Below are 97,965 nucleotides of genomic sequence, written 5' to 3'. Positions count from 1 at the left end.
AAGCGAAACGGAGGTCGCCTGAAACACCCTCATCCACAGGTCTTGACAATATCTCATGGACCGGGATCAGTTGCGGGAGATGGCGATAGATGCGATCGCAGACCTGACTCCGAAAAAGGGGAGAGGCGCTGCGTGGGAGAAGGTGTTGGGAGCGGCGGTTAAGAAGCTCGGGCCGAACTGGACGATCATCGGGAGCGGGTTGCGAGCCAAGCTGCTGCACACTCCGGTGCGATGGTTTTTCGACACCGTCGGGATCGATCCGATTCCCAACCGTGAGAAACTGACGATTACTCACCTACCACTCATCGAACCCCTCGATCCCGGAACACTCACTGAGTGGCAGGACCACTACGACAGCAGGCATAGCGGACACGACTACCATGGCCGCCAGATTGATATCTTTGATACCGTCTCCCTGCCGAGCTAGTGATCTGGTGGGCTGAGGGGCCAGCATCCGAGCTGTTCGACGCACGATCGATGGAGGCACTCACCCCACTCCGTAAGAAGCAGTACCTTGAGCGCAATCAGTCGGGTCCAGCACGCTGGACAATCTTGGCGGGGCTGCGTGTGATCACTGACACCGGTTCACCGCTCGAGGTTATCGACAACGCGATTGAATACTTCCGCGGCCGGGCTGACGACCCGGCAGGTCCACTTGTCATGTTCTGGGAACAGTTTCGTGAGGTCGCTGCTGCCGGTGATCGAGAGAGGACACTGCGGTGGCTCGACGAGCATCGACGTGCCACGGTACGTGAGCACTGCGCGCTACCGGCGGTGTTCGCCGACGTTCTCGAAGACCTGGGCAACGGCTAGCCATGTGAGTACAAGAATCTCGAATTTACTTCGACCACAACACTTCAAGAGGAGAAATCAATGGACCACTGGGTCGTCGTCCCGGAACAGCCAGGGTTTGTCGGGGATCGCACAGTTGTCGATACCGCAACCTCGCCGCCGACCGTGGAGAGGGCGCACTTCGTGTTGACCCGGCAACCTACCGACGGACTGATCGGTGCCGGCCCGCTGGTGTTGGTGGACCGTGAGACCGCGGAAGCGTTCGAGGACAACGTCTTCGGTGAAGTGTCCCTTCATCCGGCGGACCTCGATACGGACCCGGCGTCGGGGTTGTTGCGGGTTCCCGACTTCGTGTGGTGTCAGGTGCATGGGCAAGCGGGGATGCTCGATATCGGCCTCACCGAGGACGGCCGCCTGGTGATGTCGGGGCAAGCGTTGTTGGTGTTCCACTCTTTCGGTGGCGGCATCGACAACGCCACCATCTCCGAATGGCTCGGCTGAACCAACTTGCCCTACATATGCTTTGCCGTGGTGAAACTATGTCATGGCATGCCTTGAGCGCAGCGCGCTCCCCCAAGCCGCCGTGATCGAGGAACTACCCACTGACACTTTGATCCGGTTGGGAGACAAGCCTATGCACGTCCATGCCGCCGACATCGTGGCAGTGCGCGCAGTGTCGGGCTATGGAGATCAGGTCGGATTGGAAAGGACGGGGCGATGAGCATAGTCGGGCGATGGCCGACCGTGATCGGATATTGGGGCACGCGGGTGCAGTCGAGTCAGGAAGTGGCGCAGACGATGCGGGCCTTCCTCGACGATCTGGAAGAGATCGACCCGGAGTTGGCGTTGCCGTGGGTGTACACCAAAAAACTGGACAAAGGCCCCGCGGATCTCAGTGTGGACGGGTTGGTGAAAATCTTCGAGCATTCCCGCTCGAAGGAGATGGGGTATTCGGACACCCCCGGACCGGGGTACAGCATCGGTTTGTCGCCCGAGGACGGGACCGCGCGGCGGATTATCGCCGGGGTCGGCGGCTTAGAAACCAGCGCCCCCAACAGTGTCCGGGTGTCGTTGCCGACGGAGACGCAGCTCACCGACAGCACCCGGCAGCTGCTCGGCCCTGACATCGGAGACGCGATCATGAAAGTTATCGTCAAGCATTGGAAACCGGATCGAGCTCGGTGGAGCATCGGCGACTACATAGATCTTCAGAAGCGGTCGAAAGCTGAGGTCGAGGTGGGATGGGAAACATACTTCCATTCAGGAGTTACGTTCGATCGCAGCGCGCTGCCCCAATCTGCGGTGGTAGAGGAACTGCCCACTGGCACGTTGATTCGGTTGGGGGACAAGCCTATGCAGGTCGCTGCCGCCGACATCGTGGCGGTGCGGGCGGCGTTGGGTTATCCGGTGTAGGCCACGCAACGGGTCCGGAGTTCACCATTGCATCAGACGTCGAGAAATGTGTTAACCGGATGGCCTGCTTCGCCTTTCGATAGTATTGCCAGATGGCACCCCGAGCCGACTTGCTCGCGTGGCTCCTCGATTCGGATCCGGCGATTCGGTGGCAGGTGGAGCGCGACCTGCTGAACGAAGCGCCCACTGTGTGGGCGGCGACGCGCGCGTCGATCGCTACCAAAGGATTTGGTGCACGCCTGCTTTCATTGCAGGATCGAGACGGCCAATGGGCGGGTGGGGCGTTCTTCCCGGCAGAATTCGACTTCGTGGGACCCGAAGCAGCAGAAGAAGGTTCGCAACCCTGGACAGCAACTACTTGGACGCTCAACTCCTTGCGTGAGTGGGGCCTCGACGCCAGTGTTCTGCGGGAGCGTCGTACCGCAGAACTGCTCGCGGAGAACTGTCGCTGGGAGTACGAGGGCCGGCCGTACTGGGACGGTGAGGTCGATTGCTGCATCAACGCCTGGACGGTGGCAAACGGTGTGTGGCTCGACATGCGCGTTGATGAACTGGCTGATTGGTTTGTGCGGCATCAACTTCCGGATGGTGGTTGGAACTGCGAGTGGATCGAAGGTTCGACCCGATCGTCGTTCCATTCGACCCTCAATTCACTCAAAGGGCTTCTCGCGTACGAGATCGCGACCGGGGGAACAATTGAGACGCGCGCGGCTCGACGATCCGGTGAGGAATTCTTGCTGCAGCGCGGTCTGTTCCGGAGACTCTCGACCGGGGAACCGGTGGGGGACTGGATCGGCCGGTTCGCGTACCCGTTCCGGTGGCGTTACAACGTGCTCAACGCAGCCGACTACTTCCGCGAAGCGTCGTTGTCGGATGGAAATGAGCCTGATCCGCGAATGGCGGACGCGATCGAGATGATCCGGGCCGCTCGAGCCTCGGATGGGACGTGGCTCCAGGCCGGTCGCCAACCGGGGCGGGTGTGGTTCGAGGTCGACACAAAGGCGGGGGAGCCGTCGAAGTGGCTGACTTTGTCCGGCATCCGAGTGCTCGCCTGGTGGGATCAATCCTCCCCTCTAGGGTTCTGCATAACAAAAGAGTTACAGCGAAAGTCATTTCACCTTCAAAGGTTATCGAAAGGTGATCTTTGATCTTCCAGTCGAAATATCCAGTACGGATTAAGAACATATTAACGACAGGATTGCCCTCAGTGCGGTGAAGGTTAATCATCTGAACAGGTGAGAAGATGTTCGGTGAAATTACCTACCCGATTGGATAGGCGGGTCACCGACGTTGGTAATCGCATAAGGTGCTCGCGATTGTCTTGGTTAGGGAGCTAAGTCCCGAGCTGGAAACGGCATTTCTGCTCCGAAAGTGGCGCTCACCTGCGGCTACGTTCCCCATTTTGCAGGACTTAAACCACTTTCGGCGAGATTTAGTCTCGCAATTGCAGGTTGTGGAGCGTCCGCAATGTTTAGGCAAAGTCCCATCTTTTCCCAGAACAATGCTCTACTAAACGTGAAAACCGGATGTTCCCCCGATTTTGCTGAGAAGGTGCAACTATGGGGCGTAGCGTAACTGTCGCAGCGAACCGGAACATCGCGAATTGCTGCTCTAACCAATGACTTTGTTCAGGTCCGAATAATGCTCGGAGGTCGTCGATGTCGATGGAAATGGTGTTAGCCGAAGCAGTGATAGACAGTGGGGACACGGCGTGGGTGCTGATCTCCGCGGGTCTGGTTCTCTTCATGGTTCCCGGACTCGCCTTCTTCTACGCCGGTCTGGTGCGTGGTAGCAGTGCGCTCGTCATGTTGCAGCAGAACCTCGTCCCACTCGGACTCGTCTCGATTACCTGGGTCGTGTTCGGATACAGCTTCGCGTTCAGTGGAGACTGGGGTTCCGGCTTCCTCGGTGACCTCAAATTGTTCGGCTTGCAGGACATACACACAGCCGCCGCCCCGGGCTTCCACCTGATCGAAGGTGCAGTCGCGGTACCGACTCTGGCGTTCGTGGTCTATCAGATGATGTTCGCGATCATCACGCCCGCGCTGATCACCGGTGCGACCGCAAACCGGCTCAAGCCCTTGGGCTGGGCCGTTCTGCTCGTGCTGTGGTCGATCATCGTCTACCCCCCGATTGCGCACTGGCTCTTCAATCCCGAAGGCTGGTTGGCGCTCCGCGGAGCTCAGGACTGGGCCGGCGGAATTGTCGTCCACGCATCCGCCGGCGCCGCCGCCCTGGCAATCTTGCTGGTGGTCGGTAAACGTCCGGGATGGCCCAACGCCGAGGCAGTCCCGCACTCGGTGCCTCTGGCGTTGATCGGCGCAGGCATCCTGTGGTTCGGCTGGTTCGGATTCAACGCAGGCGACGGATTGGCCGCCGATGGTGTTGCGGCACAAGCCTTGATGAACACTCACATCGCCGCAGCGGGCGGTATGGTCGTCTGGCTCGTCATCGAAAGGTACACCGAGGGCAAGGCCACGGCGATCGGCGGAATCACCGGCGCGGTAGCCGGTCTCGCGACCGTCACCCCTTGCGCCGGCTTCGTCAGCACCTTCTCCGCGTTGGCGATCGGCGCGCTTGCCGGACTGGTCTGCCACTTCGCGCTCGCGCTCAAGTCGATCTTCAAGTTCGACGACGCGCTCGACGTCATCGCGGTCCACTTCATCGGCGGCATCCTCGGTTCACTCCTTCTCGGTTTGTTCGGCGAAAAAGCCATCAATTCGATCGGCCGCGACGGACTCTTCTTCGGCGGCGGGGCAGGACTACTCGGCGAGCAGGCGCTGGCGTTGATCGTCGTCATCGCTTTCTCGTTCGTGGTGACCTGGCTGATCGCCACGGGCATCGAGAAGACCATCGGTCTCAAGCTGGCCCCGAAAGACCAGGTGGACATCGACCGTCGTCAGCAAGGCATGGACGCATACCGCTACAACGCCGCATTCGTGGACGCGGGTGGTGCGCCGCAGACCAGCGGGTTCGACTCGGGGGTCCTGGTCGAGGGGGCAAAACTTGTTCCGAACCTCGGCGCCCCGAAGCACGAACTCATCACCGCGGTATTGCAGACCATCGAGTCTGAGAAGCTACGGGAGGCGCTGCTGGCCGCCGGAGCGGAGTCGATAGTCGTATCGGAAGCGCATGTCTCCGCGAGTGACTCGGCCTCGCTCAAGTTCCGCGGACAACGCAACGACGTCGTGTTCACCGAGCGGTTGCGTGTCGAGGTGCTGGTCGCCTCGGAACATGCACAGGCGGTTCTGGACGCGATCAACGAGTACTCGGGCGGCAGGAGGAGCGGTTTCGTCCAGCAAGCGGCCGAACCTCTCACCGAAGCGACGGAACAGGGGAGCTGACATGTATTCGACGACAGGGAGTTACCGCATGATCGACAAGGAGCGTTCAGAATGCATCTGACACCGCGAGAACTCGACAAGCTGACAATCCTCATGTTGGCGGATGTCGCACTGAGGCGAAAGGCAAAGGGGCTCAAACTCAATCACCCGGAGTCCGTCGCAGTTATCACTGCAGCCGCCCTGGAGGGAGCTCGGGAGGGCAAGACTCTCGAGGAGGTCATGGCCGACGCATCGCACGCCTTGACGGTCGACGACGTGATGGACGGTGTGGCGGAGATGATTCCACGTGTGCAGGTCGAGGCGGTGTTCCTCGACGGTAGCCGGCTCGTCACCGTGCACTCTCCGATCCAGTAGCCCGACCGAGATGTCAGGAGCACTCCAAGATGGCAAGCAAATCGACGAAGAAGGATTCCGGCGGCGAGAAGAAAGTACCGGTCGGCGGATACGTGTTGCGGGACGAGCCGATCGAACTCAACGAGGGCCGTCCACGTTTGAAGTTGCGAGTCCGAAACACCGGTGACCGTCCCATCCAGGTGGGTTCGCACTACCACTTCATGGAAGTCAATCGCGCGTTGTCCTTCGATCGTGAACAGTCCTTCGGCTGGCGCCTCGACATTCCCGCGGGCACGGCGGTCAGGTTCGAGCCGGGCGACGAGAAGGAAGTGACGTTGGTGCCGTTCGGCGGCAAGCAACGAGTGCAAGGCTTCAACGGACTTGTCGACGGTTGGGCGCCGACCCACGCCGCCTACCGGCCGAGGCTCCCCGGAGCCGTCCAGCGTGCCGAAGAACTCGGCTTCCTGTCCGAACCTCAAACCGACTGATTCTCGTTCACGGCGGACGAAGGAGAGCAACACCCATGACAAGCATTTCGAGACAAGAGTATTCGGGTCTGTTCGGGGTCACCACGGGTGACCAGATCAGGCTGGGTAATACCGACCTGTACATCGAGGTCGAGGAAGATCTTCGAACGATCGGCGACGAGTCGATCTACGGCGGCGGCAAGACGCTGCGCGACGGCATGGGCCAGGATCCGGAGTCGTGCAGCATCGACGGTGCCCTCGACCTCGTGATCACCAACGTGGTCATCGTCGATGCAACCATCGGCGTCGTCAAGGCAGACGTGGGAATCAAAGACGGCAAGATCGTCGGCTGGGGCAAGGCGGGAAACTCCAGCACGATGGAAGGCGTCACCCCGGGGCTGACCACCGGTCCGGCGACCGACGCGATTTCCGGTGAGCAGATGATCCTCACTGCAGCCGGCATCGATCCGCACGTGCACCTCGTGTCACCACAGCAGGCGTACCACGCGCTCAGTGGGGGAGTGACGACGCTGATCGGTGGCGGCATCGGCCCGACCGACGGAACCAACGGCACCACCATCACTTCCGGTATCTGGAACATGGAGATGATGCTCAAGGCCAACGAGGGTTTGCCGGTCAACGTCTGCATGTTGGGCAAGGGGAACTCGTCCGGGCATCAGTCGCTGGTCGAACAGATCAAGGCCGGTGCGGCCGGTCTGAAGGTCCACGAGGACTGGGGCGCGACACCGGCCACAATTCGTGAGTCTCTTCGGGTGGCAGACGAAATGGACGTTCAGGTCGCCATTCACACGGATACCCTCAATGAGGCCGGATACGTCGAGGACACCATCGCGGCCTTCGAAGGCCGTACCATTCACACCTATCACAGCGAGGGTGCGGGTGGTGGTCACGCACCCGACATTCTGCGGGTGACGGGCGAGGACAACGTACTTCCGGCGTCGACCAATCCGACGTTGCCGTACGGCATCAACACTCAGGCCGAGCTCTTCGACATGATCATGGTCTGTCACAACCTCAATCCCAAAGTGCCCTCGGATGTTTCGTTTGCCGAGTCCCGCGTTCGCGCCGAGACGATCGGTGCCGAGAACGTACTGCAGGACATGGGCGTCATCTCGATGTTCTCGAGTGACTCACAGGCGATGGGCCGGGTTGGAGAAAACTGGCTACGCGCGATCCAAACAGCGGACTGCATGAAGCGGTCCCGCGGAAAGCTGCCCGAGGATTCACCGACGCACGACAACTTCCGCGTGTTGCGCTACGTCGCGAAGGTCACGATCAATCCCGCGTTGACGTTTGGTCTTTCGCATGTGGTCGGGTCGATCGGTGTCGGGAAGATGGCGGATCTTGTTCTCTGGGAGCCCGCATTTTTCGGTGCGAAGCCGAAGACGATCATCAAGAACGGTCTGATCAGTTGGCATGCCATGGGAGATCCGAATGCTTCACTCCCGACACCACAACCGGTGATCTACCGGCCGATGTTCGGTGGATTCGGCAAGGCGTTGCCGCAGAGTTCGGTCTCGTTCGTCTCGCGAGCGGCACTCGACGACGGCATCAAGGACCGGCTCGGTCTCGAACGTCAGGTTGTTGCTGTCGAGGGGACCAGAACAGTCACCAAGCGTGATCTGGTTCGCAACTCGGCCACTCCGGAAATCAAGGTGGACCCGGAGACCTTCGCGGTGACTGCGGACGGCGTCCACGCATACGTCGAACCTGCCGAATCCATTCGCTTGAACCAACTTTACTTCTTCAGTTAGGGGTCTCCAGTGTCGGGAACAATCACACACACGCACGGCGCCGATGCGACGCCACACACGCACGGCGAGATGACCGCGCCGAGCGGAAAGCCGACGCGAGTCGACGCGCTGCTCGGGAAGGAGACCGACGAGGAGTGGGCCGGTCGACTCGACAATGCGGTAGTCGACGTCTTGTCGCTCGATCAGTGGGAAGCGCAGAAGAGTCGGTTACGACGCACCACGATCGGTGGCCGTGAATTGGCCGTCTCGCTCGATCGGGGTATTCAGTTGCAGGACGGCGACATTCTGCTGTGGGACGAGCAGGCGAACACCGTCGTCGTGGCGAGGATCAACCTCAAGGACGTGTTGGAGATCGACCTGAGCGCACTGGTCGAGGTGACGCCCGAGAAGATGATTCAGACGTGCTTGGAGTTGGGACATGCCGTGGGTAACCAGCACTGGCCTGCGGTGGTGAAGGGAATGAAGGTCTACGTTCCGTTGACGGTCGACAAGGCGGTCATGGGCTCGGTGATGCGGACACATGCTTTCGAGGGCATCGAGTACACCTTCATCCCGGGCGCCGAGGTAATTCCCTACATCGCTCCACACGAGGCACGCCGTTTGTTCGGTGCGGCCGCGCGTGAGGGCGAGGGGCATACCCATGACCCTCTCGTCTGAGGGATCCGGGCTCAGCATCAACCGCGCGATGCGGATGATGCAGTTTTCCGATTCCATGTTCCCGGTCGGTTCCTTCTCGTTCTCCAACGGTTTGGAATCGGCCGTGGCGCAGGGAATTGTCACGGGTGGTCCGTCGCTGCGGGAGTTTGTGCTCTCGGCCGCCCATCAGGGCGCGACGTGCGACGGTATCGCCGTACTCGCGGCGCACCGGGGTGCGGCAGCCGGTGATTTCTCGGCGATCCTCGCCGCTGATCATGCAGTGATCGAACGCAAACTCAACGAAGAAGCACGCACGATGAGTACCCGCATGGGTAAGAAGTTGGCCGAACTCGGCGGGCGCTTGGCCGGTGAGACCCTGTTCAACAAGTGGTTGGCCGCGATCGCATCGGGGGAGACGCCGGGTACCTACCCCGTCGGCCTCGGAATTGCTTTCGCGGAGATGGGTTCTCCGGAAGAGGACGCTTTCACGGTCAATCAGTACGGTGTCGCGATGACGTTGCTCGGCGCTGCCCTTCGTATCGTCCGAGTCGATCACCTCACGACGCAAGAGATTCTGTTCGAGGTCAATCAGAGCGCCGGCCGTGAGTACGCCGCAGTGCGTGACTACGGACTCGACGACATGTCCAATTTCGCCCCGATGATCGACATTCTGGCTGCGGTGCACGTCAAGGCGCACGTCCGAATGTTCATGAACTAGAAGGAGAACGATGAAGAAGACAACGCGCATCGGAATCGGCGGACCCGTGGGTTCGGGTAAGACCGCGCTCATCGAGGCGATCACACCGGAGTTCATCAAGCGGGGCACCAGCGTTCTGATCATCACCAACGACGTGGTCACCACCGAAGATGCCAAGCATGTGCGCAAGGCTCTCAAAGGTGTTCTCGTGGAGGAACGTATCGTCGGCGTAGAGACGGGAGCCTGCCCCCACACCGCCGTCCGCGAAGACCCGAGTATGAATCTCGCGGCGGTCGAGGACATGGAGAAGACGTTCCCCGACACCGACGTGGTGTTCATCGAAAGTGGCGGCGACAACCTCACACTGACGTTCAGTCCGGCTCTCGTCGACTTCTTCATCTATGTCATCGATGTGGCCGCAGGCGACAAGATTCCGCGCAAGAACGGTCCGGGAATCTCGCAGTCCGACATCCTGGTCATCAACAAGACCGATCTCGCACCGTACGTCAACGCCGATCTCGGAGTCATGGATCGCGACTCCAAGGGGATGCGCGGCGACAAGCCGTTCGTCTTCACCAATTGCATGACCGGGGAAGGCATCAAGGAAGTGGTGGACCTCATCGTGCACGGAGTCCTCTTCGACGAAGAGGAAGTGGGAGCGAGCGCACCGTGAGCGCAACGTCCGTCCCGGGAGCATCGCGGTCGCTCCCGGGGCCGATCCCGACCATCCCGGAACTCGACCAGTACCAGGACCAGCCGAAGCAGGCCCCGGCCGGCAAGGTCGGGAAGACCGGCGTTCTCGAGATGCGATTTGTCGACCGTGGCGACAAGACGATTCTGCGGGACATGTACCGCAAGACACCGCTGCTCGTTCAGCAGGCGCTGTACTGGGACGAAGCGTTGCCGACCATGCCGTGCGTCTACATGATCTCGACGTCCGGCAGTGTGTTGCAAGGCGATCGACTGTTCCTGACCATCGAGATGGAACCGGGTTCCCTCGCGCACGTGACCACTCAGTCGGCCACCAAGGTTCACCGGATGGATGCCAATCACGCGTCGCAACTCCAGAAAGTGGTGCTCGCGGAGAATTCGTATCTCGAACTGATGCCCGGGGTGACGATCCCACACCGCAACGCGAGGTACTACGCGCGCACCGACATCACGGTGGATCCGACTGCAACGCTGTTGTTCTCGGAGATCGTGATGTCGGGTCGCAAGTACCACGACGGCGGAGAGATGTTCGTCTACGACCTGTACTCCACAATGATCAAGGCGGAGCGTCCGGACGGGAAGAACCTCTTCACCGAGAAATTGGTGATCGAACCGGCACGCTTCCCCGTGCGATACGGCGGAATCATGGGCGACCACGACGTGTTCGGCAATGTCATCCTGCTGACACCGAAGGAGCACGCCGACGCGATTCTCGAAGAGGTAGTTCCGGGCCGTGACGGCAAGGTCGTTTCCGGAGCGAGTCGGCTACCGAACGACGCCGGTCTCATCTTCAAAGTCCTCGGTCCGGAGAGCGAACCCGTCAAGGCGAAGGTTCGTGATTTCTGGGCTCTGGTGCGAAAGGCAGTTCTGGACACCACCATTCCGCCCGTCCCGCTGTGGGGATGACGCGGATCGTCGGAGAAGGATCGAGGGACGTGCGATGACCACCATCACCAAACCCTGGGACGACGTCGCGGACAAGAACGTCGTGCTCAGATTCATCGACACCAATCTCAAAGGCTCCGGGCAGGTGATGTTCCAGGGCAATGCGCTGACGGGCCTGCTGTTTCTGGTCGGTATCTTCTGGGGAGCGATAGCCGCGGACACGATCACCGTCGCAATTGGTGCCGTGGTGGGTCTGGTGGTATCCACCGTCACCGGCATGATGCTGCACTCCGACGACGATTCGATGCGTATCGGCCTGTACGGATACAACGGAGTTCTTGTGGGAGCTGCCTTTCCGACGTTCCTTGCCGGCGGTGTGATGCTGTGGATCTACCTCGTGGTGGGAGCTGCCGCGTCGACGATCGCGTTCCTGGCCGTTGCCAATGTCTTCAAGACGTGGGGCGTACCGGCGCTGACCTTTCCGTTCAACCTCGTCAACTGGTTCTTCCTCCTCGCGGCGTTCCAGTTCCTGCGGATCGAAACGTCAGACCTCAGCGCGGGCCAGTTTCCCCAGCACATCGGGGACGCGTCAGTTCATGCCGAAATTACTTTCAGCTTCCTGTGGGACACGCTGTTCCGCAACGTCTCCCAGATCTTTCTGATCAACAACACCGTCACCGGCATTATCTTCGTGATCGCGCTGCTGGTCGCGTCGCGTTGGGCGGCGTTGTTCGCGCTCATCGGTTCCGCGATAGCGATGGGTTCGGTACTGGCGCTGGGCGCAAACACCGTCGACATCGGCAATGGTCTCTACGGGCTCAGTTCGGTGCTGACGGCAATTGCTCTCGGATCGGTGTTCTACAACCCGTCGTGGCGTGTGTTCGTCTACACCGTCTTCGGAGTACTGGTGACTGTTGTCATCCACGGCACGCTGGTGTCTGCCTTTGCTCCGATCAGCCTGCCGGCCGGAACGGGCCCGTTCGTCTTCGCGACGTGGCTGTTCCTGCTGCCGAAGAAGAAGTTCGTTCCCATCCAACACGACACCATCGAGGGTGGAGCGGCCGAGGGCAAGGATTCGATCGCGAAGGCGAACGGATAGGGCTCGAACGGGCAGAAGTTCCTAGATCGTTCCGCTATGGCACCCTCGCGAACCGGTATCACTCGAGTATTGTCTGGCCTTCGGTAGTCGGGCATGGTCGAAGCATGACCGTGCAGGTAGTTGTGATGGGTGTGGCCGGTGCTGGAAAAAGCACCGTGGCAGTGGGTCTCGCCACGTCTCTCGGGGCAGACTTCGTCGACGGTGACGATCTGCACCCCGAGTCCAATGTCGCCAAAATGCGTTCGGGGACACCGTTGACCGACGAAGACCGTGTGCCGTGGCTCGACGCGATCGCGGCCTGGCTTTCCGAGCGTGCCGATGCGGGACGAACAGGCGTCGTTGCCTGTTCGGCTCTGCGAAAGGACTATCGGGGCCGGTTGCGCCCGGACGGTCTCGACGTGCAGTTCGTCCACCTGGCCGGTGATTTCGAGACTATCTCCGCACGTATGCGTTTCCGCGCCGGGCACTTCATGCCGGAGAGTCTGCTCATCTCCCAGTTCGAGGCTCTCGAACCGCTTACAGACGACGAGCGCGGCATCACGCTGAATGTCGTCTCCGAACCGAGCACACTGGTGGGCGAGGCAGTCGACTACATCCATACATCTCAGAGGAGCGTCACAGCGTGAGTAGCACCGCAAGCCCCGGCCCGTTCGACATTTCCGGGAAGGTCGCGCTGGTGACGGGTTCGAGCCGAGGCATCGGCTCGGCCCTCGCGACTGGTCTCGCCGAGGCGGGTGCGGTGGTGGTGCTCAACAGCCGAAATTCCGACGTGCTCGAAGCCGAGCGTCGACGCATCGCCGACGCGACCGGCGCAACGGTGCACGCATACGCGTTCGACGTCACCGATTCGGCCGCCGTCCGGGATGCGGCGACACGCATCGAGGCGGAGGTCGGCCCGGTCGAGATCGTTGTCAACAACACCGGCGTGCAGCACCGCGCCCCGCTTCTCGAGTTCGGCGACGACGACTTCCGGCGTGTCATGGACACCAACCTGACCAGTGCGTTCTACGTCGGACGTGAATTCGCCCGCGGCATGGTCGAGCGCGGACACGGGAAGATCGTCAACATCTGCTCGGTGCAGAGCGAACTCGGCCGAGCGGGAATCGCACCGTACGCAGCCAGCAAGGGCGGGCTCAAGATGCTCACCCGCGGGATGTGCGCCGACTGGGCACCCTTCGGTTTGCAGATCAACGCGATCGCACCGGGATACTTCGACACCGAACTGACCTCTGCGCTGGTCAACGATCCGGAGTTCACCGCGTGGCTCGCCAAGCGGACACCCGCCGGACGTTGGGGCCGTACGGAGGAGCTGATCGGGTCGCTACTGTTCTTGGCCTCCCCGGCTTCGGATTTCGTCAACGGTCAGATCCTCTACGTCGACGGCGGAATGACGGCCGTCGTCTGATTGTCCGCTGTTAGATCGTCCGCTACTCGAACAGAAAGCACCCACATGACAGACGCCAGCGCCCCTCGCATCCACCTCGGTCCCGTCGAGGATCCTCACGTCGCCGACGGAATACGCCGAGCCGGTGGAGTTCTCGTTCCACTGGCAGACGCCGAGGGCGTCGTGTGGGTACACGGGCCGGAGACGTTCCCGTCGTCGCTACCCGATTCGGTTCGCTGGGTGCAGTTGCCGTTCGCCGGCATCGAGCCCTGGTTCGACGCCAAGGTGATCGACGACAAGCGGGTCTGGACGTCTGCTGCCGGAGCGTACGCGGGCAATGTTGCCGAACATACGATGATGCTTCTCCTCGCCGGAGTTCGTTCTCTCCCCGAACAATTGGCGGCGCAGTCGTGGCGCAAGGAAGAGTTCGACCCGCGGGTGGGCACTTTGCAGGGCTCGACAGTGGCGATCATCGGTTGCGGCGGAATCGGCCGTGCGTTGATCCCGTACCTCGCCGCGTCCAAAGTCAAGGTCATCGCGATCACCCGCTCCGGGACCCCTGTCGAGGGTGCTTCCGAAACGCTCTCGGCCGACCGCACCGGCGAAATCTGGTCCAAGGCAGATCACTTCGTGATCGCAGCACCGTCGACATCCGCGACGCGGCATCTGGTCGGCAAGGCCGAACTGGACCAGATGTCGGAGTCGAGCTGGATCGTGAACATCGCGCGTGGCACCCTCGTCGACACGGACGCATTGGTCGACGCACTGGAAGCCGGTTCGATCGGCGGGGCGGCACTGGACGTCACCGATCCCGAGCCGTTGCCGGACGGGCATCGGTTGTGGAAGCTGCCCAACGCGATCATCACTCCACACGTCGCCAACCCGGCTACGACGCTCACCCGCGTCCTGGCAGATCACGTTGCAGCCAACGTCGCCCGATTCGCCGCAGGTGAGGACCTCGCCGCCGTGATCGATCCGTCGGCGGGCTACTGACCGCTCGCGTTGGTTCCCTTCACGTAATCGGCAACGACGGTGCGCAGAACATCGCGCACCGCCTCGGCCGGTTTGGAGAGGGGCTGATTGGCCGGGGTGCCAAGGGAGACATGCACTTCGATGCCCGGCTCGATGCGTCGTAGCTCGAGCGCTTCGACGTCCATGACCCTGCGGGCCACCGACCACGGCAGAACCGTCGCGCCCAATCCGGTGCGTACGGCCTCGGACAGCGTCATCACCGATTCCACTTCGGCCACGACGTTCGGTTGCTGCTCTGCACGGTCGAAAGCCTGCTCCACCACCTTGCGGATGGTGTGCATCCGACCCGGAAGCAATAGTGGCAGTTCGGCGATCTCGGGCAGGGAGATGTCGGATCCCGATTCGCCTGCCAGTCCGGTACCGAACGGGGCAACCACCACCAGCTCCTCGGTGAGCAAGCGTTCGAACGTCACACCCTTGATCGGGCCGGCGTCGTACAACAACGCCAGATCCATGCGACCGGTCATCATCGCTTCGCTGAGCACGCCACCGAAGTTCTCGTTGATGTGCAACAAGATATTCGGGTGCTGCTCGCGCACACGGGCCAAGAGCGGCAAGGCGATTGCCGTCGCGGTGCTGTACGGGGCGAGGCCGACCGAGACGCCACCCGCCAGCGCCCGTCCGACCACGGACACCTCGGCCTGGGCACTCTCCACCTGACGCAGAATCACCTGAGCATGCCGATAGAGTGCGTGCCCCGCATCGGTCGGCTCGACACCCTGTTTGCTGCGGATCAGAAGTTGCTGACCGAACTGCGTTTCCAGCGACGTCATCTGTTGGCTCAGGGCGGGTTGTGCGATGTGCAGGATGTCGGCGGCTCGGGTGATGCTGCCGGCATCGACAATTCGTACGAACGAGTAGAGCCTTCTCGTGTCCATGCTGTGCAAACTACCAGCTCAACGGACATATCGAATTCCGATCACCCCAACGCGAAACGGTATTAACAACCCTTTGGCGTTCCTGAGTAGCGTCCCAGAAACACCGAAGTCGACACACAGAACTTCGACAGTCGGACCAACCACGGGCAACGGCGCCCGTACGAACAAGTAAACGAACCGGAAGGACCGAAATGGCAACCAGCATCGATCTTGTCGCCGATCTCGGCGAAGGTTTCGGCACGTGGACCATGGGCGCCGACGATGCTCTGCTCGACACGCTGACTTCGGCCAACATCGCTTGCGGATTCCATGCAGGCGATCCACGAACCATGGATGCGACCGTGCGGGGGTGCGTATCGCGCGGTATCGGCATCGGCGCGCATCCGAGTTTTCCGGACCTCGCCGGATTCGGACGTCGCGCGATGGATCTCAGTGAGAACGAGGTCCGAACCGACGTGCTGTTCCAACTCGGCGCCCTTCACGCCTTTGCGGTCGCGAGCGGAACGTCGTTGTCGCACATCGCTCCCCACGGCAAGCTCGGGAATCTTGTTGCCGTACGCCAGGATTACGCGCGCGCCGTCGTCGATGCGGTCGCGGCCTTCGATCCGTCGTTGATCGTGCTCGCCCAGGACGGGGCGTTGGCCGACGAGGCGACTGCCCGCGGATTGAGCGTCGGCATCGTCGGAATCGCGGATCGCGCATACAACTCCGACGGAACTCTCGTGCCCCGCAGCGAGCCGGGAGCGGTGATTCACGACGTCGACGTTCTGGTCGAGCGGACCGTTCGGATGGTGGTCGAGGAAGTCGTCGAAGCTGTGGACGGCACGTTGATCCCGGTTGTCGCCGATACGGTCCTCGTGCACGGTGACAACCCCGGTGCCGTCGCGAACGCGAAGGCGATTCGCGCCGCGCTCGAGGCCGCCGGTGTCACCATTGCGCCGCTGACCCGGGTCGTGGCGTCACGGCGGGCCCGTGATGTCGGGTGTTCCGCGTGAAGACCTACGTCGCCGACTGCGGTGACGCCGCCGTTCGCGTCAGTGTCAGCGGCGGGACCGCCGAGCAGAACTGGAACACCGTTCGATCGATCGCTGCACGTTTCGATCTCGGTGCCGACGGCATCGTCAGCGTCATCCCGACATACGACGCCCTGCTGGTCGAGTTCGACAACCTCCTCACCGACCACGACGCCGTCCGCGGCCTGGTTCGCGAAGCAACGACTATCCCCCGACCGCTGGAAGGTGAACCTAGGACGTTCGAGATCCCCGTCGTCTACGGGGGCGAACACGGCCCGGACCTGGGTGATACAGCGCGGTTTCTCGGCGTCACCGAAGCCGAAGTGGTGCGCCTTCACTCCGCAGCCCCGTTGGTCATGCGTTGCTACGGCTCACCCGGCGGCGCCCCGATGCTCGACGGCCCGGCGTTCGGCCTTCCCATCCCGCGCCGATCGAGCCCGCGACCGCACGTCGCGGCCGGTTCCGTTGCGGTGGCCGGACGTCAGGCAGTCGTTTCGGCCAGGCCTGCGCCCGGCGGTTGGGCAGTGATCGGCCGGACCCCGCTCATCTTGGTCGATCCGGCGTCGGAGCAGATTTCTGCCTACCGCCCGGGCGATCTGTTCGTCTTCCGTGCGATCGACGCCGATCGCTGGGACGACTTCGACGGACGCTCGCTCCTGCCCGTAGGGGGTGATCCCCATGGCTGAGACCGTCACCGTCCTGACTCCCGGAATCAGCTCCGTCCAGGATTTGGGGCGTGGATCGGCGTCACAGTTCGGTCAGGCGACGGGCGGCGCAGCCGACCAGATCAGCGCGGAGATCGCCAACGCGTTGGTGGGTAGTAGGCGCGAGGCCCCGCTACTGGAGTTGACGGCCCTCGACTTTTCAGCGTCGGCGTCCACGGATCTGCTGATCGCCGTCACGGGTGCACCCGCAACGGTGACGGTGGACGGACATCGGCAACCGCAGTGGGAACCGATCGTCTGGCGAGCCGGTCAGCGGCTTGCCGTCACCGGAATCCACGACGGATTGCGCGTCTACGTCGCCGTCCACGGAGAGCTGACGGCCGACTACCTCCTGGGCAGCTGCGCTCCCGACCAGGTCCTCGGATTCGGCCGTCACTTGACCGCGGGGGAGACGCTGGTCGTCGACACCGACTGCCCGCCGATCGACCACCCGGTCTTCCGGCTACCGCTGTTCCGGTTGTTGCCCGACCGACCGTCCTTCGGCAACGTGTGGACGCTCGACGTGACCGACGGCCCCGACATCGACGACTTCGGGGAGAGTGCAGCCGCGCTGTTCGGCACCGAATTCGTGGTGGGCGATCAGAGCAATCACATCGGGCTTCGGCTGGCATCTACCGATGAGCAGCCGCTCCCACAGCGCACCGGCACCGGCGAGGTCCTCTCGCGCGGCGTCCCCATCGGTGCCGTCGAAGTACCCGCTGGCAACGAACTTCTGGTCCTGCATCGAGGTAGAGGCGTCACCGCCGGTTATCCGGTGCTGGCAGTCGTCACCACCGTTTCACTCTCACAGCTGGGACAGGCCCGACCCGGGCACCGCGTCCGATTCCGGAACTGCAGCGTCGCAACGGCGGTTGCAGAGCACCGCGAACAGCAGCACCGCATCGCCTTGCTGAGGCGGCGTGTGGAGAACGTATTCACCACCCTCCGGATACCTCTTCACACCTCGGAAGCCCGAGTACCGAGCCACGTCGGCACCACACGCCCCGCGAGCGCTCCGCGCCGCGCGTCTATTTTGGAGACAGCATGACCAACACCATCGAAGCGGTAGACGGCCAGGTAGCCGACCCGCGCAAGGTCCGGAAAGTCGTCGCAGCGGGCTGCGTCGGCATCTTCGTCGAGCTCTACGACAACGGTGTCTTCGCGTTCATGGCGACGGCACTGGCCATCGTGTTCTTCGACGTATCGAAGTCGAGCGACGCGCTGATGCTGGTGTTCGCCGGCTACGCGGTCTCGTTCTTCGTTCGGCCCCTCGGCGCGGTGGTCTGCGGCATCCTCGGCGACCGGATCGGTCGACAGAAGATGTTGGTGTTCGTCATCATGCTGATCAGCGTGGCGACCGCCGGTATCGGCTTGCTGCCCACCTACGCGGCCATCGGTATCGCGGCACCGGCACTGCTGATCTTTCTGCGGATCGTGCAGGGATTCTCCGTCGGTGGTGAAGCTGCCGGCGCCATGACGTTCCTCGCCGAACACGCCCCGGAAGGCAAGCGCGGCTTGATCACGAGCTACGCGCAGATCGCGTCGTTCCTCGCACTGCTGACCGGAACGATGATCGCGTTTGCCATGTCGCCGTGGCTCAACGCCGACGCGATCAACGGCGGCGGACTCGCATCGTGGGCGTGGCGCATCCCGTTCCTCATGGCCATTCCGATGGGAATCATCGGCTGGTACATCCGCCGCGCGATCTCCGATACCCCGAACTTCGAGCGGCTCAAGGAATCCGGCGGTTTGTCGCGCAATCCGCTCAAGGAAGCATTCTCCACTCCCGAGCACCGTCGCGCCATGATCCTCGCCCTGTTCATTCCCCTGATGAATGGTTCCGGCTACTACGTTCTGTTCTCGTACATGCCCACGTTCCTCAAAGGCGATCAGATCGGATTCTCGACCGGGACAGCGCTTCTCGTCACCGCCTCCAGCCTGGTCGCGATCTGCTTCGCGATTCCGTTCATGGGTGCTCTCTCCGACCGGATCGGTCGCAAGAAGGTCATCGCCGGTGCAGCTGCGGCAATGGCGATCGGAGCGATCCCCTGCTATGCCATGATCGTGACCGGCAACGTCGGCCTCGCCGTTCTCGGTGCCTGCCTCATGGCAGTGATCTTCGCCGGGCACACAGCCGTCATCCACATCCTGATCGTCGAACTGTTCCCCACGCGGGTTCGCTACTCCGCCTACGGTTTGGGTTACAACATCTCGTCCGCACTCTTCGGTGGTACCGCACCGTTGTTGATGACCTGGTTGATCCCCGAATTCGGTATCTACGTTCCCGCCTTCTACGCGGTCATCACTGCAATCGGCACGCTGATCGCGGTCAGCACCATCACCGATCGCGCCCACGTTCCGCTACGCGACACTCTGTGACTTCTCGCGTGAGTCACTCCTGATCCGGCCCGGTGGCCGCCTGCAGTCCGCGGCGGCCGCCGGGTCATACCAATTTCTTCCTGTAGGAGCACACAATGCCTTTCTCCGATTACCGCACAGCTCTCGTCACCGGCGCCAACACCGGAATGGGTGCCGCCGTCACCGAGATGTTCACCAAGCGCGGACTGACGGTCTACGGCGTCGCACGCAATGCCGACAAGCTCGGTGAGGTTGCCGATCGCACCGGAATGATCCCTCTGCCCGTGGACATCACCGACACCGCCGCGCTCGCCGAAGCTGTCGGCGGACTGGAGATCGACATCCTCGTCAACAACGCGGGGGTGTCCGCAACCGGAAACATTCTCGACGCCGAAGAAGCATCGGTCGACGCGATGGTGGACGTGAATCTTCGTGCGGTGCTGCACCTGTGCCGCATTCTGCTGCCGGGAATGGTGGAGCGCGATCTAGGTCATGTCGTCAACATCAGCTCCATCGCCGGCCTGTACAACTTCTACGGCCACACTGCCTACCACGCGACCAAGGCTGCGGTGCACCAGATTTCGCGACAGCTGCGAAACGACTGCATCGGCAAGCGGATTCGAGTGACCGAGATCTGCCCCGGCCGGGTCGAGACCGAGATCTTCGGTCGCAACCTCGGCGGCACGCCCGAAGCCATGAAGGAAGCGTGGGAGACCTTCTACGAAGGCTACGAATCCATCACTACCAAGGACATCGCGGATACCATCGAGTTCGCGATCGACGCCCCTGGTCACGTCAATCTTGGTCTCATCGAGGTGCTCCCCACCTTCCAGGTGCCCGGTGGCCTCGACTTCATCCGTCGCAACGACTGAGAGAGCGCATCATGAGTTTTGTACTACCGGAAACGACGCTCGGAGTGGTGGCCCATGCGGCAGGTGACCTGCGGGTCGAGCATGTTGCGTTGACTGCGCCGACCGCCGAGCAGGCAGTGATCGAGATCGCTTACGGCGGTGTGTGTGGATCAGATCTGCACTACTGGACGCACGGCGCGGCGGGGGAGTCGATTCTGAAGGCGCCGATGCTGCTCGGTCACGAGGTGGTCGGCACGGTCGTGACGGCCGCGGCGGACGGAACGGGGCCGGCAGTTGGAACTTCCGTGGCCGTACACCCCGCAACGCCCGGTGGGACCGCGCCTCGGTTCCCGAGCGATCGGCCCAACCTCTCGCCCTGCTGCACATACCTGGGAAGTGCAGCGCAGTACCCACACACCGAGGGCGCCTTCGTGAAATACGCAGTGCTCCCGACGCGCATGCTCCGGGAACTGCCCGAGGGGTTGGACCTGCGGACTGCGTCGGTAGCCGAACCGGCAAGCGTTGCCTGGCACGCTGTTTCGCGAGCGGGAGACGTACGCGGTAAGAAGGCGCTGGTCGTCGGCTGCGGACCCATCGGCGCACTGGTCGTGGCTGTGCTCAGACGAGCAGGCGCGCAGTCGATCACCGCGGTCGACGTGCACGACGTTCCGCTGCAGATCGCGTCGACGCTCGGTGCGGATCGGGTTCTCGAGGCCACCGACGCCCAGGCAGTCGCCGCATCCGATGCCGACGTGGTCGTCGAGTGCACCGGCAATCATCGCGGGCTCGAATCCGCTATTCGCGGGGCGACGCGCGGTGGACGGGTGGTCATGCTCGGGCTTCTTCCGTCCGGACCTCAACCGGTACACATTTCGCTGGCGATCACGCGAGAGTTGGAGTTGGTGGGCTCATTCCGCTTCAACGACGAAATCGACGAGGTGCTGCTCGCCCTCGCCGACGGTTCGCTTGCTGTCGATGCTGTTCTCACACACGAATATCCGGTCGAGGAAGCTCTGGAAGCCTTCGCAGTCGCCAAGGATGCTTCGGTGTCGGGGAAGGTGCTGTTGCGGTTCTGAGTCCTTCGACCCTGTGCGCCTTTATTAACCGCGGGCGGTTAATAAAGGCGCACAGCAGGTTATTCGACCACCAGGCCCTTGGCTTCCAGCAGAGCAGTCAGATTGCTCACCTCGAGTGGGGTCTCTCCCCGCTTGTAACGCTCGATGTACCCGGCTTCGGCTTCGTCACGGGCACGCGAGAGTTCGATTGCCTCGGCAACCTCCTCGCGGCGGACCACGACAACGCCGTCGCAGTCACCCTTGACGACGTCACCGGGATAAATGACCTGTTCTCCGAAGACCAGGGGATGGTTGATCGGGCCGAGAGATTCCTTGACGGTTCCCTCGATGTACACGTGCTTGGAGAAGACGGGGAATCCGAGTTCGCGGATCTCCCGGGTATCGCGCACTCCGCCGTCGGTGACCAGTGCGGTAATGCCGCGCGCAACACAGGCATTGGCCAGAACATCGCCGAACTGGCCGGCGGCTTGATCACCTGAAGAGACGATCAGGACGTCACCCGGCTGTGCGTAGCTGATCGCAACCTGCAGCATGAGGTTGTCGCGGGGATGGCACTTGACTGTGAAAGCGGAGCCGCAGAACTTCATGTCGCGGTCGATCGGCTTGATCGCCGGATGCAGCGAGCCCTTACGTCCCTGTGCCTCGTGAATCGTGGCCGCGGAGAACGTCCCCAGTTCGGCAATCAGGTCCTTGTCCGCGCGATCAATTTTCGTCTTGACGTGAATCATCTTGTACTCCAGAAAGTATGAAAGATCAGGAAAGGCGTTCGACTGCCGCGGCGATCTGTGCCGCGGCCTTTTCGAGGACGGCCTCGGAGGTGGCGAAGGAGATACGGAAGTACGGCGATGCGCCGTAAGCCGAACCCTGAATGGTGGCAACCGACGCCTCGTCGAGGAGATAGAGGACGAGATCCTGGTCGGACTCGATCACGGTGCCATCCGGGGTCTGCTTGCCGATCAAGCCGGCACAGTTGACGAACAGGTAGAACGCACCCTGCGGCACGACGGGCTCGAGCCCGGGGACAACACTGAGGAGGTGAGCCGAGAGGTCGCGTCGTCGTCGGTAACTTCGTACGGATTCGGTGAGGAAACTCTGGTCGCCGGTGAGGGCTTCCACGGCTGCGGCCTGGCTGATCGAGGACGGGCAGGAAGAACTCTGACCCTGCAGTTTGTTGACGGCGCCGATCAATCCGGAATTTCCGAGTCCGTATCCGAGTCGCCACCCGGTCATGGCATGAGACTTGGAGACTCCGTTGGTGACCAGTACCTGATCACGGAGGTGCGGAGCGACCTGCAGCAGACTCGGGATCGGAGCGTCGCCGAAGTTGATCTCGTCGTAGATCTCGTCGACCAACACACTGACATGGGGATTGGCCTCGATCACTTCGGCGAGGGCCTGCAGCTGCTCGCGGGTGTACACAGATCCGGTGGGGTTGCCCGGGGCATTGAGGATGACCCACTTGGTGTTCGAAGTGATTGCAGCGGATAGTGCTTCGGCTGTGAGAAGAAAGTTGTCGGACTCCTCGCACTGAACGATCACCGGAGTTCCGTCGTGAGCGAGGACCATATCCGGGTACGAAACCCAGTAAGGGGCGGGAACGATAACCTCGACGCCGGCTTCGACCGTCGCCATGAGAGCGAGGAAGATGACCTGTTTCGCGCCGCCGCCGACGGTGATCTGGTTGTCCGCGTACTGGATTCCGGTTCGCGAAGCCGCGCGTGCTGCGATTGCCTCGCGTAGAGCCGGGATGCCGTTGACTGCGGTGTACTTGGTCTGACCCGTGTTGATCGCAGTGATCGCCGCAGACTTGATGTTGTCGGGTGTGTCGAAATCGGGCTCCCCGACGGTCAGGTCGAGTATTTCACGGCCCTGGGCCTTCAGCTCGCGCACTCGTTGTGCGGCAGCCACACTCGGCGACTCCCTGATTCTGTCGACGCGCGCAGCCGGAACGAAAGTCGCCATGATGGTCTGCTCCTGGGTCCGGGGTGAGCGTGGATTCCCGTCGTCGACGAGCCACAGTTCTCACTCGGTGATCCGTTCGACCATAGGGTCCTACCAGGGCATCTGACCAAGACCGAACCGTTGTGGCCCGATAAGCAAACGTGATGGAGCGGCGACGGAATCAGACCGACAGAACGCGCAGATCCTCGAGACCGTCCACGACGGGAACGCGCCACGACGCAAGCTCTTCCGGTCCCTGCTCGTCCCACAGCTCGAACAGTTCCGAATCGGTCGATGCGATGGTGCGCTCCACCATTTCGATCAGCCAGGTGAGCCGTTCACTGGTCAGAGCCGCGGTGAAGGAGTCGAGATCGAGGTCTTGGGCGGCGGGGTCGCGTTTGCGATCGGCGCGCACGATCAGCACCAATTCGAGCAAGGCGACGGCGATTTGGCCGCCGTCCACCTCTAGGCAGTCGTCCTCGAATGCCCACTCCACCGATTCGAAGGTGAAGTCACCGTGTCCGATGGACGCGATCAAATCCCCTGCACCGTCGTTCTCGAACGGTCCCGATCCCCACGCGCCCACTGTCTACTCTTTTCCGATTGCCGTCTCAGCGCGCTTCGAGCGCGATCTTCGCTCCGAATCCTAGAAGAACTGTTCCGGTTATGCGCTCGAGTGCCTGTTGCACTCGGGGCTTCTCGAAGGTGCTACGCGCTCGCGAGAGAAGGACCACGTAGCCACTGAGCCACACGATGGTGATGGCTGCGTGGATGAGCACCAGCAATGCAAGCGACGGTCCCGTCGGCCACCCGGCCGGAACCAACTGCGGCAACAGTCCGGTGTAGAAGACGGCGATCTTGGGGTTGAGCAGGTTGGTGGTGAAGCCCGTCTTCCATGTCCCGGCCTTCTGCGATCGTGAAGCGTCGGCATTGTGTTGCATCCGCGACGTCCGGCTCTCCCACAGTGCTCGCACACCGAGATAGATCAGGTAAGCCGCGCCGGCGAGCTTGACGACGGTGTACGCCTCCGCCGACGCGGCCAGGATCGCCGACAGCCCGAGGACGGTCAACAGACCCCACACCAGAAGGCCCGAGACGATGCCGGCCGCTACCCGGAAACCGGCAGATCTGCCCGCGCCGAGAGCAGCCTGCGTCACGACGGCCATGTCGGGCCCGGGGACCAGAGTCAGTAGGGCGAGCACAGCTGTGGCGGCGAGCAGAGCGGTCAGCATGCAACAAGTATGAAGTCGGGGTGGGGAGCATTGTCGGCCGGTGGTGTCGGGCCTGTGAACAAAGAGTGGCGCGGCGGTGTGAACTGCATGGACACGCCCGGAAACCGGCGTCTCGCGAGCCCTGTTCGACAAAGTTATGCACACTGTGGGGAAACGAATCGTTGCAGGTAGAAGGAATAACTATGTTGTAATTCATCCTTTTGTCCACAGGTTATGCACAACTGGGAAGCGGATGTGAATGAAGTTATCCACACCTGTGTGTGCATCGGTGGAGAACTGTCCAACTCCATTGGATACCCGCGAGTAATAAATCCCAACCAGTGGGTTGACCCCGGGACGTTCGTCCTGTCCAATCGAGGGTCAGCGGTAGTCGTGCGATGCTCAGGGGGCGCTTGACGGATGCGGAGATTTGGGTTTGTCGGGATTGTGTTGGTCGTGCTCGCGCTTGTCGTGGGCGGAGTGGCGTATGCCGAACCGGCACCTGAAAACCCACCAGGAGATTCGGCCGGTCAGGCCGGGGCTCACATCAATCGCATAGAGCAGTTGTCGCCCACACGCAGTGCCGTGTTCGTCGAGTCGCCGGCCATGCGACGCGAGGTACAAGTGCAGGTTCTGCATCCAGCGTCGAGCGCCGGTTCACGTCCGTCCTTCTATCTACTCGACGGAGTCAGTGCCGGTTCGGAATCCGGATACTCCGAGAGCACCTGGACCCAGAAGACCGACATCGAAACGTTTTTCGCTGACAAGAACGTCAACGTCGTTCTCCCCGTGGGCGGCACCGGCAGTTTCTACACCAACTGGAAGAACGACGATCCGAACCTCGGTGTGAACAAGTGGGAATCGTTTCTCGCAGAAGAACTTCCGGCGTTGATCGATTCTGCGTTTTCCGGAAATGGGACGAACGTGGTCGGCGGGGTGTCCATGGGTGCGCTCGGCGCGGCCAACCTCATCACACATCACCCGAAGCTCTACACCGGATTGGCCTCGTACAGTGGCTGTCTCGACAACTCCGAATCGTCCTCGCAGGACTCCGTACGGCTCACCGTGGCCAGCAAGGCGGGCGACGCGACCAACATGTGGGGCCCGGCGTCGGACCCCGACTGGCAAAAGCACGACCCGTCCACCAACGCGGAAACGCTGCGTGGGAAGACGATCTACGTGTCCTCCGGTACAGGTGCGCCCGGAGAATACGACAACGTCTTCACCCCGAGTGGACTGCAGACTGCCATCGAAGGCGGACCGCTCGAGGCGCTCGCTAATACGTGCACACAACTGTTCGAAGCGAGGTTGGGGGAGTTGTCGATTCCCGCAGTGTTCGCGTATCGGAACGACGGCACCCATTCGTGGCCGTACTGGCAAGACGCGCTTCACGATTCCTGGCCGACGGTGAAGACGGCGCTGGGAATGTGAGCTGAGAACTACTCGGCCAGTGCCAGTTCGAGCAATTGGAGGGCGCCGTCACGGGTCTGCGCAGCCGCGATGAACCCGGCCTTGTGGCAGAAGACCGAACTGTCGACGCCCGTCTGGGCGGCAAGATCCGAGCCGTTCAGGCCGCGCCACGGCTCCGGCAACAGCTTTCGTGAACCGAACTTGGAGTCAGCAGGCTTGACCGTCTGAATCGACCAGCCGCCGTTGGTGTTCGGGAAGATGGTGAACAGCAGCTCCGGCTGGGCCGACGCGGCGCGGCCGTGGGGAACGAAGCGTTCCAGGACGACGAAGCGCGGATCCGTTGCTTTTTCGTAGGTCTCGGTGAACTCGCGCTCGGCGGCCGCGTCGCCGGCGTACTTGGCGCGCAGGCGAATCAAGACCTGGGTTGCGAGAACGACGGCCAGCTCGAACTGGGTGTCGAACTCCTCGTCGGTGGACGAGATCGGATTGAAAAGGTCCAGCACGGACGACAGATCAAAAGGCTTGGTGCCGTAGTCGTTGAGGGTGTAGATCTCTTGGCCGTTGTCGACGGCGTCGATGCCCTCGACCAGTCGGCTGTCGATACGGCGGAACACGGAGGCGTCGCCTTCACAGAACTGCAGGCCGTATTCCTGCCAGAGCAGACCGAAGGCGGAGTACAGGATGCCGTTGCTGCGCTCGCCGGCATCACGCTGGTGATGGTCGAAGCGCCCCTCGGCAGGGTTGTAGCGACCGCCGACGTCGAGCACGATGTCCGCGCTGTCGAGGACGGACTCGTCACGGCTGCGAACGACGGTGGCGTCGGGGTACAGCTGCTTGAGCAGCGATACGCCGAAGACGTCGTCTGCATGGAACTTGCCGTTATGGGTCGCGATGATCACCCGTCGAGACTAGGCAATCGAGCGCGGGGATGCCTAGTCAGCCGATGGTGCGGATGCGGTCGGTGGCAGGTGGCGAGACCGGCGACCCGGCTGCGAACAGGGCGGTCAAGGCGTCGAGGTCGTTGCCCGCACCGGTCATCTGGGTGGAGTTCTTCAGTGCGGTGAAGCCGTCCCCGCCCTCGGCGAGGAACTTGTTCACCACGACGCTGTAGACGGCGTCGGGCGCGATGTCCTGCCCGTTCAGGCGCATTTCCGAGATCCGCTTACCCGGCGCTGCTCGCCGGTCCATGGCGTAGGTGAAGCCCGCGGACGGGGAGAGGATGCGCTCGGTAGCGGTGCCGTCGAGGTCGATCTGGAATTGCTGTTCGAGAGCGTCCTTCAACACCGCTCCTGTGACGGAGAGCACCTCGAGGCTGTTACCGAATGGCTGAACACCGTAGGCCTGGCGGTAGGTGACCTGGCCGGAAGTGCCGAAGTCCAAGTCCTCGCGCATGCCGCCGGGGTTCGTCAACGCTAGTTGGGCGCCTCGTGTCGATCCGGCGGCGAGTTGAGCGTCGGCGACCAGGTTGCCGAGTGTCGATTCGCCGCTGGGGACGCGGTCGCGTGTCAGATCGGCGGTAATGGTCCCCACCGGCCGCTGAGCGCTGTCCGACGCCTCCGACCAGGCCCGGTCGGCGAGAGCCTGAATATCGGGATCCGGCGAAATATCGTGTGTCACTATCTGATTGAACGCGGACGTCTGATCGCGAACGACCTCGCGTGTGTTGCGATCGATGGTGACGTCTGCGACGGACACGATCCGGCCGTGCGAAGCGCCCTGCATCACGACTCTGGGATTGCCTGCGGGATCAGGGAATTCGCAGTTGTACTGCTGGTGGCTGTCGGCGGTGAAGATGACGTCCACCTTCGGTGACGCACGAAGGGCGATGTCGCGGGCCGGCCCGGACTCGACGTTGCAGTCGTTGGGCCCACCTTCGACGGCCGGTTCGTCCCCACGGTGCAGGAGGACGGTGATGGCTTTGACGCCGAAGAAGTCGAGGACGTCGGCGGTGCGGTTGATCGCTTCGACCTCGTCGCCGAACTGCAGATCGGCGATTCCGCCTGGTGTCACGATCTGCGACGTGTTGGCGGGGGATATCGCGATGACTCCGAGCGGAATGCCGTCGACCATGTTCACGGTGAAGGGCAGCGTGGCCGGGGTGCCGTTGGTGTACGTCATGTTCGCGGCCATCAGCGGGAAGTTGGCGCCGCCGAAGGACGGACTGAACGTGCACGCATCGACGGCGGAGCAACCGCCGGACTGCATGCGACGGAACTCGGCGAGTCCCTTGTCCAGTTCGTGGTTGCCGATCGCGGAAGCGTCGATCTTCATCCGGTTCAGGAGTTCGACCGTCGGTTCGTCGTTGAACATCGCCGACTCGAGCGCCGACGATCCCCAGTTGTCACCGACCGAATACAGCAGCGAGTTGGTGGCTTGGCTGCGAAGTTGCGTCACGTAAGCAGCGAGATACGCCGCGCCACCTGCGGGAGTGAGCGAGCCGTCGGCCTGCCTGATCTCGCTGCGAACACCTTCCGGCGGGCGGAGACTGCCGTGCAGATCGTTGAACGCCAACAGACGAACCGACACCGTGTCCTGGGACTCTGCGTTGGCGACGCCACTCAGGGAGGTCGCGGTGGTGGCGAGAAGGGTCGTTGCGAGCACGGCACACGTTCGTGTCATGCGTCGCGTCATGCGTCGTGCTCCCTCACTCGGACCGGCCTCGAACCTCCCTGAGTGTGCCCGTCTGCCGAAACGAATTCCAGTCCCCGGCGTAACAGTTATGTATCGAGTGTCACGCGGTGACGCCGATGCCCGCGGCCTGCTTCGCGACGTCGGTGTTCGCGAAAGCGAGGAATGCGTCGTTCTCGTGTGGATCGCCGATGGTCATCCGGACGCCCTCGACGCCGTACTGGCGGATCAGAATGCCCGCTTCGGTACTCGCCTCGGCAAAAGCGGGAGAGAGCTCTCCGAGGGGGAGATAGACGAAGTTCGCCGACGACTCGGGGACGGTGTACCCGGCTTCGATCAGAGCGGTTCGAACTCGCGTCCGCTCGGCGATGACACCTTCGGTGCGGGCAAGCAGTTCGTCTGCTGCAGCCAGGGAAGCGATTGCGGCGGCCTGCGCGACAGCGCTCACGGTGAACGGGGTGTGCACCTTGCCGAGGGCCACGATGATCTCCGGATCCGCGACCGCGTAACCCACGCGGATTCCCGCGAGGCCGTACGCCTTCGAGAAGGTGCGCAGAACAACCACGTTGGGGCGGCTGCGGAACAGCTCGATGCCGTCGGCGTCCGAGCGTGAGTATTCGAAGTACGCCTCGTCGAGTGCGACGACGACGTGCGCCGGGACCGCGTCGAGAAAGCTCTCGAGCTCTGCCTTCGACAGTGCATTGCCGGTCGGGTTGTTGGGGTTGCATACGAAGATCAACCGCGTGCGATCCGTGATCGCGGCCAGCATCGCGTCGAGGTCGTGGCCGAAGTCCTCGGTCAGCGGAACCTTGACCGAGACGGCATGGCCGACCTGGGTGACCACGGGGTACGCCTCGAACGAACGCCACGCGTAGATGACCTCGTCACCCTGATCGCAGGTGATCTGCACGAGTTCCTGGCACAGCGTCACGGAGCCACAACCAGCGGCGACGTTGGCCGGCTCGACTTTCAGGAAGCTGGCCAGCGCCTCGATGAGTGCGACCGCGGCATTGTCCGGGTAGCGGTTGGCATTGGCGACCGCGTCGGCGACGGCGTCACGCACACCGGGCAACGGCCCTACGGTCGTTTCGTTGCTCGCCAGCTTGATCGCACCCGGAAAATTGCGTCCGGGAACGTAGGCGGGGATGGAGGCGAGGTCAGGGCGAATGTGTGCGGTCACGAGTCGATTATGCGCGCACTGATTTGGTGCGTAGCGGCCGTCTGCGTGTCAGAGTTAGAAGATGTCGGAAATCTTCCGAGCCACCGCGTATCTGCGCGGAGCCGAAGGGGAGGTCGCCACGGCTGTTCCGCTGACCGTGGTGGAGCCGGACGGCCCGACGCGGGGCGGGATCGTCGTCCTGCATGAAGCCCGGAAGTTCAGCCCGGCTCTGCTGAATCTGATGTGCGCGCTTGCCGGCGAAGGGTGGGTGAGCGTCGCACCTCACCTGTTTCACCGCGAACCCGAACACATGCAGGGTGAGGTGTTCGGTGACAACCTCTTCGCCGACTTCGACGCGACCCTCGATTGGCTCGTCGGACGCGAAGTTCTCGCAGACACCATCGGGGTGCTCGGATTCGACGACGCCGGTACCGCCGCGATGCTCGTGGCCACCAGCCGTCCCGTCGGCGCCGCGGTGAGCGTCGCCGCCCGGGGAATCGTCGAAGCCTTGTCGGTGGATGCTCAGGCGCTTGTCGACGCGGCCACTTCCCTGCAGGCGCCGTGGCTGGCGCTGTACGGCGAGGACGATCCCAGCACGCCTCGCGAACACGTGACTCTGCTCCGGGAAGCGACCGCGAAGGCCGACGTCGCGACACTGGTGGTCAGCTACGCCGGACTGGCTCACCGGGCGGACGAGCCGCCACAGCTGTCCGAGGACGCTGACCTCGACGACCCTGATTCGGCCTCGATCATCGAAGCTCAGACCCGGATCTTCGACTGGTTCGACAGCCACCTGCGGTAAGTCCACAAAACAGCCCGCTGACCACACGTTTTGCCTTTGGTGGCGAAGGGTGTGTAATCTTTCGATCCGGCGGTCCGAAAGGATCGGAACCCCCAGGGAGGCGTGCCAGAGCGGCCGAATGGGACTCACTGCTAATGAGTTGTCCCTTTTACGAGGGACCGGAGGTTCAAATCCTCTCGCCTCCGCCAAGCCGGTGATTTTGACCGGCGGGTTAGAAATGATAGAAATTACGACGGTAAGACACGCAAGACCAGCAAGACAACAGAACATGCGCCCGTAGCTCAACGGATAGAGCACTTGACTACGGATCAAGAGGTTAGGGGTTCGAATCCCTTCGGGCGCACAAGAAAGAAGGTCACAGACTTCAGGTCTGTGACCTTCTTTTTGTTGTGGTGCATACGCAATTCTTGAATGTGTGTGAGGTCACCTCGGCGATTTCGGGCGGTGATCCTCGCGATCGTGGGAACCGACAACCGATCCACGCGACCTATGCTTTCTGCGGAGCAGCCACGCGAACCGAGGAGAACCCGTTGGAGACCGTCGACAGTCGGACGCTCCCGGTCTACTCGGCCGGGGCGGTCGAGGTGCCCTTTGTCATTGCGGGCATGGACGAACTTGTCTCCCGCGAGACCCGGTGGGATGCGCACTCGCACCCGACTCACGAATTGTTGTGGAACGAGCGGGGAGCGTCGAGCGCCACGGTGGGATCGCGCACGTGGACCATTACGCCGACCGTAGGTCTGTGGATGCCCGCCGGCGTCCTGCACTCGGCGATCGCGCCGGCCGGCACCTGGTATCGCGCCGCTCAGCTCGACATCGCATCGGTTCCTTCTCTGTCCGACGTGCCGGTGGCGATCGAGGTCACTCCGCTGCTGCGGAACCTCCTCGAGCGACTGGCAGACGAGTCACTCGGAGCTCCTTCGCGCTCGCTCACGGAGCAGATGGTGATCGACGTGCTGGCACCGTCGCCGAACGAGTTGCTGGTGCTGGTGCCGGACTCGCCACTTCTGCAACCCATCGTCGATGCGATCGGTGACGATCCGAGTGACATGCGAACGCTGTCCGACTGGGCAAGGCTCCTCGGTGTCAGCCCGCGAACCATCACCCGGGTATTTCGGTCGGAGACCGGGATGAGTTTCGGGCAGTGGGTCTCGGCTGTGCGCGCCCAACGAGCGGTGACCCTTCTTGCCCACGGCTTGGATCTACAAGAGGTTGCCGAGCGTGTGGGCTACCACTCGACCAGCGCATTCGGGGCGGCATTCCGACGCACTACAGGCGCTACGCCAGGGATGTTTCGGGCTAGCTAATCGGTCATCTCGCTCTGACTCGATCGCTACACCGGGTGTCCCAAACACGCGATTGCGCCACAATGCCCTCCCGTATACGGTTTAGGCAAACCTCACCTAAGTGCCCTTATCGAGCCGGGTTGAGGGCCGTACCCCTTCTCGAGAGAGTTCTGTTTTCATGCGTTCAAAACGCTTCTTGGCGGTGGCCGCAGCAGCGGTCGCAGTCGCCCTCGGCATGACAGCTTGCAGTTCCGACTCCTCGGAGACCGCCGACGGCGGCAACGCCGGAAGCGGATCCAGCTCCTTCCCCGTCACGATCGAGCACGCTTTCGGAACTACGACGATCGACGCCAAGCCGGAGCGAGTTGCCACCGTTGCCTGGGCCAATCACGAAGTGCCCCTTGCTCTCGGCGTGGTTCCCGTCGGAATGGCAGCGGCGACTTTCGGTGACGACAACGGCAACGGAATGCTGCCGTGGGTCGAGGAAAAGCTCGACGACCTTGGCGCGAAGCCGCCGGTGCTCTTCGACGAGACCGACGGCATCGACTTCGAAGCCGTCTCCGATACGAACCCTGACGTCATTCTTGCCGCGTACTCCGGATTGACGCAGGAGGACTACGACACTCTCAGTGAGATCGCTCCGGTTGTGGCGTATCCCGAGGGGCCGTGGGCGACGTCGTGGCGCGACGTCATCAAGTTCAACAGCATGGGCCTCGGCATGGAATCCGAAGGGCAGGAACTGATCTCCACCATCGAAAAGGAGATCGCCGACGAGGTTGCCTCGCATCCGCAGCTTACCGGCAAGGCAACCATGTTCCTGACGCACGTCGACACCGCTGATCTGAGCCAGGTCAGCTTCTACACGGCGAACGACACGCGCGCCGCGTTCTTCGAGGACCTCGGACTTTCGACGCCGAAGAGCGTTGCCGACGCCTCGACGGGTGGTGAGTTCTCGAAGAAGGTCAGTGCGGAGCGTGTGGACGTCTTCGACGACGTCGAACTGATCGTCACCTACGGTGACCAGGCACTTGTCGACGCACTCAAGGCTGACCCGCTGCTCTCGCAGATGCCTGCCGTCGCCAACAACGCGATCGTGTTCCTCAATGGAACCGGGCCGATGGGAACGGCGGCCAACCCGACTCCACTCGCAATTTCGTGGGTACTCGGCGACTACGTCGATCTGCTCGCCGGGGCCGCTGGAAAGTCGGAGTGACTGTAACCTCGCAGGATTCGACGTCGGGCGCTCGCGATACGCGGCGCCCGACGTTCGGCAATTCGCTGTGGTTGATCGCCCTTCTCGTTGTCCTCGCGGTGCTCATGTGCGCTTCGATCGTCATCGGCTCTCGTGAGGTCGACTGGTCCGATATCGTTGCCGCACTAGGCGGTTCAACGGACAACATCGGTCAGGGTGCGATTGCCAAGCGCATTCCGCGGACGGTGCTCGCGATAATCGTGGGAGCTGCGCTCGGTCTTGCCGGCGCTGTGATGCAGGGGATTACCCGAAACCCTTTGGCGGATCCCGGAATCCTGGGCGTCAACATGGGCGCTTCGCTCGCCGTGGTGATCGGAATGGCGTGGTTCGGATTGTGGACCCAGACCAGCATGATTTGGGTGGCCGTACTCGGTGCAGCCGGGACGGCATTGTTCGTCTACGTAGTCGGGTCACTCGGGCGAGGTGGAGCCACGCCACTCAAGTTGGCTCTTGCCGGGGCCGCAACATCGGCTGCGTTTGCTTCGTTCATCACTGCGATCATGCTGCCGCGAAACGATATTGCGGGCAACATTCGTTCGTGGCAGATCGGCGGCGTCGGTGGCGCGAGTTTCGAGGTGATCCGGCAGGGTCTGCCTTTCCTCATTGTCGGCTTCGTGATCTGTCTGCTGTCAGCGCGCAGTCTCAACTCTCTTGCGCTCGGCGACGAGGTTGCGTCAGGTCTCGGCGAACGCGTCGCGGTGGTTCGTGCAGTGGCAGCGCTCGGTGCAGTGTTGCTCTGCGGTGCAGCCACTGCCATTGCCGGACCGATCGGCTTCGTCGGTTTGGTTGTCCCGCATCTGTGCCGCCTGCTGATCGGTATCGACAACCGTTGGCTACTACCGTTTTCTGCGCTGACAGGTGCCGGCCTTCTCGTCGCCGCCGACATTCTCGGACGAATTGTCGCCCGGCCGAGCGAAATCGACGTCGGCATCATCACCGCGCTCATCGGAGCGCCCTTCTTCATTTACATAGTCCGCCGTCAGAAAATACGTGAGCTGTGACCACTACATTCGTTACTCCCGAAGTCGAGGTCGACGCAGTCGGAGCAAGCCGTATCCGACGAGGTAGACGCCGCCGCATCGTGATTGCCGTGCTGACGGTCCTCGCCGTCGCCTCTTTCGCGGTCACTCTGATGGTGGGAAAAACCTTCTACCCGCCGTCAGATGTGCTTCGGGTCGTGCTGGGGGAGAACGTGCCTGGTGCCTCGTTCACCGTCGGCCGCCTCCGGTTGCCTCGCGCTGTCCTCGCTGTGGTCGCCGGAATCTGTTTCGGCTTGGGCGGCATCACGTTCCAGACGATGCTGCGCAACCCGCTCGCGAGCCCCGACATCATCGGGATCAGCTCGGGCGCAAGCGCTGCAGCGGCTTTCGCGATCATCTCGCTTTCGCTCGGCGGCTCGCAGGTCTCGATCTTCGCGATCGCTGTCGGTCTGGGCGTCGCAGTCTTGATCTACGTTCTGTCCTTCCGAGACGGTGTAGCGGGCACTCGGCTGATCCTGATCGGTATCGGCATCGCCGCGATGCTCGACAGCGTCACCGCCTACCTGCTCAGTACCGCCGCCGCGTGGGATCTGCAGGAGACGATGCGTTGGCTCACCGGCAGTCTCAACGGTGCCAACTGGGGTTCGACGGTTCCCGTGGTCCTGGCGCTGGTTGTCCTCGGACCGGTGCTGCTGAGCCAATCGCGCAACCTTTCGACCATCCAGCTCGGTGACGACGCAGCACAAGCGCTCGGCGTCAGAGTGGAACGAACGCGCATTCTGTCGATCATTGCGGCCGTCGGACTCATCGCCTTTGCCACTGCCGCTGCGGGGCCCATCGCCTTCGTCGCATTTCTGTCAGGGCCCATCGCCGCCCGCATCGTCGGTCCGGGAACATCACTTTTGATTCCGTCGGCGCTGGTCGGAGCGCTGCTGGTGCTAGTTGCCGATTTCTGCGGACAGTACGCCTTCGGCACCCGCTACCCCGTTGGCGTGGTGACTGGCGCGCTGGGAGCGCCGTATCTCGTCTACCTCATCATTCGCTCCAACCGAACGGGAGGTTCGCTGTGACCGAATCCCATACTCTGACTGCCGAAAACCTCGAACTCGGTTACGGAGGACGGACCGTCGTCGAATCGCTCGACCTCGCGGTGCCGCCGGGAAAGATCACGACCATCGTGGGCGCCAACGCGTGTGGCAAATCGACACTGCTGCGGTCGATGTCGCGGCTACTCAGTCCCCGAAGCGGTCATGTTCTGTTGGACGGCAAGGATGTTCATCGCCTGCCTGCGAAGAAGCTCGCTCGCACGCTCGGTCTGCTGCCGCAGTCACCGATCGCACCGGAAGGGATAGTTGTCGCCGATCTCGTCGGCCGTGGTCGTCATCCACATCAGCGGGTGCTGTCGAGGTGGAGCCGCGAGGATGACGCAGCTGTCGCCGAGGCGCTTGCGGCCACGGACACAACCGGATTGGCCGAACGATCGGTGGACGAGCTTTCCGGTGGTCAGCGCCAACGTGTGTGGATTGCGATGGCGCTCGCCCAACAAACCGATCTGCTTCTACTCGACGAGCCGACCACCTTCTTGGACGTGAGCCACCAGGTTGAGGTCTTGGACCTGCTCACCGACCTGAACCGGACTCGGGGTACAACGATTGTCATGGTTCTGCACGATCTCAATCTCGCCGCCCGCTACGCCGACTACCTCGTCGCCATGGCCGATCGCCGGGTCTACGCGGCGGGTGATCCTGCCGAGGTGCTCACGAGCGACAACGTCCGCACCGTGTTCGGTCTCGAGAGCCGAATCATCCCCGACCCCATGTCGGGTAAGCCGTTGGTGTTGCCGCTCGGGCGCCACCACGTGCTCGACGACGTGTCGACGTGACGGCGTCGAACGCCCCGGGCGGGCGGATCGAATCCGCGGAACAACTCAATGCGATTCTCGGACAGCCCCATCCGACGATCATGGAGAAGCAGACCGCTCACACGACTCCGTTGATCCGTGAATTCATCGAGCAGGCACGGTTTTTTGTGCTCGCGACATCCGATGCGGCCGGAAATTGCGATTGCTCGCCGCGTGGAGACCTGGTCAGTCAGGTTCTGTTTCCCGACGAGAAGACGCTCGTGCTCCCGGATCGTCCGGGCAACCGGCGCGCTGACTCGTACCGGAACATGATCGAGAATCCTCACGTGGGGATCCTCTTTCTCGCGCCCGGGCACGACGAGATCGTGCGCGTCAACGGCACGGCGACTCTGTCCACCGATCCTGATCTGTTGGATTCGATGGCGATGAACGGCAAGCCTGCACAGCTTGCGGTGATCGTGCAGATCGACGAGGCGTATCTGCATTGCGCGAGAGCAATTCTGCGGGCGAAGCTGTGGGATCCGTCGACGTGGCCCGCATCCGATGAGGTGCCGAGTCTGCGCGACATGATGGCGGAGCAACACAGCCTGCGCGTCGAGGACCTCGAACCCGCCAGACAAGAGGCGTACCGCAAGTACCTGTACTGAGCGCAGATCCGTCACCTATGTCCGATAATGATCCGTGCCTTCAATTGCCTCCTCGCTGTTCTGGATTGCGCTGATCGCGGCCATTGCGCCGATAGTCGCGGGCCTGATCCCGCGTCGACTGGTTCCCGAAGTGGTGTTGCTACTGGTCGCGGGCGCAGTGGTCGGGCCGTTCGCCCTCAACATCGCAGCTGACAGCGAAGCGGTCGGCATCCTGCGCGAACTCGGCCTCGGCATGCTGTTCCTGCTCGCCGGCTACGAGATCGACCGACAGGAACTCAGTGGGCGCGGCGGACGTCGAGCGCTCTACACGTGGCTGTTCTGCCTCGCGCTGGCGTTCACGGTGGTCGCGCTGCTTGGCATGAGGAACGTGATCTCCGCCGAAGCCGCTGTTGCCATCGCGATGACGTCGACCGCTCTGGGCACGCTGCTGCCGATCCTCAAGGACAACAAACTCCTCGACACACGCTTGGGTAAGACCGTCCTCAACCACGGGGCCGTCGGCGAGCTCGGGCCGGTCGTCGCGATGGCGGTGCTGCTGAGTGCCCGTGGTGCCGTGCTGTCGCTGATCGTTCTTGCCGTCTTCGCCTTGATCGCTGTCATCGTTGCGGTGCTGCCCGGCAAGCTGATTCACGAAGGCTCGTGGACACATCGCCTGGTGCGGGCAGGGGCGGACACGACGGCGCAGACGACGGTCCGCCTCACCGTTCTGTTGTTGGTCAGCCTCGGAGTGCTGTCGGCTGTGTTCTCACTCGACGTCATTCTCGGTGCATTTGCCGCCGGCTTCATCCTGCGGCGATTGATGCCAGAGGGCGACGAGCGCCTCGAGATCAAGCTCGACGGGATCGCCTTCGGGTTCCTCATCCCGATTTTCTTCATCACTTCAGGCATGGCGATCGACGTCTCGGCGGTCGCCGCCAGTCCCGGCATACTGATTGCGTTTTTGATCCTGATCGTTGCAGTCCGCGGCGTGCCGGTGTTCTTCGTGACCAAGTTCGAGAAGGTCGAACCACCCTTCACCACGCGCGAAAGTGCGCAAGTCGCGTTGTACGGGGCTACCGGCCTGCCCATGATCGTGGCGGTCACGGGCGCGGCCGTCGACGCGCATCAGATGTCCTCGGACAACGCGTCGATTCTTGTCGCGGCCGGGGCGATCACGGTTCTGCTGTTGCCGATGATTGCCACTCTGTTGACGAAGAAAGAGAAAGTGTCCTGATTCAGAGATCCAACTGCTCGTCGAGCCAGTCGAACATCCGCTGATCAGTCAGACGCCTCGCTTGCTTCGATTATCAGGGGCCGGAGAAAAAGCCGTCGTCGACGTCGATACCGGTTTCCAGCGCCGATATCTCATGGCTGCCCGTTCGGTCCGCCCACCGCAAAGGGATCCCGGTTTCCGCGTCGAACGCCACCGTGGCATCACGGCCGGCCCAATCCGGTGGCATCGCGAATTCCCACGCTCTCCGCCCGTCGACCTCTACTTCCCGCCCTGTCGTGTCGGGTGGGCGTAGGTCGGCGAAAGGTGTGTACGGCCAGGTTCTGTGTATCTGGAGAAGTTGTTCGATATGGATGTCGAGACTGTATCCGCCGTTTCGTCGTTCGAGGACCCCGTCGGTGCGGAACCACGTCTGCTTCTGTCGGTTCTGCAGAAACAGCACTCCCTGCTCGTCTTCGAGACGGATGCAGGTGCGCGGCTTGAACCAGAATTCGAGTCGCACGGAGGGACGACCGCCGGGGGGTCGCCCGCGGAACATCACCCCATGTAGCGGAATCCGTTCCGCCGCTTTGTAACGTCGCGCTACCTCGCTCCACGCAGCGGGCGACTTTCGCGGAGAAGCCTCAGATGGCACATCTGCCGAGGGGGACTGTCCTGACTTGGGGACAACGGCCACCATAAATTGGCCTTCCACGAATAGCGAGGCGGGGACTGCGACGCCGGTGATCTGCTCGGCGAGAGCAAAGGCGCCCTCCAACGCATGCTCACCTGCATAGCCTTGGGCGTCATCGTCGATTCCGATTCCGCCGACATCGAGAATCAAATCCACCATCCGATCGTCCCCGACCACCGGGCTGGATCCGAAGAGTTCGAATTCAGCCACGCGTGTGCCGTTCGACCACCAGATGAACTGGCTGTCGGCATTGACGCTGAGATAGTGCGAAGCCACCTCGCGATCGGATAGAAGGGGCCGCATCAATTCTTCGGAGATAGCGAAGGAACCGCCGTTGATCTGCATCAACAGTGTGCTGTCGTCGCCCACCGCCGCGACTGCGACTACCTGCCCAGCCCCGGCTGTCTCGGGCTGTTCAGTGAGATCGGACATCACCTCGCCGAGTTCGGCGATCCCGATTGCCTCCGATTGTGTGTTCTCGTCGGCGCCGAGGGCACTCAACACCTGTGCGGGAGTGGACCGAGGGATGAGTGCAGCGCAGTACCCGAGAGACAGGCTCGTGTTGAGGTACTGCTGAATCCACACATAGTCGTGATAGGTAGGCACACTCGCACGCTTCCACAGATCGATACCCGACGAATGCCGAACTCCATCGAGCGCACAGCAAATACGCCATCATTCGATCGTTGATTCGAGGGCCTGATTCAGAGATCCAACTGCGCGTCGAGCCAGTCGAACATCCGCTGATCCGTCAGACGCCTCGCCATGGGCTGGCAGTGGAAGTTCGCGCCCTCGGCAGCGGTGAAGGGAACCACCGTCGTCGGTCCGCCGGCGAGGGCGGCAAGCCGCTTGGATTGACCGGGCCAGAATTGCTCGCCTTCCGGATCGGTGATGAGCAGGGGAGTGGAGATCGAGCCGGCGACGTGTTCGAGGTGGTACTTCCGAACCTCGGCGAGAGTGTTGTAGTAGCCGTCGGCGAGGTACGGACGCGCTCGGAAACGCCAGATTCGGGCGCTGTCCTTGGAGAATTTCATTCCCAGCCCTATCGCCATGTCGCGGTCGAAGGCCTCCGACTTCCCCTCGTCGAGCAGCTTCTGCATGTTCTTGGGGATGTGGGCGAGCCACGACGCGGCCACGTCCACGACCCCCGGATCGGCGATCGCTGCCGCGATCCGATGCTCGAACGCCAACGACTGCGGCACCCAGTACCCGCCCTGACTGATCCCGTACATCGCCAGCTTCGACGCATCGACGTCCGGCCGGTCCACGAGATAGTCGACGACGGGCGTGATGACGGCTTCCCAGTCGTGACGGAACGGGATGTTGCGCTCGAAGAGCATCGACTGCTGACCGGGACCGTCGAACATCAACACGTTGTAGCCCCGCTCGAGCGCCCCGGCACCGCCGCTCCCCCACAGCCCGCTGATCGGGCCGTCGCTACCGTTCACCATGATCAACGTCGGCCGTCGCACGTCCCCGGGCGGCCGGAAGAAGTACCCGGGCAGGTAGGTGTCCTCGTAAGGGATCCGGACGCGTTCGACGGGCTGGGCGGTGGTGTCGACGAAGCGGTCCCACGCCTGTCGGTGACGTTTGAAAGTGGGGACCAGAACCGAATCGTCGCTGAGACCGTCGACTGCGTTGATCGCCACACCGAAGTACGACGCCGCCCGCAGGTACGCGTTGGACGCGCTTCGCGAATGCCCGGCCTCGGCTGCCTCTACTGCCTGCCCGAATACCCGTGTGCCGAGGTCGAACCAGGCCTCGTACCAGCCTTCGAGGTCCTTCTCGCCGACGTGAGCGATGGCCGAGAGCACTTCGCCGGTGTCTGCCGCGCCGAAGGTGGCTTGCCCGAGAACGACTCGTAGCTCGAAGTCGAAGGATTCGTTGCGATAGAAACCAGCAGTGAACGCCTGGTGCGGATGGGCGAAGAACGACGACGCGAGAGACATGGGCACACCTTCGCTAGTTCGGGGCAGCCATTTTCAGTTGTAGTTCCAGGATCGCCCGAATCGCTTGCCGGAAAACCTGTCAGCGCGGCGACGCCGGGAGCCCGGTGGATGGCGGCCTCGACATCGCAAATGCCAGGGTGCACAACCACAACGACATTCCCAGCACCTGCGCACGTTGAGCGATACCCAGTCCGAGATTACCGCCGCCGGAGACTTCGATGCTGTTGGTCGTCAACATCCACACCGTCGCAAGGGAAGTCAGGATCAGAATGGTCAGACCCGTCGTCCGCAAAGAAGGGTGCTCGCGATACCTGAACGCTCCCACGGTGAATGCGATCATCGCGGTGAAGATCGCGAAGACCGCCACGCTGCTCGTCAACGCGTGAACATGGTGGAGCTGCGGAAGTAGACCGTCGGGTGCGCTCGACGGGCAACCCTCGCCCGAGCATTCGAGGGGGAACGACGCGTCGGCGATGGTCGCGATGCCGAACACTGCCAGCGCAATCCAGCCCGTGACGTAGAGCCTTCGCCGGGGCGTGATCAGCAGGCCCAGCGCTCCGGAGATCAACATCAAGATTGCGGACAGGACATCGGCGTTACCGAAGACATCGCGGTATTTCTGGTTCTCGGCATCGAGTTCGCTGAGGAACGATGTCACCGGGTCGAGGCCGGTGTCCAGGAAGAATTCGAGAATCCACGACGAGTAGACGATTCCGCCCAGAGCCAGCGCAGCCACCAAACCCCACCGCGCAACGTTGCGTTCCTTCACGAAATCGAGCTTACGGACCGAGCAGGGCTTTCTGGACGCGTTCGGCCGCTACCAGCGGATCTTCGTGCTCCCAGATGCGGATGACGGTCCAACCCTGCTCTGCCAGACGTGCATCGGTGTCGCGGTCTCGAACCACGTTGGCGGCCAACTTGTCCGTCCACCACTGCGCGTTGTTCTTGGGAAACGTCGCATGCTGCGGGCAGCTGTGCCAGAAGCATCCGTCCACGAACACCGCGACTTTGCGGCGTGGAAATACCAGATCGGCCCGTCGGCGAACACCTTTGACAGGCGCCCGATCCACGAAGTACCGGAGTCCGCGTCGATGCAGCTCGCGTCGAAGTGCGATTTCGGGTTTGGTGTCGCGCCGACGCTGAGCGCTCATCCGAGCGCTGGTGGCAGGATCCGTCGCAGGCACCGTGGTTCCCTCAGCCGTCGGAATCTTCGCTGTCTTCGGGATCGGACCAGGTGGGCGCAAACCTGTTGCGACGCTCCACTTCACCGTGCACGACGGTCACGAAGTCGGTGAACGAGAGCGTCTGAGCTTCGGTGGGGCGTCCGTTGCGCGGCGGCGGCTCGTCGACGTCGAAGAACCGAACTGCGCCATCGGGTTCGTAGAGTCCGATGTAGACCTTCTCGAAGAGGTCGTAGCGGGTGTCCTCGGCGCCGAGATCCACCCAGGCCTTTCCCGGAACGCCGACCACCGCGCGCTTGCCTCGGCCCGAGCGCTTCGAGAGCGTCGTGACGTGGTGTGCAAAAGAGGATTTGCCGGTGTCGCTGGTCTTGGTCGGGTCGCCGTCGTCGCACGTGGCGTACGGCTCGAACATGACGGCGACCAACACGCTGTACGGCTGACGTTGATGCAGAACCATTGCCTCGCCACGCAATTCGTGGTCGTTGCGGACGATGTTCTTGGTCCACCGTCCCAGCTTGCCGCTGCGGGGACTGTAGTCCTGGAAGTTGTACGTCTTGATGGAGACGCAGAGGATCAGGCCGAGAGTGGGGTCGAGTGCCTTGACATCCAAGCGCTTTCGGCCCTTGGCGACATCGACTGTTGCCTCCTGGCCTTCACCGGACGCCGTCGGGGTGATGTTGGGATACAGCGGACGCAGAGCGTCGGCCACCGTCTGTGCCAGTTGATTGGACAGTCGCTGGGCGTAGTTCTTCTTCTCGCCGCGATCGGCGTCGGCCGGGGGCTTGTCGCCCGCGAGTTGCAGTGCACTCCACAGTGGTTCGTGTTCCGGTTCGGAAAACAGCGTTTCAGGTTCGGGGAACAGCGAGTCCGTCATGCTGCGGCCTCGGGGTATCCGCCCATCCGCTCGAGATGGCTTTCGACGTCCTCGATGAAACCGGGGATGAACCGAAGATTACCCATGCGTGCGCGCTTGAGGAAGCCGGCGGTGGCCCGAGCCGACAGCAACCGCGTGTCTTCGAGGAAGCCGCTCAGATCCTCGTAGTCGTACTGGACCGGCCAGGTCGAGGTATGGACGCGGAAGGCCTGGCGGTTACGGCCCCAGGCCGCACTCGGCCAGGCGTCGCCCGGTTCGAGTGGCGTCTCGCCCGCGGCGTCGTATTCGATGGGATCGCTCAACCGGCCACCGACCCACGACGCCATCCGCACGCTCACGGCATTGCCGACGAGCTTCCAGCGATGGCTGTGGCGTAGGCCGGGAACCTCGACGGACGGCAGCGTCCAGTCGGGATCGAAACCCTGCAGTCGCTCGGCATCGACTAGACCGGGAGTGACGATCTCACCTGACGGCAACCGGACTGCCGGCTGACTGGGGATGCCGACGGACGAGCCGCCCTTGAGCGTCGGCACGGCATTGACGGCCCATCCGAGACCGCGAGTGCCTTCGGTCCAGTAGAAGCCGCAGGGGTAGTCCGCGGGATCGCCACCCAGGCGCTCGCCGGCGTCCTGGCCGAACAGGATTTCGCGGGGATCATCTGTGCGCGAGGCAAGCATGATGACTCGCTGGCGACGCTGGGGGAGTCCGAAGGCGCGGGCGTCGACCACCCGGTACGCCCAGGTGTATCCGAGGTCTTCGAGGGCGTCGGTGATGTGCCGCATGGCGGCGCCCTTGCCGAGCTGGAGCATGAACGGAACGTTCTCGATCAACAGCCAGCGCGGGCCCTTCTTGCGCTTGACCAGACGGAACACCTCGTCCACCAGGCCTGAGCGTGCGCCGGTGATGCCTGCCGTTTTGCCGGCCTGAGAGAGGTCCTGGCAGGGGAAACCGGCGGCCACCAATTCGATGTCACTGGGCAGCGCGCGAAGTTTGGTGACGTCACCGTGCAACGGCACGTCGGCGAAACGCGAACGGAGAACCGCCTGCGCGCCCGGATCGATTTCACACAGCAGTTCGGTGTTCCACCCATGTTCCGAGAGCCCCAACTCGAGACCACCGATACCGGCAAACAAACCCACCATGCTCCGCGACGACGTCACAGCACCCTTCCTCACGAACCGACCTAGAAGCACGGTACTCGAGAACTCCGACACCGTTTGCCAACTATTCGGTCCGCGGCGTGCTCCTTACGGAAGAACCGTTGTGAAACGCCTTACATCGAGATCTTCGGGGCCGATCGAAGTCCCTAAAAGGTCCCTGATCGAAGCAATAACCCGAACCAGCGGTGCTCCGTGCCCGTTCGTCCATTACCGTGGTCGGGTGAGCATCCAACCTTCCGGTGACGCGTCCTGGCCCGCGGTATTGACCTGGCAGGCCCACAACGCTCCTCGTATGGAGTCTGTTCGTGTGCAGCTGAACGGAAATCGCATCAAGGCTTCCGGCCGGATCATCGGTGGAGCCTGCAGTGAGCACCCGGCATTCAGCGCGTCGTACGACCTGGTCACCGACGAGGCCGGCATCACCCGCCGGTTGTCCGTGCGGACCGCCCTGGCCGCCGGTGAGCGTCAGATGTCGATCAGCCGGGACGAAGAAGGCACCTGGATGGTCGAGAACGGCGCCAGTCACCAGCGCTCTGCGTTCGATGGCGCACTCGATGTCGACGTGATCCTCAGCCCGTTCTTCAACACGCTGCCCATCCGCCGCGTCGGCTTGCAGAACGACATCGAAGACGCCGAGGTCCCGGTCGTCTACGTCAATCTCCTCGACCTGCGCGTCGAGGGTGCGACCATCACCTACAGCTCCGGCGCCGACGGAATCAGTGTGCTGTCCCCGGTGTCCAGCTCGACGCTGTCCGTCGACACCGAAGGTTTTGTCCTCGACTACCCGGGTCTGGCAACTCGTATCTAGGTTTCGTATCTCCAGGTTGCGTAGTTCTAGGTTGCGGATCGCCGGATGACGCCGCCGCGTCGACCGGCGTCTCGCATCCGGTTGATCCAGTCGGGTTCTCCGGCCTGAACGTCTTCGATGTCCCACCGCTCGTGCGACTCGTAGGCGCCGCGCGCCGCGAACCCTGCGTCCACCAATCGTGCCGTCGAGCCGTTGTCGAGCAGATCGGTACGTGCGCCCTGCAAAAGGTCGAGCGCCTCGTCCAGCGCGACCAGCAGGGCGTCGCGGTTGCCCTCGCACATCGCCCGCACCAGGCCAGGAGCGCTCCCGGCCACGCGAGTGCCGTCGCGAAATGATCCGGCAGCCAGCCCGAGAGCCAGTTCGCCTCCGGCAGCTCCGGTGATCGCAAGCGTTTCCGCGAGCAGGTGAGGCAGATGCGAGATTCGCGCGACTGCTCGATCGTGTTCCAGAGATTCGGCCGGCACGACGACCGAGCCGCAGTCGAGTGCAAGGTCGGCGACCTGCGACCACACGTCTGCGTCGACGCCCTCGTCGGTGGCAACGACCCACACCGCGTCGACGAACAGATCGGCATCCCCGACCGCCCAACCCGAAGCTGACGTCCCCGCCATCGGATGACCGCCCACGAACTTGGCGCTCAAGCCCGCTCGTTCGACCGCGGCCTTCACTTCACCCTTGACGCTGACGACGTCCGTGATCGGATTGTCGGGCGCATGCGCGGCGATTGCCTCCAAGGTGGCGTCGACGGCAGGCATCGGCACGGCGATCACGATGATCGCGCCGCTTTCGTTTGCTCTCTGCAGCACTGAAACCAGATCGGTGTCGGCGTCGAAACCGTCGGCTCGGGCCGCGTCGGCGGACTCGCTGGAACGGTTGTAACCCCACGCCCGGCGGCCGGATCGGACGGCGGCGCGAAGTAGCGAACCGCCGATCAATCCGAGGCCGAGAACGCAGACTGGTGGGGCGGAATCGATCGCAGACACGAGTTCAGGTTGGCACATCGATGCTCGGACTTCACTCACTGGCACCAGGCGGGCTACCGTTGCGCCATGGGTGCACAGCGCGCGGGTAACAAGAGCGCCTCTTCGAACCAGTCGGAGGAGCTTGAAGGCTTCGGTGTCGCGGTGGTCCGTGAAGAGGGGCGTTGGACGGTCAAGGCACTGACGCCCGACGCGTTGACCTCGCTCTCGGCCGCCGAAACGCAGCTGCGTGAGCTGCGAAGTTCGGGTGCCGTCTTCGGTCTTCTCGACGTCGACGACGAGTTCTTCATCGTGTTGCGTCCGGCGCCGTCGGGCACGCAGTTGCTGATTTCCGACGCGACCGCCGCCATCGACTACGACATCGCGGCCGACGTCCTCGACGCCTTGCACATCGAGATCCCCGACATCGACCCGGACGACCTCGACGATGTCGAACCCTGGGAAGAGGGCGATCTGTCCGTGCTGGCCGATCTGGGCCTGCCGGAACCCGTGCTCGCCGTCATCGCGGCCGAGACCGATCTCTATCCGGACGAGCAGTTGGGGATGATCGCGCAGCGACTCGGGTTCGCATCCGAGTTCGGCGCAGCGCTCGACAAGCTCCCGCGCTAGATGACTCTTGCTGACGATCAGCGCATGATCCGTGCGGCCATCGTGGCCGCACGTTCCGCCTCCGACGCAGACGTCCCGGTCGGGGCAGTGGTGTTCGACGCAGACGGCGTCGAAGTTGCTCGGGCCTCCAATGCCAGGGAAGCGTCGTCCGATCCGACCGCGCACGCCGAAATCCTCGCGTTGCGTGCTGCCGCAAAAACCTACGGTGACGGCTGGCGCCTGGAAGGTGCGACGCTTGCCGTGACCCTCGAGCCATGCACGATGTGTGCGGGCGCTCTGGTCCTCGCCCGGGTTTCTCGGGTCGTTTTCGGGGCGTGGGAGCCGAAAACCGGAGCCGTCGGATCATTATGGGACGTAGTTCGAGATAAAAGATTGACCTATCGGCCGCAGGTGCGCGGCGGGGTCCTCGAGGACGAATGCGCTGGGCTTTTGGAAGATTTCTTCCGCGAGCAGCGGGCCTGAATTCGGTATTCCCCATCGAGAGTGATCGCACACTCGGGTAGCCGGATCCATCAATCGAGGGCATGGTGGAGGCAGATGCCGTCAGGGCATCGGCGGATCGTCGGAAGGCGATTCGTTCGCGTTCACAGAGGAGTACTCATGGGAATCGCAGACAAGGCTCAGAACAAGGCCGAAGACCTCGGGGGCAAGGCCAAGGAAGCTGCTGGCAGCGCTACCGGTGACCGGGACCTCGAAAACGAAGGCAAGGGCGACCAGGTGAAATCGGCCGTCAAGGATGCAGGCGAGAAGGTCAAGGACGCCGCTTCCAGCATCAAGGACAAGCTCACGTAATACCGCTCCACCTGGCGATTTCAGCCACGGGCACTCCATCCGGTAAAGTCACCAACGGTGGCGTGTCCGAGCGGCCTAAGGAGCACGCCTCGAAAGCGTGTGACGGGTAACCCCCGTCCGAGGGTTCAAATCCCTCCGCCACCGCCAAAGCTCCCCACCTGTTCACGCAGGTGGGGAGCTTTTTTGTGCTTGGTGGCGCCTATAGTCCCGTTGCTCGGACGACGTCGGGGAATCGGTAGGTTTCATCGAGGACTGATTTGTCGGGGACATAGCTGCGAATGATCAGTCGAAATTCGTCGTGCGGAGCGGGTAGCCAGTTGGCACGAGCATCCGGATCGGTCGGCTCGTCGTGAGACAGGTGCAAGGTGAGCTTCCCGTCACGAAAGACGAGATCGCCCGCGTCGAGATTGACGGTGCCGAGGTTGACGCGGTTACCCGGTGCGTCGGCGAGCATAAATGCGTCCTTGTCGTACATGGTCAGAGACCAGAAGCCGCCGCGACTGCGGTCGACGGGTGGGAGTGCGTCTTCTGTGAAGGTCATGGTGTGCCGCTCGCGGCCGTGGAGCAACGCTCCGTCGTGGTCGGTACCCCGGATGAGGTAGACAGCCTCGTGAAAGTCGTTGACGTAAATGTAGATGACGGCCGCGAGCGCCCGTCCGAACCAGTCGGTGCCCCACAGGCCACTGTTGCGTTGCCGTTGCCATCCGTTGCCTGCGTCGACCCCGGTTTGGACGTAGCTCGCCGATTGATGGAGGGCGACGTCGGCGCGGAGCGCGGCGCGGTCGAGCAGCGCTCGGTACGACTTGTCCGAACGATGCAGTGCGACAAGCGTCTTGGCTTGATCAGCCATCGGGGTGTCTGCTGCGCCCATGGTCGGGTTGAAATCGAGCATTGCTGCAAGATCGGTCCAGAAAGATTCCGGCTTCACCCATTGAGGTCGACTGGCGTCGGGATCGGCCGCCAACATTTCGGCGGTGACGCCCTGAGGGTAGATCGAGTTCGCGGCGTGGGCCTCGTAGCCGAAGGACCGCGGGCCGGGGCGATCCTCGCTGAACGGGTACATGCCGATCTGGTCGAGCACCGACCGCGCCTGCTGCTTGGACGCCTCGGAACGTGCTGCGAAACTGCGAGGGAAGACACCAGCCACGTTCGTCGGTGATCGAAGCACATCGAGGAAGTCTTCCGGCAACTCGCCATCCCAATCAGGTCCGACCAGAAGGAACTTTCCGCCGGGAGTGCCTGTCGCCGAACCAAGTTGGTGAGTCACATTGGTCAGCACGTCGACGATCTGGATAGTCCAGTAATGGCCGTCGGGTACCTCGGTCGGGGTCTGTATCACTGCGGTTTCGTCGGTGAGATCGGCGAATCCTGCGCCGTAGATCGTGTCGTTGTTGGGTGAGACGACCCACCGCTGCGCCGGGCTCATGTAGTCGGTGAGGGCACCTGTGTAATTCTTGGCGGCGCCTGGCAGAAGACCGAGTTGGAGTCCGGTCTTGCCATCCATGATCTCCCACATGTTTGTACGGCCGAAGGTGTCCACAGCTGGATAGCCCCAGTAATAGACGATCCGGGCGAGGGCTTCCACGTAACTCTCAGCGGCGAGCGTTGCTGGAACTCCGGCCGATCTCGCCAGTTGAGCGTGTGCCGGCGTGAAACCTTGTGCGATTGAGTCGGTCGGGGAGTCCATGAAGTCATGGTGCCGGTGACCGTCCGCTGCATCATCACCCTTGCGGGGTGAACCGGTGAGGAAATCGAAAACCGGTTCTGTGTGCGCAATTCGAACGTTCAGTAGCGGCGGGCGATCCACTCTGCAGCGGCGGCATCGATGTCCTGCTTCAGCTTCTCGAAGAACGAAGGTGGCGGGGTGGGGATCAAATCTGCTGCGGTAGTGAGGGATCGACTGAGGGCGATCCGACGCTCGCGTAACTCGTCGTCGGTCAGGAGCGTCAGGTCCGCCATCGCGAGCTCCCTCGATCGGTGTGATTCGTGTTTCGGGCAGACCGTGCGCATCGGGATCGATGCATGATTCGATGCGCACGGCCCAGGCATTCCAGGCTGGGGGCCGGAATGCACAGTCGACTTTACCAAATGATTACTAATGGCTGTAGACGCGGCTCACCCTTCGATGTTCGTGGAGCACTTTCACAGGGTTCTCCCAGGTCGTAAGTCCTGACAACTGTTGAAGCTGCAACTATCGTCGAGCCCATGAAAAAGATCTGGTGGATCGGCGGAGCAGTAGTTGTGGTCGTACTCGCCCTGCTCGTGGGGCCGTGGGCGTACGGGAAGTTCATCGCTGAAGACGATGCACCGGCGGCCGTGGTGTCCACTGAGGGCGCGGAGGCGGCGTCCGGATCGATCGACGGGCAATGGACCGTCGTCGCCGGGCAGGGGGACAACCAGACGGCAGCTGGGTACACCGTGCACGAGATTCTCAACGGATCGAGTGTGACCGTCGTCGGAACCACTGGCGAGGTGAGCGGAAACGCGGTTGTCGAGGGTGAAAAGCTCACTTCCGGCGAAGTAACGGTGCAGGTGGCAAGCATCAAGACCGACTCGGATCGGCGCGACGGCCAGTTCACAGGCAATGTGATGGATACCAGCACGTATCCGACGGCGACGTTCACGATCGACTCGCCGGTGGACTTGTCTGCTGTACCGACGGACGGAACAACGGCGACGGTCACGGTGTCAGGAACGCTGACGCTCAAGGGTCAGTCCAAGCCGGTGTCGGTCGACATGACCGTGCTGCATTCGGGTGATTCGCTGATCGCATCGGGCTCGATTCCGGTCACCTGGACCGATTTCGGAGTCGAGCCTCCGTCCCTCGGTTTCGTCACCGTCGACGGCAGCGGCTCGGTGGACTTCCTGGTCTCACTCGCCGCGAGCTGAATTACGTCCACCCGATTCGCACTGCTTCGGGGCGGGCAGGGAAGATTAAGGACATGACCTTCCTTTCTTCTTGTCCGTTCCGAAGGCAGTGTGCGATCTCTGCCCGGACGGAATGAACAGGTGATGCCCCGGTGGAGACCGTTCCGAACGGGCGAAGACCCCGATCCACGGTTCACGCTCGCCAATGAGCGGACATATCTGGCTTGGATCCGCACTGCAACGGCCTTCGTCGCGTCGGGCGTCGGACTCGAAGCGTTCGGCGGCGACATTCTCGACCCGACGGTTCGTTCCGGCTTGGCCGCGTTGTTGCTCGTCGGCGGTGCTCTGATCGCCATCACTTCCTTTGTCCACTGGATCAGCGCCGAGCGTGCACTGCGAACTGAGCGCTCGTTGCCGGTGCCGCTCATGGCGCCGGTCGTCGGCATCGTGCTGGTGATCTGCGCGACCGTCCTGGTGGTCGAGGTCGTGAACTGATTGACCGCGCTGGAACCGTCGGAAGGTGTCAAGCCTCCGGACAAGGGCTTGCAGTCCGAGCGCACATCGCTCTCGTTCGTGCGTACGAGTCTGTCGATCCTCGGCTTGTCTGCCGCCTGTCTGAGATGGTTGCCGCAGTTCGGGTCGGTGGCCCTGATCGGCCCGTCCGTCGCTGCCGTGCTCGTCGTCGCGGTGACGGTCTACGAACGTCGGTCGCGGCCCAGGCGGTTGGCCCAGTTTTCGGCCGAAAAGGCAACGCCCGCTTTGGGTATGGGAGCAACTCTCGCGGTCGCTCTGCTCCTGCTCAGTGCGACGGGGCTGTGGATTCTGCTGAAGTGACCTCGGCTTTCGGCGCCCAGCCGGGCGGGCCGAACACGTAGCCGGCTCGCTGCCGCCACGATGTCGACGCCTTCCAATCGCGAGCAATGGCAGCATATTCGCGCGTTTGGAGCTTCCAGATGTTGTACGTTCCGACCGGCGTCGTGAGTCCGTAGGTGGGGCGGTGGGTTTCGGCTGCGAAGGTTCCGAACATCCGGTCCCAGATGATGAGGATTCCGGCGTAGTTGCGGTCGAGGTACTCGGCGTCGGAGCCGTGGTGGACGCGATGGTGTGACGGCGTGTTGAAGATGAATTCGATGGGCCGCCAGAGTTTTCCGACACGTTCGGTGTGGACGAAGAACTGGTAGACGAGGCTGACGGAGAAGCCGACGAACACCATCCACGGCGGGATCCCGAGGAACGGCAACGGCAACCACATGATGATCTCACCGCTGTTGTTCCACTTCTGCCGCAGTGCGGTGCTGAAATTGAAGTACTCGCTCGAATGGTGAGCCTGGTGTGTGGCCCAGATGACTCGAACTCGGTGTGCGATGCGGTGATACGCGTAATAGAGGACGTCGATTCCGAGCAGCAGGATCACCCAGGTGTACCAGGCAGTCGGCGAGAGGTGCCACGGAGCGAGATACACCCAGATTGCGGAATAGCCGATCAGCGCCAGCACTTTCCAGAAGGTGCTCGTTGCGATCGACACGAGTCCGAGTAGAACGCTGGTTCTGGCGTCGGCGCTTCGGTAGCCACCCTGTGCCGGCCGTGCGCGTCCGTCGGCGTCGTCGGGATGATCTTCGAGCGCACGGGCCGCGAACCATTCGATTGCGAGGAAGATGACAAACGCGGGGATTGCGAGCGTAACGGGATCATGGAGCGGTTCGAGCAGTGACTTCCATGATTCGAGAAGGGTTTCCCACACGCGATTTGTCCTGTCCTCTAGCTCTGATCGTTACATCATGCATCAAAATGTAACGTCAGGGAACCCTTTGCGGCGAAGAACTCGCAGGTTTGTTGCGACTATTCATAGAACGATGGTAGGAATTGCCGGTGCATATCACCGCGAAGGTGGACTACGCCGTGCGGACTCTGGTCGAGCTCGCGGCAGTTGGTCCTGACCCGGCCAAGGCCGAGTTTCTCGCCAAATCCCAGGTAATACCCCACAAGTTCCTGGAAGCGGTGCTCTCGGACCTGCGGCGCGGCGGCTTGGTCAACAGCCGTCGAGGCCCGGACGGGGGATACTGGCTCGCTCGGTCCGCGGACGAGATCACGATTGCCGACGTCATACGAGCTGTCGAGGGACCGCTGGCTTCGATTCGGGGTCAGCGACCGGAAGACGTCGACTACGGGGGACCGGCAACGCCCCTCAAGGAGGTGTGGATTGCAGTGCGAGTCAACCTCCGTGCTGTGCTCGAAAATGTCACACTCACCGATGTTGCAGGTGGAGAGTTGCCCGAGTTCATTCACGAACTGACGGCAGATCCCGAGGCGTGGAATCGGCGCTGATACAGCCCGGTTTCAGTGTGCCCGTCGACGCGGAACTGCCATAGGAGCAGTGTTCGCGGTGTTGCCTCCCGCGGATTTTGCGTCGTACATCAGATGATCGGCCGCAACGATTGCTCGGGAGAACTCGTTGTAGTCGAACTCTTCCTGATGTGGGATGAAAGGTAGCGTCGCTGCGCCGACGCTGACCGTGGCCAGGGGGTCGTCGGAGGCGTTCACCACGGCTTTGGGGAGCGTCGCGATTCGTTTGCGAAGTCCGTACGGAGTACCGATCATCACAACGGTGAACTCCTCGCCGCCGGTGCGCGCGGCGTAACCGAAACCGTTCACATGCGCCTGCAGGCGCGTTCCGGTCCGGATGATGACGGCGTCACCGACTTCGTGGCCGAACGTGTCGTTCACCGCCTTGAACTTGTCGATGTCGACGACGGCAACAGCAATGTCGGCACGATTTGCCGACGCGACCGACCAGATGCGCTCCGACATGTCCCACAGTCCTCGTCGGTTCAACAGGCCGGTAAGCGCATCCACTTTGGATCCCGTTGCGCGCGCGAGTAATTGCCGCCAAGTGAACTGAATCGTGGCCGGAATGAAGATCACGGCACACAGGACGACGTCCGTGCGTGCGATCACGCTGGTTGTCGAGTAGTCGCCGTTCGTCAGGCCGAGCACCGTCAGGGCGATGACAAATGTCGTGGCAAAGGCGAGATGGAAGGCCAACCAGCGGTAATCGAGAAAATAGGTGAAGTAGGCGCCGGTGGCGACAAAGAGTGCCGCGCCGAAGAGGGCGGCGTTATGGCTGGTGAAGGTGATGAGAACCGAGGCAGTTCCGAGATCCGCCCACAGTCCGTAGAGCTTGAGCATGCGTGAACCTCTGATTCGGCCGACAAACCAGAGAATCGTAGGGATCAGGTTGACGGCCGCAATGCCGACGAGCCAACTGCGCGCAAACGGTCCGTCCGGGCCCTCTCCGCTGAGGAGAAACAGGAACGCCACGATCGAGAAATTGAGTGAGCAGAACCCGATGGTGAGACGGACGAGACGTAGTACGGAGCCTCGTCCGGACTTCGATCCCCACAGCATCACCGTGGACGAAACCGGCCAGGTGTGCAGGAGCGGGTCCATCAGATTCCTTCGCCGAGCAAATTACGGTTAATTCACCGCAAAGTATGTCAGGCCATGTTGATTCACGCGTCAACTTGGCAGGGGGCGTCAGGCGGTGGAGTTGCTCGCAACTCTCTCTGTCGCGCTGTTCAGGCATTTGCCGTGCGTGAGTGTGAGGTACGCCTCGAGTTTCCGTGCCGTGTGTTCGATCGCACAATATTGCAGACCTCTGCAAAGTTGCAGAGCTCTGCAAGTTCGGTACCGTGTTGGGGTGATCATCGAACAAGGCCTTCGTGACCGCAAGAAGGCAGCAACCCGTGCCGCACTCAGCGGCGCGGCAGCACGGCTCGCTCGTGCGCTGGGGATCGAATGCGTCACCGCTGACGCAATCGCCTCCGAGGCCGGAGTGTCGACGAGGACGTTCCACAACTACTTCTCCAGCAAGGAGGAGGCAGTGCTCGCCAGTTTCGAGGAATCGGTGACTTTGTGGATCGAGGCGCTTGCGTCACGGCCCGCGGACGAACCAATTCTCGACGTCCTCGAAGAACTTGTGGTCGAAATCGTGAACGACTCAGGTCCGAGTGGGAGTGAGAAGGCAAGTATCTGGCTGCTGTCGGATTCGAGTCCCGCGCTCTACCGGGATGCCGCAGACATGCATCAGCGGATCAACCGTGCAGTAGTTCAGGCATTGGCGGAACGCACCGGTACCGACGCCGAGAAGGACCTGTACCCGACGCTCCTCCTGGGAGCGGTGGGCGGAGCCGCTAAATCGGTGATCGACGTCTGGACTGGCGGAAAGTCGGAGGCTTCCAGTCCGGAAGAGTTGGTTCACGACGCTTTTCGGCAGATTCGTGCCGGGTTGCCCGCGCCGCCGCCTGTCCCTGAGATGTCGCGTCCCTGAGATGCCTCGTCTCTGAGCCCCACACGTAATACCTGTCCACGTACACGCACCGAAACAGCAAGGAGCCCGTCGTGGCCACCTATCTTTATCGGATCGGCAAGTTCGCCTACCGGCGAAAAGGCGCGGTCCTCAGCGTTTGGCTGATAATCCTGGTCCTGATGGGCGTCGGGGCAGCGACTCTGTCCGGCCCCACCAAGGATTCGTTCTCCATTCCGGGAACCCCGGCGCAGCAGGCGCAAGACCTGATGGCGGAGCGTTTTCCCGACGCGCCCAATCCTATGGATTCGCTGAGCGCGCGATACGTAGTGCAAGCTCCGGCAGGCACGACGCTGGCCGATCCGGCGAACGTCAAGGCCATGGACGACATGCTCGCGAGTATTCGTGGCATCGACAAGGTCGCCGACTCTGCCAAGGTGGACCCGGCGACTGCCACTTCGGAACAGGCCGCGAAGGCGTTGGTCAATCCGGTTACCGGCAACGACTCCATGGTTGCGATGTTCAAGGAAAAGGCTGCTGCGGCTGGAACTTCCGAGACACAGGCCGTGGACGACGCGCGTGCGTTGTCGCCGCTCAGTGCCGACGGCACAGTCGGGTACGTCGAGGTTCCGTTCAGCGGCGACTTCGCCGATCTCGATCAGGCATTGCGTGATTCGATCAACTCCGCAGCCGATGTCGGTCGGGCCGAGGGACTCAACGTCCAGGTCAGTGGTTCTGCTGCTCAGGAAGCGGAGATGCCCGGTGGTGTCACCGAGCTGATCGGTATCGCCGTTGCCGCTGTCGTTCTGGCCATCACGTTCGGTTCGCTTGTGGCCGCGGGGCTTCCGCTCCTCACCGCGATCATCGGTATCGCTATCGGCAGCCTCGGAATCACGGTTGCCACCGGATTCATGGATCTCAGTTCGATGACTCCGACGTTGGCGATCATGATCGGTCTGGCCGTGGCGATCGACTACTCGCTGTTCATCATGTCCAGGTTCAGGCATGAGCTCACCCTTACCGACAACCGTGCCGAAGCAGCAGGTCGCGCCGTCGGAACCGCCGGTTCCGCAGTGGTATTCGCTGGTTTGACGGTCATCATCGCGCTGGTTGCATTGCGCGTCGTCGGCATCCCGTTCCTCTCCGATATGGGTGCGGCAGCGGCCTTTACCGTGCTGATCGCGGTTCTGATCGCCTTGACCTTGCTGCCTGCGATCCTGGGTATGTTCGGACGCAAGGCTTTTGCCGGCAAGATTCCCTTCCTCAGCAAGCGCGCTGAGGAGTCCGAAGACGAAGATTCGGGCAAGCCGAAGTTGGCTCTGCGCTTCATCAGTGCCGTCGTCCGTCGTCCGCTCGTGCCGCTGATCGGTGGAGTAGTGCTTCTGGGCGCATTGGCTCTGCCCGCAACGGGATTGAGCCTGGCACTGCCGTCGGAGGCCACCGGTGACCCGGCGACCAGTGCGCGTCAGGCATACGACCTGATCGACGAGGGCTTCGGTGACGGTCGCAACGGACCGCTTATCGCCGTTGTCGACGCGAAGGGGGCCAGCGTTCCCGCCGGGGAGGCCTTTGCGGAGGTCGTCTCGACCATCTCGGGCTTCGATGACGTCCAGAACGCACAGGTCGTCGGGGTCAACGAGGCCGGCGACACCGCGCAGGTACTGATCACTCCGAAGAGTGGTCCGACCGACCCCGCCACGATGGATCTGGTGTCCAGCCTTCGTGGAGCCGAAGGCGGACTCAACGATTCGATCGGCGTCAGCTACGGCATCACCGGTCAGACCGCACTCGAAGGCGACGTCTCGGACACGCTGAAGGATGCATTGGTGCCCTACCTGGCCGTCGTCGTCGGCCTTGCATTCATCTTGTTGCTCTTGGTGTTCCGTTCGATCCTGGTTCCGCTGACGGCGACGCTCGGCTTCCTGCTCAGCGTGCTCGCGACATTCGGTGCGACGGTGGCGATCTTCCAGCACGGTTGGTTGGGCATCATCTCGAACCCGCAACCACTCGTGAGTTTCATGCCGATCTTCCTGATCGGTGTGGTGTTCGGACTCGCGATGGACTACCAGGTGTTCCTCGTGACGCGTATGCGTGAGGAGTACGTCCACGGCGCGAGCGCGAAGGAGGCCGTGACCATCGGCTTCAACCATGGCGCCCGGGTCGTCAGTGCGGCCGCGGTCATCATGATCTCCGTGTTCGGTGCCTTCATCGCGGAACCGAACTCGTTCATCAAGTCGATCGGCTTCGCGCTTGCCGCGGCGGTGTTCTTCGACGCCTTCATCGTGCGCATGGTGATCATCCCGTCCGTCATGGCACTGCTCGGCGACAAGGCGTGGTGGCTGCCGAAGTGGCTGGACAAGATTCTGCCGAACGTCGACATCGAGGGTGAGAAGCTCAGCAAGGCCCTCCGTGAAGAAAAGGAAGCGGAGCTTCAGTCCGCATCTGCTTGATCTCTGCTGTGCGCCTTTATTAACCCCCCGCGGTTAATAAAGGCGCACAGCAGTTTTTGTGTATCGAAATATCCAGCGGCACATGTCGGCCAGGATTGGTAACCTTCGCTCACTATGCTGATCAGGCTGCTGCGCACTTATCTGATGCCGTACCGGGGTGAACTCACGGGCGTTGTCGTCCTGCAGTTTATTTCGACTATGGCGGCCCTTTACCTTCCGAGTCTCAACGCCGACATCATCGACAACGGCGTGACGAAAGGCGACACCGGCTACATCCTCTCCACCGGCGGGATGATGCTGATGGTCACGCTCACGCAGATCCTGTGCTCGGTGGGGGCCGTCTTCTTCGGTGCGCGAGTTGCCATGGGCGTCGGACGCGATCTCCGGGCTTCGGTGCTGCATCAGGTCGGGACGTTTTCGGCCCGAGAGGTCGGGCACTTCGGTGCGCCTTCGCTGATCACCCGCAACACCAACGACGTCCAGCAAGTGCAGATGATGGTCGTGATGAGTTGCACCATCCTCGTCATGGCGCCGATCATGTGCGTCGGCGGCATCATCATGGCTCTGCGCCAGGACCTGAATCTGTCCTGGATCCTGGGGATCAGCGTCCCGCTTCTCGTAGTCTCGATGGGTTTCCTGATTGCCCGGATGGTCCCCGGATTCAGGGTCATGCAGGGCCGCCTCGACGCCGTCAACCGTGTTCTTCGCGAACAGATCACGGGCATCCGTGTCGTCCGAGCGTTTGTACGGGAACCGTACGAGGTAGAGCGTTTCGGCGATGCCAACCGTGAGCTGACGGAGACTGCACTCGGCGTCGGCCGCCTCATGGCACTGATGTTCCCGCTCGTGATGCTGATCAGCAATGTCACCAGCGTCGCGGTCATCTGGTTCGGTGGCCATCAGATCAACGAGGGCTCGATGCAGATCGGCTCGCTCACCGCGATGCTCAGCTACATCATGCAGATCCTGATGGCCGTCATGATGGCCACTTTCATGGCGGTGATGCTGCCGCGTGCGTCGGTGTGCGCCGAACGTATCTCCGAGGTGCTCGACACGGATTCGTCGGTGATTCCGCCCGAGAATCCGGTCCGAGAACTGAAGGACCCGGGAGTCGTCGAACTTCGTGGCGCTCAGTTCCAGTTCCCCGGAGCCGAGGAACCTGTATTGCGCGACATCACGTTCCGTGCCGAACCCGGCAAGACGACGGCGATCATCGGCGGCACCGGATCGGGAAAGACCACTCTGCTTAACCTGATTCCACGATTGATCGACTCCACCTCCGGATCGGTATCGGTGGGAGGAGTCGACGTCCGCGACATCGACACGGAACTGCTCTGCTCGGTGATCGGTCTGGTTCCGCAGAAGCCGTATCTGTTCTCGGGCACTGTCGCCACCAATCTCCGCTACGGAAACCCCGAAGCTACCGACGAATGGCTGTGGGAGTGCCTCGAGATCGCCCAAGCCGCCGACTTCGTCCGCGCCATGCCCGAAGGCCTGGACACACCGGTGGCACAAGGCGGTACGACGGTATCGGGTGGCCAGCGTCAGAGACTCGCCATCGCGAGAGCGTTGGTGCGTAAGCCACAGATCTATCTGTTCGACGATTCCTTCTCGGCACTCGACCTCACTACTGATGCGAGGCTGCGTGCGGCGCTCCGGCCGGTCACGCAAGACGCCTGCATCGTCGTTGTCGCGCAGCGCATTTCCACCATCGTGGAAGCCGATCAGATCATCGTGCTCGACGACGGCGCCATCGTGGGGATCGGCACGCACGACGAACTCGTGGTCAGTTGTCCCACCTACGGCGAAATCGTCGCCTCTCAGCTAGCCGTACAGGACGCATCATGAGCAATCGACCGACTTCCTCGCCTCCCATCGGCCCGCCCGGCGGCGGCGATCCCACAAAGAAGGCCATGAACTTCGGCCCTTCGCTCAAACGTCTCCTCGGTCGCTTGAGCCCCGACAAGCCGATCGTCGTCCTGATCTTCGCTTTGGTGACCGCAAGCGTCGTACTCTCCTCGATCGCTCCGAAGATCCTGGGAAACGCCACCAACCTGATCTTCGACGGAATCGTCAGCAAGCAACTCCAGCCGGGGACGACAAAGGAACAGGCTGTTGAAGGATTGCGCGCTTCGGGGCAGGGTCAGCTCGCCGACATGGTGTCCGGCATGGCAGTTGTGCCTGGAACCGGAATCGATTTCGACGCAGTCGGCAAGGTCTTGATGATCGTGCTGCTGCTGTTCGTCTGCGCGTCGCTGTTCAGTTGGCTGCAGGCGTATCTGCTCAACATCGTGGTCCAGCGAACCGTTCGTCGTCTGCGTGAGGACGTCGAGCAGAAGATTCACCGACTTCCCTTGCGGTACTTCGATACCCATGCCCGCGGTGATGTTCTCTCACGCGTGACCAATGACATCGACAACGTCGCGCAGAGCTTGCAGCAGACGCTCAGCCAGTTGGTCATGTCGGTGATGACCGTCCTGGGCATTCTGGTGATGATGCTGTGGATCTCACCGCTGCTCGCCTTGATCGCGGTGGCAACTGTTCCGCTGTCGATCATGGTGACGGCGTTTATCGCGAAGCGTTCACAGAAGCACTTCGTGGCGCAGTGGAAGAGCACCGGCGGAATCAACGCGCAGGTCGAGGAAGCATTCAGCGGCCACGAGTTGGTCAAGGTGTTCGGTCGCCAGCAGGAGGTCGAGGAGCGCTTCCGCAAGCAGAACGAGGATCTGTACGAGTCCAGCTTCAAGGCGCAGTTCATTTCCGGTCTGGTCATGCCGGCCGTGATGTTCCTGGGCAACCTCAACTACGTCGCCATCGCAGTGGTGGGTGGCATGCGCGTCGCATCCGGAACGATGACGCTCGGCGATGTGCAAGCGTTCATCCAGTACTCGCGGCAGTTCACCCAGCCGCTCACGCAGATAGCGTCGATGACCAATCTGCTGCAGTCCGGCGTCGCTTCGGCCGAGCGGGTCTTCGCGCTGCTCGACCAAGACGAGCAGTCGGAGGACCCGAAGAGCGCGAAGTCGCCCACGGTCGACAAGGGTCGCGTCAAGTTCGAGAACGTCACCTTCAGTTACAAGCCGGAACAGCCGCTGATCGAGGACCTGTCCCTGACTGCCGAGCCGGGCCAGATGGTTGCGATCGTCGGACCCACCGGCGCAGGCAAGACCACCCTCGTCAACCTCATCCTGCGGTTCTACGAACTCAATTCGGGCCGAATCACTTTGGACGGCATCGACATCGCCGACATGACGCGAGACGATCTGCGCTCACGGATCGGCATGGTTCTGCAGGACGCATGGCTGTTCGGTGGAACCATCCGCGAGAACATCGCCTACGGCAAGCCTGGTGCCACCGACGAGGAGATTCGTCGTGCGGCCGAGATGAGCTACGTCGACAAGTTCGTGCACTCTCTGCCTGAGGGTTACGACACGGTCATCGACGAGGAAGGCAGCAACGTCAGTGCGGGCGAGAAGCAGCTCATCACTATCGCCCGCGCCTTCATCTCGCAGCCGTCCATCCTGATCCTCGACGAGGCGACCAGTTCGGTGGACACGCGCACCGAACTGCTGGTCCAGAGCGCCACCGCGGTTCTGCGCAACGACCGAACCAGCTTTGTCATCGCGCACCGTCTTTCGACAATTCGTGATGCGAACCTGATCGTGGTGATGGATGAAGGCCGGATCGTGGAGCAGGGGAGCCATGAGGCTCTGCTCGAATCCCGCGGCGCGTACTTCCGTCTGTACAACAGCCAATTCGTGGGCGCGGAGATCTGATGCCTCAGTAGACTGGAGCAGACTTGGTCCGCTGGGTGGACCACATTCTGTGTACTGGAGGCGCTCGGCGATGCATTCGTTGCTGGGGAAAGCGCGCCTGATACTCGATTCCTTCGATGCGGATTCGGGTGCGCTGTCGCTGACCGAACTTGCGAATCGGAGTGGTGTTGCGAAGGCGACGGTGCATCGAATAGCCGGTGAACTGGTGTCTCTTGGTCTACTGGAACGGGTCGGAACCAAGTACAGGTTGGGGTTACGGCTCTTCGAACTGGGGCAGTTGGTTCCTCGTCAACGTATTCTGCGCGAGGTGTCCTTGACGTATGTGCAGGATCTTCACGCGGCGACCCGGGAGACGGTTCACCTCGCGATTCGCGACGGCCTCGATGTTCTGTACATCGACAAGATCTCCGGTCATCACGGGGTGGACCTGCCGTCGCGGGTGGCTGGCCGGCTGCCGATGTATGCCACGGCAACCGGCAAAGCGATACTCGCGTACTCACCGGATTCCGTTTTTCGAGCGGTAACAGGCAACGGATTTGTCGAGTTCACCGATCGGACGGTGAACTCGGAAGACGGGTTACGTAGGCAACTCGACGCTGTTCGTTCGCAGCAGTTGGCGGTCGAGACCGAGGAGGTTCGCCTGGGAACATCGAGTATCGCTGCCCCGATCTTCGGTGGACTTGGTGAAGCAGTTGCCGCGATCGGTGTGTCGAGTCCGCGGTATCGAATGGACACCGAGCGTTTTGCCGAACCGTTGCGCGCGGCGGCCGAAGGGATCAGCCGGAAGGTATCGGTTCTCGAACGCTCGGCATAACCGTTTTATCGACGCACGCAGAGCAGCGCGATCACGCCGAGAACCGAAGCCCCGGTCATGGAGATGGCCACGGCAAGACTGGTGTTGCCGAGAAGGCCGACGATGGGCGCAACCACAGCGGCAGCGCCGAACTGCGCAAATCCGATCAGCGCGGCTGCTGAGCCTGCGGCTTCTCCGTGACGGGACAGTGCAACCGCCGGTGCGTTGGGCATGACAAAACCCGTTGCGCAGAGCATCAGCAGGATGGGGACGGCAAACCCGACGAATCCCCACGAGTTGGTGGCGGCAACAACAACAAATGCAGCGCCGACGGCACTACTGCCCCACATTGCCCAGATCGTGATGGAATTCGGCGACCACCGGCCGAGAAGCACGACGTTGAGCTGGGACGAACCGATCAGAACGACGGCGCCGCCGGCAAAGGCAAATCCGTATGCGGTGGGGCTCAGTCCGAACTGTTCCTGCATCACGTAGGACGACGCGGCGATGTACGACCACAAAACGCCGCGGCCGAGACCGCACACGAGCACCAACACCATGAAGTGGGCATCCTTGCCGAGCGCAATGTAGTTTCGCGCGATGGCGCCGATGCCCTTGCCCGACCGATTCTCGGGTGGAAGTGTTTCCGGCAGCGATACTGCCGCGAGTGCGATCATCGCGATGCCCAGGATGAAGAGAGCGAGAAAGACTCCGCGCCACTGTGTTACGGACATCAGTGCCCCGCCGATGGAGGGGGCCAGGATGGGCGCTACGCCCATGACCAACATCAGCCGCGAAAGTACAACTGCCGCATCGTGTCCGGTGAATAGATCACGAACGATTGCCATCGCGATCACGCCTGTCGCGGCGGCGCCGAAACCTTGAAGGGTTCGCAGCGCAGTGAGGACTTCGATGGACGGAGCAAAGAAGCAGGCCAACGACGCGCCGACGTGAATTACTGTGCCCACGAGCAGGGGACGTCGACGTCCGTAGATGTCGGACAGTGGGCCGATGAGCAACTGGCCGAAAGCCAGACCCAGCAGTGTGCCCGTCAGGGTCAGCTGAACCATCGTGTCCGACGTGCCGAATTCCTGCGTGATCTGTGGCAGCGCAGGAAGATACATGTCGACGGTGAACGGCCCGAGGGCGGTGAGAATTCCGAGAAGCAGTACCAATCGGATCCGTGCACCGCCCGTCGGGGTGATCACCGTTCGTTCAGTTGTGCTGTTGGTCAAGGAAACCCGAAACTACACTGTAGTAGTCGTATGGTCGTTCTTCCTGAAGATGATGCGACGCCTTGTCCATGATGTAGAGATGGCCATGGGGAATCATCCGCGCAAGCATGAGCGGGTAGTCCGGGGTGAGGAATGCGTCGTGCATGCCCCAGGCGAAGAGCGTCGGCGCCTGGATCTGGCCGAGTTCAGCTGTGAGATCCTGCCAATCGCCACGAGGTGAGTCCGCCGAGGCAGCCAGGGCCATTTCTTCGGGGTCGAGACTTTGCTCGTATCGCATCTGGAGGGTTTCGGCGGGCAACTTCGATCCGTCGAACCATTCGAGACTGGTGATCAAGGTGCGGAGTTTTTCGAGGGTGGGGCCGGTGCCGCCGTAGTAGACGTCGCGGGCGTTGCGGCCACGACGGCCATCCTCGGGGAGCGGCGCGAGTGGACCGTAGAAGACGGGCATGCTGCCCGTGATCACCAGGGAGCGAACGCGTTCCGGGTACTTTGCCGCAAGATTGAGCGCTATGGTGCCGCCCCACGAGTTGCAGACGAAGTCTGCGCGTTCGATTCCGAGTTCGTCGAGCAGGGCAACCACCTTGGCGGCGTGGAAGTCCCACATTGGGCCGGCGATGGTGCACTTGTCGGACCGACCGTATTGCAGCAGATCAACGAGAATTGCTCGTCGATCCGAGGCGAAGAGCGGTGCCACTGGCCCGAAGTCGGACCACGCAGTGCAGCCGGGGCCGCCTCCGTGCAGGAAAATCGTGGGGTCGCCCTCGCCGAGGTCGTAGTAATGGAATGTGACGCCATCTGCTTTGGCGTACAAGCTCTTCGGTTGATCAGCCATGGCTATACCTGACCTTGAGGTGAGCGGTATGGGAAGTATCGCGGTCCGGCAGGCGAACCCGGTTCGTGGCTGTGAGACTTCCGAATGCCTAGCGTGCTGGCATGAGAACAGAACTCGAGCACGCGCGTGATCGCGCGGAGGCGATGATCGGTACGCGGGAAACGCGAGAGTTGGGAACGGTGCGTCCGGCGGAGTCGGTTGCGTTTGCGGTTGCCACCGCCGAGACGGACCCCCGGTTTCTCGACCCGGAGCACCCGGCATTTGCCGTCCATCCGATGTATCTGCCTTCGCTTTTGCGAGGACCGCAAGGTGGCTCCGATCGAGAGTATCGAGCAGACGGCATGTTCCGTGACGAAGTGCCGGGCACAGACGGTATCGACGTGCGCTTGATGGCCGGCGGGCAGAGTGTGACTTTCTTGCGACCGGCCCCGCTGGGTGAGGCTGTCGTCGTAGGGCGAGTACTCGATACCGTGACGACCAAGGGCCGGGCTCCGGACGAGTTTCTGCTGCTCTCGGTCACCAAGACCTACCGGGGTGCGCAGTCCGGCGCATTCGCCGAGGTCGTCGAGAAGTTCATCGTCCGATGACCGAAACAGTAGTCGTGGGCACGCCGATCGAATCGGTGACCTTGGTCTGCGATCCGGTTCGGATCCTTCGATTCGGGGCGTCGACGCACAATTCGCACCGTATTCACTACGACGCCTCATATGCGCAGACGGAGGGGTTGTCCGCACCGGTGGTCATGGCCCAGTTGCAGGGCACGCTGTTCTTTCGTGCCGCGTCACACTTTGCCGGTGGATACGAAGGAGTTGTGTCCGTCTCCTGGCAGAATCGTGCGCCCGCGCCCGTCGGAACCACACTCGAGGTGTCGGGTGAAGTGTCCCAAATCGACAGTGACCAACTAACTTTGGCATTGCGGGAGCATTCGGACAATGGCGTGCTGTGTGCCGTCGGAACCGCTGTGGTGGTCCGGGTCTGCTGAGCGAACCGAATCCATTGGCGTAGACCGCAATCTCACCCAAGATCTGTTTCATTCAAACGTTCAGTGTCGAGAGGACTTCACATGACTGGTGTCGAGGCGTCGGAAGCCACGTTCGCGCTGCCCGAGCGGCCACGAGCGGCCGGTCGGCAGGATTGGACGGCATGGCCGGGTTACAACGCAGCCGGCAGCGGATACCGCGGTTACTGGTACCCGGTCACGTGGTCGAACCACATCACCAAAGACCCCAAGAGCTTCACCATCTGTGGTGAAAAGCTGGCGATCATCCGCGACGCAGGCAAGGCATATGCCCTGCACGATCGGTGCCCGCACCGCGGCGTTCCGTTGTCCGAGGGCGATCAGCAGTTCCCGGGAACTGTCAGCTGCCCGTACCACGGCTGGACGTACCGGCTCACTGACGGCAAGCTGGCCGCGGTCATCACCGACGGTCCGGATTCCAAGATCTGCGGCAAGCTGAACGTCCAGACCTATGCGATCGAGGAGCGACTCGGTCTGGTGTGGGTGTACATCCCGATCGCCAACGAGCCGGCGCCGTCCATCGACGACCAGTTGCCGCGTGAGCTGGTGGAGAACAAGGGTATCGTCGGTGGTCGGATTCAGCCCCGAGAAGGCAACTGGCGCTTCGCATGTGAGAACGGTTTCGACGAGGGACATGCGAAGTACCTGCACCGCACCGCATTGTGGCGTCTGTTCAAGCCGATGCCGACGTGGAACATCACGAGCATCGTTCCGGAGGGACGCTGGATCTACCGCGTGCAGGAAGAGGTGTACTGGGAGGCGGAATTCCCGGGCGTGGGAACCTGGACGAACAAGCGGTGGTGGAAGAAGAAGCCGGACGAGACCCAGATTTCGCAGATCGGAAACGTCGGCGCCGGTCTGGACGTCAATCCTGTGATCGCAGCTCAGAACTTCCCCGGTTTTGCTTCACTGTCCATGCCGGGTGTCCTGCGCATCGCGTACCCCAAGTTCATTCACTACGAGTTCTACGTCCCGGTGGACGAAGACAACCACAAGTACGTCGGCCTCATGGTCAACTTCGTCTCCGGCGCAGCAAAATTGGGCTTCTACGCCAAGTACCTCGGCGCGATCCGCTGGCTGTTCCACGGTCAGTTCTCGGGTCAGGATGCGTGGATGGTCGAGGTCACCGACGCACCGCCGGAGAAGCTGTACCGACCGGACGTGTCGCTGACGACGTGGCGAAATCTGGCAGAGGAAGAGTACGCCGAGAAGATCGCCGACGCGGCCAAGCACACCCCCAAGGCGCCGGTCAGGCCCACCCGAGAGCGCCGGACGCCAACGCCCCGCTCGGCCCCTGTCGCCGACGCTCAGATTCCCACCGGCACCAGCGAATAGGAGAGATACATGTTCAAGATTCTGACGGCTGTCGCTATCGGTGCCGCTGTTGCAGTGGCAGTTCCCAAGCTGTGGCAGCTGGCCGGCGAGCGCAGCAATACTCAGGTACATCAGGTCAATCCATGACCACTGCGAGGGCCGATGCTCTCGCAGGCCTAGGCGACGAGCGCCGGGAATGGGTCGAGCGAGCCTACGCCCATGTCGATCGTGCGCGATTGCGGGATCTCGCCACTTCGGTGGTCAACATTCCCAGTCCGACGGGTGACGAAGCACCGCTGGCCCGCCACATCACGGCGGTCCTGGCAGCGTCGGGCATCGAGGCCCACACAATGGATCTCGATGATCGGCAAGCGAACTCGTGGGGAAGGCTCCGCGGTGACGGGTCCGGACCGGACCTGTTGCTGTATGCGCCGATCGACACCGTCACGACCGGCGATCCGGCGGAAGACCTGCCGTGGGTGGGAAATGAGCTGCGAGCGGATCTGACGCCGCACGCCCAGTTCGACGAGAACTACGTGATCGGATTGGGTGCGTCGAACCCCAAAGGCCACGCCGTCTGCATTGTCGCGGCGGCCGAAGCAATTGCCGCAGCCGGTATTCCGCTCCGCGGTGACCTGGTGCTCGGATTCGGCGCCGGTGGTATGCCGACCAATGCCCGCCCCGGTGTCGGAAACCCCCGACGCAACACCGGCCAGGGCGTCGGCTGCTCGTTCCTCCTGGAACAGGGAGTGTGGGCGGACTGCGCGTTGATCGCCAAGCCCGGCTGGACGGTCTCCTGGGAAGAAGTGGGACTGGCCTGGTTCGAGATCACGGTGCACGGTCTGCACACCTACGTCGGCTCGCGCCACCGGTTGCCGTACCGCAACGCGATTACCGCAGCCGGCGAGGTGGTCGCCAAGTTGGAGGAATGGTTCCCGAAGTACTCGGCGGCGCATCAGGACGGTTTGGTTGCGCCTCAGGGGATCGTTGCCAACATCCGCGGCGGGTGGGAGCGAACAGCGTCGTTCACCCCCGAGCAGGTGCGCCTTACCGTTGATCTACGGCTCAGCCCGCGGACGACGCCCACCGCGGCCAAGCGCGAACTCAAAGCCGTCGTTGCGGAGATCGCACAATCGCTGGATCTGCAGATCGACGTCGAACAGGTTCTTGCCATCCCCGGTGAGGGTTCCGACCCTCGAATGTGGTTGCGCCGCGCCGCAGTCCACGCGTGGGAAGCTGCCGAAGGAGAGCCGCATCAGGACTTCTTCGACGCGAGTGGAGCCACCGACGCAAACATCCTGCGCAGCCGCGGCATCCCGACGATTCGGGTGGGTATGCCCAAGGTGGTCGACGCACCGTTCGAGGTGGACTTCGCGATGGGGATGAACACTGTGGACCTGGCTGCGGCGGAGAGATTTACGAAGTATCTGATCCGAGTGGCCCTCGACACCGTCACCCGCTCGCTCGAGGAAGTAGGAATCGACTGATGGCGAAGATAGTTCTGGGTATCGGTGCCTCCCACAGCACCTTGATGAACACCCATTGGGAAGAGACGACGCACAAGGCGGAGGCCGAACGCTTCCGGGACGCGCTGTATCTGAGCCGGGAGAAGATCGCGGCGTCGAAACCCGATGTTGTCTTGATTTTCGGCTCCAACCACTTTCGCGGTTTCTGGCTGGATCTGATTCCGGCGTTCACTCTCGGCGTCGGAGAGTGCATTTCCAGTGGCGAGTCAGGAACACCCAAGGGGCCGCAACGGGTCGACGTGGAGTTCGCCAGGCACCTTGCAAACGAGCTGATCGAAGGTGGCCGGTTCGATCTTGCCTACTCGGCGCGATTGCAGATCGATCATGGTCAGTCTCACGCGATTCAGTACCTTCTCGACGGAATCGATGTTCCGATAGTTCCGTTGGTGGTCAACGTATTCGCGCCGCCCCTCCCGACGTTCAAGCGATGTGAGGAAGTGGCGAAGGCCCTGCGGGATGCCGTTGCGTCGTATCCGGCGGATACCCGGGTCGTGGTGATCGCGTCCGGTGGATTGTCTCATCGTCTGCCCTGGCCGGACTGGCGGGATCCGCACGGTGAGGACGAGGATTTCATGGTTCAAGCCTGGCTGGACGGCCGGGAGAACTGGTCCGACTACGACGTCCGGCGACGCCAGATCATCCGCGCAGCCGATGCCGCGATCACTCCGGAGTTCGATGACCGAATTCTTGATCTGTTTGCCAGCGGCAAGGCAAGTGAGCTTGCCGAGTTCACGACGCAGCAGATCGAAGACGAGGCGGGCAACGGTGCGCAGGAGTTGCGGACCTGGCTCATGATGGCCGCGATGCTCGACTACGTTCCGGGTGAACGCCTTGCCTACGAAGCGATTCCCGAGTGGCTCACCGGTATGGGTGTCACGATTCTCGATCCAGCTGGAACAGACAGCGCAACAACATAATCTGCACCTTCAGTAAAGGAAGTTTCTCTGATGACAATCTGGAACGAACTTGCCGGGCTCGATTTCGAGTTGACGACCGTCGACGCCGGCGGTGTGCCCACGCGCTCTCTGCAGGCAGGATCCGGTGACGAGGCCGTGATCTTCCTGCACGGCACCAGCGGACACCTCGAGGCATTTGCACGCAATATTGCACCGCACGCCGAGTCTTACCGGGTTCACGCGATCGACATGCTCGGCCATGGTTACACCGGCAAGCCTGACTACCCGTACGAGATTCCGCGCTACGTCGAGCATTTGGTGAACTACCTCGACGCGGTCGGACTGGACCGTGTGCACTTGGTGGGTGAAAGCCTCGGTGGTTGGGTCGCTGCCTACCTGGCCAGCGAGCAGCCCGAACGTGTTCTGTCGCTGCAGTTGCTGGCAGCAGGCGGAACAGTCGCGAACCCGGTAGTCATGGAGCGCATCAAGACGTCGACCGCGAAGGCCGTCCAGAGTGACGACATCGAATTGACCCGCGCACGTATGCAGTTGCTCATGCATGATCCCGCCGATGCAACCGAGGAATTGGTTCAGGCTCGTCACCGGATCTACCATCAGCCTGACTTTGTCGCCAACATCCACAACCTCCTTTCCCTGCAGGAGATGGAGGTTCGCCAGCGGAACCTGCTGCGCCCGGATCGAATGGCACTCATCAAGGCGCCGACTCTTGTGGTCTGGGGTCAGGAAAATCCGTTCGGTGATGTTCCGGAAGCGAAGAAGATGGCCGAGGATATTCCGGGCGCTCAGCTCGAACTCTACTCGGAGTGCGGTCACTGGCCGCAGCACGAGCAGGCAGCGAAGTACAACCCGCTGAGCCTCGAGTTCTTGGCAAAGGCATCAGCCAGCGCGAAGGCAGCTATCTGAGAAGTTCCTGCCAAATATGCTGCTGCGTAATGGAGCCGGTCTCTCGATTGGGAGGCCGGCTTCCGCGTTTTCGAAGGTACAGTCATCGTCTTACAGCGAAGGAGTTCTCGTGAAGAAAGTACTTCTGCTGACGGCCGACGCCGACAACGGACTCGGTACCGCAATCCGTGACGCCGTCAGGGGTGAGGCGGAGGTAGTTCGATTACCTGAGCGCACCACGGGGGCGCTCCGTGCGGAGTTGCCGACATGCGACGTCGTGGTGGGGGACTGGAGTGGTGATCTGCCACTGGGCAAGGAGGAAGCAGAGCTCGGCCGGAATGTGCTCCTCGTCCAACAGCCTGGTGCCGGAACCAATTTCATCGATGCCGAAGCCTGGCGCGCCGCCGGAGTTCCGGTGGCGAATACTCCCGGTGCAAACGCGAACTCGGTTGCGGAGTGGGCAGTGCTCGCGGCAGGTGTGTTGTGCCGCTCCATGTTCTGGGCGCACAACGAGGTTACCGATGGTCGATGGCCACAGGAATCCATCCTGACGCGCGATTGCCGCGATCTGGCGCAGCGCCGGGTCGGCGTCGTAGGTGTTGGTTCGATCGGCCGCCGGTGTGCAGAATTGTTTGCCGCCTTCGGTTGCGACGTCTATGTCACCGCGCGTTCGAGACCGCGTGACACTGTGGCTGCGACGTTTGTGTCACTCGACGAGTTACTGCCTCTCGCGGATGTCCTGGTGCTGGCCGTCCCGCTTACGGAATCAACTCGGGGACTGATCAATTCCCATCGAGTTGCGCAGTTGCCCACCGGAGCGATCGTGGTCAATGTGGCGCGCGGCGCTGTCGTCGACGACGCGGCATTGGCGCGTGCCTTGCGTTCCAGGCATGTCGGCGGCGCTGCCCTCGATGTGTTCGACGTTGAACCACTACCGATTTCGAGCCCGCTCCGTGGATTCGATTCGACCCTCCTGAGCCCGCACGTCGCCGGCGGCAGCGCCGGAGCGCGTGCGTCGATCTATTCGATGACGGCGCAGAATGTCGCCAGTGCGCTGCGCTCGCAGACAATTCGGTGGACATTGTGATTCGGTGGACATTGTGATCGAGGGCCGTGTTACCGAAGTATTTCGGTCCGCACGTTCCTCCAGGTGCAGTGTTTCGCCGAGGTAAGTTCCTGTCCCCGGTCCGCACGGTGGACCCGGTTGGTTCTCGGGTGTAGGTACACACAGCTAGGTTTGCTCTCCACGACCCGCAACTGCGGCACAGATCACAAACAAAGGTGTGAGTAGATGGCCTCGCTGTCAAAGTTTGGAAGGACTGCTCTTGTTTCGGCTGCGCTGCTGCTGACCGTTGCAACCGGCGCATGCAGCCGCCCGGCGACGCAAAGCACAGCTGATTCTGCCGGAAGTGGACCACTGCGTATCGCAGTCGGAATCGATGCTTCCTACGCTCCGTTCTTCGTAGCGGATCAGGAAGGCATGTTCGACGCTGCCGGTTTGGACGTCGAACTCGTCCAGTTCGGTCGTGGTGGCGAGGCCGTCGACGCACTCTCGACCGGGCAGGTCCAGATCGCCGGTAGCTCCGATACGACAACGATCGCCCAGTTGCGTCAGAATCCGTCGTTGCGCGCGATGTACTCGTACGAGGCGTCGGGTGACTACATCAAGGTCGTGCTGCGTAACGGTGTCGACTCACCGGCTGCGATCAAGAAGATGGGCATCGTCCCGGGTCTCAGCCAGATTTCGACGGACAAGTACCTCGCTGCCAATTCCATTGCCCCCGGTTCGGTCGAGATGATCTCGGCGACCCCGACGGACATGCCCGCACTGCTCAGTCGCGGCGACATCGACGGGTTTGTCCTGTGGGAGCCGTGGCCGGCCACCGCCCTGGATCAGGGAACCGGCCACGTGGTGGCAGTAACCGGAGACTACGGCTGGTTCTATCATCATTGGGCGATCACGACGGCTCCGTGGTTGTCGGCCAACGAAGAGACAGCGCGAACCGTCGCGAAGGTGCTCGACGAGGCAACGCGCAAGGTCGAGTCGGATCCGGGCGTGGCAGCGTCCGCGACCAAGGCGGCTGTGAACGTCAGCGAGGATCAGACTATTGCCGCGGTGGACGAGATCGACTTCGCCGTGGTGAATCTCGAAGCTGCGGATGTCGAGTCGGCTCAATCGATCGTAGATTTCTACAAGTCGATCGGTGTTCTCAGCGACCAGCCGGATCTCGAATCGGCAATGCTTCTGGATTGGTACAAGGATGGTGCACAGTGAGTATCGCAACAAGTGGTTCAACGACCAGCTCGACGAATAGCGCGGGGACAGCCGGCCCCGGCAAGAAGAACACCGGTGTTGCCATCGACGTGGTCGACCTCGGAATCAGCTTCGGCGCGGCGGAGATCGTCGCCGGAATCGACATGCACGTGCAGCCAGGTGAATTCGTCTGTCTGCTCGGTCCGAGTGGCTGCGGCAAGTCGACGCTGCTGTCGTCCATGGCCGGCTTCGTGGAACCCAGCGCCGGCGAGATCGTGTGCGACGGAGATGTCGTCGCCGGCAGTAACCGCCACGCCGGCATGGTGTTTCAGAGCTCCGAAGCGTTGTTCGAATGGATGACCGTGAGCCAGAACGTGGCCTACGGCCCCAGGATGCGTGGAGCGAACCGCAGCGAGCAGGCGAGTATCGCGGCCGAGTACCTCGCGATGGTCGGCTTGCCCCACGCGGGTGCGAAGTTCCCCTCGCAGCTGTCCGGCGGTATGCGGCAACGTGTTCAGATCGCACGAGTTCTTGCCAACCAGCCGTCGTTGGTTCTCATGGACGAGCCGTTCGGTGCGTTGGACGCTCAGACTCGTCAGGTTCTGCAGACCGAACTCGACCGTATCTGGCGGCACACCCGCTGCACCGTGGTATTCGTGACTCACGATATCGACGAGGCACTGACGTTGGCTGACCGTGTGATCGTGATGTCGGCCGGCCCGCGGGCCCGGATCAAGAGCGTCTACGAGGTCAATGCGGCTCGTCCGCGAGACCGCAACGATCCCGAGGTGATCGAGCTCTACGAGAAGCTGCGGGACGACATTCGGGCAGAAGTGGTTGCGTCGCTGCGGAACCAAGGCATTGAGGAGGACGAGCTGTGACGGCTGTAGTGACCGGTGGTTCAGCCGGTGTGAGAACAGCGAAGGTGGCGGAGACAAAAAAGCGTTCGTCGGCGCGGCGATCCAAGATTGTCAAAGCGACGCTGATGTATGCAGCCTCAGCGGCAATCGGTTTGGGCATCTGGTCGTTCCTGGCGTGGTGGTACGGGCCGACCACCATTGCATCACCGGCCGAAGTATGGTCGGCGGCACAGGAACTGTGGGAGAGCGGCGTTCTGTGGTCGTCGATCACCGCATCGGGTCAGCGAATTCTCATCGGCTGGTTCCTGGGTGTCGTGATCGGTGCTCCCGTCGGAATTCTGATGGGCCGCATTTCCATCGTGCGACAGCTCCTCGATCCGTACATCGAGTTCTTCCGGTTCATTCCGCCTATTGCGTTTGTCACTCTCGCCGTCGTCTGGTTCGGCATCGGTGAGACGTCGAAGGTTGTTCTGATCTTCTACACCTCGGTATTCATCGTCACGGTCAGCACGATTGCCGCGACTGTAGCGATCAGCGAGAACAAACTGCAGGCAGCGGCAAATCTTGGTGCCAACAAACTTCAGATCATGAAGACGGTGGTCTTGCCGTCGTCGATCCCCGGCATCGTCACGGGCGCTCGCCTGGCGATGGGCAACAGCTTCCTCACCATCGTGTCGGCGGAGATCGTCGCCGCCGACCAGGGTATCGGTTCGATGATCTGGCAGGCTCGAAACTACGGCCGGATCGACTGGACGTTCGTCGGCATCATCGTCCTGGGCATCATGGGCTTCATCTTCGACCGGATTCTCCGCATTCTGTCCTCGCGGTACCTCGCACGTTACGGCGTCAAATAGTCAGGAGCGCAGCATGAATCACCCGCTGAGCATTGCCGAGCAGGCCGGAATTCCGGGACCGCCCGAGTTCACCGATATCGAGAGTGAGCGGCGTCGTCGCAAGACCGCTGTCATCGGCGGGTATCGGATTTTGTCGAAATTCGGTTTGGACGAGGGAATCTCGGGACATATCACCGCCCGAGACCCAGAAGATCCGGAGACTTTCTGGACTGCGCCGTTCGGGCGGCACTTCTCCCAGGTTCAGCCGGAGGAATTGTTGCATGTGGCGTCGGACGGCGCGGTCATTTCCGGAGACGGACCGCTCAACCGAGCAGCGTTTGTCATCCACAGCAAGGTTCACGAGGCTCGTCCCGACGTCATCGGAGCTGTTCACGCTCACGGTTTGAACGGTAAGGCGTTCTCCTCGCTGCACACCCGCCTAACGCCGATCACTCAGGACGCGTGCGCCTTTCACGAGGATCACTCGATCTACGAGGAGTATCACGGGGTGGCGCTGGACGAAGAGGAGGGGATTCGCATCGCGGATGCCCTCGGATCGAACAAGGCCGTGATCCTCACCAACCACGGTCATCTGACCGTCGGAACTTCCGTGGAGAGCGCAGTGTGGTGGTATGTGTCGATGGAGCGGTCGATGCAGGCGGAGTTGACGGCGCGAGCCGCCGGTGATCCGGTTGTCCTGCACGAGAAGATCGCGGCGCAGACCTACGAAGCAGTCGGCACCGAGAAGGTGGGGTGGTTTGCGTACTCGACCATCATCCAGAAGATCGCAGCAGACGAACCCGAGGTATTCGCGCACTGAATTCTTCGCGCACTGAATTCCTGCGAGCATTGGGCCCGTCGACCGAGAGGTCGGCGGGCCCTTTTCGTGCTGTCCCGCAACTGTTACCGAGGTCTGTTGAGCGGACCGGTTTCATTTGCGTGAGTCCGTCGGCGCAATACCGTATCGAGTGTGAACAAAACGTCTTCCACGGCGACCGACAACGAGATCGGCGTCGATATTCTGATCATTGGTGCCGGCCCCGCCGGGCTGTACGGCGCGTACTACGCAGGCTTCCGCGGCCTCTCGGTTGCCGTGATCGATGCCCTTGCGGAACCGGGGGGACAGGTCAGTGCGATGTACCCGGAGAAGGCGATCCTCGACATCGCGGGATTCCCTTCGGTCAAGGGACGCAACCTCATCGAGGGTTTGATGGCGCAGGCTGCCCCGTTCGATCCGGTGTACCTTCTGGGCATGCAGGCTCGTGAGCTGTCGCATGACGACGACGGCCGGGTGCGGATCACCACCAGCACGGGCCAGGTCGTGGTGGCCGGCGCGGTTGTCATCACCGGCGGCATCGGAACCTTCACCCCGCGTCCGTTGGCGAAGGGTTCGGAGTTCATGGATCGGGGGCTGAGTTACTTCGTCCCGGATTTGTCGGCGCACACCGGGAAAGACGTTGTCATCGTCGGTGGCGGCGACAGCGCGTTCGACTGGGCCGTTCACCTGGAACCGATTGCCAAGTCCGTCACCCTGGTTCACCGGCGAGATCGTTTCCGCGCGCACAAATCCACAGTCGCCAAGGTGCAGGAAAGCAGTGTCCAGGTTCTCGTCAACGCCGATGTCTCGGCGGTACGTGGAAACGGGTGGATCGGCGAGGTCGACATCACCCACAAACAAGACAAGAGCACGTCCACGCTGCCCGCTCAATCCGTCATCGCTGCATTGGGATTCACGGCCGACCTCGGTCCGATGATGGAGTGGGGAATCGAGATCGACAATCGCCACATCGCGGTGAACACACGGATGGAGACGAATGTTCCGCGTGTGTATGCCGCCGGGGACATCACGGACTATCCCGGCAAGGTCCGCTTGATCGCCGTCGGTTTCGGCGAGGCCGCGACTGCGGTGAACAACGCTGCGGCAGTGCTGGATCCGGAAGCAGAAATCTTCCCTGGACACTCCACCGAACAGGAGAGCTAGGCAATGGCATTTGTCATCGGTGAAGCATGCATCGACTACACGGACCGATCGTGCATGGAAGAATGCCCCGTGGATTGCATCTACGAGGGTGATCGCAAGCTCTACATCAACCCGAACGAATGCATCGATTGCGGCGCTTGCGAATTGGCCTGCCCGGTGGAGGCGATCACCGTCGACCGGAAAGCAGACCCGGATTTCAAGGAAGACAACAAGCGCTTCTTCCTCGAGGTCTTGCCTACCCGTAGCGAGCCCGTCGGAAATCCGGGTGGTTCGGCAAAGATCGACATCGTCGGCGTCGATACCCCGATGGTTGCGGCGTTCTGATGGCTGGCGGCCTGCAACTCGGATACGTTGATTCGTCTTTCGGGCAATTGCATTACGCGCAGCAAGGTTCGGGTGAGGCGATTCTCCTGCTTCATCAGGCGCCCCGGTCGTGGGACGAGTTCCGCGAGTTCATTCCACTCCTTGCCGACGACTTCCGCGTTGTCGCGATGGACATGCCGGGGTACGGCAACAGTGCTCCGGTGCCCGGCCCGCAGACCATCGAGACCTATGCGCGAGGCGCGTGGGAATTGCTCGACACCCTGGGCGTCGATCGAGTCACGGTCATCGGTCACCACACCGGTGCGGCAGTGGCGCTCGAGATGGCGGCATCACGCCCCGAGAGGGTGCACGCTGCCGTGCTCTCGTCGTGCCCGTGGACCGACCGCAACTACCGCGAGGGGCACTCGGGACCCGGTGGGATCGACTGCGTCGACCGGGCCGCAGACGGTAGCCATCTCACCAGGCTGTGGGAGATGCGTCGCCCCTACTACCCCGAACCAGGCACCGCACTGCTCGACAGGTTCATCCGAGACGCGCTTGCCTACCGGGTAGATCCGGCGGAGGGGCACAAAGCCTGCGCCCGCTACGTCATGGAGGCGAGAGTCGGTTCGGTGACTGCGCCGGTTTTGCTGATCGGCGCGCAGAAGGATCCCTTCTCGATGCCTAACATTGCGCCGTTGCGTGCACACCTGACGGGTGCGGCAGTGGTGGAAACGGAGATCGTCGAATCGGGGACCGTCGCACTCGTCGAGGAGCACGCTCCGCAGATTGCATCCGCCGTCCGCATGTTTCTGGAGAATTACGCAGGTAGGCGCCCCGTGTAAACTCTGCGGGACGGGTTCACTGAGCGGACCGTGTGGCGTGCGTCTCATCGTGTCGTCACCATAGTGTCAGTCTCGAAGCACCTGCACCTAACGAGGACCCCGACCGATCTCGGTCGTTGTGGCACTCGGTCTCGGCAGGCTGTCACAGATCGTTCAGGAGGACACTCATGGCCGCTCCACAACAATCCGTCGGGTTCGGATCCGTACTACCCATCGCGTCGGAAACGACCGCTGCATCGCAGCCTGCAGGTGAACTGTCCTCGGTCCTGGGCAAGGCTCGAATGATCTTGGACGCTTTCGACACCGACCACAGTGACCTGTCTCTGACGGAGCTCACCCGGCGCAGTGGGGTCGCGAAAGCGACGGTTCACCGGTTGGCCGGCGAGCTGGTCGAGTGGGGATTGCTCGAGCGCGCGGGTACCAAGTACCGGCTCGGCCTGCGATTGTTCGAGCTGGGCCAATTGGTGCCGCGTCAGCGGATTCTGCGCGACGCGGCGCTGCCGTACATGGAGGACCTACTGCTGGCGACGCAGGAGACGGTTCACTTTGCGGTTCGTGACGGCATCGACGTCCTCTACATCGAGAAGATCATCGGACACCGCGGGCTCAATCAGCAGTCGCGGGTGGCCGGTCGGCTCCCGCTGTATTGCACCGCCACCGGCAAGATCATCCTTGCCTTCTCCCCGCAATCGGTCTTCGACGAGGTAGTCGAGCAGGGTTTCACCGCCTTGACCAGTCGAACGACGATGTCCGTCAGCGTGCTGCGCCAGCAAACCGAGCGGATGCGTAAGGAACAACTCGCGGTGGAGGTCGAGGAGACACGGCTCGGGTACATGAGCGTCGCAGTGCCGGTGTTCAGCGGCCCGCGCACTCTGGCCGGCGCGTTGTCTGTGACAGCGCCGACGGCTCGCCTCAACGTCAGCCGCATCACCGGGGCCCTGCGCACTGCCGGCGCCGGAATCACCCGAAAACTTCATGCCATGAAGTGCACACATTCGCCGAGCGACCCGCTGGCTCTGCGCACGATCTGCAGTCCGGTGATGTGTTCGTTCAACGGTTGCGGCAAGTAGCGAGGCGCGGTCTATCGCCGGGCGCGGAACACGCTCTTCTCGCAGTCCCAGGTGTGTGGGCCGACGCCCCTCTCACGTAGCACTGCTTTCTGTACCTTGCCGGTTTCGGTGAGTGGCAACGTGTCCACGACGTCGATGTACCGGGGAAGTGCAAAGTACGGCAGCTGTTGCTGGGAGAACTCCAGAATCGAAATGGGGTCGAAAGATACTCCGGGGCGCAGTATTACAGTTGCCATGACGTCGTCCTCGGCCAGATCCGACGGTACCGGGAAGACGGCAACCTGACCGACCGACGGATGCAACGCCAGAACGGTTTCCACTTCGGCCCCGGAAATATTTTCACCGCGGCGCCGAATCACGTCTTTGATGCGATCGACAAATCGGAACCAGCCGTCTGCTTCCCGAATCACCCTGTCACCGGTCTGTATCCAACTCTCCGTCGCCGGAATCTCCTCGCCCAGATAGCCCAGTGAACAGGCGCCGGGGATCGTGCTGCGGACCACCAGTTCGCCGGGCTCCCCGTCTGCGGCCGCAGTACCGTCGTTGACGACTGCGGCGTCGTAGCCACTCATCACCCGCCCCATGTACCCGGCCCGCCGATCTCCCGGAAGTGTGCCGATCACGAGATTGGTTTCGGTACTTCCGAATCCGTCCACGAGTTCTACACCGAATCTCTGGGCAAACGGTTCGATCAGATGAGCCGGCGTTGCGGGGGCAAGTGCCACGTGGACGCTGTGCTGTCGGTCTTGCGGCGATGGGTCCGCGTTCATCAACATGGCCACCATCGCACCCAGCAGGTAGTCGACAGTTGCGCCGATCTCGCGAACTTCGCGCCAATGATTGCGGACCGAAAAGCGTTGTCCCAGGAAAAAAGTAGACCCGGCCCAAAGGGACTGAACAAAGGCATTGAGAGCATTGGTGTGAAACAGCGGCAGGCAGTTGTACAGCACATCGTCCCCGGTGAGCCCGAGTGAGGCGCCGACGCCTTTGCCCCACTGCAGGAACTGCGCGTGCGGGCATCGGACGCCTCGGGGCAGACCGGTGGTGCCGGAGGTGAAGAGTATCGCGGCCAGGTCGAGCGGATCGAGGGTCTCGGGCTCACAGCCCGGATGCGAACCGGCAGTGGGGACGCACTGTTCACCCATGACCCACACGGTGCCGTCGAATCCGGCTACAGCGCCTGAGTATTCGGGTGAAACCAGGATCCGTTGTACACCAGCCTGTTCGAGTGCGCTGGCAACACTGTCGGCTCGGAGGGCCGTATTGAGTGGGACGACAACCGCACCGATCCACGCGCATCCGAGAACAAGGTCTGCCAGTTCGATCCTGTTGCCGGACAGTGCCGCCACGCGCTCCCCACGGCCGACACCGTGATTACGGAGATCCGCCCCCATCGACGCTGCACGATCCCGCAATTCGCGGTAGGTGACCGTGATCCCGTCGACGACGAGCGCCGGGTGCTCCGGACGCTCCAAAGCTCGCCTCCGGATCAAATCCGGAAGCGAGCGCGGAATGGCATGTGCGTCGTGGTGCATGGGTAATTGTATCCCTCAGGGTACGACGACGGCCCGGCCGGCAACCTTGCCCTCACCCATCAACTGCAGTGCTGTTGCGATGTCATCCAGCGGAAACTCCTGCACTGCAACGGAAATCTTGCCTTCGATGAGCAGCCGGATCATTTCAGGTGCCAGTTCGGCTTGCCGGGCAGTCTTGCGAATCATGTTGACGGGCAGGATCCGGACATCGCTGAGCAACCAGTTCGGTAAGTCCAGGGTGAGGCTCTTACCCAAGGTATATCCGATCAGGGCAGCCCGGCCACCGGGGACAACACTCGCCAGAAGGTGCGGCAAGCCGTCGCCGCCAAGCGTGTCGATCACGGCGTCGACGGAAGGCTCGGATCCCACCACTCCGGCAAGTTCGTCGCCTTGCCCGACGACGGGACGCACACCCTCCGGAAGCAAGGCAGCCTGATCTTCGCGCGGTACAACACCGATTACCTCGGACGCTCCGGCAAGCAGAGCGAACTGTGCTGCCATCGATCCGACAGCGCCGGATGCTCCGGCGACAACAACTCGTTCGCCGGGAGCGACGGCTGCAATGTCGTTGACGGCAACATAGCCGGTTGTGCTGGGCAGGAAGAAGGTTGCGGCGACGGCCGGCGACAGTGCGGGATCAAAGGGTGTGAACGCCTTGTCTGCCGCTACCAGATACTCAGCCCAGCAACCGTTCTTGAACAGGCCGACTCCGCCGCCTCGGACCAGAAGGCGGGTGCCAGGCTCATAGGTGTCGGATTCGATTACCGTCGCCGCTCCGTCTGTTCCACCGATATGTGGCAGGTTCGGCTTGACTCCGAAGTTTCCGCTCGCGACGGTGATGTCGAGATGGCCGAGCGCGGCAGCGTCGATGCGCACGAGCGTCTGACCGGATTCACGTGTGGGAATGTCGATGTCGTCGATGACCGGTGAAGTGCCGAACTGATGGAGTCGGGCCGCGCGCATTGTGTCTCCTAGTAGCGATCTGTGAATGGATGTACTGAATATGAGTGCGGTCAGGACAGGATCGACTGGTCGCGAAGTCCGGCGATCAGTTCGTCGCTGTATCCGAGCACCGACTCGAGGACGTCGTCGGTGTCCGCGCCCAGCACCGGCGCAGCGCGTCGGATCGAGCCGGGTTCGGAGTTCCGGCGAACGGGGATGCCTTCGTGGAGGAATGTTCCGGCGAGGGGATGTTCCTGTGCCGAATAGAAACTGCGTGCCCGAAGATGTGGATCGCTCTCGACCAGGTCGCGTCCGTCCTGGACGGTGCCGGCCGCGATACCCGCCGATTGCAAGCGTTCCATGACGGTTTCGGGTGACAGAGTCCTGGTCCAGTCGGCGATGGCGTCGTCGATACGTTCGTGATCGGCTTGGCGGCTTTCTGCACTCGCGAAGTCAGGATTGCCGATCCATTTCTCTGCTTCGATGATGCGGCACAATGCATTCCATTCCGTGGTATCGCGAATGGCAATCGAGCACCACCGGTCGCTGCCGAGGCACGGGTACACGCCGTGTGGTGCCAGTTCGTGATGGCTGTTGCCGATCGGATCGGGGGACTGTGACCGGGCGGCTCGGAGAACGCTGGTACCCATGTGCGCTGCCATGGCTTCGAGTTGTGACAGGTCTACGTGCTGTCCCCGGCCGGTCCGGTCGCGGTAGTCGAGGGCTGCCAGCATCGCGACGCCGGCTTGCAGTCCGGCGACGATGTCGCCATGGCCGTAGATGACTCCGACAACGTCATCGGCGTTCCAGCCGGTCAGTGCGGTCAAACCGGTACTTGCCGAAACGATGTCGGCATACGACACCCAGTCCTTGCGAGGACCGGTGTGACCCATCCCGGACATCGACACGTAGATGATGTCCGGGTTGAGCTCCCGGAGTTGTTCGTAGCCGAGCCCCATCTTGTCCATGACCGACGAGCTGAAATTCTCGACCACGACGTCGGAGTTCCTGATCAGGTCGCGCAGTACCGAAAGGCCCTCTGCGGATCGGGTATCGAGTGTGATGCTGCGCTTGTTGCGGTTGACGTCGTTGAAGTACCCGCTGGTGTTCGGATTGTCGTGCGGTCCTCGCGAGAGATGCATGAACGGTGCAAAGCGAGTCGGGTCCGGGCGTCCGATCGATTCGACCTTGATGACATCGGCACCGTGGTCGGCAAGGATTCTGGTGCCGTACGGGCCCGCCAACACCCACGTGAGATCCAGGACGCGGACACCTTCGAGGCTGGGCGTGCTGCCACCGCTGAACTCGTGGGTTTCGTTCACTGCCACAGGCGAGGTGGCCTTCAAGAGTTCCTGATGCTGGCCCAACCGGGCAGCCTCGAGCGTTCCGATGCGCCGGCCTTCGGGGAAAGCGAAGCCGAACCCGAGATCGCGGTAGGTACCGTGATCTCCGGTCACGTCGGTGAAGAAGTCCCGGTCGTTGAGTTGCGGGTTACGCAGCAGTTCTTCGGGCCGGTCGACCGCTGCCCACGGCAACTTGCGTGACTGCGCGCTGACCGCGAATTCTTCCTTCGGCCACTTCGCGATGAAGGCGGACAGAACGTCGAAAATGTGTTCCTGATGCGTCTTTCGGTAGACCGCGTCGGACCACTCCGGTTGATCGAGATCGTCCTGAGCATCGTTGTCGATCAGCCAGGCCAACATGCCGTCCCACATGCGGGGGCTACCGCCGAGGCCGCCACCGACATAACCGTCGGCGGCCTGGAACAGTCCGTGCGGAACGAGCGGATGTACCCGGCCCGGACGCGGTGGTACGCGGTCCTCGTGAATGTAGGCAAGAGTGCCCGCTTCCAGCGCGGCGGCAACACATTCCTGAGCGCTGATCTCCAGCAACGGGTTGTGGCCCTTGGATCGCGAACGCAGTCCGAGAAGCACGCCGATTGCGGCATTGATTCCGGCGAGCTGCTCAGCCTGGAGTTCGGGGAGCAGCAGTGGAGGGTGCTCGGGATCGCCGACCTGGGCCATCATCCCGCCGAGTGCCGCGACGGTCAGATTTGTTGCCTTCCAGTCACTTCGCGGTCCGGTTGTGCCGAAGGGTGTCACTCGTACGTGAACGAGAGATCCTCGGTTGTCGCGTAGAGCGCCGGTCGCGCTGCCGTCGAGCAGGACGTCGGCACTGCGCAGCAGTGCTTCGAAAGCGAGGCGATCGTTGCTGTCGTCGATATCGAGGACAACGGACTTCTTGCCCGCATGCCAATGCAAGTACGAATCACCCTGGGACTCGGTGCGACTGGGGTCACCGGTGGGTGGTTCTACCAGAATGACCTCGAAACCCAGCCCGACCAGGATGCGCCCGGCGAATCGCGCAAACGGACTGGAAATCTCTACGACCCGTACCGAAGGATGCACCACAACTACTCCGTTTCAATCGAAAGATATCGCCGAACCGACTGGAGTCGAACGTAGTTCTGCGGGCCGGTGGGCGACATGATTTCGGTCTGCCCACCGGACCCGTTCTCACTCTCCGCTCAGGCGGCGTTCTGCTCGAACCATCCCGAGAGGAGGACAGCGGACGGATCGATGTCCGCGGAGATCTTGCCCTGCTCGCGGAAGAATGCAACAAGTTCGTTTGCGCGCTCCACGTCGTCCTCGGTGAATCCGCGTCCACCGAAATCGATTTGGGTCACCCGGTCTGCGGCCTCGGCCGGGTCCATCTGGATAGACGCGGCAATTGCGGTTGCAGCCCGATCCGGATCCGAGTTCACGATTGCCGACGCTTCCGAGATCACCTTGAACACCTTGCCTGCGGTTTCTTCGTTCGCGGACAACCAGTTGTCCGAAGCGATGATCCATTGGGCGTACTTGGCGCCGAAGTCGCCGGTCGTGGCAACAACGCGCCCGCCGGTATTGACACTCTGCGTCACCCAGGGGTCGAAGGACAGGAAGCCGTCGATGTCACCGCGCGCCAGCAAAGCAGGCTGTTCGGGCGGGCTTGTGCTCACGAGTGTGACCGTCGTGGGGTCGATGCCGAGACTGGCCAGGTACTGGTTCGTGAAGTAGAGGCCGATGCCGGGGAAGACGCCCATGGTCTTGATCGACTTCGGCTCGACGCCATTCCTCAGTACAACCTGGAAGTATCGGTCGGATTCCTGAAATACGCCCAGCGCCCGCAGGCTCGGATTGGCGGCCATGACGGACAGTGCCGTCGAGTCGGCATTGCCGGAGAGTTCCGAAGTTCCGGCTACGACGTTCTGGGCGCCTGCTGCCCCGCCTTCGGTCTGGATGACCTGGACGTCGAGGCCGGCGGCCTCGAACATGCCCTCGTGGTCGGCGAGGAAAATCGGGGCGTACGACGGGTCTACACCTACCGCGATCCGTACCAGGCCACCACTTTCGGCGGAGTTGTCGGTAGCGGGGCGGGTGCATCCGCTGACGGCGATCGTCAGGGCGGCGAGAGAAGCGACTGCGCCCACCCATTTCTTCTGAAATTTGTTGAGCATGATGGCCTCTCGGTAAATGGGAGCTGTCAGCGTCCCGTGAAGGTGGGGGACCGCTTGTCGAGGAATGACTGAAGTCCCTCAGCAGCGTCGTCCGTCTTGATCAGGTCGAGCACTGCCTCGAATTCGAGATCCAGCGCTTGATCGAGCGGCAACGACATGCCCTCGTCGACAATGCGTTTGATCATTCCGATGGTGGCAGTGGGTTTCGTCGCGAGTTCGCGTGCGAGGTCAGCGCAATGCGCATCGAGGTCGGCGTCCGCAACGACGGTGTCGACCAGGCCGATATCGAGTGCATGCTCGGCGCTGAGGCGCTTGCCTTCGATCATGAGCACTTTGGCTCGGTGAGCCCCGATGAGGCGTGGAAGTCGCTGGCTGCCACCGGCACCCGGAAAAAGCCCAAGTCCGATCTCGGGGAAGCCGATGGTCGCCGACTGCGCCATGATGCGGAAGTCGCAGGCCAACGTCAGTTCTGCTCCGCCGCCGAGTGCGTGCCCGTTGATCTTCGCGACGACAGGTTTGGGAGCCGACTCGAGGATCCGCTGTACGTCGACCCACGGGCGCATCGCGCGCTGAGTTTCTTCCGTCAGCTCGCGCATCACGGTGATGTCCGCACCGGCGACGAAGAACCGTCCAGTGCCCGTCACGACAATGACGCGGACGGTCTGGTCCGACGCGAGTACCGGCAGTATCTCCAGAAGCTCGGCGATCATGCTGGGGTTGAATGCGTTGGCTGGAGGTTTGTCGATAGTCACGGTTGCAATCGAGTCTGTGACGTCGACGGTGACGAAGTTGTAGGTCTGGCCGGTCTGTCTCGTCAAGTGAGCTCCTGTCAGCGGGTTGGCGGGGTAAACCGGTCGAGCCGGGGGATGTGTAGTGGGAAGTATGGTGGGGACCCTCACGCGGCGGTACCGCTCGGGTTCGGTCAGTAGACCAATGTCGGATGCTGATCGCGTAGGAACTTTCTTCGCTGTGATCACGGCGATATTTGCTCCTGTGACAGGATTGAGCCCGTGACTTCTGCAGTACCGACACCGCCCGCGCCCTCCGTCGACAAGCGTCCCGAGTCGATTTTCACCATTGGGACCAGGCTCGAGGACCGGCTCGGACGAACCGGAACCATCCACACACCGCACGGCGATATCGCGACGCCGTCGTTCGTGGCTGTCGGAACCAAGGCCACGGTCAAGGCCGTGCTGCCCGAGTCCATGAAGGAACTCGGTGCGCAGTCGTTGCTCGCCAATGCGTACCACCTGTACCTGCAGCCGGGCCCCGACATCGTCGACGAGGCCGGCGGGCTGGGCAAGTTCATGAACTGGGACGGGCCCACCTTCACCGACAGCGGTGGCTTCCAGGTGATGTCTCTTGGCGTCGGGTTCAAGAAGGTGCTCGCGATGGAGGCCGTCGGTGTGCAGTCCGACGACGTCATCGCGAAGGGCAAGGAGCGTCTCGCGACAGTCGACGACGAGGGCGTGACGTTCAAATCGCACCTCGACGGCAGTAAGCATCGCTTCACCCCCGAGGTGTCGATGCAGATCCAGCATCAGCTCGGCGCCGACATCATGTTCGCGTTCGACGAGCTCACAACGCTGCTCAACACCCGCGGCTACCAGGAGCGATCGGTCGAGCGCACGCAGGCGTGGGCGATCCGCTGTATCAATGAACACGAGAAGCTCACCGCCGAACGCGTTGACAAGCCCTATCAGGCTCTCTTCGGCGTGATCCAAGGCGCGCAGTACGAAGATCTGCGACGTCAAGCCTGCCGCGGACTCGAGTCGATCGAAGGCGAGAACGGATACGGCTTCGACGGCTACGGCATCGGCGGCGCCCTCGAGAAGCAGAACCTCGGAACGATCGTGCGTTGGTGTAACGAGGAACTACCCGAGAACAAGCCGCGTCATATGCTCGGCATCAGTGAACCGGACGACTTCTTCGTCGCAATCGAGAACGGCGCGGACACTTTCGACTGCGTCAACCCGTCGCGTGTTGCTCGCAATGCTGCGATTTACGTCCGCTCCGGCAGGTTCAACATCAACACCAGCCGATTCCGTCGTGACTTCACGCCTATCGACGACGAGTGCGACTGCTACACGTGCGCCAATTACACCCGCGCGTACATCCATCACCTCTTCAAGGCGAAGGAAATGCTCGCGTCGACGCTTTGCACCATCCACAACGAGCGATTCACCGTGAAGTTGGTCGACGATATCCGAGCCAGCATCGAAGGTGGGTATTTCCACGACTTCAAGGCAGACATGCTCGGAAAGTTCTACGCGGCGAAGACGCCTGCACCTCAGGCGTAGGTCGGTTCGCGCTTCTTCACGTATGCGATGACGCGGTAGGTGATCGGCATGACCAGAACCTCGACAAGCGTCTTCCACAGGAAGCCGACCAGCACGTAGTTGATGAAGTCTTCCCATGTGCTGATGCCGATGACACCGGCCGCGATGGAACAGAAGATGAGGGTATCGGCGAATTCGCCGACGACGGTCGAGCCGATCAGTCGCGCCCACAGATGCTTCTCCTGCATGCGCTTTTTCATCATGACCAGAACCAGTGAGTTCAGTAGCTGTCCGACGAGGTAGGCGGCCAAGCCTGCGACCAGCAGCCGGGGAATGACACCGACCACGGTTTCGAGGGCGGCCTGGTTCTCGTAGAACTCTGCCGACGGGAGTTGCACTGCAATCCAGAAGCACGCAGCGGCAAGAATCAGTGCGCCGAAGCCCAGGTAGATCGCGCGTCGGGTCGCTTTGAAGCCGTAGACCTCGCTGAGCACGTCACCGAGGACGTAGGCGAGCGGGAACAAGAAGAATCCACCATCGGTGATGATGGGCAGAATCTGCAAGGGACCGAGCGAGAAGTCGGAATCCGCAAAGAAGGCGACCCCCTTGGTCGCCGCCACGTTCGAGATCAGCAGCGTTGCGGTGAAGAGCGCGACGATCGTCGGGTAATAACCCCGGCTGACGTGCGCAAATTTGGTTTCGTGGGTCGATTCGTCTTGCTGATCCTGAGCTGTCACGTCCGTCATCCAAGCACCACAAGGCGCTCGGATGCGAGTTGGCGACCGTCCAGTTGCGCAGAACACACCGAAGGCCCTGCGGTTTCACGTGGAACCGCAGGGCCTTCGGTGATGCAAACGAACGGATCAGGCAGCTACATGGCCGCCGGTCAGCACGCGGTATGCGTAGGTGCTGGCGATCAACGCGACGGGCGCCGTCACCAGAAGACCGATTCCACACAGCAGCGCACCGACGATGTTGATACCGATCAGAGCGAGCGCCAGCAGGACCAACGTTCCGACGTTCGACGAGGTCAACGCGTAACTCGATTTGATGCCCGAAATCGCATCCTGATTCTTGTCCACGATGAAGGTCAGCGTGTAGTAGAGCAGGAACGCCGCGATGATGCCGGGAATGATGCAGAGAGCCAAACCGACGTAAGTTGCCACTGCTACCAGGAAACCGCCGAGAACAACTGCGCCGATGTTGGTGAATTGGAAGAAGGTGCCGAAAGCCGGCTTGATTCCATCCAATTCGCTCAACGCTCCACGAAGGAATGCGGCTTGGATGATGTAGCCGACGATAGCGGTGACCAATCCACCCACGATCGACAGCGCGCTGAATTCGGTATTGGTGTAGTCGAAACCGTTGAAAGCGCCCTGGATCAGTCCGGCGATCAAGAACGCGATGATCGAGATTCCGATCCAAACCAATGCGTTGTCTTTGAACTTGTTCCAGCCGTAGGTAATTGCCGCACCCACAGAAAGCTGCGGTCCACCGAATCCTGCGCCGTAGTCGTTGGCGGGCGGCGGTGGGAAGTTACCGCCTCCGGGAGGTGGCGGGTATCCACCGGGCGGTGGGTAGTTGCCACCGGGAGGGGGATAGCTTCCACCCTGTGGAGGCGGCGGATATCCACCTGGCGGCGGGTAATTGCCACCTTGAGGAGGTGGGGGGTATCCACCAGGCGGCGGGTAGCTTCCGCCCTGCGGAGGCCCCGCCGGCGGGGGATAGCTCCCAGGAGGAGGCGTTCCCTGCTGGCCGTAGGGATCCTGGGGCGGGAATGGCTTTCCGTCCTCGGGATTCTGGTTGGGGTCGTGCCCACCGGTTGTCATATGCGCACCTAACCCTTGACTACCTGAGTTCCACCAGCGAGCTCGTCATGCTTGCCCTGCTTGGTGGGGCTGTTGTTGATGGTGACCGCGATGACGATGTACGCAACGAGCGAGAGAAGTCCTCCGATGATCGGAATGATCGACAAGAGGTTGAATGCGTTGCGAATTGCGGACTGCTGCGGAGTGGGAAGGCCCGCGCCTCCCGGGGCCTTCACCGACAGCCCAAGGAGCTTCTTGCCTGGGGTCCAACCTTGTGTGACCTCGAACCCAACGAAATATGCGAATGTCAGAAGGGCAGTCAGCAGGCCTGTTATCCAGTATCCCGAATCGACGAAGATGATCAGGAGCCCGACCACTAGGCCGAGAATGATGTAGTCGATAAGGCGAGCGCCGAATCGAATACCCAGTCCACCGGCTTCGGCGCCAGAGGGCAGCCGGTTTCCTCCGCCGTACGCACCTTGGTCGTTGAACTGCGGAGGCGGCGGGAAGTTTCCGCCCTGGGGCGGCGGCGGGTATCCACCGGGAGGCGGGTAGTTGCCACCCTGAGGGGGCGGGAAGTTTCCGCCCTGCGGGGGCGGGTAGCTTCCGCCTTGCGGGGGGCCTGCGGGAGGGGGGTAACTTCCGGGAGGAGGTGTTCCCTGCTGGCCATATGGATCCTGGGGTGGGAATTGCTTCCCGCCTTCTGGATTCTGGTTGGGGTCGTACCCACCGGTTGTCATGTGTTCCCCTCAGTCGTAAATATCGCGCTCGAGTGTGACAGTGGATATGACCCTACTGGGATCAAAGAGCGATGTGGATGACATCTGCTCACTTGGATTCGGAGGTCACCTGTGGTTTAGGCTGCGTTGTATGACGAGTTCCGGGGGCAACAACGACGATTCTTCGAGCGATTACCAGGCAAAACCTGGGTACGGAGAATTTCCGAGCCTGCCTCCTGAGGGGTACGGCGTGTCCCCGTCCGAAACGCAGTCTTCACCTGAAGTTCCCGGATATACCACTCCCAACGAGCAGTACCCGGGTTATCCACCGCCGTCGTACAACCCGCCCGGTAATAACCCCCAGCCGGGCGGAATCGGTGAACCGAACCCGTACCTGCCGCCGCAGAATTTCGGACCGCAGAATCAATATCAGCAGAATCAATATCAGCAACCCGGACAATACGGACAGGCTCAATACGGACAGCCTCAGTACGGCCAACCTCCGAACCCGTACGGTCAACCGAATCAATTCGCGGGTGGGTACGCACCGCCGATGCAGCCGGTCGGCACCAATGGTCTCGCAATTGCATCGCTGGTTGTATCGCTTGCGGGTGGTTGCTTCTACAGTCTCGGCGGAATCGTCGGAATCATTCTGGGAATTGTCGCGCTCAATCAGATCAAGCAGACAGGTCAACAGGGGCGCGGGCTTGCGATAGCCGGAATTGCGGTCGGCGCGGCCTTCTTGGCAATTTTTGCCGTGATTCTCGTGGTCGCACTCATAGCGAGTGCATCGTCGTCGTACTGAAGTGTCGTCGTGCTGAAGTGGCGAGCGCTCACACGGGAGTGACGACGGACGACGCAGGAAGTGGCTTGCCGAAGTAATAGCCCTGGCCCATGTCGCAGCCGGCCCGCAAGACGTTGGCTGCGTGTTCCGCGGTTTCGACGCCCTCTGCGATCGAATCAAGCCCTAGCTTCCGAGCGATGTCGGCGATGGACTCCATGACCATGAAGGCGCGGTCTCCAGCACGACCCGCTGCGCTGACAGCCCAGGTCAAGGATTGGTCGATCTTGAGAATGTCGAGCGGCAATTCCGACAATGCGGAGAAGGACGCGAAGCCCGCCCCGAAATCATCCAGCGCGATTCGAATTCCCTCGTTGTGCAAGACGTGAAGAGTCTCGGCGGCATGCCGGCCTACGACGCCGAGTTCGGTGACTTCCACGATTATTCTGCTCAGTGGCGTTTGTGAACTGTCGAGCGCTCCGAGGATCTCGTGAGCGGCGTGCGGGGTAGCGAGTTGGCGAGGCGAAAAGTTGACCGCGACCATCATGTGCTCAGGCCACGACGCTGTTTGGGCACAAATCATTTCCAGAGCTTGTAGCCCGATGGGAATGATGAGCCCAGAGGATTCGGCGGAGCGCATGAAATCTTGAGGTTCGATCAACCCTCGCAGCGGATGGCGCCAACGCAAAAGAGCTTCATAGCTGATAATTGCTGACGAGTTCAGATTGACCTGGGGTTGATACAACACCTCGAATTGATGGTCGTCGAGTGCCTCGCGAAGCTCGCGGACCATGCGTATTCCTTTTCGTCCTGAGTCGCCCGTGCCGCACGTGCGTGTCAGCGTGGATGCTGCAAGTGGGTACTGTGGTCGGATTCCAGGTTCAGATCCCGGGCGTGGTTTTGCAGGAACAACTCGCCCTGAATTTCCTTCGCCAGTCTCGACCGTACTTCACTATTCGAGAATTGCCAACGAATAGCTATTGCGGACGGCTTTGTCATATCGGACAATCGTAGTTTTGTTCCGACGAGGCACCGATTGATACGTCACTTACTTCGCCGGGAAAATCCACGGGGTCCGGGGGATCTTGCGAGAGTCGAATCGATCCGCCAATTGGGGTGGTGTGACAACCTCGCCGGGTTCGGCGAGACCGATGCTCGACGCGATCATCGTCAGAACCTGCTCGGCACTGCGTCCGGCCTCGAATTGATCTGCCAGAGTCACTGCGCCGTCGCGCTTCGCGAGTCGCTTGCCTTCACTGTTCAAGGCAAGAGGAACGTGGGCGTACGACGGTGGTTCGATGTCGAGCAGCTGGGCAAGGTATGCCTGACGCGGAGCCGAGGTCAGGAGGTCGTCGCCGCGAACCACCTGGTCGATGTTCTGTGCACCGTCGTCGACGACAACGGCAAGGTTGTAAGCGGGCACCCCGTCTCCGCGGAGCAGGACGACGTCGTCGACTGGTCCCGTCACCTCGCCGAACAGTTCGTCATGGACGGTGAACGAGTCGATGCCGGCCCGTAGCCTCAGCGCGGGAGATCGGCCACTTGCCGATTTCTCGGCGCGTTCGGCCTCCGAAAGGTTCCGACACGTGCCGGGGTAGGCGCCGTCTGGAGCATGGGGCGCTGACGGTGCCTGCAGGATCTCCTTGCGTGTGCAGAAGCAGGGATAGGTCAGGTCACGCTCGCGCAATTGGTCGATAGCCTTGTGGTACAAGGGAAGACGGTGTGACTGCAATACGACTGGGCCGTCCCACGTGAGGCCGAGCCTGCGCAGATCGTCGAGTTGTCGTTCCATCGCGCCGGGGCGGACACGGTCGAGATCCTCTACCCGAATGAGGAAGTCGCGCCCGCTGGTGCGGGCGAACAGCCAGGCCAGGAGGGCAGTCCGGAGGTTTCCCAGATGGAGATCGCCGGACGGACTCGGCGCGAAGCGTCCTGCTCCTTCCACGTCAGCTGGCGAGCCCGACGGAGGCGAGCGGGTTCTCGGCGTCGTGCAGGGTGAGGCGGATCTGGGTTTCCAAAGCGTGATCGAGGTACTGCGGCGGATACATGGCGGGGCTTCCGAGTGCGTCGAGTGCCAATCCATTGACGGTTGAAAGCAGAAGTGCCGCTCTGGTTTCCGCTTCCGGAGTTCCGATGCCGATCAGAACTGTCGAGATGCCGGTGCGGATTGTGAACAGGGTTGTCCGGCGAATTTCGGAGAGTGACTCACTGGTTGCGGCGCGCACGGCAAACGCGGCGAGCACATGCGCCTCACGCGTGCGTTGCTCGTCGAGGGGCAGGAGTTGCGAGAGCGCCTGGAACAGGGCGGTATGCGGGTCTGCGTCGGCGGACGATTCGGCCAGTCGCGTCAACAATCGATCGACGAGTGTTCGCAGTGCGAATGCGAACATCTCGTCCTTGGTCGAGAAATGATGTTGCACTGCGCCGATCGAGACACCCGCCCGTTTTGCGACCTCGCGAACGCTGGCATTTTCCAGTCCGGATTCCGCGGCGACATCGAACAATGCCGCCGCAAGCAGGTCTGGACTCGTGGAGGATTTTCGGCGTTCCGGCATACCGCGACATTACATGCGTATGGAAGTAATGCCCACGTCAGGGGTGCTTTTTCACGCCTTCCGGCCGAGGAAGGCAAGGAGTTTCGTCGCTTTGTCAGCGTTGTCCGGAACCTGTATTTCCGGGCCGCACACACCGCTCATGCGGATCGACTCGCCCAGGCCCGCGGCGATCTCCGACACCCACTCCACGTCCGCGTCTCGCATCGTCGTATCGGTGCCGGTTGCGGCCGCGAGGTCCCAACCGTGGATGACCAGATCGAAACACAAGAACCCTTCGACCGTGGCCCCGAGGTTGGTCCTGCCGAAGTGTCCGTCGTATTCCAGGGTGGACTTTGCCGGATCGTCCAGAATTTCCTGCATCGAATCGCGGACGGCCGCCCAGGCTGCCGACGGGTCGTCGTCGACCGACGGACCGGGTGCCAATTCCAGGCCGACTACCTTGACCATGTCTCGTTCGCTGTCGAGTACGTGTCTCACCACGTCGCGGGCGGTCCAGCCCTCGCAGGGGGAATCGTCGTCCCAGCGGTCGGCGGGTACGGCGTCGATCCGCGCCGTGAATCCGGCGGCCAGATCCCGATAACGCTGGGCGGGGGAGATCTCTGTTGAAGTCATGACAGCAATCCTTCTCCACCGCGGCGCGTCATGATTGATTATTTCGGACATTCACTCGATCTCCGGGGCCTCCGCCCAGATGTCCATCGGTACGACCCCGGCACTCTTGCCCTCGTCGTCGAGAAGTCGGCCCACCCTCTTCATCGATCGCAGCACCACTGACCTGTTCAGCACCACCAGGCCCGGTGCCTCTTGTGCGAGTTGTACTTCGGTAATGGGAGTTTCGCGAAGGGAGTGTGCGGCGATCGCGAGCAGTGTGTTGGCGCGTCCACCGGATATCCGCATGCACACCCGCGTTCCCGGCACTCGCTCCACCAGGGCACGAATCGTCGACCGGTCCGTGGGATCGACATATCCCCACACCCAGGTCACGAGGGGCCAGCCGGACAGTGGCAGAGACACGTCGCAGCGGAACACGATCTGGTTGCGCGACGTCAATTCGGCAAGTCGCCGCCTGACCGTACTTTCGCTGAGGCCGGTACCGACCGTGAGCTCGGCAATCGAGGATCGACCGTCCTCACCCAGTTTCAATATCAATTGGCGGTCGACAGCGTCGAACGTCTTCCCGTGATGGCGCTGATCCGTCGGCGCGTATTTGTATCGCACAGGCCGGTCTGTCATCGTCGCTCGCTGCGCGGCATCGAGTACCTGCAATTTCCAGTCGTCTCCGATCGCGAAGACCTCGGTGACGAGGTGTGCACGCGAACTGACGATCCCGGGTACCGACGCGAGCGACCGAAGCAGGAAGCGCGACAGGAAAGCCATGTCTCTGACCTCGACGAGAAGTGTCAAGTCGCCTGGGCCGCTTGTGTGTTCGACGCTCAGTACGTGCGGCCAGCGGGCAAGTCGTTCTGCAATCGTCAACGCGTTCGAAGTCGTGCAGTCGACTTCGACGAAAGCCAGACACGACTCCGGACGGCCATGGCCGGTTGCCCTGGCAGAGACCCAGGCGGTGCCGGAATCCTGTAACCGCTGCCAGCGGCGAGCTACGGTAACCGGATCCACTTTGAGCGCGTCGCCAACCGTGCGCCACGACGCTCGCGGGTCGAGTTGCAGGCAATTGATCAGGGCGAGGTCGACGTCGTCCAGTACGGCGGAATCCTGCGTTTCTTCGATCATGGTGCAAGTATCGTGCATCTTCACTGTGTCTGGGATCACTTCACTCATGCTCGAAGGGCAGAACGCGGTGGCGAGTGCCCACCGCGTTCATGCTGTGAAGGGAGAAACCAGATGTCATCGACCACGTTGCCCGCTGTTCCGACAGAGAGAAGCCTCGAGTGGGTGCAACGCCTCATCGGAATCGATACGACGAGTGCCGTGAGCAATCGACCGTTGATCGATCTCATTGCGGCGGAATTACGTCGCCATGGGGTCGAGCCGGTACTTGTTGCCGATGACGAGGGAACGAAGCTCAACTTGTTGGCAACGTTCACTCCTCCTGACGGAAGTACTGCCGGCGGTGTGATGTTCTCCGGCCATACAGACGTAGTGCCGGTTGACGATCAAGACTGGAGTAGCGAGCCTTTCACACCCGACGTTCGCGACGGAAGCCTGTACGGACGTGGCACGTGCGACATGAAGTCGTTCATCGGGATCGTCGTCGCTGCGATCCCCGAGATCGTTGCTCGGCCGCTGGCGAAGCCGATTCACTTTGCATTCTCCTACGACGAGGAAGTCGGCTGCATCGGTGCGGCCGGGTTGGTCGAGGAGGTTGTTTCCCGGAACCTGCGCCCTGATGTGTGCGTCGTCGGAGAGCCGTCGGAGATGCGGGTCATTCGCGCACACAAGTCGATGAACGTCATACGTGTTGATCTGCATGGTGTTTCGGCGCACTCGTCGCTTACTCCGCAAGGAGTCAACGCGATCGAATACGGCGCGGAGTTGATTCGATTCGTCAGAAGCGCGGCCGACGAGCTCCGTGCGTCCGGCCCGTACGACGACGCATTCGACGTGGCCTGGACGACGTGTTCGGTCAATCTCGTATCCGGCGGGATCGCAGTGAACACTGTCCCCGAGGATTGCTCCATCACTTTCGAATTCAGGAGCATCAGCTCAGCTGGCGCCGCAGATTTGCTCGAACGCTTTGCCGCCGAGGCGAATCGGATCGAAAACCTGATGCAGGAAGAAAACCCGTCAGCCTCCGTGACGATGCACGTGTCGGCCTCGGTTCCTCCCCTGGAGACGGATGCGAATGCTTCGGCGGCCGCACTGGTCGAACAATGGGGTGGTCGGGCCTCGGACGAAAAGGTCGCGTACGCCACCGAGGCCGGGATGTTCGCGACTATCGGTATCCCCACTGTCGTGTGTGGGCCGGGAAGCATCACTCAGGCGCATGCACCTGACGAGTACGTGACACTTGACCAATTGGCACAGTGCGAGCAGTTCGTTCGGAACGTCATCGCTCACGCCCGCGCCTGACCCACCCTGACCCCCTAAGGAAAACCATGTCCACGGCAACTACGCCAACCTCCGGAACAGTCACCCCGGAACGCCTGGCCGCTGCTCGCAAGGCGGTGATCAGCAGTTCGCTCGGCGCCGCGCTCGAATGGTTCGACGTCATCGTCTACGCATCATTCGCAGTGGTGATCGCCCATAATTTCTTTCCCGGCGGCGACAACACGCTCGGTTTGATACTGACGTTCGCGACGTTTGCGATCTCGTACGTCATCCGGCCGCTTGGCGGGATGGTTCTCGGTAGCTACGCCGATCGTCGCGGGCGCAAGAACGCCTTGACGTTGACGATGATGCTGATGATGATCGGCACGCTCATCATGGCCGTGGCGCCGACGACCTCGATGATCGGACCGTGGGCCGGCGTCGTCATCCTTGTCTCGCGTCTCATTCAAGGATTCTCCGCCGGCGGTGAATTCGGTACTGCTACAACCTTCCTCGTGGAGACTGCGCCACACAAGAAGGCGTTCTACTCTTCCTGGCAAGTTGCCAGCCAGGGTGCCTCGGTTTTCCTGGCATCGCTGTTCGGATACGTGCTCAACACCCACCTTTCGCATGAAGCGCTCTACTCGTGGGGCTGGCGCGTTCCGTTCTTCTTCGGCATCATCGTCGGGCCGGTCGGACTCTACATCCGTGCCAAGCTTGACGAAACGGACGATTTCAAGACGAGCGTCCCGGAAAAGGCTCCGCTGAAGACGACGCTGACCAGGCATCTCGGCCGGGTGCTGACCGGGGCCGCCGTAGTGGGCGTCGCGACGATCTCGATCTATCTCATCTTGTACATGCCGACGTTTGCCGTGAAGAACCTCGGAGTATCCGCCTCGGCCGGCTATCTCGGCGGCATCGTCGCCGGACTGGTCACCTTGTTCACCGTGCCGTTGATCGGTCATCTAGCAGACCGGGTCGGACCGGCGAGAGTTATGACCTGGGCCGCCGTTGCGGCAATCGTCTTGGCCTGGCCGCTTTTCAAATTGATGGTCGATCACCCGTCGACTCTGACCCTCGTCCTGGTTGTTTCGGTCCTGGGTGTCATCATGGCGTTTGCCTTCGGTCCCTTGCCCGCCCTGATGAGTTCGCTGTTCCCGGCAGAGATCCGGGCTACCGGAATGTCATTGTCGTACAACCTCGGAGTGACTTTGCTCGGCGGAATCGCGCCGTTGGTCTTGACCTGGTTGATCAGTACAACAGGCTCGCTCGACGCCCCGAGTTACTACTACATGACCGTCGCAGTTCTTTCCCTCGGTGGGCTGTGGTCGGCAAGGACGCTTTTCAGCCAGAAGTGACGGCGGGGGAGCGCGGTCGGGATTACGCGACCGCGTCTCCCTCCGCCAGCGCGACAACGGTATCCGACCCGTGCCAGTCGGGGGCTTGGGTGCGGAGTAGAGCCGCCGGGGTCAGCGACGAGATCCGGCGGCATTCACGGGTCAAGTGGGCCTGATCGCTGAATCCGCAGTGCGCTGCGGATTCAGCGAGTCCCAGCGCGGGTCGACTGCGAGCGAGCGCCATGAAGCGCTGGAGGCGCAGGATCGAGCGCAGCGTTGCCGGGCCGTATCCGAAGGCGTCGTTGCATCGACGTTGGAGTTGGCGCGAAGTCAGTGCCGCCGCGTCGGCGAGAGAGCTGACATTCCACGAATGTTCGGACAGTGCGGTGCGAACGTGGTTGATCACCGGATCGTGACGGAAACTCGAACTTACCCAACTCCGAACAGCGCTTTCGAGGATGGAGACCTGTTCGTGGTCTTCGGAATTTTCCAAGCGGTTCAACAGTATTCGTTCCGTGCGTGCGTCGGTTACATCGCTGAGATCGGCGCGAGAATCCCGAAGCTCGGACGCCGAGGTTCGCAACATCGGCGATGCCGATCCAGGGCGGAATCGAACACCCACGGAGCGTGTTCCGGGCGGAAGAGTGAATGACCATGCAGCGGTTTCGGGGCCACAGACGCGTATGCCGACGCCGCGTATCCACAGCACGTCCATGCAAGCATCGGGCACGAGGAGGTGTTCTCCTTCTGCGCACGCCGTCCAGCCACACACCAGGATGTCGGAGAGATCCGGGGCGACCGATTGTGGTGTGTACCAACCCATGACAAGAGCTTATCGAGCGGCACCGACACGAAGGCGACTTCAGTCGACCGGGCCGAAGCGGTATCCGAATCCCCTGATGGTTTTGATGTACTTCGGTTTCGCGGGATCGGATTCGAGTTTGGACCGCAGGCTGAGAATGGTTGCATCGACTACACGCGTCCTTTCGTGGTCGGAACCCCACACGTTTCGGATCAGGTGATCACGTGAGTACACGCGCCCAGGCTCGGTCGACAGCTCCAGGAGCACCCGCCATTCTGTCCGGCTGAGGACCAGCAGCTTTCCGCCCATCGTCGCCGTCATCGCACGTCGATCGAGGAGCAGGTCACCGTGACGTTGGTGTTTGCCGGGGGCGGGATGTGCGGTTTCACGAAGGATTGCGGTGACCCGAAGATCGAGCGCGTGAGAATCGATCGGGTTCAGCACAAAGTCCGAGACAGCGCGATGTGGTGCTTCGTCGATGTCCTCGTAGGTATCCACCAGCATCATGATCGGCATCGAACTGCGCAAGCGGATCTGCCGTGCGATCTCGTAGCCGTCGATGTCCGGCAACAGGAGATCGATCACGGCGATATCGAAACTGTCGGTGTCCAGGTCATCGAGTAGGCGGCGCCCGGTGCGGACGAGCTGTATCTGGTGCCCGAAATGTATTAATTCGGTACCGAGTGTCTGGGCAAGCTCCGAACGGTCGGTAGCTGCAAGTATCAAGCTCATGTGAAATCCTCCCCCCGAAGGTGTTACTAGTCGTAACAGCTTGCATTCTGGCAGATCATCGACCGCGGGACCAGACATAGGGCGGCCGATCGGAAGTCGAGGGGACCGGGGGCGTTCGTCGCTAGACTTCTTTCATGGGCACTCTGTTCGCGTTGACGCTGCCAGGCTTGCTCGTGCTGCTGGTCCTGTTCGCTTTCGCCGAGACTCTCTGGAACCGGCTCACCGGCGGCCGGGCACTGCCGTGGACTCGGGGACGTACGACTCGTCCGGTCTCGGCCGCGGGCTTCGAAGAGGTTGCTGCCCTGTTTCAGGGGTCCAAGCATCATGAATTCGAACAGCGTCAGAGCGCATTGATGCATCGTGAGGACGGAACGGACGGTGACCCGCCGTGGGTGTCTGTCGATCCGGAAGCTAACAAGGTCGTTCTCCGTCGACGGAGTTGACAGTCGTCAACAGTCGACGGAGTTGACAGTCGCCGACAGTCGACGGAGTTGACAGTCGCCGACAGACGACGGAGTTGACAGTCGGGTTCAGGCCCAGTGGCTGGGGTGGGTCAGTGAATCGGGAAGTGTGGTAGCCGAATCGCCGATCGCCCCGTTGATCTGGAACTGAGTGAGAAAGATACTGCCGCGGAGTTTTGCGCCGCGAATGTCGGTGCCGCGTAAGTCTGCACCGATCAGATCGGCTCGATCGAGTTCGCAGTCGCGGAGGTCTGCACCGATCAGGTAACTCCCGCGAAAGTTGGCCCCACGTAGATCGGAACCACGAAATTTGGCGCCGATGAGGTCTGCGCCGCGATGGTCGAGTTTTCGGCCCTTCTTGCCTGAGATCGGTGAGCGCACAAGGTTACTCGTCTGCAAGAGCAGTGTGTTGACTGCCGCTCGGTGTGCTGAGACGTCGACGGCTTGAATCTGCGAAGGCGTGCCGTTGGTCAGGCTTTCCGTCTCCGCGAGTGCAGCGTCGAGTTCCTTTCGTATCGAGTGGGTTTGCTTCAGCGAGCGGGCTTCGGCGAGATACCAGAGCAGTTCGTGCAACTGGCGTACGACAGGGAAGGTTTCGAACATGTC

The 97,965-nt window shown here is 62.0% G+C and carries 102 protein-coding genes, 3 tRNA genes and 1 pseudogene (1 of these 106 cut by a window edge); 69 read left to right on the top strand and 37 right to left on the bottom strand.

Annotated elements, in window-relative coordinates; genetic code table 11:
* The first annotated feature begins 55 nt into the window (after positions 1-55).
* The 18 genes from M1L53_RS14985 to M1L53_RS14900 all read left to right on the top strand — a co-directional run bounded on the left by M1L53_RS14985 (position 56) and on the right by M1L53_RS14900 (position 14,529).
* On the top strand, positions 56-427 hold the full coding sequence (locus M1L53_RS14985; protein ID WP_261949227.1) for a hypothetical protein: 372 nt from the start codon (positions 56-58) through the stop codon (positions 425-427).
* Positions 428-477: 50 nt separating this feature from the next.
* The gene (locus M1L53_RS14980) at positions 478-813 is read left to right on the top strand and encodes a hypothetical protein (RefSeq protein WP_142006291.1); all 336 of its coding nucleotides are present in this window, start codon (positions 478-480) and stop codon (positions 811-813) included.
* Between the two features lie 60 nt (positions 814-873).
* Complete coding sequence (locus tag M1L53_RS14975) at positions 874-1,293, top strand: hypothetical protein (RefSeq protein WP_030535789.1); 420 nt, start codon at positions 874-876, stop codon at positions 1,291-1,293.
* Between the two features lie 43 nt (positions 1,294-1,336).
* Positions 1,337-1,513 (top strand): hypothetical protein, encoded by a 177-nt coding sequence (locus tag M1L53_RS14970; protein ID WP_155277918.1) that lies wholly within the window; start codon positions 1,337-1,339, stop codon positions 1,511-1,513.
* Positions 1,510-2,205 (top strand): Imm52 family immunity protein, encoded by a 696-nt coding sequence (locus M1L53_RS14965; protein WP_228232375.1) that lies wholly within the window; start codon positions 1,510-1,512, stop codon positions 2,203-2,205. Before M1L53_RS14970 ends, M1L53_RS14965 begins: the two co-directional genes overlap by 4 nt.
* Positions 2,206-2,297: 92 nt before the next feature.
* Positions 2,298-3,353, top strand: coding sequence for a squalene cyclase (locus M1L53_RS14960; protein WP_230691743.1), 1,056 nt, complete (start codon positions 2,298-2,300; stop codon positions 3,351-3,353).
* Positions 3,354-3,863: 510 nt separating this feature from the next.
* Complete coding sequence (gene amt, locus M1L53_RS14955; protein ID WP_007731720.1) at positions 3,864-5,549, top strand: ammonium transporter; 1,686 nt, start codon at positions 3,864-3,866, stop codon at positions 5,547-5,549.
* Between the two features lie 51 nt (positions 5,550-5,600).
* Positions 5,601-5,903: an urease subunit gamma gene (locus M1L53_RS14950; protein ID WP_007731718.1), complete on the top strand. Its 303-nt coding sequence runs from the start codon at positions 5,601-5,603 to the stop codon at positions 5,901-5,903.
* Between the two features lie 29 nt (positions 5,904-5,932).
* Entirely contained in the window at positions 5,933-6,370 is a 438-nt protein-coding gene (locus M1L53_RS14945; RefSeq protein ID WP_003943812.1) for an urease subunit beta, read from the top strand.
* A gap of 35 nt (positions 6,371-6,405) precedes the next feature.
* A complete protein-coding gene (locus M1L53_RS14940; protein WP_003943847.1) occupies positions 6,406-8,124 on the top strand; it encodes an urease subunit alpha in 1,719 nt (572 codons plus the stop codon).
* A 9-nt stretch (positions 8,125-8,133) separates the two neighbouring features.
* Complete coding sequence (gene ureE / locus M1L53_RS14935) at positions 8,134-8,781, top strand: urease accessory protein UreE (protein ID WP_050655600.1); 648 nt, start codon at positions 8,134-8,136, stop codon at positions 8,779-8,781.
* Positions 8,765-9,478: an urease accessory protein UreF gene (locus M1L53_RS14930; protein WP_047271507.1), complete on the top strand. Its 714-nt coding sequence runs from the start codon at positions 8,765-8,767 to the stop codon at positions 9,476-9,478. Before ureE ends, M1L53_RS14930 begins: the two co-directional genes overlap by 17 nt.
* A gap of 10 nt (positions 9,479-9,488) precedes the next feature.
* Entirely contained in the window at positions 9,489-10,130 is a 642-nt protein-coding gene (gene ureG / locus M1L53_RS14925) for an urease accessory protein UreG (protein ID WP_007731713.1), read from the top strand.
* Positions 10,127-11,074 (top strand): urease accessory protein UreD, encoded by a 948-nt coding sequence (locus M1L53_RS14920; RefSeq protein ID WP_007731712.1) that lies wholly within the window; start codon positions 10,127-10,129, stop codon positions 11,072-11,074. The genes ureG and M1L53_RS14920 overlap by 4 nt, the downstream gene beginning before the upstream one ends.
* Before the next feature lie 34 nt (positions 11,075-11,108).
* Positions 11,109-12,152: an urea transporter gene (gene yut, locus M1L53_RS14915; protein ID WP_030535783.1), complete on the top strand. Its 1,044-nt coding sequence runs from the start codon at positions 11,109-11,111 to the stop codon at positions 12,150-12,152.
* 104 nt (positions 12,153-12,256) lie between these two features.
* Complete coding sequence (locus M1L53_RS14910; protein WP_030535782.1) at positions 12,257-12,778, top strand: gluconokinase; 522 nt, start codon at positions 12,257-12,259, stop codon at positions 12,776-12,778.
* Complete coding sequence (locus tag M1L53_RS14905; RefSeq protein ID WP_007731708.1) at positions 12,775-13,557, top strand: SDR family oxidoreductase; 783 nt, start codon at positions 12,775-12,777, stop codon at positions 13,555-13,557. Before M1L53_RS14910 ends, M1L53_RS14905 begins: the two co-directional genes overlap by 4 nt.
* Positions 13,558-13,602: 45 nt before the next feature.
* The gene (locus M1L53_RS14900; RefSeq protein ID WP_030535781.1) at positions 13,603-14,529 is read left to right on the top strand and encodes a D-isomer specific 2-hydroxyacid dehydrogenase family protein; all 927 of its coding nucleotides are present in this window, start codon (positions 13,603-13,605) and stop codon (positions 14,527-14,529) included.
* On the opposite strand, the gene nac is transcribed toward M1L53_RS14900, so the two are convergent.
* Positions 14,523-15,446, bottom strand: a complete 924-nt coding sequence (gene nac, locus M1L53_RS14895) for a nitrogen assimilation transcriptional regulator NAC (protein WP_030535780.1) — start codon at positions 15,444-15,446, stop codon at positions 14,523-14,525. The two genes, M1L53_RS14900 and nac, sit on opposite strands and share 7 nt — an antisense overlap.
* Positions 15,447-15,637: 191 nt before the next feature.
* On the opposite strand from nac, the gene M1L53_RS14890 reads away from it, so the two are divergent.
* From M1L53_RS14890 to M1L53_RS14865, 6 genes are all read left to right on the top strand, one after another.
* Positions 15,638-16,441 carry a LamB/YcsF family protein gene (locus M1L53_RS14890; RefSeq protein ID WP_007731705.1) on the top strand — a complete coding sequence of 268 codons (804 nt, stop codon included), beginning with the start codon at positions 15,638-15,640 and terminating at the stop codon, positions 16,439-16,441.
* A complete protein-coding gene (locus tag M1L53_RS14885; protein ID WP_172403470.1) occupies positions 16,438-17,145 on the top strand; it encodes an allophanate hydrolase subunit 1 in 708 nt (235 codons plus the stop codon). The genes M1L53_RS14890 and M1L53_RS14885 overlap by 4 nt, the downstream gene beginning before the upstream one ends.
* On the top strand, positions 17,138-18,211 hold the full coding sequence (locus M1L53_RS14880) for a biotin-dependent carboxyltransferase family protein (RefSeq protein ID WP_007731701.1): 1,074 nt from the start codon (positions 17,138-17,140) through the stop codon (positions 18,209-18,211). Before M1L53_RS14885 ends, M1L53_RS14880 begins: the two co-directional genes overlap by 8 nt.
* Positions 18,208-19,542 (top strand): MFS transporter, encoded by a 1,335-nt coding sequence (locus M1L53_RS14875; RefSeq protein WP_047271513.1) that lies wholly within the window; start codon positions 18,208-18,210, stop codon positions 19,540-19,542. Before M1L53_RS14880 ends, M1L53_RS14875 begins: the two co-directional genes overlap by 4 nt.
* Before the next feature lie 95 nt (positions 19,543-19,637).
* Complete coding sequence (locus M1L53_RS14870) at positions 19,638-20,393, top strand: SDR family oxidoreductase (RefSeq protein ID WP_007731698.1); 756 nt, start codon at positions 19,638-19,640, stop codon at positions 20,391-20,393.
* A gap of 11 nt (positions 20,394-20,404) precedes the next feature.
* The gene (locus M1L53_RS14865; protein ID WP_054188639.1) at positions 20,405-21,448 is read left to right on the top strand and encodes an L-idonate 5-dehydrogenase; all 1,044 of its coding nucleotides are present in this window, start codon (positions 20,405-20,407) and stop codon (positions 21,446-21,448) included.
* Positions 21,449-21,507: 59 nt separating this feature from the next.
* Here the strand turns inward: M1L53_RS14865 and M1L53_RS14860 are convergent, their stop codons facing one another.
* From M1L53_RS14860 to M1L53_RS14845, 4 genes are all read right to left on the bottom strand, one after another.
* Complete coding sequence (locus M1L53_RS14860) at positions 21,508-22,176, bottom strand: 4-carboxy-4-hydroxy-2-oxoadipate aldolase/oxaloacetate decarboxylase (protein ID WP_007731695.1); 669 nt, start codon at positions 22,174-22,176, stop codon at positions 21,508-21,510.
* A 25-nt stretch (positions 22,177-22,201) separates the two neighbouring features.
* A complete protein-coding gene (locus tag M1L53_RS14855; RefSeq protein WP_007731694.1) occupies positions 22,202-23,410 on the bottom strand; it encodes an aspartate transaminase in 1,209 nt (402 codons plus the stop codon).
* 160 nt (positions 23,411-23,570) lie between these two features.
* Positions 23,571-23,975, bottom strand: a complete 405-nt coding sequence (locus M1L53_RS14850) for a DUF4259 domain-containing protein (protein ID WP_054188638.1) — start codon at positions 23,973-23,975, stop codon at positions 23,571-23,573.
* Between the two features lie 25 nt (positions 23,976-24,000).
* Complete coding sequence (locus M1L53_RS14845; protein ID WP_054188637.1) at positions 24,001-24,621, bottom strand: LysE family translocator; 621 nt, start codon at positions 24,619-24,621, stop codon at positions 24,001-24,003.
* Between the two features lie 399 nt (positions 24,622-25,020).
* Here M1L53_RS14845 and M1L53_RS14840 point away from each other — a divergent pair, with 399 nt between their 5' ends.
* Positions 25,021-26,031, top strand: a complete 1,011-nt coding sequence (locus M1L53_RS14840; RefSeq protein WP_054188636.1) for an alpha/beta hydrolase family protein — start codon at positions 25,021-25,023, stop codon at positions 26,029-26,031.
* 8 nt (positions 26,032-26,039) lie between these two features.
* On the opposite strand, the gene M1L53_RS14835 is transcribed toward M1L53_RS14840, so the two are convergent.
* The 3 genes from M1L53_RS14835 to hisC form a co-directional block, all read right to left on the bottom strand.
* Positions 26,040-26,909: an MYG1 family protein gene (locus tag M1L53_RS14835; RefSeq protein ID WP_003943978.1), complete on the bottom strand. Its 870-nt coding sequence runs from the start codon at positions 26,907-26,909 to the stop codon at positions 26,040-26,042.
* A gap of 37 nt (positions 26,910-26,946) precedes the next feature.
* Positions 26,947-28,641 carry a bifunctional UDP-sugar hydrolase/5'-nucleotidase gene (locus tag M1L53_RS14830; protein WP_054188635.1) on the bottom strand — a complete coding sequence of 565 codons (1,695 nt, stop codon included), beginning with the start codon at positions 28,639-28,641 and terminating at the stop codon, positions 26,947-26,949.
* Between the two features lie 100 nt (positions 28,642-28,741).
* Complete coding sequence (gene hisC / locus M1L53_RS14825) at positions 28,742-29,818, bottom strand: histidinol-phosphate transaminase (protein ID WP_007731684.1); 1,077 nt, start codon at positions 29,816-29,818, stop codon at positions 28,742-28,744.
* A gap of 61 nt (positions 29,819-29,879) precedes the next feature.
* Here hisC and M1L53_RS14820 point away from each other — a divergent pair, with 61 nt between their 5' ends.
* The 10 genes from M1L53_RS14820 (at position 29,880) to M1L53_RS14775 (ending at position 37,838) form a co-directional block, all read left to right on the top strand.
* Positions 29,880-30,599, top strand: a complete 720-nt coding sequence (locus tag M1L53_RS14820; protein ID WP_003943860.1) for a dienelactone hydrolase family protein — start codon at positions 29,880-29,882, stop codon at positions 30,597-30,599.
* A 96-nt stretch (positions 30,600-30,695) separates the two neighbouring features.
* Positions 30,696-30,787 (top strand) — tRNA-Ser (locus M1L53_RS14815).
* 82 nt (positions 30,788-30,869) lie between these two features.
* A tRNA-Arg gene (locus M1L53_RS14810) sits at positions 30,870-30,942 on the top strand.
* Positions 30,943-30,988: 46 nt separating this feature from the next.
* Positions 30,989-31,906 carry an AraC family transcriptional regulator gene (locus tag M1L53_RS14805; RefSeq protein ID WP_082239025.1) on the top strand — a complete coding sequence of 306 codons (918 nt, stop codon included), beginning with the start codon at positions 30,989-30,991 and terminating at the stop codon, positions 31,904-31,906.
* Positions 31,907-32,063: 157 nt separating this feature from the next.
* A complete protein-coding gene (locus M1L53_RS14800) occupies positions 32,064-33,098 on the top strand; it encodes an iron-siderophore ABC transporter substrate-binding protein (RefSeq protein WP_050655595.1) in 1,035 nt (344 codons plus the stop codon).
* Positions 33,095-34,138, top strand: coding sequence for an iron ABC transporter permease (locus tag M1L53_RS14795; RefSeq protein ID WP_050655594.1), 1,044 nt, complete (start codon positions 33,095-33,097; stop codon positions 34,136-34,138). Before M1L53_RS14800 ends, M1L53_RS14795 begins: the two co-directional genes overlap by 4 nt.
* Positions 34,135-35,187: an iron chelate uptake ABC transporter family permease subunit gene (locus tag M1L53_RS14790; RefSeq protein WP_020905855.1), complete on the top strand. Its 1,053-nt coding sequence runs from the start codon at positions 34,135-34,137 to the stop codon at positions 35,185-35,187. The genes M1L53_RS14795 and M1L53_RS14790 overlap by 4 nt, the downstream gene beginning before the upstream one ends.
* Positions 35,184-35,999, top strand: coding sequence for an ABC transporter ATP-binding protein (locus M1L53_RS14785; RefSeq protein WP_050655593.1), 816 nt, complete (start codon positions 35,184-35,186; stop codon positions 35,997-35,999). Before M1L53_RS14790 ends, M1L53_RS14785 begins: the two co-directional genes overlap by 4 nt.
* Positions 35,996-36,625, top strand: coding sequence for a pyridoxamine 5'-phosphate oxidase family protein (locus M1L53_RS14780; RefSeq protein ID WP_054188634.1), 630 nt, complete (start codon positions 35,996-35,998; stop codon positions 36,623-36,625). The genes M1L53_RS14785 and M1L53_RS14780 overlap by 4 nt, the downstream gene beginning before the upstream one ends.
* Positions 36,626-36,659: 34 nt before the next feature.
* Positions 36,660-37,838, top strand: coding sequence for a cation:proton antiporter (locus M1L53_RS14775; RefSeq protein WP_050655592.1), 1,179 nt, complete (start codon positions 36,660-36,662; stop codon positions 37,836-37,838).
* Between the two features lie 73 nt (positions 37,839-37,911).
* On the opposite strand, the gene M1L53_RS14770 is transcribed toward M1L53_RS14775, so the two are convergent.
* The 6 genes from M1L53_RS14770 to M1L53_RS14745 form a co-directional block, all read right to left on the bottom strand.
* Positions 37,912-39,114, bottom strand: coding sequence for a DUF6461 domain-containing protein (locus M1L53_RS14770; RefSeq protein ID WP_030535753.1), 1,203 nt, complete (start codon positions 39,112-39,114; stop codon positions 37,912-37,914).
* Between the two features lie 98 nt (positions 39,115-39,212).
* Positions 39,213-40,457 carry a S9 family peptidase gene (locus tag M1L53_RS14765; RefSeq protein ID WP_050655591.1) on the bottom strand — a complete coding sequence of 415 codons (1,245 nt, stop codon included), beginning with the start codon at positions 40,455-40,457 and terminating at the stop codon, positions 39,213-39,215.
* Between the two features lie 79 nt (positions 40,458-40,536).
* On the bottom strand, positions 40,537-41,226 hold the full coding sequence (locus tag M1L53_RS14760) for a DUF998 domain-containing protein (protein WP_007731663.1): 690 nt from the start codon (positions 41,224-41,226) through the stop codon (positions 40,537-40,539).
* A 10-nt stretch (positions 41,227-41,236) separates the two neighbouring features.
* Entirely contained in the window at positions 41,237-41,641 is a 405-nt protein-coding gene (locus M1L53_RS14755; protein WP_019746481.1) for a very short patch repair endonuclease, read from the bottom strand.
* 10 nt (positions 41,642-41,651) lie between these two features.
* On the bottom strand, positions 41,652-42,512 hold the full coding sequence (locus tag M1L53_RS14750) for a hypothetical protein (RefSeq protein ID WP_003943911.1): 861 nt from the start codon (positions 42,510-42,512) through the stop codon (positions 41,652-41,654).
* Positions 42,509-43,654, bottom strand: a complete 1,146-nt coding sequence (locus M1L53_RS14745) for a DNA cytosine methyltransferase (RefSeq protein ID WP_030535749.1) — start codon at positions 43,652-43,654, stop codon at positions 42,509-42,511. Before M1L53_RS14745 ends, M1L53_RS14750 begins: the two co-directional genes overlap by 4 nt.
* Positions 43,655-43,892: 238 nt before the next feature.
* Between M1L53_RS14745 and M1L53_RS14740 the strand changes: the two genes are divergently transcribed.
* Positions 43,893-44,480: a putative glycolipid-binding domain-containing protein gene (locus M1L53_RS14740; RefSeq protein ID WP_073512852.1), complete on the top strand. Its 588-nt coding sequence runs from the start codon at positions 43,893-43,895 to the stop codon at positions 44,478-44,480.
* A 26-nt stretch (positions 44,481-44,506) separates the two neighbouring features.
* Here the strand turns inward: M1L53_RS14740 and M1L53_RS14735 are convergent, their stop codons facing one another.
* Positions 44,507-45,481, bottom strand: a complete 975-nt coding sequence (locus M1L53_RS14735; RefSeq protein ID WP_031332706.1) for a prephenate dehydrogenase — start codon at positions 45,479-45,481, stop codon at positions 44,507-44,509.
* Between the two features lie 48 nt (positions 45,482-45,529).
* Here M1L53_RS14735 and M1L53_RS14730 point away from each other — a divergent pair, with 48 nt between their 5' ends.
* The 4 genes from M1L53_RS14730 (at position 45,530) to M1L53_RS14715 (ending at position 47,008) form a co-directional block, all read left to right on the top strand.
* On the top strand, positions 45,530-46,069 hold the full coding sequence (locus M1L53_RS14730; protein WP_003943823.1) for a tRNA adenosine deaminase-associated protein: 540 nt from the start codon (positions 45,530-45,532) through the stop codon (positions 46,067-46,069).
* On the top strand, positions 46,070-46,531 hold the full coding sequence (locus tag M1L53_RS14725) for a nucleoside deaminase (protein WP_003943976.1): 462 nt from the start codon (positions 46,070-46,072) through the stop codon (positions 46,529-46,531). It begins immediately after the preceding gene.
* 138 nt (positions 46,532-46,669) lie between these two features.
* Positions 46,670-46,861: a CsbD family protein gene (locus M1L53_RS14720; protein ID WP_003943869.1), complete on the top strand. Its 192-nt coding sequence runs from the start codon at positions 46,670-46,672 to the stop codon at positions 46,859-46,861.
* A gap of 56 nt (positions 46,862-46,917) precedes the next feature.
* Positions 46,918-47,008: transfer RNA gene (locus tag M1L53_RS14715), tRNA-Ser, on the top strand.
* Between the two features lie 52 nt (positions 47,009-47,060).
* Here M1L53_RS14715 and M1L53_RS14710 read toward each other — a convergent pair.
* Together M1L53_RS14710 and M1L53_RS14705 are read right to left on the bottom strand one after the other, a co-directional pair.
* Positions 47,061-48,548, bottom strand: a complete 1,488-nt coding sequence (locus tag M1L53_RS14710) for a DUF1254 domain-containing protein (RefSeq protein WP_232319100.1) — start codon at positions 48,546-48,548, stop codon at positions 47,061-47,063.
* A gap of 98 nt (positions 48,549-48,646) precedes the next feature.
* A complete protein-coding gene (locus M1L53_RS14705) occupies positions 48,647-48,820 on the bottom strand; it encodes a hypothetical protein (protein WP_167398190.1) in 174 nt (57 codons plus the stop codon).
* A gap of 246 nt (positions 48,821-49,066) precedes the next feature.
* Between M1L53_RS14705 and M1L53_RS14700 the strand changes: the two genes are divergently transcribed.
* From M1L53_RS14700 to M1L53_RS14690, 3 genes are all read left to right on the top strand, one after another.
* Positions 49,067-49,750 (top strand): YceI family protein, encoded by a 684-nt coding sequence (locus M1L53_RS14700; protein ID WP_003943876.1) that lies wholly within the window; start codon positions 49,067-49,069, stop codon positions 49,748-49,750.
* A 123-nt stretch (positions 49,751-49,873) separates the two neighbouring features.
* Positions 49,874-50,224 (top strand): YidH family protein, encoded by a 351-nt coding sequence (locus M1L53_RS14695; RefSeq protein ID WP_050655626.1) that lies wholly within the window; start codon positions 49,874-49,876, stop codon positions 50,222-50,224.
* The gene (locus M1L53_RS14690) at positions 50,225-50,563 is read left to right on the top strand and encodes a DUF202 domain-containing protein (protein WP_050655588.1); all 339 of its coding nucleotides are present in this window, start codon (positions 50,225-50,227) and stop codon (positions 50,561-50,563) included.
* Here the strand turns inward: M1L53_RS14690 and M1L53_RS14685 are convergent.
* Positions 50,529-51,470, bottom strand: a complete 942-nt coding sequence (locus tag M1L53_RS14685; protein WP_047271543.1) for a sterol desaturase family protein — start codon at positions 51,468-51,470, stop codon at positions 50,529-50,531. The two genes, M1L53_RS14690 and M1L53_RS14685, sit on opposite strands and share 35 nt — an antisense overlap.
* A 128-nt stretch (positions 51,471-51,598) precedes the next feature.
* Here M1L53_RS14685 and M1L53_RS14680 point away from each other — a divergent pair, with 128 nt between their 5' ends.
* The gene (locus tag M1L53_RS14680; protein WP_003943908.1) at positions 51,599-52,054 is read left to right on the top strand and encodes an Rrf2 family transcriptional regulator; all 456 of its coding nucleotides are present in this window, start codon (positions 51,599-51,601) and stop codon (positions 52,052-52,054) included.
* 12 nt (positions 52,055-52,066) lie between these two features.
* On the opposite strand, the gene M1L53_RS14675 is transcribed toward M1L53_RS14680, so the two are convergent.
* Positions 52,067-53,176: a GGDEF domain-containing protein gene (locus M1L53_RS14675; protein ID WP_020968182.1), complete on the bottom strand. Its 1,110-nt coding sequence runs from the start codon at positions 53,174-53,176 to the stop codon at positions 52,067-52,069.
* Positions 53,177-53,426: 250 nt separating this feature from the next.
* Between M1L53_RS14675 and M1L53_RS14670 the strand changes: the two genes are divergently transcribed.
* From M1L53_RS14670 to M1L53_RS14650, 5 genes are all read left to right on the top strand, one after another.
* Positions 53,427-54,056 carry a TetR/AcrR family transcriptional regulator gene (locus M1L53_RS14670; protein WP_050655587.1) on the top strand — a complete coding sequence of 210 codons (630 nt, stop codon included), beginning with the start codon at positions 53,427-53,429 and terminating at the stop codon, positions 54,054-54,056.
* A gap of 71 nt (positions 54,057-54,127) precedes the next feature.
* The gene (locus tag M1L53_RS14665; protein ID WP_050655586.1) at positions 54,128-56,482 is read left to right on the top strand and encodes an MMPL family transporter; all 2,355 of its coding nucleotides are present in this window, start codon (positions 54,128-54,130) and stop codon (positions 56,480-56,482) included.
* A gap of 114 nt (positions 56,483-56,596) precedes the next feature.
* On the top strand, positions 56,597-58,330 hold the full coding sequence (locus M1L53_RS14660) for an ABC transporter ATP-binding protein (protein ID WP_054188631.1): 1,734 nt from the start codon (positions 56,597-56,599) through the stop codon (positions 58,328-58,330).
* Positions 58,327-60,258 (top strand): ABC transporter ATP-binding protein, encoded by a 1,932-nt coding sequence (locus M1L53_RS14655; RefSeq protein ID WP_083471246.1) that lies wholly within the window; start codon positions 58,327-58,329, stop codon positions 60,256-60,258. Before M1L53_RS14660 ends, M1L53_RS14655 begins: the two co-directional genes overlap by 4 nt.
* Positions 60,259-60,328: 70 nt before the next feature.
* On the top strand, positions 60,329-61,072 hold the full coding sequence (locus M1L53_RS14650; RefSeq protein WP_007731643.1) for an IclR family transcriptional regulator: 744 nt from the start codon (positions 60,329-60,331) through the stop codon (positions 61,070-61,072).
* A 5-nt stretch (positions 61,073-61,077) separates the two neighbouring features.
* On the opposite strand, the gene M1L53_RS14645 is transcribed toward M1L53_RS14650, so the two are convergent.
* Both M1L53_RS14645 and M1L53_RS14640 read right to left on the bottom strand, forming a co-directional pair.
* Positions 61,078-62,259, bottom strand: a complete 1,182-nt coding sequence (locus M1L53_RS14645; RefSeq protein ID WP_054188630.1) for a multidrug effflux MFS transporter — start codon at positions 62,257-62,259, stop codon at positions 61,078-61,080.
* A 7-nt stretch (positions 62,260-62,266) separates the two neighbouring features.
* Entirely contained in the window at positions 62,267-63,118 is an 852-nt protein-coding gene (locus M1L53_RS14640; protein ID WP_007731641.1) for an alpha/beta fold hydrolase, read from the bottom strand.
* A 101-nt stretch (positions 63,119-63,219) separates the two neighbouring features.
* On the opposite strand from M1L53_RS14640, the gene M1L53_RS14635 reads away from it, so the two are divergent.
* The 15 genes and pseudogenes from M1L53_RS14635 to M1L53_RS14565 all read left to right on the top strand — a co-directional run bounded on the left by M1L53_RS14635 (position 63,220) and on the right by M1L53_RS14565 (position 76,921).
* Entirely contained in the window at positions 63,220-63,705 is a 486-nt protein-coding gene (locus M1L53_RS14635; protein ID WP_007731639.1) for a MaoC family dehydratase N-terminal domain-containing protein, read from the top strand.
* Positions 63,702-64,100, top strand: coding sequence for a hypothetical protein (locus M1L53_RS14630; protein ID WP_021332874.1), 399 nt, complete (start codon positions 63,702-63,704; stop codon positions 64,098-64,100). Before M1L53_RS14635 ends, M1L53_RS14630 begins: the two co-directional genes overlap by 4 nt.
* Positions 64,101-64,181: 81 nt before the next feature.
* Positions 64,182-65,471 (top strand): Rieske 2Fe-2S domain-containing protein, encoded by a 1,290-nt coding sequence (locus M1L53_RS14625; RefSeq protein WP_007731634.1) that lies wholly within the window; start codon positions 64,182-64,184, stop codon positions 65,469-65,471.
* Between the two features lie 122 nt (positions 65,472-65,593).
* Entirely contained in the window at positions 65,594-66,937 is a 1,344-nt protein-coding gene (locus M1L53_RS14620; RefSeq protein ID WP_007731632.1) for a M20 family metallopeptidase, read from the top strand.
* A complete protein-coding gene (locus M1L53_RS14615; RefSeq protein WP_054188629.1) occupies positions 66,937-67,893 on the top strand; it encodes a catechol 1,2-dioxygenase in 957 nt (318 codons plus the stop codon). Before M1L53_RS14620 ends, M1L53_RS14615 begins: the two co-directional genes overlap by 1 nt.
* 30 nt (positions 67,894-67,923) lie before the next feature.
* Complete coding sequence (locus tag M1L53_RS14610; RefSeq protein WP_019746500.1) at positions 67,924-68,796, top strand: alpha/beta fold hydrolase; 873 nt, start codon at positions 67,924-67,926, stop codon at positions 68,794-68,796.
* 109 nt (positions 68,797-68,905) lie between these two features.
* Positions 68,906-69,862 carry an NAD(P)-dependent oxidoreductase gene (locus tag M1L53_RS14605; protein WP_019746501.1) on the top strand — a complete coding sequence of 319 codons (957 nt, stop codon included), beginning with the start codon at positions 68,906-68,908 and terminating at the stop codon, positions 69,860-69,862.
* 204 nt (positions 69,863-70,066) lie between these two features.
* Entirely contained in the window at positions 70,067-71,050 is a 984-nt protein-coding gene (locus tag M1L53_RS14600; RefSeq protein ID WP_007731624.1) for an ABC transporter substrate-binding protein, read from the top strand.
* Positions 71,047-71,910 (top strand): ABC transporter ATP-binding protein, encoded by an 864-nt coding sequence (locus tag M1L53_RS14595; RefSeq protein ID WP_007731623.1) that lies wholly within the window; start codon positions 71,047-71,049, stop codon positions 71,908-71,910. The genes M1L53_RS14600 and M1L53_RS14595 overlap by 4 nt, the downstream gene beginning before the upstream one ends.
* On the top strand, positions 71,907-72,743 hold the full coding sequence (locus tag M1L53_RS14590) for an ABC transporter permease (RefSeq protein WP_019746502.1): 837 nt from the start codon (positions 71,907-71,909) through the stop codon (positions 72,741-72,743). Before M1L53_RS14595 ends, M1L53_RS14590 begins: the two co-directional genes overlap by 4 nt.
* A gap of 10 nt (positions 72,744-72,753) precedes the next feature.
* A pseudogene (locus M1L53_RS14585) lies at positions 72,754-73,542 on the top strand (class II aldolase/adducin family protein); the annotation flags it as partial.
* A 150-nt stretch (positions 73,543-73,692) separates the two neighbouring features.
* Positions 73,693-74,703: an NAD(P)/FAD-dependent oxidoreductase gene (locus tag M1L53_RS14580; RefSeq protein WP_050655582.1), complete on the top strand. Its 1,011-nt coding sequence runs from the start codon at positions 73,693-73,695 to the stop codon at positions 74,701-74,703.
* 3 nt (positions 74,704-74,706) lie between these two features.
* Positions 74,707-75,027, top strand: a complete 321-nt coding sequence (locus tag M1L53_RS14575) for a DUF362 domain-containing protein (protein WP_007731605.1) — start codon at positions 74,707-74,709, stop codon at positions 75,025-75,027.
* Positions 75,027-75,851 carry an alpha/beta fold hydrolase gene (locus M1L53_RS14570; protein WP_007731603.1) on the top strand — a complete coding sequence of 275 codons (825 nt, stop codon included), beginning with the start codon at positions 75,027-75,029 and terminating at the stop codon, positions 75,849-75,851. Before M1L53_RS14575 ends, M1L53_RS14570 begins: the two co-directional genes overlap by 1 nt.
* Before the next feature lie 167 nt (positions 75,852-76,018).
* Positions 76,019-76,921, top strand: coding sequence for an IclR family transcriptional regulator (locus tag M1L53_RS14565; protein ID WP_007731601.1), 903 nt, complete (start codon positions 76,019-76,021; stop codon positions 76,919-76,921).
* Between the two features lie 11 nt (positions 76,922-76,932).
* Here the strand turns inward: M1L53_RS14565 and M1L53_RS14560 are convergent, their stop codons facing one another.
* From M1L53_RS14560 to M1L53_RS14540, 5 genes are all read right to left on the bottom strand, one after another.
* A complete protein-coding gene (locus M1L53_RS14560; protein ID WP_007731600.1) occupies positions 76,933-78,456 on the bottom strand; it encodes an AMP-binding protein in 1,524 nt (507 codons plus the stop codon).
* Positions 78,457-78,471: 15 nt separating this feature from the next.
* A complete protein-coding gene (locus M1L53_RS14555) occupies positions 78,472-79,419 on the bottom strand; it encodes a zinc-binding alcohol dehydrogenase family protein (RefSeq protein WP_007731598.1) in 948 nt (315 codons plus the stop codon).
* Between the two features lie 50 nt (positions 79,420-79,469).
* On the bottom strand, positions 79,470-81,806 hold the full coding sequence (locus M1L53_RS14550) for a CoA transferase (protein ID WP_231782845.1): 2,337 nt from the start codon (positions 81,804-81,806) through the stop codon (positions 79,470-79,472).
* Between the two features lie 119 nt (positions 81,807-81,925).
* Positions 81,926-82,897: an ABC transporter substrate-binding protein gene (locus M1L53_RS14545; RefSeq protein WP_007731596.1), complete on the bottom strand. Its 972-nt coding sequence runs from the start codon at positions 82,895-82,897 to the stop codon at positions 81,926-81,928.
* Between the two features lie 26 nt (positions 82,898-82,923).
* Positions 82,924-83,715, bottom strand: a complete 792-nt coding sequence (locus M1L53_RS14540) for an enoyl-CoA hydratase/isomerase family protein (RefSeq protein WP_020723626.1) — start codon at positions 83,713-83,715, stop codon at positions 82,924-82,926.
* 192 nt (positions 83,716-83,907) lie between these two features.
* Between M1L53_RS14540 and tgt the strand changes: the two genes are divergently transcribed.
* Entirely contained in the window at positions 83,908-85,197 is a 1,290-nt protein-coding gene (tgt, locus tag M1L53_RS14535) for a tRNA guanosine(34) transglycosylase Tgt (RefSeq protein ID WP_054188626.1), read from the top strand.
* On the opposite strand, the gene M1L53_RS14530 is transcribed toward tgt, so the two are convergent.
* From M1L53_RS14530 to M1L53_RS34875, 3 genes are all read right to left on the bottom strand, one after another.
* Positions 85,188-85,922 carry a queuosine precursor transporter gene (locus tag M1L53_RS14530; protein ID WP_030535741.1) on the bottom strand — a complete coding sequence of 245 codons (735 nt, stop codon included), beginning with the start codon at positions 85,920-85,922 and terminating at the stop codon, positions 85,188-85,190. The two genes, tgt and M1L53_RS14530, sit on opposite strands and share 10 nt — an antisense overlap.
* Before the next feature lie 117 nt (positions 85,923-86,039).
* Positions 86,040-87,005, bottom strand: coding sequence for a hypothetical protein (locus tag M1L53_RS14525; RefSeq protein WP_232319099.1), 966 nt, complete (start codon positions 87,003-87,005; stop codon positions 86,040-86,042).
* Positions 87,006-87,013: 8 nt separating this feature from the next.
* Positions 87,014-87,724 carry an RDD family protein gene (locus tag M1L53_RS34875; protein WP_007731590.1) on the bottom strand — a complete coding sequence of 237 codons (711 nt, stop codon included), beginning with the start codon at positions 87,722-87,724 and terminating at the stop codon, positions 87,014-87,016.
* Positions 87,725-87,854: 130 nt separating this feature from the next.
* On the opposite strand from M1L53_RS34875, the gene M1L53_RS14515 reads away from it, so the two are divergent.
* Positions 87,855-88,508: a DUF4190 domain-containing protein gene (locus M1L53_RS14515; protein ID WP_030535740.1), complete on the top strand. Its 654-nt coding sequence runs from the start codon at positions 87,855-87,857 to the stop codon at positions 88,506-88,508.
* Between the two features lie 28 nt (positions 88,509-88,536).
* Here the strand turns inward: M1L53_RS14515 and M1L53_RS14510 are convergent, their stop codons facing one another.
* The 5 genes from M1L53_RS14510 to M1L53_RS14490 form a co-directional block, all read right to left on the bottom strand.
* Entirely contained in the window at positions 88,537-89,277 is a 741-nt protein-coding gene (locus tag M1L53_RS14510; RefSeq protein WP_003943863.1) for an EAL domain-containing protein, read from the bottom strand.
* A gap of 255 nt (positions 89,278-89,532) precedes the next feature.
* The gene (gene gluQRS / locus M1L53_RS14505; protein WP_054188624.1) at positions 89,533-90,429 is read right to left on the bottom strand and encodes a tRNA glutamyl-Q(34) synthetase GluQRS; all 897 of its coding nucleotides are present in this window, start codon (positions 90,427-90,429) and stop codon (positions 89,533-89,535) included.
* A gap of 1 nt (position 90,430) precedes the next feature.
* The gene (locus tag M1L53_RS14500; RefSeq protein ID WP_019746515.1) at positions 90,431-91,039 is read right to left on the bottom strand and encodes a TetR/AcrR family transcriptional regulator; all 609 of its coding nucleotides are present in this window, start codon (positions 91,037-91,039) and stop codon (positions 90,431-90,433) included.
* 51 nt (positions 91,040-91,090) lie between these two features.
* Positions 91,091-91,651: a TIGR03086 family metal-binding protein gene (locus M1L53_RS14495; protein ID WP_007731584.1), complete on the bottom strand. Its 561-nt coding sequence runs from the start codon at positions 91,649-91,651 to the stop codon at positions 91,091-91,093.
* Positions 91,652-91,702: 51 nt separating this feature from the next.
* Complete coding sequence (locus M1L53_RS14490; protein ID WP_064073653.1) at positions 91,703-92,770, bottom strand: Lrp/AsnC family transcriptional regulator; 1,068 nt, start codon at positions 92,768-92,770, stop codon at positions 91,703-91,705.
* Positions 92,771-92,881: 111 nt separating this feature from the next.
* Here M1L53_RS14490 and argE point away from each other — a divergent pair, with 111 nt between their 5' ends.
* Both argE and M1L53_RS14480 read left to right on the top strand, forming a co-directional pair.
* Complete coding sequence (gene argE, locus M1L53_RS14485; protein WP_054188623.1) at positions 92,882-94,069, top strand: acetylornithine deacetylase; 1,188 nt, start codon at positions 92,882-92,884, stop codon at positions 94,067-94,069.
* A gap of 26 nt (positions 94,070-94,095) precedes the next feature.
* Entirely contained in the window at positions 94,096-95,385 is a 1,290-nt protein-coding gene (locus tag M1L53_RS14480) for an MFS transporter (RefSeq protein ID WP_054188622.1), read from the top strand.
* A 22-nt stretch (positions 95,386-95,407) separates the two neighbouring features.
* Here M1L53_RS14480 and M1L53_RS14475 read toward each other — a convergent pair whose 3' ends face one another.
* Positions 95,408-96,187, bottom strand: coding sequence for a helix-turn-helix domain-containing protein (locus tag M1L53_RS14475; RefSeq protein WP_003943809.1), 780 nt, complete (start codon positions 96,185-96,187; stop codon positions 95,408-95,410).
* Positions 96,188-96,226: 39 nt separating this feature from the next.
* Positions 96,227-96,898: a response regulator transcription factor gene (locus M1L53_RS14470; RefSeq protein WP_007731581.1), complete on the bottom strand. Its 672-nt coding sequence runs from the start codon at positions 96,896-96,898 to the stop codon at positions 96,227-96,229.
* A gap of 134 nt (positions 96,899-97,032) precedes the next feature.
* Between M1L53_RS14470 and M1L53_RS14465 the strand changes: the two genes are divergently transcribed.
* On the top strand, positions 97,033-97,341 hold the full coding sequence (locus M1L53_RS14465; protein WP_007731580.1) for a DUF6191 domain-containing protein: 309 nt from the start codon (positions 97,033-97,035) through the stop codon (positions 97,339-97,341).
* Between the two features lie 87 nt (positions 97,342-97,428).
* Here M1L53_RS14465 and M1L53_RS14460 read toward each other — a convergent pair whose 3' ends face one another.
* A protein-coding gene (locus tag M1L53_RS14460) for a pentapeptide repeat-containing protein (protein WP_054188621.1) crosses the window boundary here: on the bottom strand, positions 97,429-97,965 show its 3' portion. 282 nt of this gene lie beyond the right edge of the window; only the last 537 of its 819 coding nucleotides appear in the window; its start codon lies off the right edge, out of view; it ends in the stop codon at positions 97,429-97,431.

The organism is Rhodococcus sp. T9N (genome assembly GCF_024436645.1).
In the GTDB taxonomy this organism is placed as follows: domain Bacteria; phylum Actinomycetota; class Actinomycetes; order Mycobacteriales; family Mycobacteriaceae; genus Rhodococcus_F; species Rhodococcus_F qingshengii.
The sequence above is the reverse complement of the archived record's forward strand: the minus strand, read 5'-3'. Positions and strand labels throughout refer to the sequence as shown.

Excerpts from the sequence above, each read along its gene's own strand:
- M1L53_RS14985 (WP_261949227.1), top strand. The coding sequence starts at position 56 with ATGGACCGGGATCAGTTGCGGGAGATGGCGATAGATGCGATCGCAGAC.
- M1L53_RS14980 (WP_142006291.1), top strand. The coding sequence starts at position 478 with ATGGAGGCACTCACCCCACTCCGTAAGAAGCAGTACCTTGAGCGCAAT.
- M1L53_RS14975 (WP_030535789.1), top strand. The coding sequence starts at position 874 with ATGGACCACTGGGTCGTCGTCCCGGAACAGCCAGGGTTTGTCGGGGAT.
- M1L53_RS14970 (WP_155277918.1), top strand. The coding sequence starts at position 1,337 with ATGGCATGCCTTGAGCGCAGCGCGCTCCCCCAAGCCGCCGTGATCGAG.
- M1L53_RS14965 (WP_228232375.1), top strand. The coding sequence starts at position 1,510 with ATGAGCATAGTCGGGCGATGGCCGACCGTGATCGGATATTGGGGCACG.
- M1L53_RS14960 (WP_230691743.1), top strand. The coding sequence starts at position 2,298 with ATGGCACCCCGAGCCGACTTGCTCGCGTGGCTCCTCGATTCGGATCCG.
- amt (WP_007731720.1), top strand. The coding sequence starts at position 3,864 with ATGTCGATGGAAATGGTGTTAGCCGAAGCAGTGATAGACAGTGGGGAC.
- M1L53_RS14950 (WP_007731718.1), top strand. The coding sequence starts at position 5,601 with ATGCATCTGACACCGCGAGAACTCGACAAGCTGACAATCCTCATGTTG.
- M1L53_RS14945 (WP_003943812.1), top strand. The coding sequence starts at position 5,933 with ATGGCAAGCAAATCGACGAAGAAGGATTCCGGCGGCGAGAAGAAAGTA.
- M1L53_RS14940 (WP_003943847.1), top strand. The coding sequence starts at position 6,406 with ATGACAAGCATTTCGAGACAAGAGTATTCGGGTCTGTTCGGGGTCACC.
- M1L53_RS14930 (WP_047271507.1), top strand. The coding sequence starts at position 8,765 with ATGACCCTCTCGTCTGAGGGATCCGGGCTCAGCATCAACCGCGCGATG.
- ureG (WP_007731713.1), top strand. The coding sequence starts at position 9,489 with ATGAAGAAGACAACGCGCATCGGAATCGGCGGACCCGTGGGTTCGGGT.
- yut (WP_030535783.1), top strand. The coding sequence starts at position 11,109 with ATGACCACCATCACCAAACCCTGGGACGACGTCGCGGACAAGAACGTC.
- M1L53_RS14910 (WP_030535782.1), top strand. The coding sequence starts at position 12,257 with ATGACCGTGCAGGTAGTTGTGATGGGTGTGGCCGGTGCTGGAAAAAGC.
- M1L53_RS14900 (WP_030535781.1), top strand. The coding sequence starts at position 13,603 with ATGACAGACGCCAGCGCCCCTCGCATCCACCTCGGTCCCGTCGAGGAT.
- nac (WP_030535780.1), bottom strand. The coding sequence starts at position 15,446 with ATGGACACGAGAAGGCTCTACTCGTTCGTACGAATTGTCGATGCCGGC.
- M1L53_RS14890 (WP_007731705.1), top strand. The coding sequence starts at position 15,638 with ATGGCAACCAGCATCGATCTTGTCGCCGATCTCGGCGAAGGTTTCGGC.
- M1L53_RS14880 (WP_007731701.1), top strand. The coding sequence starts at position 17,138 with ATGGCTGAGACCGTCACCGTCCTGACTCCCGGAATCAGCTCCGTCCAG.
- M1L53_RS14875 (WP_047271513.1), top strand. The coding sequence starts at position 18,208 with ATGACCAACACCATCGAAGCGGTAGACGGCCAGGTAGCCGACCCGCGC.
- M1L53_RS14870 (WP_007731698.1), top strand. The coding sequence starts at position 19,638 with ATGCCTTTCTCCGATTACCGCACAGCTCTCGTCACCGGCGCCAACACC.
- M1L53_RS14865 (WP_054188639.1), top strand. The coding sequence starts at position 20,405 with ATGAGTTTTGTACTACCGGAAACGACGCTCGGAGTGGTGGCCCATGCG.
- M1L53_RS14860 (WP_007731695.1), bottom strand. The coding sequence starts at position 22,176 with ATGATTCACGTCAAGACGAAAATTGATCGCGCGGACAAGGACCTGATT.
- M1L53_RS14855 (WP_007731694.1), bottom strand. The coding sequence starts at position 23,410 with ATGGCGACTTTCGTTCCGGCTGCGCGCGTCGACAGAATCAGGGAGTCG.
- M1L53_RS14845 (WP_054188637.1), bottom strand. The coding sequence starts at position 24,621 with ATGCTGACCGCTCTGCTCGCCGCCACAGCTGTGCTCGCCCTACTGACT.
- M1L53_RS14840 (WP_054188636.1), top strand. The coding sequence starts at position 25,021 with ATGCGGAGATTTGGGTTTGTCGGGATTGTGTTGGTCGTGCTCGCGCTT.
- M1L53_RS14830 (WP_054188635.1), bottom strand. The coding sequence starts at position 28,641 with ATGACGCGACGCATGACACGAACGTGTGCCGTGCTCGCAACGACCCTT.
- M1L53_RS14820 (WP_003943860.1), top strand. The coding sequence starts at position 29,880 with ATGTCGGAAATCTTCCGAGCCACCGCGTATCTGCGCGGAGCCGAAGGG.
- M1L53_RS14800 (WP_050655595.1), top strand. The coding sequence starts at position 32,064 with ATGCGTTCAAAACGCTTCTTGGCGGTGGCCGCAGCAGCGGTCGCAGTC.
- M1L53_RS14765 (WP_050655591.1), bottom strand. The coding sequence starts at position 40,457 with ATGTCTCTCGCGTCGTCGTTCTTCGCCCATCCGCACCAGGCGTTCACT.
- M1L53_RS14750 (WP_003943911.1), bottom strand. The coding sequence starts at position 42,512 with ATGACGGACTCGCTGTTCCCCGAACCTGAAACGCTGTTTTCCGAACCG.
- M1L53_RS14745 (WP_030535749.1), bottom strand. The coding sequence starts at position 43,654 with ATGGTGGGTTTGTTTGCCGGTATCGGTGGTCTCGAGTTGGGGCTCTCG.
- M1L53_RS14735 (WP_031332706.1), bottom strand. The coding sequence starts at position 45,481 with ATGTGCCAACCTGAACTCGTGTCTGCGATCGATTCCGCCCCACCAGTC.
- M1L53_RS14730 (WP_003943823.1), top strand. The coding sequence starts at position 45,530 with ATGGGTGCACAGCGCGCGGGTAACAAGAGCGCCTCTTCGAACCAGTCG.
- M1L53_RS14725 (WP_003943976.1), top strand. The coding sequence starts at position 46,070 with ATGACTCTTGCTGACGATCAGCGCATGATCCGTGCGGCCATCGTGGCC.
- M1L53_RS14720 (WP_003943869.1), top strand. The coding sequence starts at position 46,670 with ATGGGAATCGCAGACAAGGCTCAGAACAAGGCCGAAGACCTCGGGGGC.
- M1L53_RS14710 (WP_232319100.1), bottom strand. The coding sequence starts at position 48,548 with ATGGACTCCCCGACCGACTCAATCGCACAAGGTTTCACGCCGGCACAC.
- M1L53_RS14705 (WP_167398190.1), bottom strand. The coding sequence starts at position 48,820 with ATGGCGGACCTGACGCTCCTGACCGACGACGAGTTACGCGAGCGTCGG.
- M1L53_RS14700 (WP_003943876.1), top strand. The coding sequence starts at position 49,067 with ATGAAAAAGATCTGGTGGATCGGCGGAGCAGTAGTTGTGGTCGTACTC.
- M1L53_RS14695 (WP_050655626.1), top strand. The coding sequence starts at position 49,874 with ATGCCCCGGTGGAGACCGTTCCGAACGGGCGAAGACCCCGATCCACGG.
- M1L53_RS14675 (WP_020968182.1), bottom strand. The coding sequence starts at position 53,176 with ATGGACCCGCTCCTGCACACCTGGCCGGTTTCGTCCACGGTGATGCTG.
- M1L53_RS14660 (WP_054188631.1), top strand. The coding sequence starts at position 56,597 with ATGCTGATCAGGCTGCTGCGCACTTATCTGATGCCGTACCGGGGTGAA.
- M1L53_RS14655 (WP_083471246.1), top strand. The coding sequence starts at position 58,327 with ATGAGCAATCGACCGACTTCCTCGCCTCCCATCGGCCCGCCCGGCGGC.
- M1L53_RS14650 (WP_007731643.1), top strand. The coding sequence starts at position 60,329 with ATGCATTCGTTGCTGGGGAAAGCGCGCCTGATACTCGATTCCTTCGAT.
- M1L53_RS14640 (WP_007731641.1), bottom strand. The coding sequence starts at position 63,118 with ATGGCTGATCAACCGAAGAGCTTGTACGCCAAAGCAGATGGCGTCACA.
- M1L53_RS14635 (WP_007731639.1), top strand. The coding sequence starts at position 63,220 with ATGAGAACAGAACTCGAGCACGCGCGTGATCGCGCGGAGGCGATGATC.
- M1L53_RS14630 (WP_021332874.1), top strand. The coding sequence starts at position 63,702 with ATGACCGAAACAGTAGTCGTGGGCACGCCGATCGAATCGGTGACCTTG.
- M1L53_RS14625 (WP_007731634.1), top strand. The coding sequence starts at position 64,182 with ATGACTGGTGTCGAGGCGTCGGAAGCCACGTTCGCGCTGCCCGAGCGG.
- M1L53_RS14620 (WP_007731632.1), top strand. The coding sequence starts at position 65,594 with ATGACCACTGCGAGGGCCGATGCTCTCGCAGGCCTAGGCGACGAGCGC.
- M1L53_RS14615 (WP_054188629.1), top strand. The coding sequence starts at position 66,937 with ATGGCGAAGATAGTTCTGGGTATCGGTGCCTCCCACAGCACCTTGATG.
- M1L53_RS14610 (WP_019746500.1), top strand. The coding sequence starts at position 67,924 with ATGACAATCTGGAACGAACTTGCCGGGCTCGATTTCGAGTTGACGACC.
- M1L53_RS14600 (WP_007731624.1), top strand. The coding sequence starts at position 70,067 with ATGGCCTCGCTGTCAAAGTTTGGAAGGACTGCTCTTGTTTCGGCTGCG.
- M1L53_RS14575 (WP_007731605.1), top strand. The coding sequence starts at position 74,707 with ATGGCATTTGTCATCGGTGAAGCATGCATCGACTACACGGACCGATCG.
- M1L53_RS14570 (WP_007731603.1), top strand. The coding sequence starts at position 75,027 with ATGGCTGGCGGCCTGCAACTCGGATACGTTGATTCGTCTTTCGGGCAA.
- M1L53_RS14565 (WP_007731601.1), top strand. The coding sequence starts at position 76,019 with ATGGCCGCTCCACAACAATCCGTCGGGTTCGGATCCGTACTACCCATC.
- M1L53_RS14560 (WP_007731600.1), bottom strand. The coding sequence starts at position 78,456 with ATGCACCACGACGCACATGCCATTCCGCGCTCGCTTCCGGATTTGATC.
- M1L53_RS14555 (WP_007731598.1), bottom strand. The coding sequence starts at position 79,419 with ATGCGCGCGGCCCGACTCCATCAGTTCGGCACTTCACCGGTCATCGAC.
- M1L53_RS14545 (WP_007731596.1), bottom strand. The coding sequence starts at position 82,897 with ATGCTCAACAAATTTCAGAAGAAATGGGTGGGCGCAGTCGCTTCTCTC.
- M1L53_RS14530 (WP_030535741.1), bottom strand. The coding sequence starts at position 85,922 with ATGACGGACGTGACAGCTCAGGATCAGCAAGACGAATCGACCCACGAA.
- M1L53_RS14525 (WP_232319099.1), bottom strand. The coding sequence starts at position 87,005 with ATGACAACCGGTGGGCACGACCCCAACCAGAATCCCGAGGACGGAAAG.
- M1L53_RS34875 (WP_007731590.1), bottom strand. The coding sequence starts at position 87,724 with ATGACAACCGGTGGGTACGACCCCAACCAGAATCCAGAAGGCGGGAAG.
- M1L53_RS14515 (WP_030535740.1), top strand. The coding sequence starts at position 87,855 with ATGACGAGTTCCGGGGGCAACAACGACGATTCTTCGAGCGATTACCAG.
- M1L53_RS14510 (WP_003943863.1), bottom strand. The coding sequence starts at position 89,277 with ATGGTCCGCGAGCTTCGCGAGGCACTCGACGACCATCAATTCGAGGTG.
- M1L53_RS14500 (WP_019746515.1), bottom strand. The coding sequence starts at position 91,039 with ATGCCGGAACGCCGAAAATCCTCCACGAGTCCAGACCTGCTTGCGGCG.
- M1L53_RS14495 (WP_007731584.1), bottom strand. The coding sequence starts at position 91,651 with ATGACTTCAACAGAGATCTCCCCCGCCCAGCGTTATCGGGATCTGGCC.
- M1L53_RS14490 (WP_064073653.1), bottom strand. The coding sequence starts at position 92,770 with ATGATCGAAGAAACGCAGGATTCCGCCGTACTGGACGACGTCGACCTC.
- argE (WP_054188623.1), top strand. The coding sequence starts at position 92,882 with ATGTCATCGACCACGTTGCCCGCTGTTCCGACAGAGAGAAGCCTCGAG.
- M1L53_RS14480 (WP_054188622.1), top strand. The coding sequence starts at position 94,096 with ATGTCCACGGCAACTACGCCAACCTCCGGAACAGTCACCCCGGAACGC.
- M1L53_RS14475 (WP_003943809.1), bottom strand. The coding sequence starts at position 96,187 with ATGGGTTGGTACACACCACAATCGGTCGCCCCGGATCTCTCCGACATC.
- M1L53_RS14470 (WP_007731581.1), bottom strand. The coding sequence starts at position 96,898 with ATGAGCTTGATACTTGCAGCTACCGACCGTTCGGAGCTTGCCCAGACA.
- M1L53_RS14465 (WP_007731580.1), top strand. The coding sequence starts at position 97,033 with ATGGGCACTCTGTTCGCGTTGACGCTGCCAGGCTTGCTCGTGCTGCTG.